105 protein-coding genes and 1 tRNA gene (1 of these 106 only partly in view) are annotated in these 102,765 nt (G+C 69.5%); 40 read left to right on the top strand and 66 right to left on the bottom strand.

Translation table 11 applies throughout. From position 1 onward, the window contains the following. On the top strand, positions 1-346 hold a 346-nt coding region (locus tag MFF40_RS14450), incomplete at its 5' end, for a DUF2490 domain-containing protein (RefSeq protein WP_238260964.1). 338 nt (positions 347-684) lie between these two features. Here the strand turns inward: MFF40_RS14450 and rnd are convergent. Together rnd and MFF40_RS14440 are read right to left on the bottom strand one after the other, a co-directional pair. Next, positions 685-1,872, bottom strand: coding sequence for a ribonuclease D (rnd, locus tag MFF40_RS14445; RefSeq protein WP_147853293.1), 1,188 nt, complete (start codon positions 1,870-1,872; stop codon positions 685-687). 62 nt (positions 1,873-1,934) lie between these two features. After that, a complete protein-coding gene (locus MFF40_RS14440; protein WP_187277613.1) occupies positions 1,935-2,351 on the bottom strand; it encodes a hypothetical protein in 417 nt (138 codons plus the stop codon). A 133-nt stretch (positions 2,352-2,484) separates the two neighbouring features. Between MFF40_RS14440 and aspS the strand changes: the two genes are divergently transcribed. Genes aspS through MFF40_RS14420 form a run of 4 tightly spaced genes read left to right on the top strand, consistent with a single transcriptional unit; the run spans position 2,485 to position 6,623 of the window. Beyond that, positions 2,485-4,329 (top strand): aspartate--tRNA ligase, encoded by a 1,845-nt coding sequence (gene aspS, locus MFF40_RS14435; RefSeq protein WP_147853292.1) that lies wholly within the window; start codon positions 2,485-2,487, stop codon positions 4,327-4,329. 22 nt (positions 4,330-4,351) lie between these two features. Then, on the top strand, positions 4,352-5,221 hold the full coding sequence (locus MFF40_RS14430) for a glycosyltransferase family 2 protein (protein WP_147853291.1): 870 nt from the start codon (positions 4,352-4,354) through the stop codon (positions 5,219-5,221). Beyond that, positions 5,221-6,297, top strand: coding sequence for an acyltransferase family protein (locus MFF40_RS14425; RefSeq protein ID WP_147853290.1), 1,077 nt, complete (start codon positions 5,221-5,223; stop codon positions 6,295-6,297). The genes MFF40_RS14430 and MFF40_RS14425 overlap by 1 nt, the downstream gene beginning before the upstream one ends. Beyond that, the gene (locus MFF40_RS14420) at positions 6,294-6,623 is read left to right on the top strand and encodes a hypothetical protein (RefSeq protein ID WP_147853289.1); all 330 of its coding nucleotides are present in this window, start codon (positions 6,294-6,296) and stop codon (positions 6,621-6,623) included. Before MFF40_RS14425 ends, MFF40_RS14420 begins: the two co-directional genes overlap by 4 nt. Here the strand turns inward: MFF40_RS14420 and MFF40_RS14415 are convergent. Continuing rightward, complete coding sequence (locus MFF40_RS14415) at positions 6,587-6,844, bottom strand: DUF3297 family protein (protein WP_147853288.1); 258 nt, start codon at positions 6,842-6,844, stop codon at positions 6,587-6,589. The genes MFF40_RS14420 and MFF40_RS14415 overlap by 37 nt on opposite strands. Further along, positions 6,841-7,518 carry a CatB-related O-acetyltransferase gene (locus MFF40_RS14410; protein WP_147896552.1) on the bottom strand — a complete coding sequence of 226 codons (678 nt, stop codon included), beginning with the start codon at positions 7,516-7,518 and terminating at the stop codon, positions 6,841-6,843. The genes MFF40_RS14415 and MFF40_RS14410 overlap by 4 nt, the downstream gene beginning before the upstream one ends. A gap of 78 nt (positions 7,519-7,596) precedes the next feature. Here MFF40_RS14410 and MFF40_RS14405 point away from each other — a divergent pair, with 78 nt between their 5' ends. After that, the gene (locus tag MFF40_RS14405) at positions 7,597-9,924 is read left to right on the top strand and encodes an NADP-dependent malic enzyme (protein WP_147854831.1); all 2,328 of its coding nucleotides are present in this window, start codon (positions 7,597-7,599) and stop codon (positions 9,922-9,924) included. Positions 9,925-9,979: 55 nt separating this feature from the next. On the opposite strand, the gene MFF40_RS14400 is transcribed toward MFF40_RS14405, so the two are convergent. From MFF40_RS14400 to MFF40_RS14380, 5 genes are all read right to left on the bottom strand, one after another. Beyond that, positions 9,980-12,076, bottom strand: coding sequence for a methyl-accepting chemotaxis protein (locus tag MFF40_RS14400; RefSeq protein WP_238260962.1), 2,097 nt, complete (start codon positions 12,074-12,076; stop codon positions 9,980-9,982). A gap of 404 nt (positions 12,077-12,480) precedes the next feature. Next, positions 12,481-14,031, bottom strand: a complete 1,551-nt coding sequence (gene ppx, locus MFF40_RS14395) for an exopolyphosphatase (protein WP_147854833.1) — start codon at positions 14,029-14,031, stop codon at positions 12,481-12,483. 270 nt (positions 14,032-14,301) lie between these two features. Further along, positions 14,302-16,602, bottom strand: coding sequence for an RNA degradosome polyphosphate kinase (locus MFF40_RS14390; protein ID WP_147854834.1), 2,301 nt, complete (start codon positions 16,600-16,602; stop codon positions 14,302-14,304). Positions 16,603-16,948: 346 nt separating this feature from the next. Then, on the bottom strand, positions 16,949-17,659 hold the full coding sequence (locus tag MFF40_RS14385) for a P-loop NTPase family protein (RefSeq protein ID WP_147856977.1): 711 nt from the start codon (positions 17,657-17,659) through the stop codon (positions 16,949-16,951). A 20-nt stretch (positions 17,660-17,679) separates the two neighbouring features. Then, positions 17,680-18,810 carry an AI-2E family transporter gene (locus tag MFF40_RS14380; RefSeq protein WP_147856978.1) on the bottom strand — a complete coding sequence of 377 codons (1,131 nt, stop codon included), beginning with the start codon at positions 18,808-18,810 and terminating at the stop codon, positions 17,680-17,682. 143 nt (positions 18,811-18,953) lie between these two features. On the opposite strand from MFF40_RS14380, the gene purM reads away from it, so the two are divergent. Both purM and purN read left to right on the top strand, forming a co-directional pair. Further along, the gene (purM, locus tag MFF40_RS14375) at positions 18,954-20,021 is read left to right on the top strand and encodes a phosphoribosylformylglycinamidine cyclo-ligase (RefSeq protein ID WP_147896524.1); all 1,068 of its coding nucleotides are present in this window, start codon (positions 18,954-18,956) and stop codon (positions 20,019-20,021) included. Beyond that, a complete protein-coding gene (gene purN, locus MFF40_RS14370) occupies positions 20,021-20,671 on the top strand; it encodes a phosphoribosylglycinamide formyltransferase (protein ID WP_147856476.1) in 651 nt (216 codons plus the stop codon). The genes purM and purN overlap by 1 nt, the downstream gene beginning before the upstream one ends. Before the next feature lie 58 nt (positions 20,672-20,729). Here purN and MFF40_RS14365 read toward each other — a convergent pair whose 3' ends face one another. From MFF40_RS14365 to MFF40_RS14350, 4 genes are all read right to left on the bottom strand, one after another. Further along, complete coding sequence (locus MFF40_RS14365) at positions 20,730-21,095, bottom strand: hypothetical protein (protein WP_238260957.1); 366 nt, start codon at positions 21,093-21,095, stop codon at positions 20,730-20,732. A gap of 170 nt (positions 21,096-21,265) precedes the next feature. Beyond that, complete coding sequence (ndk, locus tag MFF40_RS14360) at positions 21,266-21,688, bottom strand: nucleoside-diphosphate kinase (protein WP_147856474.1); 423 nt, start codon at positions 21,686-21,688, stop codon at positions 21,266-21,268. Between the two features lie 139 nt (positions 21,689-21,827). Then, on the bottom strand, positions 21,828-22,190 hold the full coding sequence (locus MFF40_RS14355; RefSeq protein WP_187277853.1) for a helix-turn-helix domain-containing protein: 363 nt from the start codon (positions 22,188-22,190) through the stop codon (positions 21,828-21,830). Positions 22,191-22,216: 26 nt separating this feature from the next. Continuing rightward, positions 22,217-22,624, bottom strand: a complete 408-nt coding sequence (locus MFF40_RS14350; protein WP_147856472.1) for a type II toxin-antitoxin system RelE/ParE family toxin — start codon at positions 22,622-22,624, stop codon at positions 22,217-22,219. 210 nt (positions 22,625-22,834) lie between these two features. On the opposite strand from MFF40_RS14350, the gene MFF40_RS14345 reads away from it, so the two are divergent. Further along, entirely contained in the window at positions 22,835-23,299 is a 465-nt protein-coding gene (locus tag MFF40_RS14345; protein ID WP_147856471.1) for a DUF2147 domain-containing protein, read from the top strand. A 3-nt stretch (positions 23,300-23,302) separates the two neighbouring features. Here MFF40_RS14345 and MFF40_RS14340 read toward each other — a convergent pair whose 3' ends face one another. Further along, on the bottom strand, positions 23,303-23,938 hold the full coding sequence (locus MFF40_RS14340) for a glutathione S-transferase N-terminal domain-containing protein (RefSeq protein WP_147856470.1): 636 nt from the start codon (positions 23,936-23,938) through the stop codon (positions 23,303-23,305). 235 nt (positions 23,939-24,173) lie between these two features. Between MFF40_RS14340 and MFF40_RS14335 the strand changes: the two genes are divergently transcribed. The 4 genes from MFF40_RS14335 (at position 24,174) to MFF40_RS14320 (ending at position 27,972) form a co-directional block, all read left to right on the top strand. Then, positions 24,174-24,461, top strand: coding sequence for a hypothetical protein (locus MFF40_RS14335; RefSeq protein WP_147896528.1), 288 nt, complete (start codon positions 24,174-24,176; stop codon positions 24,459-24,461). Between the two features lie 203 nt (positions 24,462-24,664). Continuing rightward, a complete protein-coding gene (locus MFF40_RS14330) occupies positions 24,665-26,704 on the top strand; it encodes an FUSC family protein (RefSeq protein ID WP_147855124.1) in 2,040 nt (679 codons plus the stop codon). Between the two features lie 24 nt (positions 26,705-26,728). Continuing rightward, positions 26,729-26,923, top strand: coding sequence for a DUF1656 domain-containing protein (locus MFF40_RS14325; RefSeq protein WP_147855123.1), 195 nt, complete (start codon positions 26,729-26,731; stop codon positions 26,921-26,923). Continuing rightward, the gene (locus MFF40_RS14320; RefSeq protein ID WP_147855122.1) at positions 26,923-27,972 is read left to right on the top strand and encodes an HlyD family secretion protein; all 1,050 of its coding nucleotides are present in this window, start codon (positions 26,923-26,925) and stop codon (positions 27,970-27,972) included. The genes MFF40_RS14325 and MFF40_RS14320 overlap by 1 nt, the downstream gene beginning before the upstream one ends. Positions 27,973-28,030: 58 nt before the next feature. Here MFF40_RS14320 and MFF40_RS14315 read toward each other — a convergent pair whose 3' ends face one another. Continuing rightward, positions 28,031-28,663, bottom strand: coding sequence for a LysE family translocator (locus tag MFF40_RS14315; protein ID WP_238260955.1), 633 nt, complete (start codon positions 28,661-28,663; stop codon positions 28,031-28,033). Positions 28,664-28,802: 139 nt separating this feature from the next. Here MFF40_RS14315 and MFF40_RS14310 point away from each other — a divergent pair, with 139 nt between their 5' ends. Then, the gene (locus MFF40_RS14310) at positions 28,803-29,288 is read left to right on the top strand and encodes a DUF3280 domain-containing protein (RefSeq protein ID WP_147855120.1); all 486 of its coding nucleotides are present in this window, start codon (positions 28,803-28,805) and stop codon (positions 29,286-29,288) included. Positions 29,289-29,938: 650 nt separating this feature from the next. Here MFF40_RS14310 and gatB read toward each other — a convergent pair. The 5 genes from gatB to MFF40_RS14285 form a co-directional block, all read right to left on the bottom strand. Next, on the bottom strand, positions 29,939-31,411 hold the full coding sequence (gene gatB, locus MFF40_RS14305) for an Asp-tRNA(Asn)/Glu-tRNA(Gln) amidotransferase subunit GatB (protein WP_147855125.1): 1,473 nt from the start codon (positions 31,409-31,411) through the stop codon (positions 29,939-29,941). A 230-nt stretch (positions 31,412-31,641) separates the two neighbouring features. Beyond that, the gene (locus tag MFF40_RS14300) at positions 31,642-31,941 is read right to left on the bottom strand and encodes a hypothetical protein (RefSeq protein ID WP_147855119.1); all 300 of its coding nucleotides are present in this window, start codon (positions 31,939-31,941) and stop codon (positions 31,642-31,644) included. Beyond that, a complete protein-coding gene (gene gatA, locus MFF40_RS14295; protein WP_147896531.1) occupies positions 31,938-33,449 on the bottom strand; it encodes an Asp-tRNA(Asn)/Glu-tRNA(Gln) amidotransferase subunit GatA in 1,512 nt (503 codons plus the stop codon). The genes MFF40_RS14300 and gatA overlap by 4 nt, the downstream gene beginning before the upstream one ends. Positions 33,450-33,489: 40 nt before the next feature. After that, positions 33,490-33,777, bottom strand: coding sequence for an Asp-tRNA(Asn)/Glu-tRNA(Gln) amidotransferase subunit GatC (gene gatC, locus MFF40_RS14290; RefSeq protein WP_147856906.1), 288 nt, complete (start codon positions 33,775-33,777; stop codon positions 33,490-33,492). A 128-nt stretch (positions 33,778-33,905) separates the two neighbouring features. Then, entirely contained in the window at positions 33,906-34,100 is a 195-nt protein-coding gene (locus MFF40_RS14285; protein WP_147896532.1) for a hypothetical protein, read from the bottom strand. A 117-nt stretch (positions 34,101-34,217) separates the two neighbouring features. Here MFF40_RS14285 and MFF40_RS14280 point away from each other — a divergent pair, with 117 nt between their 5' ends. After that, on the top strand, positions 34,218-34,784 hold the full coding sequence (locus tag MFF40_RS14280; RefSeq protein ID WP_238260953.1) for an SMI1/KNR4 family protein: 567 nt from the start codon (positions 34,218-34,220) through the stop codon (positions 34,782-34,784). 9 nt (positions 34,785-34,793) lie between these two features. Then, a complete protein-coding gene (ruvX, locus tag MFF40_RS14275) occupies positions 34,794-35,288 on the top strand; it encodes a Holliday junction resolvase RuvX (protein ID WP_147856904.1) in 495 nt (164 codons plus the stop codon). On the opposite strand, the gene dprA is transcribed toward ruvX, so the two are convergent. The 24 genes from dprA to MFF40_RS14155 all read right to left on the bottom strand — a co-directional run bounded on the left by dprA (position 35,278) and on the right by MFF40_RS14155 (position 57,418). After that, positions 35,278-36,480, bottom strand: coding sequence for a DNA-processing protein DprA (gene dprA, locus MFF40_RS14270; protein ID WP_147896535.1), 1,203 nt, complete (start codon positions 36,478-36,480; stop codon positions 35,278-35,280). The genes ruvX and dprA overlap by 11 nt on opposite strands. A 37-nt stretch (positions 36,481-36,517) precedes the next feature. After that, positions 36,518-37,123 (bottom strand): glycerol-3-phosphate 1-O-acyltransferase PlsY, encoded by a 606-nt coding sequence (plsY, locus tag MFF40_RS14265; protein ID WP_147896536.1) that lies wholly within the window; start codon positions 37,121-37,123, stop codon positions 36,518-36,520. After that, positions 37,120-38,424: a dihydroorotase gene (locus MFF40_RS14260; RefSeq protein WP_147896537.1), complete on the bottom strand. Its 1,305-nt coding sequence runs from the start codon at positions 38,422-38,424 to the stop codon at positions 37,120-37,122. The genes plsY and MFF40_RS14260 overlap by 4 nt, the downstream gene beginning before the upstream one ends. Then, positions 38,421-39,224 carry an imidazole glycerol phosphate synthase subunit HisF gene (gene hisF / locus MFF40_RS14255; protein ID WP_147896538.1) on the bottom strand — a complete coding sequence of 268 codons (804 nt, stop codon included), beginning with the start codon at positions 39,222-39,224 and terminating at the stop codon, positions 38,421-38,423. Before hisF ends, MFF40_RS14260 begins: the two co-directional genes overlap by 4 nt. Positions 39,225-39,236: 12 nt before the next feature. Next, entirely contained in the window at positions 39,237-39,722 is a 486-nt protein-coding gene (locus MFF40_RS14250) for a DUF29 domain-containing protein (RefSeq protein ID WP_147857169.1), read from the bottom strand. A gap of 49 nt (positions 39,723-39,771) precedes the next feature. Beyond that, complete coding sequence (gene hisA, locus MFF40_RS14245) at positions 39,772-40,515, bottom strand: 1-(5-phosphoribosyl)-5-[(5-phosphoribosylamino)methylideneamino]imidazole-4-carboxamide isomerase (protein ID WP_147896539.1); 744 nt, start codon at positions 40,513-40,515, stop codon at positions 39,772-39,774. 37 nt (positions 40,516-40,552) lie between these two features. Further along, positions 40,553-41,212 (bottom strand): imidazole glycerol phosphate synthase subunit HisH, encoded by a 660-nt coding sequence (gene hisH / locus MFF40_RS14240; protein WP_238260951.1) that lies wholly within the window; start codon positions 41,210-41,212, stop codon positions 40,553-40,555. A 19-nt stretch (positions 41,213-41,231) separates the two neighbouring features. After that, the gene (locus MFF40_RS14235) at positions 41,232-41,711 is read right to left on the bottom strand and encodes a DUF2628 domain-containing protein (RefSeq protein WP_415623802.1); all 480 of its coding nucleotides are present in this window, start codon (positions 41,709-41,711) and stop codon (positions 41,232-41,234) included. A gap of 81 nt (positions 41,712-41,792) precedes the next feature. Continuing rightward, positions 41,793-42,380 (bottom strand): imidazoleglycerol-phosphate dehydratase HisB, encoded by a 588-nt coding sequence (gene hisB, locus MFF40_RS14230; protein ID WP_238260947.1) that lies wholly within the window; start codon positions 42,378-42,380, stop codon positions 41,793-41,795. Between the two features lie 85 nt (positions 42,381-42,465). Then, positions 42,466-43,341 (bottom strand): S-methyl-5'-thioadenosine phosphorylase, encoded by an 876-nt coding sequence (locus MFF40_RS14225; RefSeq protein ID WP_238260945.1) that lies wholly within the window; start codon positions 43,339-43,341, stop codon positions 42,466-42,468. 272 nt (positions 43,342-43,613) lie between these two features. Further along, entirely contained in the window at positions 43,614-44,525 is a 912-nt protein-coding gene (locus MFF40_RS14220; RefSeq protein WP_147855554.1) for a cytochrome c1, read from the bottom strand. 18 nt (positions 44,526-44,543) lie between these two features. Continuing rightward, on the bottom strand, positions 44,544-45,830 hold the full coding sequence (locus MFF40_RS14215; RefSeq protein ID WP_147855555.1) for a cytochrome b: 1,287 nt from the start codon (positions 45,828-45,830) through the stop codon (positions 44,544-44,546). A gap of 13 nt (positions 45,831-45,843) precedes the next feature. After that, positions 45,844-46,422, bottom strand: coding sequence for a ubiquinol-cytochrome c reductase iron-sulfur subunit (gene petA / locus MFF40_RS14210; RefSeq protein WP_147855556.1), 579 nt, complete (start codon positions 46,420-46,422; stop codon positions 45,844-45,846). Positions 46,423-46,625: 203 nt separating this feature from the next. Continuing rightward, on the bottom strand, positions 46,626-48,491 hold the full coding sequence (locus MFF40_RS14205) for an ABC transporter ATP-binding protein (protein WP_238260943.1): 1,866 nt from the start codon (positions 48,489-48,491) through the stop codon (positions 46,626-46,628). A 153-nt stretch (positions 48,492-48,644) separates the two neighbouring features. Then, a complete protein-coding gene (locus tag MFF40_RS14200) occupies positions 48,645-49,226 on the bottom strand; it encodes an AprI/Inh family metalloprotease inhibitor (protein WP_238260941.1) in 582 nt (193 codons plus the stop codon). Positions 49,227-49,392: 166 nt separating this feature from the next. Then, on the bottom strand, positions 49,393-50,217 hold the full coding sequence (locus MFF40_RS14195) for a succinate dehydrogenase iron-sulfur subunit (protein WP_147855793.1): 825 nt from the start codon (positions 50,215-50,217) through the stop codon (positions 49,393-49,395). 11 nt (positions 50,218-50,228) lie between these two features. Further along, on the bottom strand, positions 50,229-50,603 hold the full coding sequence (locus MFF40_RS14190; RefSeq protein WP_147855794.1) for a DUF5615 family PIN-like protein: 375 nt from the start codon (positions 50,601-50,603) through the stop codon (positions 50,229-50,231). Beyond that, the gene (locus MFF40_RS14185; RefSeq protein WP_147855795.1) at positions 50,600-50,845 is read right to left on the bottom strand and encodes a DUF433 domain-containing protein; all 246 of its coding nucleotides are present in this window, start codon (positions 50,843-50,845) and stop codon (positions 50,600-50,602) included. The genes MFF40_RS14190 and MFF40_RS14185 overlap by 4 nt, the downstream gene beginning before the upstream one ends. Before the next feature lie 51 nt (positions 50,846-50,896). Then, on the bottom strand, positions 50,897-52,714 hold the full coding sequence (gene sdhA / locus MFF40_RS14180) for a succinate dehydrogenase flavoprotein subunit (protein ID WP_147855796.1): 1,818 nt from the start codon (positions 52,712-52,714) through the stop codon (positions 50,897-50,899). A gap of 32 nt (positions 52,715-52,746) precedes the next feature. Further along, positions 52,747-53,166, bottom strand: a complete 420-nt coding sequence (sdhD, locus tag MFF40_RS14175) for a succinate dehydrogenase, hydrophobic membrane anchor protein (RefSeq protein WP_147896546.1) — start codon at positions 53,164-53,166, stop codon at positions 52,747-52,749. Between the two features lie 12 nt (positions 53,167-53,178). Next, positions 53,179-53,580, bottom strand: a complete 402-nt coding sequence (sdhC, locus tag MFF40_RS14170) for a succinate dehydrogenase, cytochrome b556 subunit (RefSeq protein WP_147896547.1) — start codon at positions 53,578-53,580, stop codon at positions 53,179-53,181. Positions 53,581-53,712: 132 nt separating this feature from the next. Next, positions 53,713-55,014 (bottom strand): SLC13 family permease, encoded by a 1,302-nt coding sequence (locus MFF40_RS14165; RefSeq protein ID WP_238260939.1) that lies wholly within the window; start codon positions 55,012-55,014, stop codon positions 53,713-53,715. A 189-nt stretch (positions 55,015-55,203) separates the two neighbouring features. After that, on the bottom strand, positions 55,204-55,767 hold the full coding sequence (locus tag MFF40_RS14160) for a hypothetical protein (protein ID WP_238260978.1): 564 nt from the start codon (positions 55,765-55,767) through the stop codon (positions 55,204-55,206). A gap of 157 nt (positions 55,768-55,924) precedes the next feature. Beyond that, the gene (locus MFF40_RS14155) at positions 55,925-57,418 is read right to left on the bottom strand and encodes an AMP nucleosidase (RefSeq protein ID WP_147899131.1); all 1,494 of its coding nucleotides are present in this window, start codon (positions 57,416-57,418) and stop codon (positions 55,925-55,927) included. Between the two features lie 159 nt (positions 57,419-57,577). On the opposite strand from MFF40_RS14155, the gene tsaA reads away from it, so the two are divergent. The 4 genes from tsaA (at position 57,578) to MFF40_RS14135 (ending at position 59,755) form a co-directional block, all read left to right on the top strand. Continuing rightward, entirely contained in the window at positions 57,578-58,036 is a 459-nt protein-coding gene (tsaA, locus tag MFF40_RS14150; protein ID WP_238260976.1) for a tRNA (N6-threonylcarbamoyladenosine(37)-N6)-methyltransferase TrmO, read from the top strand. Then, complete coding sequence (locus MFF40_RS14145; protein WP_147854004.1) at positions 58,033-58,728, top strand: SGNH/GDSL hydrolase family protein; 696 nt, start codon at positions 58,033-58,035, stop codon at positions 58,726-58,728. The genes tsaA and MFF40_RS14145 overlap by 4 nt, the downstream gene beginning before the upstream one ends. A gap of 93 nt (positions 58,729-58,821) precedes the next feature. Then, entirely contained in the window at positions 58,822-59,430 is a 609-nt protein-coding gene (locus tag MFF40_RS14140) for a LysE/ArgO family amino acid transporter (RefSeq protein ID WP_147854005.1), read from the top strand. 184 nt (positions 59,431-59,614) lie between these two features. Further along, a complete protein-coding gene (locus MFF40_RS14135) occupies positions 59,615-59,755 on the top strand; it encodes a hypothetical protein (RefSeq protein ID WP_187277671.1) in 141 nt (46 codons plus the stop codon). On the opposite strand, the gene MFF40_RS14130 is transcribed toward MFF40_RS14135, so the two are convergent. The 12 genes from MFF40_RS14130 to MFF40_RS14075 all read right to left on the bottom strand — a co-directional run bounded on the left by MFF40_RS14130 (position 59,756) and on the right by MFF40_RS14075 (position 70,312). Beyond that, positions 59,756-60,988, bottom strand: a complete 1,233-nt coding sequence (locus MFF40_RS14130) for a type II toxin-antitoxin system HipA family toxin (RefSeq protein WP_147854006.1) — start codon at positions 60,986-60,988, stop codon at positions 59,756-59,758. Further along, entirely contained in the window at positions 60,988-61,344 is a 357-nt protein-coding gene (locus MFF40_RS14125; protein ID WP_238260937.1) for a helix-turn-helix domain-containing protein, read from the bottom strand. Before MFF40_RS14125 ends, MFF40_RS14130 begins: the two co-directional genes overlap by 1 nt. Before the next feature lie 157 nt (positions 61,345-61,501). Next, complete coding sequence (gene guaA, locus MFF40_RS14120) at positions 61,502-63,061, bottom strand: glutamine-hydrolyzing GMP synthase (RefSeq protein ID WP_147854008.1); 1,560 nt, start codon at positions 63,059-63,061, stop codon at positions 61,502-61,504. Beyond that, a complete protein-coding gene (locus MFF40_RS14115) occupies positions 63,058-63,375 on the bottom strand; it encodes a hypothetical protein (protein ID WP_147854009.1) in 318 nt (105 codons plus the stop codon). The genes guaA and MFF40_RS14115 overlap by 4 nt, the downstream gene beginning before the upstream one ends. Positions 63,376-63,386: 11 nt before the next feature. After that, positions 63,387-63,827, bottom strand: coding sequence for a 30S ribosomal protein S6 (gene rpsF / locus MFF40_RS29055; protein ID WP_378994477.1), 441 nt, complete (start codon positions 63,825-63,827; stop codon positions 63,387-63,389). A 156-nt stretch (positions 63,828-63,983) separates the two neighbouring features. Further along, positions 63,984-64,403, bottom strand: coding sequence for a hypothetical protein (locus MFF40_RS14105; protein WP_147854010.1), 420 nt, complete (start codon positions 64,401-64,403; stop codon positions 63,984-63,986). Between the two features lie 475 nt (positions 64,404-64,878). Beyond that, positions 64,879-66,225, bottom strand: a complete 1,347-nt coding sequence (locus tag MFF40_RS14100) for an NTP/NDP exchange transporter (RefSeq protein ID WP_147854012.1) — start codon at positions 66,223-66,225, stop codon at positions 64,879-64,881. Positions 66,226-66,232: 7 nt separating this feature from the next. Beyond that, the gene (locus MFF40_RS14095; RefSeq protein WP_147899130.1) at positions 66,233-66,976 is read right to left on the bottom strand and encodes an NADPH-dependent F420 reductase; all 744 of its coding nucleotides are present in this window, start codon (positions 66,974-66,976) and stop codon (positions 66,233-66,235) included. Next, positions 66,966-67,871 carry an aldo/keto reductase gene (locus tag MFF40_RS14090; protein ID WP_147899129.1) on the bottom strand — a complete coding sequence of 302 codons (906 nt, stop codon included), beginning with the start codon at positions 67,869-67,871 and terminating at the stop codon, positions 66,966-66,968. Before MFF40_RS14090 ends, MFF40_RS14095 begins: the two co-directional genes overlap by 11 nt. A 261-nt stretch (positions 67,872-68,132) precedes the next feature. Beyond that, positions 68,133-68,492 carry a hypothetical protein gene (locus MFF40_RS14085; RefSeq protein ID WP_147899128.1) on the bottom strand — a complete coding sequence of 120 codons (360 nt, stop codon included), beginning with the start codon at positions 68,490-68,492 and terminating at the stop codon, positions 68,133-68,135. 673 nt (positions 68,493-69,165) lie between these two features. Next, entirely contained in the window at positions 69,166-69,504 is a 339-nt protein-coding gene (locus MFF40_RS14080; RefSeq protein WP_147854016.1) for a hypothetical protein, read from the bottom strand. A 364-nt stretch (positions 69,505-69,868) separates the two neighbouring features. After that, a complete protein-coding gene (locus tag MFF40_RS14075; RefSeq protein ID WP_147854017.1) occupies positions 69,869-70,312 on the bottom strand; it encodes a CHRD domain-containing protein in 444 nt (147 codons plus the stop codon). Positions 70,313-70,444: 132 nt separating this feature from the next. On the opposite strand from MFF40_RS14075, the gene MFF40_RS14070 reads away from it, so the two are divergent. Continuing rightward, entirely contained in the window at positions 70,445-72,475 is a 2,031-nt protein-coding gene (locus MFF40_RS14070) for an OPT family oligopeptide transporter (protein WP_147899096.1), read from the top strand. Between the two features lie 78 nt (positions 72,476-72,553). Next, positions 72,554-72,630: transfer RNA gene (locus MFF40_RS14065), tRNA-Met, on the top strand. A 19-nt stretch (positions 72,631-72,649) separates the two neighbouring features. On the opposite strand, the gene MFF40_RS14060 is transcribed toward MFF40_RS14065, so the two are convergent. Genes MFF40_RS14060 through MFF40_RS14050 form a run of 3 tightly spaced genes read right to left on the bottom strand, consistent with a single transcriptional unit; the run spans position 72,650 to position 76,095 of the window. Continuing rightward, entirely contained in the window at positions 72,650-74,047 is a 1,398-nt protein-coding gene (locus MFF40_RS14060; RefSeq protein WP_238260935.1) for an LLM class flavin-dependent oxidoreductase, read from the bottom strand. A 13-nt stretch (positions 74,048-74,060) separates the two neighbouring features. Further along, a complete protein-coding gene (locus MFF40_RS14055; protein ID WP_147898255.1) occupies positions 74,061-75,104 on the bottom strand; it encodes an LLM class flavin-dependent oxidoreductase in 1,044 nt (347 codons plus the stop codon). Positions 75,105-75,108: 4 nt separating this feature from the next. After that, positions 75,109-76,095 carry an ABC transporter substrate-binding protein gene (locus MFF40_RS14050; protein WP_147856594.1) on the bottom strand — a complete coding sequence of 329 codons (987 nt, stop codon included), beginning with the start codon at positions 76,093-76,095 and terminating at the stop codon, positions 75,109-75,111. 439 nt (positions 76,096-76,534) lie between these two features. On the opposite strand from MFF40_RS14050, the gene MFF40_RS14045 reads away from it, so the two are divergent. From MFF40_RS14045 to MFF40_RS14035, 3 genes are read left to right on the top strand one after another with little or no spacing between them, the layout of a single operon-like run. Next, positions 76,535-77,668: a methionine ABC transporter ATP-binding protein gene (locus MFF40_RS14045; protein WP_147898254.1), complete on the top strand. Its 1,134-nt coding sequence runs from the start codon at positions 76,535-76,537 to the stop codon at positions 77,666-77,668. Further along, the gene (locus MFF40_RS14040) at positions 77,658-78,323 is read left to right on the top strand and encodes a methionine ABC transporter permease (RefSeq protein WP_238260933.1); all 666 of its coding nucleotides are present in this window, start codon (positions 77,658-77,660) and stop codon (positions 78,321-78,323) included. The genes MFF40_RS14045 and MFF40_RS14040 overlap by 11 nt, the downstream gene beginning before the upstream one ends. Positions 78,324-78,366: 43 nt before the next feature. Next, positions 78,367-79,146, top strand: a complete 780-nt coding sequence (locus tag MFF40_RS14035; RefSeq protein WP_147855274.1) for a MetQ/NlpA family ABC transporter substrate-binding protein — start codon at positions 78,367-78,369, stop codon at positions 79,144-79,146. 6 nt (positions 79,147-79,152) lie between these two features. Here the strand turns inward: MFF40_RS14035 and MFF40_RS14030 are convergent, their stop codons facing one another. Together MFF40_RS14030 and MFF40_RS14025 are read right to left on the bottom strand one after the other, a co-directional pair. Beyond that, positions 79,153-79,947 (bottom strand): MetQ/NlpA family ABC transporter substrate-binding protein, encoded by a 795-nt coding sequence (locus MFF40_RS14030; protein ID WP_147898253.1) that lies wholly within the window; start codon positions 79,945-79,947, stop codon positions 79,153-79,155. Between the two features lie 22 nt (positions 79,948-79,969). Further along, positions 79,970-81,370 carry an LLM class flavin-dependent oxidoreductase gene (locus MFF40_RS14025; RefSeq protein ID WP_147898252.1) on the bottom strand — a complete coding sequence of 467 codons (1,401 nt, stop codon included), beginning with the start codon at positions 81,368-81,370 and terminating at the stop codon, positions 79,970-79,972. Between the two features lie 322 nt (positions 81,371-81,692). Here MFF40_RS14025 and MFF40_RS14020 point away from each other — a divergent pair, with 322 nt between their 5' ends. The 8 genes from MFF40_RS14020 (at position 81,693) to MFF40_RS13985 (ending at position 89,809) form a co-directional block, all read left to right on the top strand. Next, the gene (locus MFF40_RS14020; RefSeq protein ID WP_147898251.1) at positions 81,693-82,928 is read left to right on the top strand and encodes an acyl-CoA dehydrogenase family protein; all 1,236 of its coding nucleotides are present in this window, start codon (positions 81,693-81,695) and stop codon (positions 82,926-82,928) included. 259 nt (positions 82,929-83,187) lie between these two features. After that, a complete protein-coding gene (locus tag MFF40_RS14015) occupies positions 83,188-84,288 on the top strand; it encodes an ABC transporter substrate-binding protein (protein WP_238260931.1) in 1,101 nt (366 codons plus the stop codon). 8 nt (positions 84,289-84,296) lie between these two features. Continuing rightward, complete coding sequence (locus MFF40_RS14010) at positions 84,297-85,304, top strand: ABC transporter permease (protein WP_238260928.1); 1,008 nt, start codon at positions 84,297-84,299, stop codon at positions 85,302-85,304. Beyond that, positions 85,298-86,089, top strand: coding sequence for an ABC transporter ATP-binding protein (locus MFF40_RS14005; RefSeq protein WP_238260926.1), 792 nt, complete (start codon positions 85,298-85,300; stop codon positions 86,087-86,089). The genes MFF40_RS14010 and MFF40_RS14005 overlap by 7 nt, the downstream gene beginning before the upstream one ends. A 111-nt stretch (positions 86,090-86,200) precedes the next feature. Then, the gene (locus tag MFF40_RS14000; protein WP_147856993.1) at positions 86,201-87,181 is read left to right on the top strand and encodes an aliphatic sulfonate ABC transporter substrate-binding protein; all 981 of its coding nucleotides are present in this window, start codon (positions 86,201-86,203) and stop codon (positions 87,179-87,181) included. Further along, on the top strand, positions 87,178-87,966 hold the full coding sequence (locus MFF40_RS13995) for an ABC transporter permease (RefSeq protein ID WP_147856994.1): 789 nt from the start codon (positions 87,178-87,180) through the stop codon (positions 87,964-87,966). The genes MFF40_RS14000 and MFF40_RS13995 overlap by 4 nt, the downstream gene beginning before the upstream one ends. Before the next feature lie 62 nt (positions 87,967-88,028). After that, positions 88,029-88,811, top strand: coding sequence for an ABC transporter ATP-binding protein (locus MFF40_RS13990; RefSeq protein WP_238260973.1), 783 nt, complete (start codon positions 88,029-88,031; stop codon positions 88,809-88,811). 44 nt (positions 88,812-88,855) lie between these two features. Next, entirely contained in the window at positions 88,856-89,809 is a 954-nt protein-coding gene (locus tag MFF40_RS13985; RefSeq protein WP_238260924.1) for an aliphatic sulfonate ABC transporter substrate-binding protein, read from the top strand. Positions 89,810-89,897: 88 nt separating this feature from the next. On the opposite strand, the gene MFF40_RS13980 is transcribed toward MFF40_RS13985, so the two are convergent. Then, on the bottom strand, positions 89,898-91,223 hold the full coding sequence (locus tag MFF40_RS13980) for a class I SAM-dependent methyltransferase (RefSeq protein ID WP_238260922.1): 1,326 nt from the start codon (positions 91,221-91,223) through the stop codon (positions 89,898-89,900). 82 nt (positions 91,224-91,305) lie between these two features. Between MFF40_RS13980 and MFF40_RS13975 the strand changes: the two genes are divergently transcribed. The 4 genes from MFF40_RS13975 (at position 91,306) to MFF40_RS13960 (ending at position 94,617) form a co-directional block, all read left to right on the top strand. Further along, complete coding sequence (locus tag MFF40_RS13975; RefSeq protein WP_238260920.1) at positions 91,306-92,148, top strand: glycosyltransferase family 2 protein; 843 nt, start codon at positions 91,306-91,308, stop codon at positions 92,146-92,148. A 286-nt stretch (positions 92,149-92,434) separates the two neighbouring features. Continuing rightward, positions 92,435-93,235, top strand: a complete 801-nt coding sequence (gene mdcB / locus MFF40_RS13970; RefSeq protein ID WP_308447706.1) for a triphosphoribosyl-dephospho-CoA synthase MdcB — start codon at positions 92,435-92,437, stop codon at positions 93,233-93,235. A gap of 101 nt (positions 93,236-93,336) precedes the next feature. Then, positions 93,337-94,071 carry a DUF3750 domain-containing protein gene (locus tag MFF40_RS13965; RefSeq protein ID WP_147899062.1) on the top strand — a complete coding sequence of 245 codons (735 nt, stop codon included), beginning with the start codon at positions 93,337-93,339 and terminating at the stop codon, positions 94,069-94,071. A 294-nt stretch (positions 94,072-94,365) separates the two neighbouring features. Beyond that, positions 94,366-94,617 carry a hypothetical protein gene (locus tag MFF40_RS13960; RefSeq protein WP_147855537.1) on the top strand — a complete coding sequence of 84 codons (252 nt, stop codon included), beginning with the start codon at positions 94,366-94,368 and terminating at the stop codon, positions 94,615-94,617. A gap of 60 nt (positions 94,618-94,677) precedes the next feature. Here the strand turns inward: MFF40_RS13960 and MFF40_RS13955 are convergent, their stop codons facing one another. Then, positions 94,678-95,751 (bottom strand): tlde1 domain-containing protein, encoded by a 1,074-nt coding sequence (locus MFF40_RS13955; RefSeq protein ID WP_147855538.1) that lies wholly within the window; start codon positions 95,749-95,751, stop codon positions 94,678-94,680. Positions 95,752-95,987: 236 nt separating this feature from the next. Further along, positions 95,988-96,770, bottom strand: coding sequence for a lytic murein transglycosylase (locus MFF40_RS13950; protein ID WP_187277776.1), 783 nt, complete (start codon positions 96,768-96,770; stop codon positions 95,988-95,990). A gap of 704 nt (positions 96,771-97,474) precedes the next feature. Here MFF40_RS13950 and MFF40_RS13945 point away from each other — a divergent pair. After that, complete coding sequence (locus MFF40_RS13945; RefSeq protein ID WP_147855540.1) at positions 97,475-98,161, top strand: class I SAM-dependent methyltransferase; 687 nt, start codon at positions 97,475-97,477, stop codon at positions 98,159-98,161. 50 nt (positions 98,162-98,211) lie between these two features. Further along, positions 98,212-98,823, top strand: coding sequence for a hypothetical protein (locus tag MFF40_RS13940; protein ID WP_147899058.1), 612 nt, complete (start codon positions 98,212-98,214; stop codon positions 98,821-98,823). 171 nt (positions 98,824-98,994) lie between these two features. Here MFF40_RS13940 and MFF40_RS13935 read toward each other — a convergent pair whose 3' ends face one another. After that, on the bottom strand, positions 98,995-100,686 hold the full coding sequence (locus MFF40_RS13935; RefSeq protein ID WP_238260918.1) for an aminotransferase class III-fold pyridoxal phosphate-dependent enzyme: 1,692 nt from the start codon (positions 100,684-100,686) through the stop codon (positions 98,995-98,997). A gap of 32 nt (positions 100,687-100,718) precedes the next feature. Between MFF40_RS13935 and asd the strand changes: the two genes are divergently transcribed. Next, positions 100,719-101,609, top strand: a complete 891-nt coding sequence (gene asd, locus MFF40_RS13930) for an archaetidylserine decarboxylase (RefSeq protein ID WP_238260916.1) — start codon at positions 100,719-100,721, stop codon at positions 101,607-101,609. A 39-nt stretch (positions 101,610-101,648) separates the two neighbouring features. Here asd and MFF40_RS13925 read toward each other — a convergent pair whose 3' ends face one another. Further along, positions 101,649-102,765: the 3' portion of a methyl-accepting chemotaxis protein gene (locus tag MFF40_RS13925; protein WP_147853881.1), read on the bottom strand. The gene runs 551 nt beyond the window's last position; the window shows 1,117 of its 1,668 coding nt (coding positions 552-1,668); its start codon lies off the right edge, out of view; it ends in the stop codon at positions 101,649-101,651.

The following is a 102,765-nucleotide window of genomic DNA, read 5'->3' as shown; positions in this document are numbered from 1 at the left end:
TACCTCAGAGCCATCGTCACTCAGACCGCCTGATCCCCTTCAAGCGATCGCCCTGCGGGATGTCGGCTTCCGCCTGCGCGAGAATCTGCGCTTCGCCGTGCCGCTGACGCAGGCGACGACAAGCGTGGCAGCTCTTGGCTGGACGGAGGCGTTCTTGGCCTTGAACGATACGGATTGGGGTGCGCGGGCCGGCTTCGATCGGATCCGCACTTTCGTGGGGCTGGAAGTGCCGATCGGCGGACGATCGACGGTCGAGATCGGCTACCTCAACCAAACCGCCAGCGCGCCGGGCAGCGGCGTGGCAGTCGACCATATCCTGTCGCTGAACCTGTTCGTGCGGAACTAGATCGCCCGCGGCGCAGGGGATTTCTTGGCTCGTCGGTCAGATTGACCTGATCGGACAAGTTCGGGCCGGGCCCGATGGTTTGGATGCAGCCACCGGCCAAACGCATCGTCGCCGGGATCGATCGATTCAGACGCCCCGGGCAGGTCTGGCCGCACGCCAGCCTTAGCCTGGGCCACAGCCCGACACACGGCTTGTAAGCGGTGGACGAGGCGCGAAGGGAGATCCTTCCGCCGTGATCCCGGGACGACCGGGCCGTTTTCGGACCGGCCTGGGAAAGCGTGGCCGCTTGCTGGCTGCACCCGTTGCAGCAAACACCGTCGCAGCGCCCGTCCGAAACCCTAGCCGTCGACGCCCGCCTGATCCGCCGCGTTCGTCGGCTCCAGCTCCCGGACCACGATGCGGCCGTGCTCGACCGAGAGGGCCAAGCGGCCCTGCTTCAGGGCCAGGGCCTTGTCGCCGAACAGGGTCCGGCGCCAGCCTTGCAGAGCGGCGACCTCGGCGGTGTCGTCGTCTGCGATGGCCTCCAGATCGTCCACCGTCGCGATGATCTTGGGCGCCACGGCCTCGGATTCGCACACCGCCTTGAGCAGCACCTTCAGCAATTCCACGATGGCACCGTTGCCGCCGCTCCGGCGCATCCGCTCCGGTATGCGGATGTCACCGGTGTCCCGGGTGAGGCCGCGCTCCACGGCCGCCAGGATGTCGGCTCCGGTGCGCGAACGCTCGAACCCCGCCGGGATCGTCCGCAGCCGGCCCAGGGCCTCGGCACCGCGCGGCGCCGCCGAGGCGATGTCGATCACCGCCTCGTCCTTCAGGACGCGCCCGCGGGGGACGTTCCGGGTCTGCGCTTCGCTCTCGCGCCAGGCCGCCACCTCCATCAGCACGGCGATCTCACGGGGCTTGCGCATCCGTCCGGAAAGCCGCCGCCAGGCCTGGGCCGGGTCGGCCCGGTAGGTTTCCGGCGAAGTCAGAACCGCCATCTCCTCATCGAGCCAGGCGCCGCGATCGGTGCGCAGCAACTCGGCGACCAGGACTTCGTAGACCTTCACCAGATGGGTGACGTCCGAGAGGGCGTAGCTGAGCTGGGCTTCGGAGAGCGGGCGCCGCGACCAGTCGGTGAACCGCGAGGACTTGTCGATCTTGGCCTTGGCCACGTCGTTGACGAGCTGCTCGTACGACACGGAGTCGCCGTAGCCGCAGACCATGGCGGCGACCTGCGTGTCGAAGAACGGCTGCGGCAGGATCCCGCCCATCAGCCAGATGATCTCGAGGTCCTGGCGGGCCGAGTGGAAGACCTTCACGGTCCGCTCGTCGGCCATCAGGTCGATGAACGGCTGCAGGTCGATGCCCGCCGCCAGGGGATCGACCAATACGCCGGTCCCATCCGGTGCCGCGATCTGGATCAGGCACAGTTTCGGGTAGTACGTCGTCTCGCGCATGAACTCCGTGTCGACGGTCACGAAGGGTTGCTCGGCGAGACGCGAGCAGACGTCGTGCAGCGCGGCGGTGGTGGTAATCAGGTCCATGAACCCGGCTATACGCAACCGGCGCCGTCATGGGGAGACGCCTGCGTGAAGGTCCCCATGTTTCACACGGTCCTTATGGCGCCCGGTCGGTCCGCCAAGGCCGTTCGCCGTCGCGCCTGAGCCTGCCGGCGGATCCGCATCGCGTCGGCCCGGCGCTGGGCATCGGCGCGCCCGAGCAGGCGGTCGAGGATGCCGGTCTCGATGCGCTCGCCCGTGGCGCCGTCGGTCAGCCGGCGGATCCGGTCGACCCGGAAGCCGCGATAGCCGCCCCGGCGGGCGTCGACGCCGCCCAGAAGCGTCCGGCCCGGACCGAGCTTCAGTTCGCGCGCCGACAGGGAGCGGTTGCTCCAGGCACCGGTCGCGTCTTCGTAGACCAAGTCGAAATGCCCCGCGAGCGGCAGTGTGCGCCAAGCGCCGGACGGGCTTTCGACGGGCCCGGCGGGCCGGCCGACAGAAACGGAAAAAGCGTTTTGGCTCATGGACATCATATGGGGATCGCGGGTCCCGTCCGGTAGGTCGGCGGCCCGGTTCGGCACGGGTTTCCGGCGTCGCGTGCTTGACTTGGGGGGCCTCGCGTGAATGGTGCCGGCCTTCCCAGAGAAGAAGCCCGTCATGCACCGTTACCGTTCCCACACCTGCGGGGCGCTCCGCCCGTCCGACGTCGGACAGACCGTCCGGCTCTCCGGCTGGTGCCACCGCATCCGCGACCACGGTGGCGTGCTGTTCATCGACCTGCGGGACCATTACGGGCTCACGCAATGCGTGGTCGATTCCGACTCGCCCGCCTTCAAGGCCGCAGAGGTCGCGCGCTCGGAATGGGTCGTGCGCATCGACGGGCGCGTGCGCACCCGGCCCGCCGGCACCGAGAACGCCGAGCTGCCGACCGGAGCGGTCGAGGTCTACATCGACGATCTGGAGGTGCTGGGCCCGGCCGGTGAGCTGCCGCTGCCGGTCTTCGGCGATCTCGAATACCCGGAGGAGACGCGGCTGCGGTACCGCTTCCTCGACCTGCGCCGGGACAAGCTCCACGCCAACATCATGAAGCGCGGGGCGATCATCGACGCGCTGCGCCGCCGGATGCGCGACGGCGGCTTCTTCGAGTTTCAGACACCGATCCTCACCGCGTCGTCGCCCGAGGGCGCGCGCGACTACCTCGTGCCGTCCCGGGTCCATCCCGGAAAGTTCTACGCGCTCCCGCAGGCGCCGCAGCAGTTCAAGCAGCTGACGATGATCGCGGGCTTCGACCGCTATTTCCAGATCGCGCCCTGCTTCCGCGACGAGGACGCCCGGGCCGACCGCTCGCCGGGCGAATTCTACCAGCTCGATATCGAGATGAGCTTCGTCACCCAGGAGGACGTGTTCCAGGCGGTTGAGCCGGTCCTGCGCGGCGTCTTCGAAGAGTTCGCCGAGGGCAAGCGCGTCACCAAGGCGTTCCCGCGCATCACCTTCGCGGATTCCATGCTGAAGTACGGCGTCGACAAGCCGGACCTGCGCAATCCCCTCATCATCGCCGACGTCACCGACGAGTTCGCCCGGGACGACGTGGCGTTCAAGGCCTTCAAGGGCGTCATCAGTGCCGGCGGCGTGGTCCGGGCGATCCCGGCGACCGGAGCCGCGTCGCAGCCGCGCTCGTTCTTCGACAAGCTCAACGACTGGGCCCGCTCAGAGGGCGCGCCCGGGCTCGGCTACGTCGTGTTCGAGGACGACGGCGGCCAGCTCACCGGCAAGGGGCCGATCGCCAAGTTCATCCCGGCCGAGGTCCAGGCCCTGATCGCGCAGAAGACCGGCGCCAAGGCGGGCGACGCGGTGTTCTTCTCCGCCGGGACCGAGGCCAAGGCGGCGGCGCTCGCCGGCAAGGCCCGCATCCGCATCGGCGACGAACTGGGCCTCTGTGACAAGGACCAGTACGCGTTCTGCTGGATCACCGACTTCCCGATGTACGAGTGGAGCGAAGAGGAGAAGCGGATCGACTTCTCCCACAACCCGTTCTCGATGCCGAACATCGACCGCGAGGACTTTTTGGCGCTCGACCTCGATGCCCTGGCCACAGAGGGCCAGGACGGCGAAGTCACAAAAAGAATCTTGGGCATCAAGGCGTTCCAGTACGACATCGTCTGCAACGGCATCGAGCTGTCCTCGGGCGCGATCCGCAATCATCGCCCCGACGTGATGCAGAAGGCCTTCGCCATCGCGGGCTACGGCCACGAGGTGCTGGAGCAGAAGTTCGGCGGCATGCTCAACGCCTTGCGCATGGGCGCCCCGCCGCACGGTGGCATCGCCCCGGGAGTCGACCGCATCGTCATGCTCCTGTGCAACGAGCCGAACATCCGCGAGGTCGTGCTGTTCCCGATGAACCAGCGCGCCGAGGACCTGATGATGGGCGCGCCCTCCGAGGCCACGCCCAAGCAGCTGCGCGAGCTGCACATCCGCCTGAACCTGCCCGAGAAGAAGGCGTAAGCGCAGGCGGACCGGTCGCGCCGTGGCGAGCCTCGTCGCGGTCGTCGTCGCCCATGACAGCGCCGACGTGCTGCCGGCCTGTCTGGCGGCACTGGCGCGGCAGCACGTGCCGGCGATCGTGGTCGACAACGCCAGCCGGGACGCCTCCGTTTCAGTCTCGGAGGCCGCCGGCGCGCGGGTGATCCGCAACCCCCGCAACGAGGGCTACGGCCGCGCCAACAATATCGGCGTCGCCGCGGCGGAGACGGCGGAGCGGGTCCTCGTCGTCAACCCGGACGTGGTCCTGCAGCCTGGAGCCGTCGATGCGTTGCTGGCGGCGGCCGCCGCTTGGCCGGATGCGGGCCTGCTGGCGCCGCGCCTGGTCGAGCCGGACGGGCGGTTCTTCTACCAGGCGCGCTCACTGCTGGCGCCGTACCTTCCCAACCCGGGCGGACGCCCGGCCCTGCCCGAGGGCGATGCCTGCGCCCCGTTCCTGTCCGGGGCCTGCCTGATGATCGCGCGGGCCCTGTTCCTCGACCTCGGGGGCTTCGACCCGAACATCTTCCTGTTCTACGAGGACGACGACCTCTGTCGGCGCGTGGCGGATGCGGGCCGCGCCCTCGTCCATGTCCACGGCGCTGTGGCGCTGCACGGCCGCGGTCGCTCGTCGGCGCCGGAGCCCGGACGGGTTTTCCGTTCGCGCTGGCATCAGGCCTGGTCGCGGGCCTATGTCAGCCGCAAATACGGCCTGCCCGACCCGAGCGTGTCCCACCTCATGACCAACCTGCCGAAGGCCGGCCTCTCGGCGCTCGTCCTGCGCCGGTCCGGGTTGGAGCGGTACGGCGGCTCCGCGTCCGGCGCCCTCGCCTTCCTGCGCGGCCGGGACGCCTTGGCCCGCGAGGGGCTGCGCTGATGGCCGGCCTCACGATCGCGACCGCCCTGGCGCGCGGCCGCAACGGCTTCACCGGCCTGCGCTTGGTTCTCGCGCTGGCGGTGGTCGTCTCGCATGCCTTCAGCGTCGCCACCGGGGCCGCGGGCGACGAGCCGCTGGCGCGGCTCACCGGCTACACCCTGGGCGAGCACGCGGTGAACGGCTTCTTCGCGGTCTCGGGGTTTCTCGTCACCATGAGCTGCGATCGGCGCGGGCTCCGGGACTACACGCTTGCCCGCGCCCTGCGGATCCTCCCGGGCTTCGTCGCCGCCACCATGGTCGTTTCCCTGCTCCTCGGAGCCGCGATGACGCGCCTGCCGCTGGGCGAGTACCTGCGCGATCCCGCCGTCTGGTCGTTCGTGCGCGGGACGCTGACCGCCTTCAAGAGCAACGCCGCCCTGCCCGGCGTCTTCGAGGCCAACCCGTATCGGGCGCCGCTCGGCACGATCTGGACCCTGAAATACGAGTCTCTCTGCTACCTGGGCGTGCTGCTCGCCGCCCTGTGCGGCCTCCTCCGCCGGCGGATCCCGGTGCTCTTGATCGTCGCGGGGCTCGCCGTCGCCCTGACGGCCGCCACAGCTTGGCGTGGCCCCGAGTTGCCGAAGGGTCTGGAGACGGCCCTGCGGCTGCCGCTCATCTTTTCGGCCGGCGCCGGACTGTATCTGTGTCGCGACAGCCTGCGCGTCTCGAGTGTCGTCCTCGCCGGCCTGGCCGTCGCGGCCACGCTCCTCGCCCGAACGCCGGCCTACCCGACCCTGCTGTTCCTGGCGGAAGCCTACGGCGCCGTGTGGCTCGCCCTCGGGCCGATGGCGCGCGGCCTGTTCGATCCGAGGGCCGACCTGTCCTACGGGATCTATCTCTACGGCTGGCCGATACAGCAGAGCCTGCATGCCCTCTGGCCCGAGCCCTCCGGCCTCGCCCTGCTCGCTCCCGCGCTCGCGGTGACGCTGCCGGTGGCGGCGCTGTCCTGGTACGGCATCGAACGGCCGGCACTGGCCCTCAAGGCGCGGGCGCTCGGCCGACGCAGCCTCGGCACGATCGAGCCTGCCGGGCCGTGAGCACCCTCCCCCCATCGGCCGCGCTGGCCCTTGCGGCGCGGCTTCTGGAGGCCGAGGGCTTCGCCATCGTCGCCCGGAACGAGCGCGGTGACAGCCTCTATCTCGCGCTATCTAAGAGCCCCTGGCACCTGCGTCTGTCGAACCATGCACGAACCGCCAAGCAGCGCGCCCGGCGCAATGACATCCTGACGAGCCTGATCATCGATGCGCCCCGCTCTCCGGATCAGGTTCATACGCTGGTCCTGGGGGCATTGAAGAACTTCAGCGCGGCACTGACTCTACGAGAGGCTCAAGCCTCGACCTCGGCCTCGGGCTCGCGAAAGTAGGGTTCGACGGTCCCCTTCAGCTTCACGGTCATCGGGTTGCCGGCCCGATCGAGGGTCTTGCCGGCCGAGAGGCGGACCCAGCCCTCGCTGACGCAATATTCCTCGACGTTGGTCTTATCGACGCCCTTGAATCGCACGCCGACGCCGCGCTCCAGCATGGCCTCGTCGTAGAACGGGCTGTTCGGGTTCGCGGCCAGGCGGTCGGGAGGCGTGTCGGTCATCGTCCGGATCTCGGGTCGGTTTCGTGTGCGGCCCCGCGCGCGTCCGGCAGGGCGAAGGGCTCGCCGGTACGGGAATCCGGCTCGGCGCGCAACGCCGCGAGCAGGTCGGCGATCTGCCCGCTCTGCAACAGCGGCACCAGCCGCGTCACCGTCGCGTGCGGCCGGTCCCACCAGGCGGTCTCCACCAGCGCCGCCACGGTGGCCTCGTCGAAGCGGCGGCGGACCACCCGGGCCGGGTTGCCGGCGACCACCGCGTAGGCCGGCACGTCCCGGGTCACCACCGCCCGCGCCGCCACCACGGCGCCGTGCCCGACCGTGACGCCGGACAGGATCATGCAGCCGGACCCGAGCCAGACATCGTGCCCGATCACCACGTCGCCGCGCGACGCGTGGTAATCCGCCGGGGCGCGCGCATCCGGGAACAGGCGGCGCATCGCCGCGAACGGGTAGGTGGAGGCCCAGTCGAGCCGGTGGTCGCCGCCGAGCAGGATCTCGACCTTGTCGGCGATGGAACAATAGCGGCCGATCGTCAGGCGACGGCCGCTCTCCGGGAAGCGCACTTTGGGACGCCCGTACGAGTAAGCGCCTATGGAGAAGCCGTGCGCGCGCGCCAGCGCGGCGAGGTGGATCCGCGTCTCGTTATGCGGGTTGCGCCCCCTACGCAGCCGGTGCAACAGACCGGTCACGATGGGATCCGGCGCGGTGCGCGACCGCGTCGTCTCCGGGAAAGCGGGCGAGCTGGAAGGTGAGCGATGGCCGATAACATGTCCGAGGACCTCAAGGCCGGGGCGCTCGTCTACCACCGCCTGCCGCAGCCCGGAAAGCTGGAGATCCAGGCGACCAAGCCGCTCGGCAACCAGCGCGACCTCGCCCTCGCCTACTCGCCCGGCGTCGCAGCCGCCTGCATGGCGATCTACGACGACCCGCAGCAGGCTGCCGAACTGACGATCCGCCAGAACCTCGTGGCGGTGCTCACCAACGGCACCGCCGTCCTCGGCCTCGGCGATATCGGCCCGCTCGCCTCCAAGCCGGTGATGGAGGGCAAGGCGGTCCTGTTCAAGAAGTTCGCCGGGATCGACGTGTTCGACATCGAGGTCGACCAGAAGGACGTCAACAAGCTCGTCGATGTCGTCTGCGCGCTCGGGCCGACCTTCGGCGGCATCAACCTGGAGGACATCAAGGCGCCGGAGTGCTTCGAGGTCGAGGAGCAGTGCCGGGCCCGGATGAACATCCCGGTCTTCCACGACGACCAGCACGGCACCGCGATCATCGTGGCGGCGGCTGTCCTCAACGGCCTGGAACTCGCCGGCAAGGCGCTCTCGGATGTCCGCATCGTCACCTCCGGCGCCGGCGCGGCGGCGCTGGCCTGCCTCAACCTGCTCGTCTCGCTCGGTGCGACCCGGGAGAACATCACGGTCACCGACATCAAGGGCGTGGTCTACAAGGGCCGCCCGGAGCTGATGGACCGCTGGAAGGACGTCTACGCCCAGGAGACCGAGGCCCGCACGCTGGCCGAGGTGATCCCCGGCGCGGACGTGTTCATCGGCCTCTCGGCCGGCGGCGTCCTGAAGCCCGAGCTGCTGGAGAAGATGGCGGACAAGCCGCTGATCATGGCGCTCGCCAACCCCTATCCGGAGATCATGCCGGACCTCGCGCAGGCCAAGCGTCCCGACGCGATGATCTGCACGGGCCGCTCGGACTTCCCGAACCAGGTCAACAACGTCCTGTGCTTCCCCTACATCTTCCGTGGGGCGCTCGACGTCGGCGCCACCAGCATCAACGAGGAGATGAAGCAGGCGGCCGTGAAGGCGATCGCGGCGCTCGCCCGCGAGACTCCTTCCGACGTGGTCGCCCGGGCCTATGGCGGCGAGGCACGGCCGTTCGGCCCGGAATCGCTGATCCCGAGCCCGTTCGACCCGCGCCTGATCGTGCGCATCGCCCCGGCGGTGGCCAAGGCCGCGATGGATTCCGGCGTCGCCGGCCGGCCGCTCACGGATTTCAACGCCTACGTCGACAGCCTCGACCGGTTCGTCCACCGGTCCGGCCTCATCATGAAGCCGCTGTTCTCGAAGGCGAAGGCCGACCCCAAGCGGGTGATCTACGCTGAGGGTGAGGACGAGCGGGTCCTGCGCGCCGTCCAGGCGATCGTGGAGGACAAGGTCGCGTTCCCGATCCTGGTCGGGCGCCCGCGCGTGGTCGAATCGCGCCTGAAGCGCTTCGGCCTCTCGATCCAGGAGGGTCGCGACTTCGAGCTGATCGATCCCGAGGACGATCCCCGCTACCGGGCCTACGTCCAGACCTACCTGGACGTCGCGGGCCGGCGCGGCATCACCCCGGACGCGGCCCGCACCCTCGTGCGCACCAACAACACCGTGATCGGCGCGATCGCGGTCCGCCGCGGCGAGGCCGACGCCCTGATCTGCGGCCTGGAGGGCCGGTTCGAGACCCGGCTGAGGATCATCCGCGACGTGATCGGGCTGGCGCCGGGCATCGCCCAGTGCGCCGCCATGAGCCTGATCGTGACCAGCGAGGGCGCGTACTTCCTGGCCGACACCCATGTCCGCCAGAACCCTACGGCGGAAGAAATCGCCGAGGTCGCCCAGGCCTGCGCCGGCCATGTCAGCCGCTTCGGCCTGACGCCCAAGATCGCCCTGCTGAGCCACTCGGATTTCGGGCAGTCGGATTCGCCCTCGGCGATGAAGATGCGGGAGGCGCTGGCGCTCCTGCAGGCCCGCGACCCGGACCTGATGGTCGACGGCGAGATGCAGGCGGATTCGGCGCTCTCCGAACTGGTGCGCGACCGGGTGCTGCCGGGTTCGCGCCTCAAGGGCGCGGCCAACGTCCTGATCTTCCCGAACCTGGATGCGGCCAACATCGCGTTCCAGTTCGCCAAGGTCCTGGCGGACGCGCTGCCGGTCGGGCCGCTGCTGATCGGCCCGGCCAAGCCCGCCCACATCCTGACGCCGTCGGTCACGGCCCGCGGCATCGTCAACGTCACCGCCGCCGCCGTGGTCGAGGCGCAATCCGAGGCGGCGCCCCTGCCCGGGGGCGAGACCGGCGCCGGGATGATCTCGGAGTAAACGGAGCGGCTTATCCCGACGGCTCCGGCTGCCGGGATCGTTCGGGGTCGTGCCTTCAGGCCGCCCGGATGGTGTCGAGGAAGCGGGACACCTCGGCGGTGAGGTGTTCGGATTGCCGCGACAGGTCGGTGGCCGCGCCGAGCACCTGGCTCGCCGCCTTCCCGGTCTCCTCCGCGGCACTCGCGACCCCGGCGATGTTGCTGGTCACTTCCCCGGCGCCCGCCGCCGCCTGCCCGACGTTGCGGACGATCTCCTGGGTCGCGGCCCCCTGCTCCTCCACCGCCGCCGCGATCGAGGTCGCCACGGCGTTGATGTCCTGGATCCGCGCCGTGATCGTGCCGATCGCCGTCACGGCCTGGCCGGTCGAGGCCTGCACCCGGGCGATCTGGCCGGAGATCTCTTCGGTCGCCTTCGCGGTCTGCTCGGCGAGCGCCTTCACCTCCGAGGCGACCACCGCGAAGCCGCGCCCGGCCTCCCCGGCCCGGGCCGCCTCGATCGTGGCGTTCAGTGCCAGCAGGTTGGTCTGGCCGGCGATGTTCGAGATTAATCCGACCACGTCGCCGATCCGCGCCACGGCGCTGCTCAACTCCTGCACCAGCGCGCCGGTCTGCCCGGCTTCGGTGACCGCCCCCAGCGCCAGCTTGGCCGACCCGTCGACCTGTCGGCCGATCTCCTGGACCGAGGAACCCAGTTGCTCCGAGGCGGCCGCTACGGTGTTGACGTTGCTGGCCGCCTGCTCGGCCGCGGCGGCCACCGTGGTGGACTGGCTGGCCGTCTGCGTCGCCGTGGCCGTCAGGGTCTGGGCGGTCGCCTGCAGCTCGGCGGCCGAGGACGAGACCTGCCCGATGATGCCGCCGACCGCCGTCTCGAAGGCCTCGGCCATCTGGCGAATGCCGGCCTTGCGTTGCTCCTCGGCCGTCAGCCGGGCCTCGGCGGCCTCGGTTTCGAGCTGACGGGTCCGGATCAGGTTGTCCTTGAACACCTGCACGGCCGCCGCCACGGGCCCGAACTCGTTGCGATAGAGCCCGACCGGCACCTCCACGGTGGCGTCGCCTGCGGCCAGCTCCCGCATCGTCGCCGACATCGTCCGGATCGGCCGCAGCACGCCGACGAAGATGACGACGAGGCCCAAGCCGACCAGCAGGACGACCGCCGCGAGGGCGGCGACGTTGCGGATCAGGATGCCGCGTGCCGCATCGGCCAGGAGTTCGGCGTGCCCGATCATATCGTCGAGGCTCGCGTACGCGAGATCGACGATGGTGGCCTGCGTCTCGGTATTCCGTTGCCGCAGCTCCTGGAACGTCACGCTCGGCGGCGTTCCCTGGCTGAGGGCATCGAACACGGCCTTCGCGATGGCCGCGTTCGCGCCCTGGAAGTTCTGGGCGTCGGCGGTCCGGAACGCGGACCGAACCTTATCCGAGACGGAAGAGGCTGCCTCGGTGGTGGCGGCCCAGGCGGTCTGCAGCCGCGCGCGTTCCTCCGCGGCGGCGACGGTCTCCGGCAGGGTCCAGGAGGTTCCGGCCGCCAGGGATGTCTGAACCCGCAGGGCGACGTTCCCGATCGCGACCCGCGACGCCCAAGCTGCGCGCTTGAGGCCCAGATAGCGCTGCAAATCGGCGTCCGAACGGGGGATGGCGCCGTCCACGGCGTCCGTGGTGGCGGTCAGCGCATCGAGAAGCTCCTGATAGGCGGTGAGCATCGCGGGCATCAGCGTCGCGTCGCGCTGATCCTTGGGGAGGCGCAGGGCGGCGTCGATCCGGGGGCGCAGCGTGTTCACGGCCTCGTGCGCCGCGTTCAGCCGTGCAACTGTCGCGGTCACCGCCGGGACGTCCTGCTGGCGCAGGAGGTCTTGGGCCCTGGCGAAACTCTCGATCATCGCCTGCCGGTTCGTGGCGATCGCCGACAGCGTGTTCGGCCCGGCCGGCTCCTGGCTACCCAGGGCAAGCGTCGAGCCGCGTTCGAGACGCAGCGGCAGGATCGTCTTGAGCAGGCGCCGGCTCGCATGGGCCAGGGTGACGGCCCGATCGGCTTGCTCGGCCTGCGTGCGCGCATTGATGGGCGCGCTGGTCGTATAGCTCAGCAACATCACCGCCAGAGCGGCGATCACCAAGCACAAAAGCGTCTTTATCGAGAACCGTCCAAGCCAACGCATGATCAAAATCCAATGGCCGCGCCCGGCCTCTGCAGATCATGATACCTAAAATCGAATCTCGATGCACCGTATCGTACAAAAATGCTTAATCTGCTATATTAATTGTTCTCATAATATAAAAACTACAATGAAATGACCTATAGTTTCCCTTTATCAGACATCGCATAGTCCAGGATTGCTGAAACATCATTGCATCACAGAAGAGAATTTTTTGCTGGGCCACATCCCTTCACTATCACAGCGGCCATGCTGCGCGTTTGTCACAAGCAGCGCTTTCTGGCCGCCCTCCGCGACACGATGACAGGACTGCCCATCCGGACATGCCCCCGGACGCGGGCTGGCGTATCAGGCCGCTGCGGCGCGCCACCGCCCGATCCCGCTCCCCAGAGGTCGCGCCTCACGGGTCAGGTGGCGGCGTCGATCTCGATGCGCCCGTCCGTCCCGACCACACGGCCGAGCGCGCGCACCCGGTTCAGAAGGCGGTCGCTGGCAAGCGCGGCCCAATCCCGCGGCATCCGCAGCGTGACGCGACCGTCCTCGACCAGGAGCGGCGCCCGGGTGAGTGCGCCGTCCATGCCGGCCGAGATCGGAAACGCCACCCGGAGCATCGCGCCGAGGAGGCGGGCCCGCTCGAACAGGCGCGGCCCCGCCACGGTCCTGAGGATCGGGTTGGCCTTTTCCGGAGCCAGGCCGCTGTGGCGGAGCGAGACTGAGAGGGCGAGATAGGCCCGTCCCGGATGGTCCACGCCCACGAAGGCGGCGTTCTGGATCGCCGCAATGCTCTGCTCGTCGCGGTAATCGGGATGCGCACGCCAGCCGACATCCGAGAGGAGGCAGCCCGCATGGCGCAGGCGGCGCTCGTCCGCGGTCTCGGGGCCGTCCAGCGTCGCCACGAACCGGTCCGTCCAGGCGATCAGCTCCTCGCCGTGGCGCGGCGCGCGGGCGCGCAGGGCGTTGAACTCCGCCGCCGAGGCGAGAAGCGGATCGACCAGACGCGTGTCGCGGTCGAGCTGCTCGAACAGCAGGCCCTCCCGAACCCCGGAGGCCGAGATCGCGACCTCCCGCGGGCGTCCGACCCGGATGATCTCTTCGAGGACCACGGCGCCGTAGGCCAGGAGCGGGCGGCGGGCCTCCGAGATCGTCTCGACGTCCTGGAGCAGCCCGACATCCGTCTGCTCGACGATCTGCAGGAAGCTCATCTCGTCGGTGGGTTCCACCGCGTAGCCGTGCATGACGTGGACCGGGTAGCCGCGCGCGGCCTGATGCAGCCGCGCCAGGGCGCGCCAGGTGCCGCCGACGGCGTAGAAGGTCCGGCCGCGCAGGGTCTCGAGCTGCGGCTCGGCCTTGCGCATGTGCTCGCGCACGATCTTGGCGGCCTTCTTGATCGACCCGCCGGAGAGGTCCTGCAGGGCGAGGCCGCCGAGCGGCATGGTCACGCCCTGGCCGACCACGGTGCCGCGCACGTCCACCAGTTCGAGGGAGCCGCCGCCCATGTCGCCGACGACGCCGTCCGGCGCGTGAAAGCCCGAGATCACGCCCATGGCGGACAGCTCCGCCTCACGGCGCCCCGACAAAAGCTGGATCTCCTGGCCGCAGGCAGCCTCGGCGGCGCGCAGGAAGTCCGGCCCGTTCTCGGCGTCCCGGGCCGCCGCCGTCGCCAGCACGAACACCCGGCCGACCCGCATGGTCTCGCACAGCACGCGGAACCGTCCCAGGGCGGTCAGCGCCCGGTTGACCGCGTCCTCGTTGAGCCGGCCGGTGGTCAGGACGTTGCGGCCCAGGCCGCACAGGACCTTCTCGTTGTAGAGGGGCGTCGGCGCACGGCTCAGGCCGTCATAGGCCACCAGCCGCACCGAGTTCGAGCCGATGTCGATGATCGCCACCGGCGGCCGCGGATCGCGCGAAGGCCGGTCGGCGGAATGCGCGAGGGTGAGGTTGGCGCGAGGGCTGCCCAAACGTCCGAGTCCTTGATGGAGCGTGGCCGACCGGACCGGCGGGCCGCGCGTGCATTCCGGAGCCGCGACCAAGATCGGCTCCACGTCGATGATACGCTGCGCTCGCGGCGGAACCGGGATCCCTGGCGACGGCGCAAGCTCTAAGCCCAATCGGGCCGGCAGGGCAACGTTTCGTCCGCCCGGCCATTTTGCCGGACGGATTTTCCGGACGCAGAACCGCACAACACGGTCTCGAAACCTGTCGAGCGTCCTGCGCATCGGCCTGTGTACTTAAGCGCGCTGAGCCCGACGGCTCAGAGCGCGCGGGCTCGACTTCTTCGAGGCCTTACCCCGGCCGGAAAGACTCGGATTCGTCATGAAATACTTGTGCGCATTGAACGGTTCTTCGCCGTCCGCGGGCTGGATCCGCTCGCAGCCCCCCGAGGCGAGCAGGCGCCAGCTTTGACGGTTGTCCAGGAGGTTGGCCAGCATGATCTGGTCGAGGACCTGCTGGTGCACGGTGGGATTCGTGATCGGCAGCATGGCCTCGACCCGGCGGTCGAGGTTGCGGCTCATGAGGTCGGCCGACGAGATGTAGATCGTCGCCTTCGGGTGCGGCAGCCCGACGCCGTTGCCGAAGGCGTAGATCCGCCCGTGCTCCAGGAAGCGCCCGACGATCGACTTGACCCGGATCGTCTCGGACAGCCCCGGGATGCCCGGCCGCAGGCAGCAGATGCCGCGCACCACGCAATCGATCTGCACACCGGCCGAGGACGCATCGTAGAGCGCGTCGATGATCTGCGCGTCGACCAGCGAGTTGCACTTGATCCAGATCGCCGCCGGCCGGCCGGCCTTGGCGTGGGCGACCTCGGCCTCGATGTTCTCCAAGAGCCGGTTCTTCATCGTCAGGGGCGAGACCGACATCCGCTCCAGTTCGGCGGGCTCGGCGTAGCCGGTGATGAAGTTGAAGATCCGCGAGACGTCCCGGGCGATCGCCGGGTCGGCCGTGAAGAACGACAGGTCCGTGTAAACGCGCGCCGTGATCGGGTGATAGTTCCCGGTGCCGACATGGCAGTAGGTGACGAGCTTGTCGCCCTCGCGCCGGACCACCAGCGACAGCTTGGCGTGGGTCTTCAGCTCGACGAAGCCGAACACCACCTGCGCGCCCGCCTTCTCGAGGTTGCGCGCCCAGCGGATGTTGGCCTCCTCGTCGAACCGCGCCTTCAGCTCGACGAGCGCGGTGACCGACTTGCCGAGTTCGGCGGCCTCCGCGAGCGCCGCGACGATCGGGGAGTTCGACGAGGTGCGATAGAGCGTCTGCTTGATCGCCACGACGTTCGGGTCCCGGGCCGCCTGGGCCAGGAACTGCACAACCGAATCGAAGGATTCGTAGGGGTGGTGGACGATGAAGTCCTTCTGGCGGATCGCCGCGAACACGTCGCCGCCGCTCTCCCGGATCCGCTCCGGGAAGCGCGGGTTGTAGGGCTTGAACTTCAGGTCCGGCCGGTCGATCCCGACGACCTGCGACAGCTCGTTGAGGGCGAGCATGCCCTCGATCAGGAAGATCGCGTCCGCGGAGATCTCAAGCTCGTCGGCCACGAAACTGCGGAGATCCTCCGACATGCCGGATTCGACTTCGAGGCGGATCACGACGCCCCGGCGGCGCTGCTTCAGCGCGGTCTCGAAATGCAGGACGAGATCCTCGGCCTCCTCCTCGATCTCAAGATCCGAATCCCGCACCACCCGGAACGCGCCGCTGCTCTTGACCAGGTAGCCCGGGAACAGCCGCCCCGTGAACATTCCGATCACCTGCTCGATCGAGATCAGGCGCGCGGCGGTCTCGCTCTCGCTGGTAGGCAGGCGGACGAACCGGTCGATGACGCCGGGAACCCGGATCAGGGCCCGCAGCAGCCGGCCGTCGCGTGGCCGCACCAGCGCCAGCGCGATGGTGGTGCCGAGGTTGGGGATGAACGGGAACGGGTGCGCCGGATCGATCGCGAGCGGCGTCAGGACTGGTGAGACATGATTGAGGAAGTATTCCTCCAGCCAGGCGGCCTGCTCGGCGGTGAGGGCGGCGGGCTCGACGATCTCGATCTCGGAGGCCTGCAGTTCCACCCGCAGCTGGCGCCAGCGCGCCTGCTGGTCGGCGGCGAGCCGCGCCACCTCGATACCGATCCGGTTCAGTTGCTCGGACGGCGTCAGCCCGTCCTGGGACGGGAGCGTCAGACCGGCCCGGACCTGGTCGATCAGGCCGGCCACGCGGACCATGAAGAACTCGTCGAGATTGTTCGCCGAGATCGACAGGAAGCGCAGGCGCTCCAGCAGCGGATGGTTCGGGTTGGAGGCTTCCTCCAGCACCCGGCGGTTGAACTGCAGCCAGGACAGCTCGCGGTTCACGAAGCGCTCGGGGGAATGACGCAGCGAGCGTCCGGCCTCGACCACGGGTTCCCGCGCCGCGCCGGCCGGCAGCTCCGCCGGTGCCGCCGGGACGGCAGGCCATTCGTCGGCGGTGTCGATCGGTACGGGCTTCGTCTCGGCGGCTGCACCGCTTGCGGCGGCGGCCGTCGCATTCGGTCGGGCGTCGCTCGGCACCGCTGCCTTCTTCACGGTTGCGCTTTTGGCGGCCGCGCTTCGCGAGGCCGTACGAGAGCCGGGAGCGCGCGGACCCGGGGCCGGTGCGCTCGAATCGGCTGTGTCCTCGGGTGGTACGCGCGACGCAGCCGTGCGGTCGGCCGGCGCGCGTCTGACGGCGGCGCGGCGGGGGGCCGGATCGGTCGCGTCGGGCCGACGGGGCTCCGCGGCCTCGTCGGCGGCGTCGCGGTCCATGGGCTTCTGCGTCGATTCCATTCCGATTCCTGTCCTTGCCGATGCCGGCGCGTCTACCATTCTACACCCGTAGCTTTCACGACGCTTTCGTGACGGCCACGGGTTTCCGCTTCTACGCCTCCGGATCGACCTCGTCGTCGAAGCCCATGCGGCGTAGCACGGCCAGCGCCAGGGGGCGGCTGATCCGCCGTCCGCGTCCGAGCGCGTCTCGGTCGAGTTCGGCGACGAGATCCCGCGCCCGTCCCAGGGAGCGGTCGATCCGCAGCGCCAGCGCCTCGATCACGCTGAGATCCACCACCAATTGCCGGTCGACGAACAGCTTGACCAGGACGGCGCGCAGCAGCGCGTCGTCCGGTGCCTCGATGGCGATGCTGGGCGCCAGGCGCAGCCGGGAGCGCAAGTCCGGCGTCGCGAGGCCCAGGGCGTCGATGCCGGAGGCGCTCGTCAGCAGGACCGGGCAGGCCCGCTCGCGGGCGCGGTTGAGCAGATGGAACAGGGCCGCCTCGTCCCGCCCCTCCGCGCGGTCGATATCCTCGATGACCAGCGCGCCGTTCGAGACGAGGTGCTGGACCGCGTCCGCCCCGATCTCGGAGGCGGCGGCCGTCCAGGCATGGGCGCGCTCGGCCCAGATCGCCGCGAGGTGGCTCTTGCCGCTGCCCGAGGGGCCGGTCAGCACCAGCACGCTGTCGGGCCAGTCCGGCCAGGCCTCGACCAGGGCGTAGGCCGCCTCGTTGGCCGGCCCGACCAGAAAGTCCTCGCGGCCGTAGCGGGGATCGAGCGGCAGGTCGAAGGCCAGTTGCCGGGGTGGTGCGTTTTCGCGCATGGGGTGCCCAGATCGATCGCTCAGGATGACCGCGTCGAGGTGGCGGTCAAGGTCCGGCCGGCCTCGTCGTTCAGGTCGATCAGCACCGGTTGCTCGGCATGATAGAGGCGGCTCTGGAGGTAGCGCTTCAGGGCGAAGCGCACGAGCACGCCGAGCGAGGCCGCCACCGGCACCGCGAGCAGCAGGCCGACGAAGCCGAACAGGGTTCCGAAGGCGAGCAGCGCGAACATCAGCCAGACCGGGTGCAGGCCAGTGGACTCGCCGACCAGCTTGGGCGCGATCACGTTGCCTTCGAGGAACTGGCCGATCAGGAACACCCCCACCGTCAGCCCGAGGTGCAGCCAGTCCGAGGACGGCCAGAACTGCACCAGCGCGACGCCGACCGAGAGCATGAAGCCGGTAAGCGTCCCGACATACGGGATGAACGTCAGGAGGCCGGCGATCAGCCCGATCAGGACCCCGAAATTGAGCCCGACCAGCCAGAGGCCGACGGCGTAGAAGCTGCCGAGGATCAGGCAGACCAGGGTCTGACCGCGCACGAAACCGGTGATCGCGCCGTCGATCTGACGGGCGAGGTCGCGCACCGTCGCCCGGTGCCGGGGCGGCACCCAGTTGTCCAGGGCCGCCATCATCCGATCCCAGTCGACCAGGATGTAGAAGGCCACGACCGGGGTCACCACCAGCAGCGACGCGATCGAGATCAGCGCCTGGCTGCCGGACCAGATCGACTTGAGGAACGCGAGAAGCCACGCGCCGCCCTGGCTCGCCAGCGTGCCCACGGAGGATTGCAGCTCGGTCAGCACGTTGTCGCCGCCGACGCGCTCCAGCAGCGGCCCGGCGCGCTCGGCGATGATCCCCTGGAGCCGCGAGACCATCGCGGGCAGCGCGTTCACCAGGCCCGCGACCTGGTTGGCCGTCAGCGGGATCAGGATCAGCAGCGACACGATCAGCGCCACGACGAACAGCGCCAGGATCAGCAGGCTCGCGGCGAGGCGGCCGAGGCCCAGGCGCTCGAGGCGGTCGGCCAGCGGATCGAGCAGGTACGCCAGCGCGATGCCGGCCACGAACGGCAGCATCACCTCGCGCAGCAGGTAGACCAGGAGGCCGAGGGCGACGAGGGCCCCCAGCCCGATGACAGCCCGTGCGCGCATGTTGTCGTCCCCCCACGGGCCGCATAGCACGCCCCGTCGCAGAGTGGAGATCGGGCCCGCCTCGATCAAGGCGCGCCAGCCGACTCGCGCGGCGCGCTGGAAGCCGCTAGAGCGGACCCGATGATGACCGGGACGACGCTGGCATGACCGCCAAGGATGGACAGGGACTGACCTACGCGGAGGCGGGCGTCGATATCGACGCCGGCAACGCCATGGTGGAGACGATCAAGCCGCTGGTGCGCTCGACGCGGCGGCCGGGGGCGGATGCCGAGATCGGCGGCTTCGGCGGCCTGTTCGATCTGAAGGCCGCGGGGTTCCGCGACCCGATCCTGGTGGCGGCCAACGACGGCGTCGGCACCAAGGTCAAGATCGCAATCGAGACCGGGCGCCACGACACGATCGGCATCGACCTGGTGGCGATGTGCGTCAACGACCTCGTGGTCCAGGGCGCCGAGCCGCTGTTCTTCCTGGACTACTACGCGACGGGCAAGCTGGTGCCCGGCGTCGGCGCCGACATCGTGCGCGGCATCGCCGAGGGCTGCCGGCAGGCCGGCTGCGCGCTGATCGGCGGCGAGACCGCCGAGATGCCGGGCCTCTACGACGGCTCGGACTACGACCTCGCCGGCTTCTCGGTCGGCGCCGCCGAGCGCGGCACGCTGCTGCCGAAGCCCGGCATCCGGCCCGGCGACGTGGTGCTCGGCCTGCCCTCCTCCGGGGTCCATTCCAACGGGTTTTCGCTGGTCCGCCGGATCGTCGCCAAGACCGGCCTCGGCTGGGATGCGCCGGCCCCGTTCGATCCGTCGAGGAGCCTCGGCGACGCCCTGCTGGAGCCCACCCGGATCTACGTGAAGCCCCTGCTCGCCGCCCTGGAGGCGACCGACGGCATCCGGGCGCTGGCCCACATCACCGGCGGCGGCTTCCCCGACAACCTGCCCCGGGTGCTGCCGGACGATGTCGGCATCGCCATCGACCTCGACGCCATCACCCCGCCTGCGGTGTTCGGCTGGCTCGCCCGCGAGGGCGGCGTCGCCGAGGCGGAGATGCTGCGGACCTTCAACTGCGGCATCGGCATGGTGGTGATCGCCGCCGCCGACGCGGTCGACGACGTCGACGAGGCCCTGACCCGGGCCGGCGAGGCGCCGGTGCGCCTCGGCCGGATCACCGCGCGCGGCCCCGAGCCCGTGACCTTCAGCGGACGCCTCGCGCTCTGATGGCCGCCACCGGCAAGACCCGCGTCGCGGTCCTGATCTCGGGCCGCGGCTCGAACATGGTCGCGCTGATCGAGGCCGCGAAGGATCCGGCCTATCCGGCCGAGATCGTGCTGGTCCTGTCGAACCGCCCTGACGCCGCCGGCCTCGCGCGGGCGGCGGCGGCCGGGATCCCCGCCCGGGCGATCGACCACACCGGTTTCCGGGATCGGGCCAGCTTCGATGCCGCCCTCGACGCCGAACTCCGGGCGGCCGACGTCGACCTCGTCTGCCTCGCGGGCTTCATGCGGATCTTCACGCCGGACTTCGTGGCCGGCTGGGCCGGGCGGATGCTCAACATCCACCCCTCGCTGCTGCCGCTGTTCAAGGGCACGCACACGCACAAGCAGGCGCTCGACGCCGGCGTGCGACTGCACGGCTGCACGGTGCATTTCGTGGTGCCCGAACTCGATGCCGGGCCGATCGTGGCGCAGGCCGCGATCCCCGTACGCCAGGGCGACGACCCGGACAGCCTCGCCGACCGGGTGATCGTCCAGGAGCGGCGGCTCTATCCCGCGGTGCTGGCGCTGGTGGCCGGCGGACACGCCCGGCTGGAGGGCGATCGCGTCGTCATCGCCGACGCGGCACCGGACGGCGTCCTGTTCAGCCTGTAACGGGGATTCCGAAGGGACAAGTCCCTTCGGCGGGGTCCGGGGCAGCGCCCCGGGAGGGTCAGATCGGCCGCTGCAGCTTGCAGCTGTCGAGGGCCGAGAGGGCCTTGGCGCGGGCGGAATCGTTGAAGTAGCCCGTGGTGCGGTAGGCCTCGACCTCGGATTCGTCGAGGCTGCGCAGGGTCTGACGGGCGTAGCAGCCGCAGGGACGCTCGAGGGACGCCTCGGTGGCGCTGGTCAGCCGGGCCTGGACGACCGTGCAGGCGTGGCGCACGCGGCCTTCGAGGCTGGCCTTCGTGGCCGTCTTCAGCGCCGGATCCGGCTCGTACTGCTGGAACGGGGCCGGGGATCCGCCCGCGAGGGCGGCGGTCGCGCCGATCGCGATCAGGCCGGACGCGATCAGCAGGGGCAGGCGGCGCATCGTCATGGTCTTGGCGGTCCAGGGCTGAGGGTCAATTAACCTCGGCCGTTGGACGCCGCCGGGCGCCGCCCCGTCAATGGCGGACCGGACACACCGGGCGGCATTCACCCCGCTGCCGGGGGGAATGCGACGGGATGGCGGAACGGTGTGCCCGACCCGCCACCCCGGTCTCCGGATCAGGCGGCGATATCGGAATCCTTGAAGAACTGCGCGATCTCGAGCTTGGCGTTCTCCGCGCTGTCCGAGCCGTGCACGGTGTTCTCGCCAACGGACTCGGCGAACCGCTTCCGGATCGTACCCTCGGCGGCCTGGGCCGGGTTCGTGGCGCCCATCACTTCGCGGTACTTGGCGACGGCGTTCTCGCCTTCGAGCACCTGCACGACCACCGGGCCGGAGGTCATGAAGCTGACGAGCTCGCCGAAGAAGGGCCGCTCCTTGTGGACCTCATAGAACTTTTCGGCCTGCTCCTGGGTCAGGCGGATGCGGCGCTGGCCGACGATGCGCAGGCCCGCCTCCTCGATCACCGCGTTCACGGCGCCGGTCAGGTTGCGCCGGGTGGCGTCGGGCTTGAGGATCGAGAAGGTGCGCTCGGTGGCCATGGTGTGTCCGGTCTGTTTGTGAAAAAGGCGGAGGGTGCGCGCCGGGCTGACGGGCGCATCTCAGGGGCGAAAATTTCGCTTCCGCCGCAGGCTTATAGCGGGCGCCCTACCGGTCCTCAAGCTGCGCGCCCGGTCGAACTCACGCGGTCGCGCCGGGCGTCTTCTTCGGACGAACGGACTTCTTTCGCGCGCCGGATGCCGGGATGTCGAAGGTCGCGTCCGGCTTGCCGGGCAGGCTGACCACGATTCTGGCCTCGCCTCCGAGCGCGGACGCGATGCGGGCGATCGTGGAGACCTGCATGGCGGCGGAGGGGTTCCGCTCAAGCTTCGCCACATAGGCCTGCGATGTGTCCAGCGCCTGCGCGAGTTCGGCCTGCGTCATCCCCACCGCGCGCCGAAACTGCGCGAGGGTCCGGCTCTCTTGAATGAGATCGTCCGCGTGGGCGCGGATGTCCGCCTGCTCTTCCGCGGAGAACTCGGCCAAGATGTCGGCGAGCGGCATGCGGGTGCCGGGCTTTGCAACATCCGTCATCGCTTGGGCTTCCTCCTGCCAGCGCGTGGCGTGTCTGCATGCGAGGTCTGCTGCGCGGCGATGGCCGCCTGATGTGCCGTGAAGCGTGCATCGGCCTTCGCGATCATCTGCCTGTTGACGAGCGCCGAGGACCGACCGCCCTTGGCCGCTGCGGCGAGAACGATGGCTTGCCGGGCTGCGTCGAACGCGTCGGCGACACGCCACTCGACCTTGTTCACGGTCGGACGCAGCTCCTTCATGTTGGCGTGCGTGGACCCTTTCACGGTGTCCGCCATAGGCCGGCCGAGCTGCGGCCCCTCGCTGGCGAGGGCCAAGGCATAGGCGGCAATGGCCTTTCGCACGTCGGCATCGAGCGCTGCGAACCCCGCGCGAAACGCGCCATCAAATTCGACCGCCCAAGCCACGGGTCAAATTATAACCTGTAGGTTATATCGGCAAGGGGGAACCGAGCGAGTTATCCACCGTAACGATCTCTGGGACCCTCTGAAACAAGCGTGGCCGTGGCTCTGCCGCAACACCGCCGAAAAATCGCCTGATTGCGCCGGCTCACTGGCCTCAAGCCGATTTCGTCAGCCTCTCAGGCGCCCTCGGTGCCCAAAATTCGGAGACGAACCATGCGCCTCGCCCTCTGTGCCACACTCCTGCTCGCCGGCCTTTCGGCCGCCGCCGCCGATACCGGGAAGGATCCGTCCGGCACCTGGCTCACCGGGGATGGCCGCGCAAAGATCCGCATCGACCGGTGCGGCCCGAGCCAGAAGCTCGTCTGCGGCAAGGTGGTCTGGCTGAAGGCCCCGACCGCCGAGAACGGCGCCGCGAAGACCGACCTGAAAAACCCCGATCCGAAGAAGCGCAGCCGCCCCGTGATCGGCCTGCAGCTCATCGACGGCCTGAAGCCCGACGAGGAGAAGTTCACCGGCGAACTCTACAACATCGAAGAGGGCAAGGTTTACACCGTCAGCCTGGAGCGCGAGAGCGAGGCCGAGCTGAGCGTCTCGGGCTGCATGCTCAAGGTGCTGTGCGGCTCGCAGACCTGGACGCGCGTGCCGGACGTGAACCAGCAGGCCGCCAACAAGAACTGAGGCTCAGATCGCCGCGAGGCCGCGCTGGACGGCCGGCCTCGCCAGAACGGTCTCGAGCCAGCGCGCCACGTTCGGCAGGGCGGCGATCTCGACGCCCTGCTTGAAGTTGAGCTTGGCCCAGGTCACCGTCGCGATGTCGGCGATGGAATAGTCGCCCGCCAGGTAGTCGCGGCCCTCGAGCCGCCGCTCCAGCACCCCGTAGAGGCGGTTGGCTTCGGCGGTGAAGCGTTCGATGGCGTACGGCACCTTCTCGGACGCGTAGATCTTGAAGTGGTGCGTCTGCCCGAGCATCGGGCCGAACCCGGCCACCTGCCAGAACAGCCACTCGTCCACGGCCACCCGGGCGCGCTCGTCCGTCGGGTAGAACTGGCCGGTCTTGCGGCCGAGATACTGCAGGATCGCCCCCGATTCGAACACCGTGATCGGCTGCCCGCCCGGCCCGTCCGGGTCGACGATGGCCGGGATCTTGTTGTTCGGTGAGATCGCCAGGAAGTCGGGCGCGAATTGCTCGTTCTTGCCGATGTTGACCGGGACCACCCGGTACGGCAGCCCGCACTCTTCGAGCATCACCGGAATCTTCCAGCCGTTCGGCGTGCTCCAGGTATGGACGTCGATCGGCCGCCCGGACACCGCTGCCATCTTGATCTGCTCCTCGACCGATCGCACGGCGGCGCGGCGTTCCCCCGCCGATCTCGGACAATGGCGGCAGTGAAGACGATTTCCAGGCCGCGCTCAAGGGCGTCGGTCGCGCCGGGCTCACGTTTCCGAGAGCGCGCACCTGACCTGTTGGCGAAAGCCGACGCGCCCTTGTCCGAAGCGTGGCCGTCCGGCGAGATTGCGCCCCGGAATCGTTGCGATCCCGGGGGGAGTCTCGATGTTCGATCGTGTTGTGCGGATGGCGGTGCTGAGCGCGCCGCTGCTTTTGGCCCAGCCGCTTCTGGCGAAGGATGCGCCGGCTCCGGCCGCGAGCGAGGCCCCCGCCGCCAAGGAGCCGGCCGCGAAGGCGCCGAGCGCCGGGCAGAGCGCCGCCCGCGAGCGGCAGAAGACGTGCGGCGCCCAGTGGCGCGCCCTCACCGACGCACAGAAGACCGCCCAGGGGCCGAAATGGCCCCAATACTGGAGCAGCTGCAACAAGCGGCTGAAAGGCGGCGACAAAGCTTGACAGCAGCGCGAACCGCCGCGCTTCTCGTTCGTTGCTGGTCAGAGCGTGGGCGGGGTTCGGTGCTGACATGATGGATCGGCAGGCGCTCCGGCCGTCTGCGGCAGCCCCGGCGCCCCATCGGCGAGGCTGGTCGATGCCATCGTGCCGGCGTTCCTCCCGGTTCTGGCAGCGCCCCTGCGCAAGCCCGCCGGACCCGGTGCGGCATGGCTGAGGTCTCGGTCCAGTCCGGCTCGCCCCCGCAGCGGGCGACCACCATCGACCGGCTGATCGGCTTCCTCGATGCCTGGGTGCCCAAGCCCGCGGCCTGGGCGTTCGCGCTGCGGATCTGGATCGCCATGATGCTGGCGCTGGCCGCCGCGTTCTGGCTCCAGCTCGACAGCGCCTCGTCGGCGGCCACCTGCGTGGCGATCCTCGCGCAGCCGAAGCGCGGTCAGGCGATCTCCAAGGCCGTCTACCGCCTCGCGGGCACGCTGATCGGTGCCGCCGTGTCGATCCTGTTCATGGCGCTGTTCGGCCAGGACCGGGTCCTGCTGCTGGTCTCGTTCACGGTCTGGCTCGGGCTGTGCGTGTTCACCGCGCAGTATCTCCAAGATACCCGGGCTTACGGGGCGATGCTGTCGGGCTACACGGTTGCGATCGTCGCCCTCGGCCAGATCGACGCGCCACAGGGCACCTTCGATGCCGCGGTGTCCCGCGTGGCCGTCATCGTGCTGGGCATCCTCGTCATCACCTTCATCAACGACGCCCTCGCCTCGCCCAGCACGTGGCAGACGCTGCTGCCGCAATTGCGCAAGGCCTGGGACGACACCCGCGCCTATGCCCGCGAGACCCTGGCGAAGGGCGATCTCGGCGCATCGCGGACCGCCGCGCTGATCCGCACCATCGCGCCGATGCGGGCCGATGCCAGCGCCATCGCGGGCGAACTCGACGACGGACCCTGGCGGGCCGCAGGGGCGCGCAGCTGCATCGCGGCGCTCTACGTCCTGGCGGCGGCGATCCGGGCGGTTGCCGCGGCCGCCGCCTGCCTGCGCACGCGCAGTCCCGCGGTCGATGAGGCGCTCGAAATCTGCCGTCGCGTCGCCGAGGACCCCGCCCCGGAGACCCTGGAGCGGGACGACGCGCGCCTGCGGGAGCTGGTGGACGCCGCGATCCGCGACGGCAACCGGCCCGTCGACGAGGTCGTCGTCCTGCAACGCGCGCTCGACGTGGCCTGCGCGGCCACCTTCGCGCAGGACGGGATTCAGGCGGTGGCCGATGGGCATCGGCCCCTGCGCGACGCCAGGCTGCCGACGCACCGGGACTTCCCGGTGGCCCTGCGCGGGGCCCTGCGGGTGGCGATCGGCTTCGCCATCACGGCCGCCGCCTTCGTGGCGCTCGGGCTCCCACAGGCGTCCTTCGCGCTGGTCCAGGTCGCGGCCACCGCATCGCTCTCCTCTTCGACGCCGAATCCCAGGAAGTTCGCCAACGGCGTGGTGATCGGGATGACGCTGGCCGCGACGTTTGCGGGCATCGCCCGGTTCGTGTTCCTCGACGGCGTCCAGGGCTTCCCGATGCTCGCCATCGTGATGGCGCCGGTGATCTTCTTCGGCTGCTTCCTGTCGCTGAACCCGAAGACCTTCGGCATCGGCTTCATCGTGATCGTGTTCTTCCCGGTCCTGCTCGGCCCGTCCAACCCCCAGACCTACGACGCCCAGAGCTTCCTGCTGAACGCGTTCCTGGTCGTGGTCGCCGCCATCATCTTGTCGATCGTGGTACGCCTGCTGCTGCCGGTCACGCCGGAGCGGCAGCGGGTCTACGCGCTGGATTCGGCCCAGCGGGCGCTGGCCGACGCCCTGGTCGGAGAAGGCGGGGACGCGACCACCCGCACGAGCCTCAACGCCGACAGGTTGTTCCAATTCGCCGGGTACAGTTCCGGCAGCGGGGCGGTGCGCCGGGCGAGCCTGGCGCATGCCTTCGCGCTGGCCCGGCTCGAAGCCTCGGCCGCGCGGGCCCATGCGGAGCTGCGGCGGCTCTGGGCGGTCGAGCCGCTGCGGGCCGCGATCCAGCGGGCCCGTGCCGGCCTCGCCACCGGTGACGACAGGGCGCTGGAGAGTGCGGCACGGGATCTGATCCGGGCGGCCTCGCAGGAGGACCGGATCCTGCGGCTGACGACCGCTCGGGCCGCCAGCGACCTGGTGACCGCGGCCCGCACCATCGCGCGCCATCGACGCGTCCTCCGGCGCCTCGATATCGCAGTGTTCTGACGCAGGAATTGGCGCGAAACCGGCATGTATGAGGATATCCATATCGGTGGGGTGCTGATCTCCTCCTTCGTCGCCTACGCGCTCGCCGCCTTCGTGATCCTCCTCGGCCTGCGCTGGGTCTTTGCCCGGATCCGGTTCAGCCGCTACGTCGCCAACGCACCGCTCGCCGAGGCCGGCATCTACGTCTGCGTCCTCGCCCTCCTGATCGCGTTCATCTGATGCCTGCCACAACCGCCGACGAGGACGATCCCAGAGCCGCCCACCGCGAGGAGGCGCCGGGGCCGTCCGATCCGCCGCCCCTCACCGCGCGGCGGGGCCGCGCCGGGAAGCTCCTCCGGCTCGCCGCCACGGGCGTGATCCTGCTCGTCGCCTTCGCGGCCGCCTGGTTCGTGTGGGAGTTCTACGTGGCGGCGCCGTGGACCCGGGACGGCCGGGTCCGCGTGCAGGTCGCCAACATCGCCCCGCAGGTCTCCGGGCAGATCGTGGCGCTGCGCGTGCAGGACAACCAGCTCGTCCGGAAGGGCGACCTGCTCTACGTGATCGATCCGATCGATTTCGAGGTCGGCGTCACCTCGGCCGATGCCGAGGTGAAGAACAGGGAGGCCGACCTTCAGGTGAAGAACGCGCAATCGGCCCGGCGCCAGGCGCTCACCACGGTGTCGACCTCCATCGAGGAGAAGCAGCAATTCGCCGGGACCGCCAAGATCGCCGAGGCGGCGCTCGAGAGCGCGCAGGCGCAGCTGCGGCAGGCCAAGGTCAACCTCGAACGGACCCAGGTGAAGTCCACGGTGAACGGGCGCGTCACCAACCTGCTGATGCGGGTCGGCGACTACGCCCGCACCGGCACCTCGAACATCAGCATCGTCGATACGGATTCATTCTGGATCGACGGCTATTTCGAGGAGACCAAGATGGCCAACATCCATGTCGGCGACGCGGCCGACGTGAAGCTGATGGGCTACGACCCGCATCTCACCGGGACGGTCGAGAGCATCACCCTCGGCATCTCGACGGCGAATGCCGCAGCGAGCACCCAGGGCCTGCCGGACGTGAACCCGGTCTACACCTGGGTGCGCCTCGCCCAGAGGGTCCCGGTTCGCGTCCGCATCGACCGCAAGCCCGCCGACGTGCCGCTGGTCGCCGGCATGACCGCCACCGTGGTGGTGGGCGACGGCCGCGCCCCGATGCCGACGTGGTTCATGGATCTGCGCAACCGGGTCTCCGCCTTCACGGGCTCGCAGACAGACGTCCAGACCGGGGCGCGTTAGGAGCTTCGTTCCGACAGGTCGTTGCCGCCCTATTCGGTCGTGCGCCGCCGTCGCCGTGTCAGCGCTGTGACTCGGTCGCCATCCTGACGGCGAGCGCCGCGAACACCGTTCCCATCACCCAGCGCTGCAGGGTGGCGAACGAAGGCCGATGCGTGAAGAACCTCGCGATCGCACTCGCGGACACGATGAAGATCGCGTTGATCATCAGGCTGATGACGATCTGCGTCGTGCCGAGGACGAGAGCCTGGCTCAGGACGCTGCCGTTTGCGGGATCGATGAATTGCGGCAACAGCGAGAGATACACGATCGCGATCTTGGGATTCAGCAGGTTGGTCAACAATCCCATCGCGAACAGCCTGACCGGGCTACTCGGCGGCAAGTCTTTGACCTGAAACGCCGAACGACCCCCCGGGCGCACGGCTTGCACGGCGAGCCACAGCAGATATAGCGCGCCCGCCATGCGAACGGCATCGTAGGCATAGGGTACGGCCAGGAGCAGGGCCGTGATGCCGAACGCGGCACACAGCATATAGGCGACGAAGCCGAGTGCGACGCCGCCGAGGGATGCGAACCCGGCGGCCCTACCCTGGCAGATCGAACGCGAGATCACGTAGGCCATGTTCGGTCCCGGGGTCAGGACCATCCCGACGGCAACGGCTGCGAATGCGAGCAAGTTGTGTGCGTCGGGCATCTGTCCTGGCTTTCCCACCATCCGGCGACTCGGTGCGAGAGGAAGATACCGCATCGTGCCGCCCGATCGTATGAGCGAACCTCGGTCCTGCCCGTTGGTTCTGCACAGACGCGAGAAGCGCGCCGCCGAGGAGGCGACCATGTTCCGGACCGTGTTCACCGCAGTCGCCGTTTGGTGTGCGGCGGGTCCTGCCCTAGCGGCTCCCGAGAAGGCCGCGGTGTTCGACTTTCAGTTCTCCAACCTCTCCCCCGTGCCGGGCGACGCAGCGGACCGGGCGCGGCTCGAACGCACCAGCGACCAATTGCGCGACCTTCTGCAGACGAAGGGCCTGTTCGTGGTCGTGCCGACCGACCCGGTGAAGGACGAGGTCGCCAAGAGCGCCGACCTGCGCCGCTGCAACGGCTGCGCAGACGCCTTCGCCCGCAAGCTCGGCGCCGACGTGGCGATCACCGGTGAGGTCCAGAAGGTTTCGAACCTGATCTTGAACCTGAATGTCTACGTCAAGCCGCTCTCCGGAAACGCCCCGGAGAAGGCCTACAGCGTCGACCTGCGCGGCGACACGGACGAATCCTTCGAACGCGGCATCCGATTTCTGGTCGAGAACAACATGGGTGCCGGCAAGTAGAACGCGGTCGATCCAGACGGGCACGACGGAAACTTTTGCGGCGCCGTGCGGTGTCCCGTAAGTCTTTGAACCGGCGATGCCGCGTTGCAGCGGGTGCGCGCGAACCCTGAAAATATTAAGCGCGGCCGGACATTGCGTGTTGACGCGCATTCTAAGCCGGCGCAATCTTCGGATGTGTTCAGCAATACCGAACACGAGCCGGATCGACGGCCGGCACATCGGGAATGTGCTGTACCGGGTCGGTTGCCGGAAGCAGGAGGAGACAGGGATGACTCCACCGCAGCGTGACGCCGCCTAGACGGCTTCGGGACAGGTTCGGCCCGGAATCCAGCGGCATCAGACGAACAACCGGACGGAAGCGGCCTCAGGGGCGCAGAAGCGGCCAAGCGATGGTCCGTCTTCGAATGCGCGAAAGGCCCCACTTTGCGCCGCTTCCGCCGCGGTTTCCATTAGATCCAGAACGGTCATCTACCGCCCGGTGTCGCCGCGGCGGGCTTACGTCGTGGTGGGACGACTGCCAGCCCCAATGTCCGCGCCCGAGATGAGGCCGACCGGCCTGGACCTCTCAAGCCAACACACGAGGCCGGGAGACATCGTCCGGCAAGGCGCGCGTCGCAAGACCGGGTGGGGCGCGCTTCGCCGGATTGACCTCAGGCGATGCCGAGCTTGTCCTTCAGCAGCGCGTTGACCGCCGCCGGGTTCGCCTTGCCGCCGGTCGCCTTCATGGTCTGGCCGACGAACCAGCCGAGCAGGGTCGGCTTCTCCTTCGCCTGGGCGACCTTGTCGGGGTTGGCCGCGATGATCTGGTCGATCGCCGCCTCGATGGCGCCGGTGTCGGTGACCTGCTTCATGCCGCGGCTCTCGACCACGGCGCGCGGGTCGCCGCCCTCGGTCCAGACGATCTCGAACAGGTCCTTGGCGATCTTGCCGGAGATGACGCCCTCGCCGATCAGGTCCACGATCGCCCCGAGCTGGTCGGCCGAGACCGGCGTCGCGTCGATCGAGAGCCCCTCCTTGTTGAGGCGGCCGAACAGCTCGTTGATCACCCAGTTGGCCGCGGCCTTGCCGTCGCGGCCCTTGGCGACCGCCTCGTAGTAGTCGGCCGAGGCCCGCTCGGCCACGAGCACGCCGGCATCGTAGGGCGACAGGCCGTAATCGTTCACGAACCGCGCCTTCTTGGCGTCCGGCAGCTCCGGCAGGCCGGATGCCAGCGCGTCGACATAGGCCTGGTCGAACTCGAGCGGCAGCAGGTCGGGATCGGGGAAGTAGCGGTAATCATGCGCTTCTTCCTTGGAGCGCATCGAGCGGGTCTCGCCCTTGCCCGGATCGAACAGGCGGGTCTCCTGGTCGATCTTGCCGCCGTCTTCCAGGATCGCGATCTGGCGCCGGGCCTCGATCTCGATCGCCTGGCCGATGAAGCGGATCGAGTTGACGTTCTTGATCTCGCAGCGCGTGCCCAGCGGCTCGCCCGGGCGGCGCACCGAGACGTTCACGTCGGCGCGGAGCGAACCCTTCTCCATGTCGCCGTCGCAGGTGCCGAGATAGCGCAGGATCGTGCGCAGCTTGGTCACGTAGGCCTTGGCTTCCTCAGACGAGCGCAGGTCCGGCCGGGAGACGATCTCCATCAGCGCCACGCCCGAGCGGTTGAGGTCGACGAAGCTGCGCAGCGGGTCCTGATCGTGCAGCGACTTGCCGGCATCCTGCTCCAGGTGCAGCCGCTCGATGCCGACCGTGATCGACGTGCCGTCGGCCATGTCGACCAGCACCTCGCCCTCGCCGACGATCGGGTCCTTGTACTGCGAGATCTGGTAGCCCTGCGGCAGATCCGGGTAGAAGTAGTTCTTCCGGTCGAACACCGAGCGCAGGTTGATCTGCGCCTTCAGGCCGAGACCCGTCCGCACGGCTTGCGCGATGCATTCGGCGTTGATCACCGGCAGCATGCCGGGCATCGCGGCGTCGACCAGCGAGACGTGGTCGTTCGGCTCGGCCCCGAATTCGGTCGAAGCGCCGGAGAACAGCTTCGCCCGGCTGGAGACCTGGGCATGGATCTCCATGCCGACGATCACCTCCCAGTCGTGCAGGCCGCCCTTGATCAGTTTCTTGGGATCGACAGGTGCGTTCATGGTGGTCCGGGCCGGGATGTGATGCGGTCTCCGCACGATCCGATCCGCAACCTCATCCTGAGGGTGCTGCGCAGCAGCCTCGAAGGAGGGCTCCAGGGATCGCGCGGAGCCTGGATGGCTCCTTCGAGGCCCGCTGACGCGGTCACCTCAGGATGAGGTCGCGGGTGGGATCGCGACCGGTGCCGCGCTCCTACACTTGAAGAACATCTACGGGCCGCGCGCGCCAAGAATCAAGCGCGCCGGGCGATCGTCCGCCGGACGCCGTAGGCGAGCATCGCCCAGAGCAGGGCGGCGATCGTCCGCACCGGGAAGAAGGTCGGCCCGTCGTGCGTGATCGGCGCCGGCCACGGGATGCCGGCCGCGCTCACCGCCCACGAAAACAGGACCGAGAAGCCGAGCGCCGCGATCGCCGCGATGAACACCTTGCCGAACTGGCTGGCGGTCCAGCCGAGATAGACCGCCACCACGATCAGCGCCGGATCGAACGCGGCCCAGATCCAGACCGTCCAGGGATAGAAGGGGACGGTCATGCCCACCAGGGCTCTGGCAGGACGGTCCGGCCGGCGGCCTCCTCGATCACCTGGGCGACCGCGAACAGCGTCTCCTCGTCGAAGGGGCGGCCGATCAGCTGGAGGCCGAGCGGCAGGCCCTGGCCGTCGATCCCGGCCGGCACGGCGATGCCCGGCAGGCCGGCCATGTTCACCGTCACGGTGAACACGTCGTTGAGGTACATCTCCACCGGGTCGGCCGAGGCCTTCTCGCCGATCCCGAAGGCCGAGGACGGCGTGGCCGGGGTCAGGATCGCGTCGACGCCCGCCGCGTAGGCCGCCTCGAAGTCGCGCTTGATCAGGGTGCGGATCTTCTGGGCGCGGACGTAATAGGCGTCGTAGTAGCCGGCCGACAGCACGTAGGTGCCGATCATGATCCGGCGCTTGACCTCGCGGCCGAAGCCGGCGGCGCGGGTGTTCTCGTACATCCCGGCGATATCCTTGCCGGGCACGCGAAGGCCGTAGCGGACGCCGTCGTAGCGCGCGAGGTTCGAGGACGCCTCGGCCGGGGCGACGATGTAATAGGCCGGCAGCGCCGAGGCAGTGTGCGGCAGCGAGATCTCTTTGATCGTCGCGCCGGCATCCTTCAGCCAGGCGGCGCCGTCGTCCCAGAGCTTCTGGATCTCGGGCGGCATGCCGTCGACCCGGTACTCCTTCGGGATGCCGATGGTCAGGCCCTTCACGCCGCGGCCGACCGCGGCCTCGAAGTCCGGCACCGGGAGGTCGACGCAGGTGGTGTCGCGCGCATCCGGACCGGCCATCGAGCCGAGCAGGATCGCGCAGTCCCGCACCGTGCGGGCGATCGGGCCGGCCTGGTCGAGGGAGGAGGCGAAGGCCACGGTGCCCCAGCGCGAGCAGCGGCCGTAGGTCGGCTTGATGCCGACCGTGCCGGTGAAGGCGGCGGGCTGGCGGATCGAGCCGCCGGTATCGGTGGCGGTGGCGCCCAGGCACAGCCGCGCCGCGACGGCCGCGGCCGAACCGCCGGAGGAGCCGCCCGGCACGAGCTGCGCGTCGGACCCCTTCCGGCGCCAGGGCGAGACCACGTTGCCGTAGGCGCTGGTCTCGTTGGACGAGCCCATGGCGAACTCGTCGAGGTTCAGCTTGCCCAGCATCACGGCGCCGTCGCGCCACAGGTTGGCCGAGACGGCCGATTCGTAGTGCGGCACGAAGGTTTCGAGGATCTTGGAGCCCGCCGTCGTGGTGACGCCCTCGGTGCAGAACAGATCCTTGATCCCGAGCGGGATGCCCTCGAGCGGCCGCGCCGCGCCGGCCGCGATCTTTTCGTCCGCTTCATCCGCCATCTTGAGGGCTTGGTCGGGGGTCTCGCGAATGTAGGCGTTCAGCACGCGGGCCTTGGCCATGGCGTCGAGATGCGCCTGGGTCAGCTCGCGGGCCGAGATCCGCTTCGCCTTGAGGGCGTCGCGCGCCTCGGCCAGGGTGAGTTCGTTCGGATCCACGCTGTTCCCGTCCTCGCGCGCCACGGCGCGCATGCCCGCCAGAATGTTTGCTTCGCCGAAGGCTGGATGCAGCCTACTCGACGACCTTCGGAACCAGGAAGTAATTGTCTTCGGTCTCGGGGGCGTTGGCGACCACGTCCGCGGCGCGGCCGCCGTCGGTGACCACGTCCTCGCGCTTCTTCATCGCCATCGGGGTCACCGAGGTCATCGGCTCGACGCCGCTCACGTCGATGGCGCCGAGCTGCTCGACGAAGGCCAGGATGGCGTTCAGCTCACCCTGCAGCGGACCGACCTCGTCGTCGGTGACCGCGATCCGCGCCAGATGCGCGATACGCCGAACCGTCTTCTCGTCGACCGACATGCCGTCCCGTTCGTCCCTGCCCGGGAGGCATCCCCGGCGCCGGCCGCGCTATAGCACTGCGGTTCGACGCGCCGCAACGCGGGCGTTAAAGCCGGTCCACCCCTCACGATGGCGGGCGGGACGCCGGATCAGGTCACCACGTGGTTCGGCGTGACCGACATCTCGATGGTGATGCCGGCCGGGCGAACGGGCCGGAAGACCGATTGCGAGGCTCCGAAGACCAGGACTTCGAAGGCCAGGACCAGCATCCAGCATTGCTTGCGGGTCACGGATCGTTTGCGGCGGAGCGGAGCCGGTGAGCAGGGCTGGCCGATCGTCGTCATGGCGATACCCGGTTTGTGGATTAACGAAGTCTTAACCTACCTATTCGCGAACGGCTCCGGGCGCATCCGGGTCGATCTACGGAGAGCGTTAACGCTGTGGACGGTGGAGTGGCTGTGATGTGGGAGTCGGTGTTCACGAGCCTGTCGGCGGGGTTCACGTCGCGGGGTGCCGACCTCGACCGCGCCGCGGCGGAGCTGGGATTCCCTCTGCCCGCCTCCTACCGCAGCTTCTGCGAGACCTGCGGCATCGGCCTGGCGGGCGGGCAGGTCCGGATCGCCGTGCCGTCGCCGTACGAGGCCAGCGATCTGGCCACCCAGGCCGGGGTGATCGCCGTCAGCGTCGGCAACGCCGTGGCGATGCTGGAGGACGGCGGGGAGCCGCACCGCTTCGATGTCGAAGACGGCGACCCGGCGGTGATCGAGCGCGCGTGCTTCTTCGGCGCCGGCGAGGACGGCAGCTTCCTGTTCTGGGACGTCTCCGGCACCGGCGAGGAATACGACATCTGGCTGCTGGCGCCCGACCTCGAAACGGTGCGGTTCGGCGGCGAGAGCCTGGTCGACTTCTTTACCCGTGTGACCGGACCCGCCGCCGCCCTGGTCCTGGGCCCCGGGGCGGCGCCGCTCCCCGCCCGGTTCGAGGGGATCTCGGAAGCCACGCTGGCGCGGGGCGCCGGGCTGGCGTAGGGCCACGCCATGAACTTCGACGAGATCCGCACCTTCGCGGCCGCATCGCGCGGTGGCGCGCGCCTGATCGGGGTCGATCTCGGCACCAAGACGATCGGGCTCGCCCTGTCGGATCTCGGCCGCCAGATCGCGAGCCCCCTCGAGACGATCCGCCGGGTGAAGTTCACCCCGGACGCGCAGCGCCTCGCCGCCTTGTGCCGGCAGCACGCCGTCGGCGGGCTGGTGATCGGGCTGCCCCTGAACATGGACGGCAGCGAGGGGCCGCGGGTGCAATCGACCCGCGCGTTCATCCGCAACCTCAAGCCGATCATCGACATCCCGCACGTCTTCTTCGACGAGCGCCTGTCCACAGCCGTGGTGACCCGGGCGCTGATCGAGGCGGATGCGTCCCGGGCCAGGCGCGGCCAGCTCGTGGACAAGCTCGCCGCCGCCTACATCCTGCAGGGCTGCCTCGACGTGATGCGCAACCTCGCCGATTCCGACGCGGACGCCCTCAGCGACTGAGGAGCGAGACGGCCCCGCTGCCGTGCCGCTCGATCCGGCCGTCGAGCTCCAGCTCCAGCAGCACCGTCTGCACCACCCGGGCGCCGACCCCGGCGCTGCGCGCCAATTCGTCGGTGCCGACCGGGCTCGGCCCCAGCAGGGCGATGATTCTCTGGCGGTCGTCCGCGGGCTCCTCCGGCTCGACCGCCGGCGCGTCGGGGCCCGCGGCCATCCTGGCGCTGCCGTCGAGCAGGTCCGCCCGCCCGTCGAGATCGATCTCGTCCCAAAAGTCCGGTTGCTCGGCGAAGTCCGGCCGCTCCCGCGCGGGGGCCGCGTCGGGATCGGGACCGCGATCGATGATCGGGCCGATCACGGCGAGGACGTGGTCGATGTCGGCCACCAGGGTCGCGCCCTGGCGGATCAGGTCGTTGGTGCCCTCCGCCCGCGGGTCGAGCGGCGAGCCCGGGACGGCGAAGACCTCCCGGTTCTGCTCCAGGGCGTAGCGTGCCGTGATCAGCGAGCCGGAGCGGCGCGCCGCCTCGACCACGATCGTGCCGTAGGCGAGGCCCGAGATGATGCGGTTGCGCCGGGGGAAGTCGCGGCCCCGCGCCTCCCAGCCGATCGGCATCTCGGCCACCACCGCTCCGCCCTCCCCCAGGATCGCGTCGACCAGGGCCGCGTGGCTGGCGGGGTAGATCCGGTCCTGCCCGCCGGCCATCACGGCGACGGTGCCGGTCTGCAGGCTGGCCTTGTGGGCGCGGGCGTCGATCCCCCGGGCGAGCCCCGAGACCACGGCGAGGCCGGATTCGCCGAGGCCCCGGGCCAGCCGCTCCGTGAAGGCGAGCCCCGCGGTCGATGCGTTGCGCGACCCAACGATGGCGATGGCGGGCCGCGCCAGGATCCTGGAGTCGCCGCGCAGGGCGATGAGCGGCGGGGCCGCGTCGGTGGCTTGGAGCAGGCGCGGGAAGTCCGGCTCGCCGGTGGCGAGCAGCCGGCCCCCGAGGCGCGCCAGGGCGGCGACCTCGTCCTCGGCCTGCCTCCGGCTCGGCGGCTCGACGCGTCTGCCCTGGCGCCCGGTCAGGGCCGGCAAGGCTTCGAGGGCCGCGGCCGCCCCGCCGAACCGGTTGATCAGGGTGCGGAAGCTGCGGGGGCCGACGCCCTCGGTCCGGATCAGCCGCAGCCAATCGAGGCGCTGGGCATCGCTGAGCTGCATGGCGCACCCCCGGGATCACGCCGTCGCGCGTGACGGCTCAGCCCTTCTGGCCGATGCGCCCCTCGGTGCCGGCCGCGAGTCGCCGGATGTTGGGTGCGTGCTTCCACCATAGCAGCAGGCCGAGCATCAGGAACAGCACAGCTTGCGTCGGCGCACCGAGCGCCCACAGCACGAGCGGCGTCGCCGCGGAGGCGGCCAGCGCCGCCAGCGACGAGTATTTCAGCGCGAAGGCCAGGCCGAGCCAGATCGCCGCGAAGGCCGCCAGAGCCGGCGGGCTGAAGGCCAGCAGCACGCCGATGAAGGTCGCCACCCCCTTGCCGCCCTTGAAGCCGAGCCAGACCGGGAAGAGGTGGCCGAGGAAGGCTCCGAGGCCGGCCGCCAGCGCCGGACCCTCGCCGAGCTGACGGGCGATCAGCACCGCGGCGGTCCCCTTCAGGGCATCGCCCAGCAGCGTCGCGGCGGCGAGGCCCTTCCGGCCGGTGCGCAGCACGTTGGTCGCGCCGATATTGCCCGAGCCGATCGCCCGGACGTCGCCGAGCCCGGCAAACCGCGTCAGGATGAGCCCGAACGGAATCGAGCCCAGGGCGTAACCCAGGGCAAGGCCGCCGAGGACGGCGGGCGTCGCGAGGTCCGGGAGCGTCATGCCGCGGCCGCGAGATCGTCGAGGGCGTGCACCGTCCGGCCACCCACCAGCGTCAGCACCGCGGCGCCCTGGAGGCGCGCCTCGTCGAAGGGCGAGTTCTTGGACCGCGACTTGAGCCGCCGCTTGTCGAGCACGTAGGGCAGATCGGGGTCGATCAGCACCAGGTCGGCCGGCGCGCCGACCGCCAGCCGGCCCGCCTCGCGGCCGAGGATCCGGGCCGGGTTCACGGTGAGCGCCGCCACGAGCTTGGCGAGCGCGAGGTCGCCGGTGTGGACCAGCCGCAGGGACGCGCCGAGCAGGGTCTCGATCCCGAGCGCCCCGTCGGCCGCCTCCGCGAAGGGCAGGCGCTTGGTCTCGACATCCTGCGGGTTGTGGTCGGAGACGACCACGTCGATCACGCCCTCGTTCAGGGCCTGCACCATGGCGTGCCGGTCGGCCTCGTCCCGCAGCGGCGGCGAGAGCCGGCAGAAGGTGCGGTAATGGCCGATGTCGTTCTCGTTCAGCACGAGGTTGTTGACCGAGACTCCGCAGGTCACCGGCAGCCCGTCCTGCTTGGCCCGGCGCACGATCTCGACCGAATCGGCGGTCGAGATCATGGCCGCGTGGTAGCGGGCACCGGTCAGCCGGACGAGGCGGATGTCGCGCTCCAGCATCACGGTCTCGGCCTCCCGGGGGATGCCCATCAACCCGAGGCGGGAGGCGAGCTCGCCCTCGTTCATCACGCCCTCGGCGACGAGGTCGGCCTCCTCGACATGCTGCATCAGCAGGGCGTCGAAATCCCGGGCGTAGGTCAGGGCGCGGCGCATCACCTGGGCGTTGCCCACCGCGTGCAGGCCATCGGTGAACGCCACCGCGCCCGCTTCCTGGAGCAGGCCGAACTCGGTCATCTCCTTGCCGGCCAAGCCCTTGGTGATGGCGGCCGCGGGCAGGACGTTGACGCACGCGGTGTCGCGGGCGCGGCGAAGCACGAAGTCCACGATCGCCGGGCCGTCGATCACCGGGTTGGTGTCGGGCATGCAGACCAGGGTGGTGACGCCGCCCGCCGCCGCCGCGGCGCTGGCCGAGGCCAGGGTCTCCCGGTGCTCGGCCCCCGGCTCGCCCACGAAGGCGCGCATGTCGATCAGGCCCGGGGTGAGGACCCGCCCGCGGCAATCGATCCGCTTGGCCTCCGCCGGGGCTCCGGGGGCGGCACCCTCCGCGATGTCGGCGATCCGGCCGTCGCGCACCAGCACGGCGCCGCGCGTCTCGCGGCCCGTCGCCGGGTCGAGGAGGGTCGCGTCGGCCAGAAGAATGCTGCTCACAGGGGCGCTCTCGCTGAGGATGCGGGGCCGTCGAGACGCATGGCGAGGCCGGCCGCCGCCATATGGGCCTTGGCCTCGGCGACGCTCGCCTGCCCGAAATGGAAGATCGAGGCGGCCAACACGGCGCTGGCGCCGCCCTGGGCCACGCCGGCCACGAGGTCGTCCAGCCCGCCGACTCCGCCCGAGGCGATCACCGGGACGCTCACGGCGTCGCTGATCGCCCGCGTCAGCGCGAGGTCGTAGCCGGAGCGCGTCCCGTCCTTGTCCATGGAGGTGACCAGCAGCTCGCCCGCGCCCTTTGCGGCTACCAGGCGGGCGAACGCCACCGCGTCGATCCCGGTCGGATCGCGGCCGCCATGGGTGAAGATCTCCCAGCGGGCGGCTTCGCCGGGGGCGGAGACCCGCTTGGCGTCGATCGCCACCACGATGCACTGCGCGCCGAATTTTTCCGCCGCGCGGGCGACGAGGTCCGGATCCTTCACGGCGGCGGTGTTGATCGCGACTTTGTCGGCACCGGCGAGCAGCAGCCCGCGCACGTCCTCGACCGCGCGGACGCCGCCGCCGACGGTGAGCGGCATGAAGCAGGCCTCGGCTGTCCGGCTGACGATGTCGAGCAGCGTCCCGCGGGCCTCGCGGCTGGCGGTGATGTCGAGGAAGCACAGCTCGTCGGCCCCGGCCGCGTCGTAGACCTTGGCGGCCTCCACCGGATCGCCGGCGTCGCGCAGGCCCTCGAAGCGGACGCCCTTCACGACGCGCCCGTCCTTCACGTCGAGGCAGGGGATGATGCGGGTTTTGAGCACAGGATCACCTTCTCAGCCGAGCGTGTCTTCAGAGTCGATCGAGAAGAGTCGTGTTGTCAGCTCGTCGCGGCCATAGGGGCACTCTTTCGGGAAGACGCGCAACGGCAAGCCGGTCTCGACCGAAGCTTCGTCTCTGGCATCCCGATAGGCACGTTCCAACGCTTGCGCGAGACGGCTCTTGAGCCCGGGATTATCCGTCAACAGATCGGCCGCCCTATTGCGATGTGTTCGGATGGAGATCATCCAGCTGCGTGTCCTGCGATCCGGCTGATGATCCCATTTCAGCATATGCAGCAGAATTAAACGCCACGCGCTTACGAGGCTATTGAATTCACTGCGGCCCAAACTCTCAATCTCCTCGGCCAGGTTTTCGAGGTCCAGACCGCTGAAATCGCGCGCGCGCAGACGTTTACCCTGCTCCTGGGTCCAGGTATAGAAATCACCCGCGTAGGTAGTCCCGGTCGTGGCGGCGCGGACCGCCACCTTTGCAGCACGCATCGGTGCCTCCCAAGGAATCCTGCAAACAAGTCGTCTTCAAGCAATCCTATCACGCCACCGGGCCGCGCGCCTGCGCGATCGCCGCGAGCGCCGCCTGCGGGTCGATGCGGCCGTCGTAGAGCGCCCGGCCCGTGATGGCGCCGGCGATGAGGGCGCAATCGGGCTGGAGCAGGCGGTGCACGTCGTCGATCGAGGCGAGGCCTCCGGAGGCGATCACCGGGATCCGCACGGCCTGGGCCAGCGCCAGGGTCATCTCGACGTTGAGGCCCTTGAGGATCCCGTCGCGGGCGATGTCGGTGTAGATGATGGCCGCGACGCCGGCATCCTCGAACCGGCGGCCGAGTTCCTCGGCGGTCATGCTGGAGGTCTGCGCCCAGCCCTCGACGGCGACGCGGCCGTCCTTGGCGTCGATGCCCACCGCGATCTTGCCCGGATGGAGGCGTGCCGCCTCCCGCACGAATCCGGGGTCGCGCACGGCGGCGGTGCCGATGATCACCCGGGCCACGCCCTTCGCCAGCCAGCCTTCCAGCGTCTTCATCTCGCGGATGCCGCCGCCGAGCTGCACCGGGATGCCGACCCGGGCGAGGATCGCGTCCACCGCGGCGGCGTTGCGCGGCGCGCCCGCGAAGGCGCCGTCGAGATCGACCACGTGCAGCCAGGGGAAGCCCTGGTCCTCGAAGGTCGCGGCCTGGGCGGCCGGATCGTCGCCGAAGATCTTGGCCTGCGCCATGTCCCCCTGGATGAGGCGGACGCAACGCCCTTCCTTCAGGTCGATCGCCGGGTACAGGATCACGGGTGGTCGTTTCCTTCTGGCCGAAGCCGGAGCCCGCTCACGGGCGCCAGTTCAAAAAGTTCGCGATGAGGGCCAGGCCGAGGCGCTGGCTCTTCTCGGGGTGGAACTGCGTGCCGGCGATGTTGCCCCGGGCGACCATGGCGGTGACCGGTCCACCGTACTCGGCCTGCGCGACCACGTCCTCCGGGTGCGCGGCGGCGAGCGCGAAGCTGTGGACGAAGTAGGCGTGCAGGCCGTCTTCCCCGGTGGGGATGCCGGCGAGCAGCGCTTGGTCGCGGGCGATCCGCAGGGTGTTCCAGCCCATATGGGGGATCTTGAGCGCCGGATCGGACGGGCGGATCGGCGCGACGTCGCCCGGGATCCAGCCGAGGCCCGGCGTGGTCTCGTATTCGAGGCCGCGGGTCGCGAGCAGCTGCATGCCGACGCAGATCCCCAGGAACGGCCGGGCGGCGACCTGCGCCACCTCGGTCATCGCCTCGACCATGCCGGGGACGGCATCGAGCCCGCGCCTGCAATCCGCGTAGGCGCCGACGCCCGGCAGCACGACGCGGTCGGCGGCGGCCACCACGGCCGGGTCGGAGGTCAGGCGGATGCGCGCGTCGCGCCCGCTCTCGCGGGCGGCACGCTCGAACGCCTTGGCGGCCGAATGGAGGTTGCCCGACCCGTAATCGATGATCGCGACCGTCTCGGTACTCATGCGGGTCTCGACGTGACACTCACCGGGCGATTTCCTGCGCGGGGAACAGGCCGATCACCGGCTCGGTGCGTCGGGTCGGCCCGGACGGGAACGGCGCCCGCGGCGCCGCCGCGCTGGAATCGAGCCAGCGGTTGAGGGCGCGGGCCTCGGCCTCCTCGGGGGTGGCGGCGATGACGGCATCCCGGGCCGGCCAACCCCGGCGCGCCAGGGTCCAGCGGCGCAGGCTCGAGGCTTCGAGGCCGACCAGCCAGGAGGCCAGCAGCGTGACGAGCGTGGCGATCCCCGGCGGCAACCCCAGCATGTGGCCGATGCCGGCCAGCGCGACGAATCCCGCGAGTACGATGAGCGCCGCGATCCACAGGCGGTGGAACAGGAACCACAGAACGCCGAACGCGAAGGCCGACCAGGCAAAGCCGTCGGGCACGAGCACCGCCCGGTCGAGGCCGACGGATTCGCCCGGCCGCGCGTCGATCGGCAGGTGGAGCGTGTAGCTGCGCATCCGCATGGCGGGTCTCCCGGCTCCGGCACCGTCCCGAAAGGTGTTTTCGGGACGACGCAAACGTAAGGACGAAACGACGGTCTACAGGGAGCCCTTCGTGGAGGGAACGCGTCCCTCCTCGCGGGGATCGATCGCGACCGCCTTCCGCAAGGCGCGGGCCAGGCCCTTGAAGCAGCTCTCGGCGATGTGGTGGGCGTTGTCGCCGTACAGGGTCTCGACGTGCAGCGTCAGCCCGGCATTCATGGCGAAGGCCTGGAACCACTCGCGCACCAGTTCGGTGTCGAACTGCCCGATCTTCTCCACCTTGAAGGTGGTGCGGAACACCAGGAAGGGCCGGCCCGAGATGTCGATGCAGACCCGCGTCAGCGCCTCGTCCATGGGCAGGTGGATGTCGGCGTAGCGCGTCACGCCGCGCTTGTCGCCGAGCGCCTTGGAGAAGGCCTGGCCCAGCGCGATGCCGCAATCCTCCGCGGAATGGTGCTGGTCGATATGCAGGTCGCCGTCGACCTTCACCTCCAGGTCGAACAGGCCGTGCCGGGCGAACAGGTCCAGCATGTGATCGAGGAAGCCGATGCCCGTGGCGATCTTGGATTGCCCGGTCCCGTCGAGGCCGACGCTGACCGCGATGTCGGTCTCGGCGGTCTTCCGGCTGATGGAGGCGCTGCGCATGTGTTTCGGACTTCGTGGCGGGGCGGCCGGGGCCACGAGCGCCTTCTAGTGTGAGTTTCTTTGGAATGGAAAGGGCACGGCCGCCCTATCCGTGCAGGACCCGGCCCGCCACGGCGTCGAGCTTGGCCAGCACCGCAGGGTCGCGGGCGGTCGGCGCGGTCATGATCGCGCCGTCCAGCGCCCGGTGCGAACCCGCCGGGCAGGGCTCGCGCTCGACCGGGAAATCGCGGGCGAGCCGGGCCACGAGCCGGGCGGCCTTGTCGGCGTTGGCCCGGGCCACCGCGATCACCGCGGCGACGTCCACCGCGTCGTGGCCGGGGTGCCAGCAATCGTAGTCGGTCACCATGGCGATGGTGGCGTAGGTGATCTCGGCCTCGCGGGCGAGCTTCGCCTCGGGCATGTTGGTCATGCCGATCACGTCGAACCCCTGTGCCTTGTAGGCGCGGGATTCCGCGAGCGACGAGAATTGCGGGCCTTCCATGCAGACATAGGTCCCGCCGCGATGGACGGGAATGTCCTCGGCCCTGGCCGCCGCCGCGATGCGCGCCTGCAGGGTCGGGCCGACCGGATGCGCGAGCGAGACGTGGGCCACGCAGCCGTCGCCGAAGAACGACGACGCGCGCCCATGGGTGCGGTCGACGAACTGGTCCACCAGCACGAACAGGCCCGGGGGCAGTTCCTCGCGGAACGAGCCGCAGGCCGAGAGCGAGACCAGATCCGTCACGCCCGCCCGCTTCATCGCGTCGATGTTGGCGCGGTAGTTGATGCCCGACGGCGAGAACCGGTGGCCGCGTCCGTGACGGGCCAGGAACACGATCTTGGTGTCGCCGATCCGGCCGATGCGCAGGGCGTCCGAGGGCTCGCCCCAGGGCGACGTGACCTGCTCCTCGCGCACGTCTTCCAGGCCCGGCAGGTCGTAGACCCCGGACCCGCCCATCACCCCGAGCACCGCTGCCGTCATGCCGGTTTCCCTTTTGTGAGCTGCATCCCATCCACCACCGCATCCTGAGGTGCCGGAGCGAAGCGGAGGCCTCGAAGGAGGTCGCCACAACGCGGAGCGATCCCTCGAACCCTTCTTCGAGGCTGCTGCGCAGCACCTCAGGGGGGGCGGATGGGATCGGTGTCGCCGAGAGGTCGACAGCCGCGTTCACCGACCGGTAGCACGCAGTCCCAGCGCAAAAAAGATGGGCCCCCCGAAGGAGGCCCACCCGGCAGGATCGGTGAGGCGGCGCCTCAGAAGGTCTTGTGCAGCTCCGGCTGGAGGCCGTGGACCTCGCCGCCGACATCGGCCCAGACCTTCTTCTTCACGTAGTAGAGCAGCCCCGACATGATGATCAGGAACAGGATCACCCGGAAGCCAAGCGCCTTGCGGTCCATCATGTGCGGCTCGGCCGCCCACATCAGGAAGGCCGAGACGTCCTTGCCGTACTGGTCCACCGTCTCGGGGACCACGGGCTGGCCGGCATCGTTCTTGGCGTAGGTGACCTGGCCGTCCGTGATCGGCGGCGGCATCGCGATGATGTGGCCGGGATAGTACTTGTTGTAGTGGCCGCCATCGGGGACCGTGAAGTCCTTCGGCGCCTCCTCGTAGCCGTTGAGGAGCGCGTGGATGTAGTCGGGCCCCTGCTCGGAATAGCCGATCAGCGGCAGCCAATCGGTCAGGAAGTACAGCGAGCCGCGGGAGAAGGTCCGCGCCTTGGCGATCACCGAGAAGTCCGGCGGTGCCTTGCCGCCGTTGGCGGCCGCCGCGGCCTGGTCGTTCGGGAAGGGCGGCGGGAACGTGTCCGCCGGCCGGCCCGGCCGGTCGAACATGTCGCCGGCATCGTTCGGGCCGTCCTTGACCTGGTAGGTCGCGGCCAGCGCCTTGACCTGCGCGGCAGAGAAGTCCGGGCCGCCCTCCTGGGCGAGGTTGCGGAAGGACACCAGCTTCATCGAGTGGCAGGCGGAGCAAACTTCCTTGTAAACCTGGAAGCCGCGCTGAAGCTGAGCTGTGTCGAAGCGGCCGAACGTGCCGGCGAAGCTCCAGTTGACGCGGCCCGGCACCGGGCCGCCGTGCCCTTCCTGGGCGGAGGCCGGCACGGCGCCGATCAGCAGCGCCGCGAGGGCGGCGGCAGCGGTCGTCGAGAGGACGCGGGTCATCATCATGGTTCCGTCGTCACCCCGTCAGCCTTTGGTGGTCGGAGCGGCGGCGGCGCCCGCCGGCATCCCCGATCCGCTCACCTGTTTGCCCGGCCCGGTCACGCTCTCCAGGATCGAGGCCGGGAGCGCCTTGGGCGTCTCGAACAGGCCGCAGAGCGGCATCACGATCAGGAAGTGGGCGAAGTAGTAGGCCGTGCAGATCTGCGACGCGATCACGTAGCCACCCTCCGGCGGCTGGGATCCGAGCCAGCCCAGGAGGAAGGTCGCGCCGATGAACGCCCAGAAGAACTGCCGGTAGATCGGCCGGTAGTTGCAGGAGCGCACCCGCGACCAATCCAGCCACGGCGCGAAGGCCAGGATGATCACCGCCGAGAACATCAGGATCACGCCGCCGAGCTTGCTCGGGACGGCCCGCAGGATCGCGTAGAACGGCAGGAAGTACCATTCGGGCACGATGTGCGCGGGAGTCACCGCCGGGTTGGCCGGGATGTAGTTGTCGGCGTGGCCCAGGTAGTTCGGCTGGTAGAACAGGAACCACGCGAACAGGATCATGAACACGCAGGTGGCGAACCCGTCCTTGACGGTGGCGTAGGGGGTGAACGGCACCGCGTCCTTGCCCGACTTGATCGGGATGCCGGCCGGGTTGTTCTGGCCGGTGACGTGCAGCGCCCAGACGTGCAGCACGACGACGCCGGCGATCATCCAGGGCAGCAGGTAGTGCAGCGAGAAGAACCGGTTCACGGTCGGGTTGCCGACCGAGTAGCCGCCCCACAGCAGGGTCTGGATGGTGTCGCCCACCACCGGGATCGCCGCCAGGATGTTGGTGATGACGGTGGCGCCCCAGAAGCTCATCTGGCCCCACGGCAGCGTGTAACCGAGGAACGCGGTCGCCATCATCAGCAGGTAGATGATCACGCCCAGGATGTAGAGCACCTCGCGCGGGGCCTTGTACGAGCCGTAATACAGCGCCCTGAACATGTGGACGTAGACCGCCACGAAGAACATCGACGCGCCGTTGGCGTGCGCGTAGCGCAGCAGCCAGCCGTAATTCACGTCGCGCATGATCTTTTCGACGGAATTGAACGCGCCCGTCGCCGAGGGCTCGTAGTGCATCGCCAGCCAGACGCCGGTGACGATCTGGATTCCCAGGAAGGCGGCTAGGATCGCCCCGAAGGTCCAGAAGTAGTTGAGGTTGCGCGGGACGGGATAGGCGATGAAGGACGAGTGCACGAGCCCGGCGATCGGCAGCCGGGCCTCGAACCATTTGGCGACGCGACTCTTCGGGACGTACGTGCTGGCAGTTCCGCTCATGTCCGCGTCCTTCTCACGCCGCTTCCTTGCCACCCTCGCCGATCCGGATCTTCGTATCCGTCTCGAAGGCGTAGGGCGGGATCGGCAGGTTGATGGGGGCCGGCCCGTGGCGGACGCGCCCGACGGCGTCGAACTGCGAGCCGTGGCAGGGGCAGGCCCAACCCTCGAAGCTGCCCTGGTGGCCGATCGGCACGCAGCCGAGATGCGTGCAGTTGCCGTAGACGATCAGCCACTGGTCGTGGCCCTTCTTGACCCGGGTCGGGAAGGCCGCCGGATCGATCATCGCCGAGAGCGGGACCGCCTCCATGTCGGTCACCTCCTTGGCGGTGAGCTTACGGACGAAGATCAGCTTGCCGCGCCAGAAGACGTTGACGATCTGGCCGTCCTGGATCGGCGTCAGATCGACGTCGATCGGCGCCCCGGCCGCGATCGTGTCTGCGTCGGGCGCCATGGACGAGACCAGAGGCCACGCCGCGGCACCCACACCGACCGCGAGGCCGGCCCCGGTGGCGAGGAACAGGAAGTCGCGGCGGCTGCCGTCCTGAGGGCTGCCCTCCCGGGATGCGGGAGTAGTGGCGGAGGTGGTCGCCAAGATTTGGAACTCCGTGCGTCGGCGTGAGGGCCGCAGGTGCCCTGCCCTGATGTCCCGGCCGTACCGAGATCAAAGCATTATCGTTCTAATCTGAGCAATGAGACCGTCTGCCACCCCCAAGTCAAGCTATGCCGGGAGGCCCGGGGGCGTGCTTAGGTCACGATCGTTGTCATATGTTGCAGGGCAGCGCCCGGCCTGCGCTGCTACGCCACGGCGCTGTCGAGACGGGTCGTTCCGCCGTCGAGGAATCCCCCGGACTGGCGGGCCCAGAGGCCGGCATAGACGCCGCCGCGGGCGACGAGCTCGGCATGCGTGCCCTCCTCGACGATTCGGCCCCGGTCGATCACCACCAGGCGGTCGAGCGCCGCGATCGTCGACAACCGGTGGGCGATCGCCACCACGGTCTTGCCGGCCATCAGCGTGTCCAGTGATTCCTGGATCGCCGCCTCGACCTCGCTGTCGAGGGCGGACGTCGCCTCGTCCAGGATCAGGATCGGCGCGTCCTTGAGCATGACCCGGGCGATGGCGATGCGCTGGCGCTGGCCGCCCGACAGCTTGACGCCGCGCTCGCCGACCTGGGCGTCGTAGCCCCGGCGGCCCTTGTGATCGACGAGATCGGCGATGAACCGGTCGGTATGGGCCAGCCGGGCGGCGCGATCGATCTCTTCCTGTGTGGCCCCGGGACGCCCGTAGCCGATGTTCTCGCGGATCGACCGGTGCAGCAGCGACGTATCCTGGCTGACCATCGCGATGGCCTCGCGCAGCGATTGCTGTGTCACCGTCGCGATGTCCTGGCCGTCCACCAGGATCCGGCCGCTCTCGACCTCGTAGAGGCGCAGCAGCAGGCTCGCGAGGGTGGATTTGCCCGCGCCGCTGACGCCGACGAGACCGACCTTCTCGCCGGGGCGGATCGTCAGCGTGAAATCCTCGATCACGGTGGCGTCGCCGCGCCCGTAATGGAAGCCGACATTTTCGAAGCGGATCTCGCCGCCCGCCACCACCAACTCGCGGGCCTCCGGGGCATCGACCAGCGCGTGCGGGCGCGCCATGGTCTGCATGCTCTCCTGAATGACCCCGACATTCTCGAACACGCCGCGGACCGTCTGCATCACCCAGCCGGACATGGCGATGAGCCGCAGGATCAAGGCGAGGCCGGCCGACGCTTCGCCGGTGGTCATGCTACCGTCGCGCCAGAGAACCAGACAGGCCGCCCCGGTGGCGACCAGCAGCGCGCTGTTGAGGATCCCGAGCAGGCTGGTGGTCAGGGTGACCAGCCGGAACTGGTACAGGTAGGCGTCGGTATGGACCTCGACCGCGTCGCGCACCGTCGCGCGCTCCTCGCGGTCGCGGGCGAACAGCTTGACGGTGAGGATGTTGGTGTAGCTGTCGACGATGCGCCCGATCAGGACCGAGCGGGTGTCGGCGGTCTTGTGCGAGCGGGCGCGGGCGCGGGGCACGAACCAGGTCGTGAGTGCGGCGTAGGCACCGATCCAGACCAGCACCGGCAGGGCGAGCCAGGGCGAGATCGACCCGAACAGCCCGACCGCCGTCACCGCATAGATCGCCACGTAGAGCAGCGTGTCGATGAACACGACGGCGAGCTCCCGCACCGCCGGGCCCACCTGTACGACGCGGTTGGCGAGGCGGCCGGAGAAGTCGCCCTGGAAGTACGAGAGCGAATGCCCGAGGGTGTAGAGATGCGCCCGCCAGCGGATCTGGCTGGTCGATTGCGGCACGATCAGCTGGTTGGACAGCACCTCGTGCAGCCAGATCGAGATCGGCCGCACCAGGGCGATCAGCAGGAACACCAGCCCGAGGCCGACCGCATGGTCCGACAGGACGCTGGCCCGGTCGGCCGTGGCCAACAGGTCGATGAACCAGCGCATGACCAGGTAGAGCGAGGCCTCGACGGTTCCGGCCACCACCGCGATGATGAACAGCGCCACCAGGGCGGCCCGGATCGGACGCAGGTAGAAGCCGGCAAATCCCAGAACCGTCTGCGGCGGGGTCCGCGTCTCGTCGAAGGGCGCAAACGGATCGACCCGGCGCTCAAGCCAATTCAGGAACATGTCTTCCGGGCGTAATGCTGGGGGAGCCCATCATGTAAGCGCCGGCCGGCGAGCGCCAAGCGCGCGCGGTCGTCGCGGCGGCCGGGCTTCTCGCAACGGTGCCCCTCGCCAGGACCGGCCGGGCTCGGCCGGTCCCGTTCGCGCGGGTGAGGCTCAGCGCGACAGGGCGAGCGTCGCACCCGACTTGGTCAGCGCGCCTTCGAGCGCGCCGCCGCCCTGGCGCAGCCGCGCCGCGACGGTGCCGCCCGGCTGGTACAGGTAGACCTCGCCATCGCGGAAATCCCAGGCCGAGACCCGGGCGAGGTCCTTGTTGGGGCAGCCGGAGGCCGAGGCCTTGTAGAGGTCCAGCGCCGGGGCGCTGGACAGGGTCACCTTGCAGCTCCCGCCGGTCGCGTCCCGCGCATCCCAGCTGCCGACCACCGAGGCGCGGCCGCTGGTGACGACGGGCGGCGGGGGCGGCGGCGGTGCGACCGGCTCGGCGATGACCGTGGGAGTGTTGGGCGCCGCGTTGGCCTGGGCGCCGGGCGGCGGCGGCGCGTCGGGGCTTGCACTCGCGCCCGGCGGGGGTGCGAGCGGCGCCGCCGTCACCGTGCCCGACGGGACCGCCTGGACGGAATCGAGGGGCGCCTGCGACGGAGCCCGGGCCCGCGGGCTTTCCAGGCGGGTGGAGGCGCAGGCGCCGAGGGTGGCGCTCAGGCACAGGGCGGCGAAGGTCGGCAGGCTCGGGCGCAGCATCGGACCACTTCGGATCAGGCTTGGGAAAAGCGCACGGCGGCGCCTTGGCCCCTGACTCGATGGCAAATGCGCTGACGGCAAGGCGACCGCCCCGGCCGCACCCGAGTCCGCTGCGGACGGCGGACCTTTTCGCCCCGGTGTGGCCGGGGTGCCTCAGCTCCGGCGGTCAGACCACCCGCTCGACCATCATCTTCTTGATCTCGGCGATGGCTTTGGCCGGGTTCAGGTTCTTCGGGCAGGTGTTGGCGCAGTTCATGATCGTGTGGCAGCGGTAGAGCCGGAACGGGTCGTGCAGGGCATCGAGCCGGTCGCCGGTGTTCTCGTCGCGCGAATCGATCAGCCAGCGATAGGCCTGGAGCAGGGCCGCCGGGCCGAGGAACTTGTCGCCGTTCCACCAGTAGCTCGGGCACGACGTGCTGCAGCAGGCGCACAGGATGCACTCGTACAGGCCGTCGAGCTTCGACCGGTCCTCGGGGGTCTGGCGCCACTCCTTCTCGGGGGCGGGCGTCTCGGTCTGGAGCCAGGGCTCGATCGCGGCGTGCTGGGCGTAGAAGTTGGTCAGGTCGGGGACCAGGTCCTTCAGCACCGGCATGTGCGGCAGCGGGTAGATCCGGATCGCCCCGTCCTTGTCCTTCCGGGACATCATCGGCAGGGCGTTGTCGGGGCTCTTGCACTCCGCGATGCCCATCGTGCAGGCGAGCGCGTTCTGCCCCTCGATGTTCATGGCGCAGGAGCCGCAGATGCCCTCGCGGCAGGACCGGCGGAACACCAGGGTCGAGTCGACCTTGTTCTTGATCCACAGCAGCGCGTCGAGCACCATCGGCCCGCAATCGTCGCGGTCGACCTGATAGGTGTCGATCCGCGGGTTGGCCCCGTCATCCGGGTTCCAGCGGTAGATCTTGAAGGTCTGCAGGTTCTTGGACCCCGCCGGCGGCGCCCAGGAGCGTCCCGGCGTGATCTGGGAGTTTTTGGGAAGGTTGAACTGAGCCATTGCGGCGAGCCTTAATCCTGAGAGGCTATGATCAGCGAGCGAAAGCGGAGGCGGCCGGGTTCGACCGTGACGAGCGCGCCGGACGCGAGACCGTCGCCCATGCGATTGATCGCCTGCTCGACGAGGGGGCCGACATGGGCGGACAGGGTGATGTCCGTCCGGAGTTGCACGACGCTCGGCTTCGTGGCGCCCGTGCTCACCAGCAAGGTTCCGAAGTCGAGATCATTGGTGAGGATTGTGCGGTCTTCCGATCGCGCCCAGTCCACGATGTCCTCGTCCGGGGAATCTTCCGGTCCGACGCTCGCCCAATGAACGGCGTCGTGTCCGAGCTTTCCGAGGTAGTCCACCCAATCGGTCGAAAGATTCATGTCGATCACGAACCTCATGCCGCAGGCTCGAGCTCGACGTCGCGCGCTTGCGCGAGCCAAGCGCCGTACCGCATGGCTTCCAGCACATCCTCGTGTTCGAGATAGGGATAGCCCTGCAGCAACTCCTCGATGCTGACGCCAGCGCCGAGGTTGCCGAGGATCATGCCCACCGTCACACGCATCCCCCGGATGCAGGGCTTGCCGCCCATCACCGCGGGATTGACCGTGATACGCGGGAGACCCTTGAAGGTCCGGGTCATCAAGTCATCCTCCAGATGACCGGCAGGCCAGGACCTGCCGGCTTAGCTCTATCAGTACACCCGCGCCTTCGGCTCGATGTACTGGATCTCGTTCGACATCGTATAGGTGTGCACCGGCCGGTAATCGATGTTGACCTGGTGGCGGCCCTCGTCGAGCCAGGAGAGGGTGTGCTTCATCCACTCCTTGTCGTCGCGGTCCGGGAAGTCCTCGCGGGCGTGGGCGCCGCGAGATTCCTTGCGGTTGGCGGCCGATTCCATGGTCACCACCGCCTGGCCGATCAGGTTGTCGAACTCCAGGGTCTCGAGCAAGTCGGTGTTCCAGACCAGCGACCGGTCGGTGATCTTCACGTCGGAGGCGGCGCTCCAGACCTTGTGGATCAGGCCCTTGCCCTCTTCCAGCACTTCGCCGGTGCGGAACACCGCGCAGTTGTTCTGCATAGTCTTCTGCATCTCGGCGCGCAGCTCCGCGGTCGGCGTCGAGCCGTTGGCGTGGCGGAAGCGGTCGAGGCGGTCGAGCGCCTTGTCGGTGGCGCCCTTCGGTAGTTCCTGGGCCCGGCCGTTCGGCTCGACGATCTCCGCGCAACGCTTGCCGGCGGCGCGGCCGAACACCACGAGGTCGATCAGCGAGTTGGAGCCGAGGCGGTTGGCGCCGTGGACCGAGACGCAGGCCGCCTCGCCGATCGCCATGAGGCCCGGCACCACCGTGTCGGGGTTGCCGTCCCGCAGGGTCAGCACCTCGCCGTGATAGTTCGTGGGGATGCCGCCCATGTTGTAGTGCACGGTCGGGATGACCGGGATCGGTTCCTTGGTCACGTCGACGCCCGCGAAGATCTTGGCGGATTCGGAGATGCCAGGCAGGCGCTCGTGCAGGATCTTCGGGTCGAGGTGGTCGAGGTGCAGGTAGATGTGGTCCTTGTTCTTGCCGACGCCGCGGCCGTCGCGGATCTCCATGGTCATGGAGCGCGAGACGACGTCGCGCGAGGCGAGGTCCTTGGCCGAGGGGGCGTAGCGCTCCATGAAGCGCTCGCCCTCGGAATTGGTCAGGTAGCCGCCCTCGCCGCGCGAGCCCTCGGTGATCAGGCAGCCGGCGCCGTAGATGCCGGTGGGGTGGAACTGCACGAACTCCATGTCCTGGAGCGGCAGGCCGGCCCGCAGCACCATGGCGTTGCCGTCGCCCGTGCAGGTATGGGCCGAGGTCGCCGAGAAGTAGGCGCGGCCGTAGCCGCCGGTGGCCAGGATCGTGGTCTGGGCGCGGAACCGGTGGATCTCGCCGGTGGCCTGGTCGAGGGCGATGACGCCCCGGCAGCGGCCGTCCTCGTCCATGATCAGGTCGAGGGCGAAATACTCGATGAAGAAGTCGGTCTGGTTCTTCACCGCCTGCCCGTAGAGCGTGTGCAGCATGGCGTGGCCGGTGCGGTCGGCCGCCGCGCAGGTCCGCTGGGCGGTGCCCTTGCCGTAATCGGTGGTCATGCCGCCGAACGGGCGTTGGTAGATCTTGCCTTCGTCCGTGCGAGAGAAGGGCACGCCCCAATGCTCCAGCTCGTAGACGGCGGCCGGCGCGTTGCGCACGAGGTACTCGATCGCGTCCTGGTCGCCGAGCCAGTCCGACCCCTTCACGGTGTCGTACATGTGCCAGCGCCAATCGTCCGGCCCCATGTTGCCGAGCGAGGCCGAGATGCCGCCCTGCGCCGCCACGGTGTGCGAGCGGGTCGGGAACACCTTGGTGATGCAGGCGGTGCGCAGGCCGGCCTCCGAGCAGCCGACGGTGGCGCGCAGGCCCGCGCCGCCGGCCCCGACGATCACCACGTCGAAGGCGTGATCGTGGATGGTGTAGGCAGGCCCGCTGCCGTTGGTGCCGTTGGCGGCCATGATCGGCTCCTCGAAATGCGTGATGGCGGGGTTCAGGCCGGCTGTCCGAAGCCGATGCGCAGGACCGCGTAGAGGCAGGCCACGGCCACCAGGACCGCGTAGATATTGTTGGCGAACACGGCGGCGATCTTCGTGCCCTGTCCGTGAACGTAGTCCTCGATCACCACCTGCATGCCGATCCGCATGTGGATCGTCACCGACAGGAGCGCCAGGATGAGAATGATCGAGACCAGGGGTTTGGCGATCAGCTGCGTCGCTTCGACGTAGCCCCTACCGGCCATGCTGGCGACGATCACCACGAAGGCCAGCATCAGGACGGCGTTCGCCGCCGCGGTCACCCGCTGTTGCCACCAGTGGCCGGCGCCGTGATGGGCGATCCCGAGGCCGCGGACGCGGGCGCGCGGGGTGCGGATGGAGACGCGGGTGTCCTGGCGGATCTCTTCCTTAGCCATGCCGGCCTCCCCTCAACGGACCAGAAGGGCGACCGCCCAGATGACGATGGTGAGCGCGATGGACCCGACCAGCGTCAGGCGGGCCATGCTCAGGCGCTTCTCCCGGTCGAAGCCGACGCCGGTGTCCCAGACCAGGTGGCGCAGGCCGCCGAGCATGTGGTGCATCAGCACCCAGGTGTAGGCGAACAAGACCAGCCGGCCGATCAACGAGCCGAAGAACCACGCGACGTAGGAATAGGCGGCCGGCCCGGATGCAAGCGACACCAGCCAGATCGCGACCAGCGCAGTCCCGCCGTAGAGCGCGGTGCCGGTAATACGGTGAAACACCGACATCGCCATCGTCCAGGTCCAGCGATAGATCTGGAGATGCGGTGAAAGCGGCTGTGCCACTGTCGGGCGGGCGGTGGGTGCCATTGGGTTGAAGCCTCGCAGCTGCGAACTGGACCGTCTCTAATCTGGTGGTAGCGCTAGTGCCTCCGGGCCCAAGCCGCAATGTGTCATGCTGCGGCGCAATGCGGGGGGCGTGTTGATAGCGCGGCGGATCTGTCACTTGAGTTGGCCCAGCAGGCGCCACCAGGCGTAATCGAGGGGTGATGCGATCACGAGCGAGGCCAGGCCGAAGGCCAGGGTGAGTCGCGTGGCGTCCCGCAGGCGCACGCCGCCGAGTTCGCTGGCGAACACGATCGGGGGCGCCTGGTAGGGGAAGAACAGCGTCGAATAGCCGATCACCTGCACCGACACGACGGCGAGCGCCGACAGGCCGCTGGCCTGGGACATCTCCCCCGCCAGCGCCGTGTAGAGGGCCGGCGCCCCGTTGGCGGTGACGAGCAGCGTCAGGACCGTACTGATGCCGCTCAGCACCGCGAAGTTCTGTGTCGGCGCGTCCGGGGTGAGCGGCGCCACGGCCAGCAGCGCATGGCCGAGCCGTGCCCCGAGGCCGGTCTCGTTCACCAGGGCGACAAGGCCCAGCAGCGCCGCGATGTAGAAGCAGGTCCGCAGGTTCACCTGCTGGAACGACTCGGGCGGCAGCACCCCGACCCGCGGCAGCAGGCAGATCACCGCGGCCGCGAGCCCCACCCAGGCCGGGGCGAGGCCGTGCAGGCTGTCGGTCATCCAGAGCGCCAGGGTGCAGGCGAGGATCAACGCCAGGCGCCGCTCCGCCCCAGAGACCGGCGGCAGCGCCGGGAGGGCCCGCGCGTCGGGGCTGAGCCGGTCGGGGAACAGGCGCACGATCAGCGCCACCAGCATGGCGCCCTTCACCACGGCCAGGACAGGCGCGTGCAGGACGAAGTAGGACAGGTAGGAGAGGTGCAGGCCGAGCACCTGCTCGGCGGAGCCGGCCATGACGAGATTCGGAACGTTGGCGGGCAGGATCGCCGCCGACAGGATCGGCGTCGCGACGCCGACCGCCAGGACCGCGCCGGTCCGCCCTGGCCGGCCCGGCGTCAGACCGAAGCCGTCGCAGAGCGCGAGCGTCACCGGGATCATCAGGGCGATCCGGCCTAGGTTGGACGGCATCACGAAGGCGATCAGGAAGCTGAGGGTCACCAGGCCGGCGATGAAGTGCGCGTAGGAGCCGGACAGGCGTCCGGCCAGCGCGCCGGCCATGCGGGCGCCGAGGCCCGTGCGGGTCATGCCCTGGCCCACGACCATGCCGGACAGGACCAGCCAGAACGCCGACGCCGAGAAGCCCGAGAACACGGTCGCGGCGCTTCCGAGGTGCAGCAGCATCGCCAGCCCGAAGAAGGCGAGCGCGGTGACGATCTCCGGCAGCAGCGCCGTGGCCCAGAGGCCCATGCACAGCACCAGCAGGGCGGCTGTCGCCGGAACGACCGCTCCTCCGCTCATCCGCCCCTCCCGCGCTGCGTGCACGAGCCTGCATGGGCCGGTCTGGAACCGTTCGCAATTCGGCAGTCCGCGACGCAGCCTTCGCGAACCGCGAAGGCTGCCGGGTCCAGAAACCGTCCTCGCGCGTAAAAAAAGCCCGACCGTTTCCGGCCGGGCCTTCATGACAGCGACGGGGCCTGCGGACGGCGTTCAGTAGCCGTAGCCGTAGGTGCCGCAATAGGCCGGATCGTAACCGTAGCCGAAGGCGCCGGTGCAGCTGTCGCCGTAGCCGTCGCCGGCCAAGCCGTATCCGACACCGCCGAGACCGTAGCCGACCCCCAATCCGAGGCCGACACCGGCAAGGCCATAGCCCAGGCCGCGGCCGTAGCCGCCTCCATAACCCCGGCCATAATAGCCGCGGTTGGCAAAGCCACGGCCGACGACGCCGCGATGGCCGATCCGACCGCCGCGTCCGGCATTGGCGAAGCCGCCGCGCTGGAAGCCACCGACTCCGACACCGCGGCCGACCCCGATGCCGGGATGACCGATACCCGCACCGCGGAAGCCGCCGCCGCCCAAGCCTGCCCCGCGGAAGCCGCCGCCGCCCAGCGCACCGCCCCGGAGGCCGCCGCCGCCGAACCCGCCGCCGTGAAAACCGCCGCCGAAGCCGCCACCCCGGAAGCCGCCGCCGCCGAAGCCGCGGGCATCCGCGCCGGCCGGGACCAGGGCGAAGGCCGCCAGCAGGGCCGTCGATGCGAGAGCAAAGCGCTTCATGAGAAAGTCCAATCCTTGCGAGGAGTATGACTTTCCAACGTCCGATCGATCGCAGGTATCCCGGCGCGACGACTGAATACGCCGTGTCAGTCAGTCGCTGTCATGCGAAAATTGTACGAAAATATTGAAAGCTTGACTGTATCGAGGGTCCGGCGGGTTATCGGAAGGGCGGCTCGTCGAAGCTGCGCAGCTTGCGCGAATGCAGCCCGTGCCGGTCGGCCCGCAGCGCGTCGAGGGCCGCCAGCCCGACGCGCAGATGCTCCGACACCGCCCGGTCGTAGAACGCGTTCGCCGCGCCGGGCAGCTTGATCTCGCCGTGGAGCGGCTTGTCGGAGACGCAGAGCAGCGCCCCGTACGGCACGCGCAGGCGGAAGCCCTGCGCCGCCACCGTGCCGCTCTCCATGTCCACCGCGATCGCCCGCGACTGGTTGATCCGCCGGCGCTCCTGGCTGAACCGCAGCTCCCAGTTGCGGTCGTCATAGGTCACCACCGTGCCGGTGCGCAGCCGGCGCTTCAGAGCCTCCGCCTGCTCGCCGGTCACCGAGGCGGCGGCGCTCTGGAGCGCGACCTGCACCTCGGCGAGCGCCGGCACCGGCACGTCCGGCGGCACCAGTTCGTCGAGGATCCGGTCCCGCCGGAGATAGGCGTGGGCGAGCACGTAATCGCCGATGGTCTGCGACTGGCGCAGGCCGCCGCAATGGCCGACCATCAGCCAGCAATCCGGGCGCAGGACCGCGAGGTGATCGGTGATCGTCTTCGCGTTCGAGGGGCCGACGCCGATATTGACCAGCGTCGTGCCCTGCATGGTGCCGTCGGCGCCGCGCGCCACGAGGTGATAGGCCGGCATCTGGTGGCGGTGCCACGGCGAGGCGGCGATCACCGCGGCGGGATCGGCCGTGGCGGCCTCCGCCCGGCTCACCGACAGGCCGCCGGGCAGCACCAGCCGCTCGAACCCCTCCGCGCCGGAAGCCAGGCGCTCCAGCCCGTGCCGGACGAACTGATCGACGTAGCGGTGGTAGTTGGTGAGCAGGATCCAGGGCTGGACCTCGCGCCAGTCGCACCCCGTGTAGTGGACCAGGCGGCGCAGGGAGTAATCCACCCGCACCGCGTCGAACAGGGCCAGAGGCAGCGGCTCGCCATCCACCAGATCGAACGTCCCGTCGGCGATCTCGTCGCCCACCAGCGACAGCAGCGGGACCGGGAAGTAGGTGGCCAGCTCGGCGCCGTCGACGGTGCTCCCGCGCGCGTCGAGCCCCGCCTCCAGCACGTAGGGATAGGGGATCTCCTGCGCGCTCAGGCCCACCTCGATCTGGATGCCGTAATCGTCGATCAGCGGCTGCAACTGCCGGGTGAGGTAGTGGCGGAAGAAGGCCGGGTGCGTGACCGTGGTGGCGTAGGTGCCGGCGGCCTGGAGCTTGGCGGTGGCGCGGCGCACCCGCGGCAGCGGGCCGGCGGGGCGATAGCTGATCCGCAACTCGGGATAGCGGAACGCGAGGCGCTCGGTGGCGTCCGGCGGAGGACCGCCCGCAAGGTACCGCTCCAGCGCCTGCCGCAGGGCGTCGGCGGCGCCGTCATAGAGCTCGACCAGGCGATCGACCGCGCTGTCCGCATCCGCCACGGCCTGCATCGGCCGCAATTCCCGCTCGATCATGAACCCTCCCGTCGCAAGCTCGGATCTACACCGCGGAGCGTGCGCGCGCGACCCGGGCTTGCGGCCGGACGGCGCTTGGCCGAGAACCGGCGCGGGATGCGAGGGCGCGGAGGTTCCTTGAGCGGCGCGGACGAGTTCGGGATCCGTCCCGGCGAGGAGATGGCGGACCTGCCCGCCGCATTCGACGCCGGCCTCCATTTCATCGGCCGCCTCCGGACGCCGTGGCGGACGCGCCGGGACTGCCCGAAGAACGGCCTGCAGACTGACGCCGTCTGCACCGTCGAGGTCGATCCGGCCTACGCGTCCGGCCTGCTCACGATCACCGGCTGCACGCACCTCATCCTGCTCTACTGGATGGACCAGGCGACCCGGGGGCTCGTGGTGCAGCAGCCGCGCCACGCCGACGGGCCGCGCGGCACCTTCGCGCTGCGCTCCCCCGCCCGGCCGAACCCGATCGCCCTCTCGGTGGTCGAGCTGATCGCCCGCGCGGGCGACACCCTGCGGGTCCGCGGGCTCGATTGCCTGGACGGAACGCCGCTCCTCGACATCAAGCCCTACTACGCCACGACCGATTCGCGGCCCGAGGCGCGGATCGACCGCGCCGGCGCCGAGCCGTGAGGCGGGGCCTTTTCGCGATCCTCGCGGCCCTAGTCCTGCTGACGCTGGGAGGACTCGCCGGCTGGTACCTGCACAAGCCCGCCGCGGATGCCCGGGCCTACGCGGTGATGCGCGGCATCGCCGTCCAGGTCAGCCTGGACGAGGCGCCACCCGATTACGTGTTCTGGGGCGGCGATTCCCAGGTGGAGCTGCAGCCCGGAAGCCAGCGGCCCTGCGGCCTGGACTTCGTCAACGGCGGCTTCAGCGGCGCCACCGCTGCCGCCTTTCTCGACCACCTCGCCGGGCTGCGCTTCCACCACGCGCCCAAGGTCGCCGCCCTGACGATCGGCACCAACGACATCCTCGCCAAGAACGCACCGCGCTCCGCCGAGGCGGCCTCACGGTTCGAGGCGACCGTGGACGCCATCGTCAGGCGGCTCCAGGCCGTCAGCCCGCGCGTGGTGGTGACCGCCTTGCCCCCGATCGGCCGTGAGAGCGGCCGGTTCCTCGATGCGGCGGCCGTGCCTGATTATTCGCACCGGCTGCGCGCGCTCTGCACCCGCCTCGGATGCACCTTCGCGGACCCGTTCGCGCCGCTGCGCGACGGCGAGACAGGCTACGCCAAGCCGGGAGCGCTCCGGGACGGCCTGCACCTGGCGGCGTTCCGGCAGGCGATGGCGGCGCTGGAGCCGGTGCTCTGCGCGCCGCCGTGAGCAATCCGTGCGGAAGGCGCCGTGCCGTCTCCGCTCCGACGGAGTGGCCGGTCATGACCACGCGAACCTTCAACCTTCGATGAGCGACACCGCGTGCTCGATGTCTTCCTGACCGGGTTCTCCGTCAGCGCCGGCCTGATCCTGGCCATCGGCGCCCAGAACGCCTTCGTGCTGCGGCAGGGCCTGCGCGGCGAGCACGTCGCGCTGGTCTGCGCCACATGCGCGGCCTCCGACGCGCTCCTGATCCTGGTGGGCGTGACCAGCTTCAAGAGCCTCGTGGTCTTCGCCCCGTGGCTGCGGCCGGCGATGCTGTATGCCGGCGCGGCCTTCCTGATCTGGTACGGCGCGCGCAGCCTCCGGTCGGCCTTCGCAGACACCGAGGTGCTGCAGCCCGCCCCGGGATCCGCCGCCGGCCTCGGGCGGACGCTCGCGACCTGCCTCGCGCTGACCTGGCTCAACCCGCACGTCTATCTCGACACGCTGCTGCTGATCGGATCGATCTCGACGCGCTTCCCCGGCCGGGAACCCGCCTTCGCGGCCGGCGCCATGAGTGCTTCGGTCGCGTTCTTCTTCTCGCTCGGCTACGGCGCCGCGATCCTCCGGCCCCTGTTCGCCAAGCCAGCCGCGTGGCGCGTGCTCGAAGGCGTGATCGCGATCACGATGTGGGTGATCGCGGCCGAGTTGTTGCTGAGCGGACGGTAACGGCGGGATGTATCCGGCGGAGCGATAGTCTTCCGCTCAGAATCCTACCAACGCGAGGCGGTAACTCTTTGCCGGCCATCGGGAATGAACAGGTTGTGCGCGGCGGAATCAGTCCGATCGGCATACCCGTCGATCTCAGGCTTGAGTCCGGCAGAATCTCGGTCTTGTCGGTGGCGAACTTGACATGGATCACCGCCCGCTCGGTTCCATCGATGCCCCGCGTCAATTGATCGACTGGCAGGAGGAAAGCGCTCTGGGCAAACGGCGCCATTCGAAGATGCCATTCACATCTGACGAGGAAATCCTTATTATCGGTCATATTTGATTAAATACGTAACGCCAGTTCGGTCTGATCGTGAATGAACGCGGCCTCATAGTCCCGCGCCAACGCGCCTAAAACCCCGACCTGACGCAACGCCTCGCGCCACCCGTCTGAAATGCGCCGCGCCGTCTCACGGATCATCTGCCTCGCCTCTCGTTCGGGAAGCTCGAAAAATTCGCAGGCTTCCAGCGCCAAGGCGATCGACCGGTCATACGCACCGCCCTCCAGGATCGCCGTTTCGAGGTGCGGGTTGCGATCCGGCGCCGGGTTCACGTCGAAAACCGGCGATAATCGCCAGCGCCCGCCCCCCACATAGAGAAACCCATGATTCTTGAGATGATCGTCCTTGTTGGACACGAGGATCGTGAAGATCAGGCGCAGGAAAAGTTCACGAAAATCGGCCCGCGGATCGGCGGCGTAGCCCCGCATGAAATCGACGATCTCCGTATAGGAACCGAGTTCCGTCCCGGTCTTGCCCAAAGCGGTGCGCGCCGAAATATAGGGGATGCGGGCGCTTCCGCGTCGATCGAACCGCTGGATCAGCGCTACCGGAAAAGGCGTGTCGGCCAGTTCCAGCCGGGCTGCGGGCGTGCGGATGCCGCACGTTGCAGCCAGGCGAAGCGTCGCAACCTCGACGCGCTCGATCGGCTGCTGGTCGTGGACCGAGGTGAACTTCGCCAGCCACAACGCATCACCGTCCCTGACATTAGCCTTGGGTCGCGCACCGCCGGAGCCCCCCGCCCCCGCCAGCGCCTGTATGTCCTTGGCCGAGATGTCCTTTCCTTGTTCATAGGCGCGGGCAATGGCCGTGATCGACTCCAGATCGACCAGACGCGGAACGGCATCGACGGCCTTGCCGCGAATGATCGCGCCGTTGTCGTCCAGAAAGCGCAACGCGCCTTGCCGACAGGCATCGTCGGATAGCGTCAGATAAGCGAATTCGCTGAGCCCATTGCCATAAGCGCGTTCGAGCAGCCTGCGCCCCCAGCTGTCGGGGGCTGCATCGGCGAAGACGCCCGCCAGCGCATCACGCATGGTTCCGGGTTGACCCGATGTGTGGAATTGGCCGGCCTCGAGGGAATAATCCGGTTGTATGGCGAAGGCCCGCGGGTTTTCCATCCATGCGGCACTGTAGGAGAATGTCGAGAATTGCCTCGGCCCGACATGTGTAAAACGCAACCGGCCGACCGATACCCGGCCTTCGCCCAATGCGACATGAGCGACAGAATCCGTCATCAGAATGAAGCCCCATCAGGATCCATGACATCCTGCTGGGGTTGATCGTCCTGCGCTTGAGCCTTCTGCTTTCGGACTTTCGTCGCGAACGACTTCCCCCGGCGCGGCAAATGTTGATTGGATAGCGCGAGCCCTAGATCGTCCTTGCGAACATCGATCAGATCGGCCAGTCGCTCCACCAGCCCCAGAACGACCAGGACATCGGCCAGCGTACCGATGGCGACACCTTGCTCGCCCTTTTCAAGCCGCGTGATCGAGCTGGGCGAGGTTCCAGCGCGCACTGCCAGATCCGCTACGGCGACATTGCGCCGGAGGCGTGCCAGGCGGATGTCCTGACCGAGCCGCGCAAGGGCCAACTTCGCTTTCGGAGACCCCATCGCAATCAGTCATATCTGACAAAGGACGATCGACAATTTGTCAGATATGATCAGCTCGGTGTATCTGTCAATGAGCTGCCGGAGCGAGCCGCATCGCATTCCAGCGTCGTTCTGGATTTCCTCGGATAGGCCGAAATCACTCCCACTCGATCGTGCCGGGCGGCTTCGAGGTGATGTCGTAGGTCACCCGGTTGATGCCCTTCACCTCGTTGATGATCCGGGTCGCGACCCGGCCCAGGAAGGCCATGTCGAACGGGTAGAAGTCGGCGGTCATGCCGTCCACCGAGGTCACGGCGCGTAGCGCGCAGACGTGGTCGTAGGTGCGGCCGTCGCCCATCACGCCCACCGTCTTCACCGGCAGGATCACCGCGAAGGCCTGCCAGATCGTGTCGTAGAGGCCGGCCTGGCGGATCTCGTCGAGATAGATCGCGTCGGCCTTGCGCAGGGCCTCGAGCTTCTCCGTCGTGATGGTGCCGGGGCAGCGGATGGCCAGGCCCGGCCCCGGGAACGGATGGCGGCCGACGAAGGCGTCCGGCAGGCCGAGTTCCTTGCCGAGCACCCGGACCTCGTCCTTGAACAGCTCGCGCAGCGGCTCCACGAGCTTCATGTTCATGCGTTCGGGCAGGCCGCCGACATTGTGGTGGCTCTTGATCGTCACCGACGGGCCGCCGGTGAACGACACGCTCTCGATCACATCCGGGTAGAGCGTGCCCTGCGCCAGGAACGCCGCCCCACCGATTTTTTTCGACTCCGCCTCGAACACGTCGATGAACAGGCGGCCGATGGTCTTTCTTTTCACTTCCGGGTCGCTGACGCCCTCGAGCGCCGACAGGAACATGCCGCTCGCCTCAACGTGGACCAGCGGAATGTTGTAGTGGTCCCGGAACAGGGCCACGACCTGCTCGGCCTCGCCCAGGCGCAGCAGTCCGTGATCCACGAACACGCAGGTCAGCTGGTCGCCGATCGCCTCGTGGATCAGCACCGCGGCGACGGCCGAATCGACCCCGCCGGACAGGCCGCAGATCACCTTCTCCGAGCCGACCTGCTCGCGGATCTTGGCGATCGCCTCCTCGCGGTAGGCGCCCATGGTCCAGTCGCCGGAGCAGCCGGCGATATCGCGCACGAAGTTGCGGATCAGCAGGGCGCCGTGCGGGGTGTGGGCCACCTCGGGGTGGAACTGCACCGCGTAGTAGTTGCGCGCCGCGTCCGCCACGGCCGCGAAGGGCGCGTTCTTCGAGATCGCCACGGTGGTGAAGCCGTCCGGCAGCTTGGTGACCCGGTCGCCGTGGCTCATCCAGACCGGGTAGCGCTCGCCCTTGTGCCAGACGCCGTTGAACAGCGGGCAATCGGCCAGGATCTCGACCTCGGCCCGGCCGAACTCGGCATGGTGCCCCCCTTCGACCGCGCCGCCGAGCTGGGCCGCCATGGTCTGCTGGCCGTAGCAGATGCCGAAGACCGGCACGCCCGATTCGAACACGAGTTGCGGCGCCCGGGGGCTCGCCTCGACGGTCACCGATTCGGGGCCGCCCGAGAGGATCACGCCCTTCGGCTTCTGCTCGCGGAACGCGGCCTCGGCCTTCGTGAAGGGGACGATCTCGCAATAGACCCCCTCCTCCCGCACCCGCCGGGCGATGAGCTGGGTCACCTGAGAGCCGAAATCGACGATCAGGATCTTGTCATGCGTGGGAGCTGTCATCGGTCATCTTTGCTGGGTAGGCGCGAAATCGAACGATCGCCGGGGGTGCCGAGGACGACGCCCTCGATCCTGACGATCCGCTCGATCAGACTGGCATGGGATTCTGCCGCGGCGATCCGGGTCGCGGCTTCGAGGCGCGCCACCAGGGCATCGCCCTTCACGGCGTCGACCGCATCGTGTGTTTCCAGGTCGCCGACCCGTTGTTCCAGGCGTTCGACTCGATCGACCAGTTTGCGAATGTTGTCCGAGAGGCGCTTGACTTCATCGAGGATCAGGATGGCATCCTTCAATGCGCCGAAGACGCCTCCGCTCATCGGGCGTTCCCCTACGATCGCGCTTCGATATAGGCGTTCAGCTGCCGCAGCTCGTCCAATATCGTGTGGGAATAGGCGTTCAATTCGGTCTGCAACGCGCTGAGGGCACCGTCGTTGTCCCGCCGATCGTCGAGAAAGCCCGCCATCGGAGCAGGTTCGGGGGCCGGGTCTTCGACCCGGAGGGTCACGACGCGCAGCACGTCCTCGGAGGTCTCGATCTGGCGCTCCATCTCGGCCATGGCGGCCGGCTGCGCGTCGATGTCCAGCAGCGCGAAATGCGCCTTGCGGTTTCTCTTGATGCGGTAAGCCAGAGACTTCACGCCCCACATCTCGATCATGTCGAGACGGCCGCCGTTGCGCTCGATCACGTCTCTATAGGTGTCGAACACGGTCTCGGATCGCGTGGAGGCTGCGTCCTGGCGCGCGATCATGAAGCTTTTGTAGTGCGCCACGCCAACCTCCGATCGGGCTACGCCGACCCTATCATACATCCGGCCCCGCAGCATTTGCAGTGTCGTTCCGTGCAGTGCCGCCGCGTGCATCGCGCGACGCACGAGCGGGAGGCCGGGAGGGTTCCACCGCGCGGGCGTACCCTCCGGCGGCGCGCCTCAGTCGAAGTTGCGGACCTTGGCCGAGCCGCCCAGGCTGATCGCGGGCTTGGCCGGGGCGCCCGCCAGGCTGACCTTCTTCTGGCCCGGCAGGGTCTTGGCGCGCAACTCGGGGGCGGCAACGGCGGCCGGCTTGGCCGGCTTCAGGTGCGCCTGCCCATGGATCACCGAGCCAATCTCGCCGGCGACCCGAATCAGGTCGTCGCGGTCGCAGGAGCGGGCGACCTTCAGGCCGAGCTTGTGCATGTGGCTCTTGCCGTAGAGGTAGGCGGCGAGCTGGGCGCGCTTCAGCGGCGGGATCTGCTCCAGGATCATCGGCAGGTCGAACTCGTCGGCCCGGTAGACCTCGCCCAGAACCTCGAGGCTCACGGGGCAATCGACTTCGGGCTCGGCGCCGCTGGTCGGATGCGATTGCGTCATGGTTGCCTCTCGGGAAGCGATGGATCGGAAGCTGGCTCGGATGCCCCGGAGCCGGTGTCGGTTTCAAGCCCTGCCGGCGCAGTAAGGTCCGCAATCCTGGCCTGCGCGGGACCGGGGGTCGCAGCCGGGGGCACCGGCGGCTCCGGTTTCCAGGCGCCGAGGCAGCCGGTGCAGACGGATTCGATCACCGCGCGGGCATGGGCCTGCCTACGCGCCCAAAGGGCCTCGCGGGCGGTCCGGTCGCCATCCTGCGTCGGCCGGATGCGGATGAACAGCGGCTCCTCCGCGCGGACCGGCACCGGGGCGACGGCCACCAGGACGAGCAGAGCCGCGGCGCGGACTCGTGAGCCCGGTCCAGGCTGTGCCGGACACGTCATGCCGTCTCGTCCCTCCGGCGGAGCTGAGCACGAGATCTCGCGCCGCATGGTAAACCGCCGCTTAACGCGGCGGCCCCGCCGGCACCAGCGGCGGCGGATTACGGCGCGGCGCGGGGCAAGGCAGCGGGGTCTGGTGCGGGCTCGTCCATCGCGGCCCGACGGCGATCCTGGGCCCGGCCCAGCCACAGGCTGTTGAGCAGCCAGGCCACCGACAGCGGCACCGCCGCCCCGGCGATCCCGGTGCTGCCGAGGCCGAGCCCCTGGATTCCGGTGAACGACCACGCCCCGACCTGATCGCCCAGGCGGTAGACCACGGTGTCGATGAAGCTCTTGGCCTTGTAGCGGTCCTCCCGGGGGACAACCGTGAACAAGACCTCCCGGATCGGGCGGGCGATCGCGAAATTGCCGGCCCGGCGCAGGACCTGGAACGCGACGATCACCCCGATGGTGGGCGAGACCGCGAGCGCGGCGAAGCCCAGCACGCTGAAGGCCGGCAGCAGCGCCAGGGTGATCCCGACGCCGAGCCGCTTGACGATCCGCCCGGTCAGGAACAGCTGCACGCCAAGCGTCAGCACGTTCACCGCGAGGTCGACGCTGGCGAAGAACGCGGTCTGCGCGCCCCGGTCCGGGAAGCTCCGCTTGGCGATGCCGGCCTGCTCGAAATATAGGAAGGTCGAGGTCACCGAGAACAGCAGCAGGAACAGCGAGATGTTGAGCAGGTAGGGCGACGCCAGGGTGCGGGTCACACCCGCCAGCACGCTGCCGCCGATGGTGCGGTCCTGGCCGTCGTTGGCGGTCTCGCTGCCCGGAACCGCGTGGAGCCGCGCCGACAGGGACGCCAGCCCGCGCATGCAGAACACCGCGACTTCGAGCAGCGCCACCGCGCAGAGCATCAGGCCCCAGGTCGGCACGTTCTTGGCGAGGATCGCGGTGGTGGCCGAGCCCGTGATGGCCCCCACGGTCGCCCCGGCCGCGATGAAGCCGAACAGGCGCTTGCTCTGGTCGTTCGAGAACACGTCGACGATGGTGGCCCAGAAGATCGAGACCACGAACAGGTTGAAGATCGACAGCCAGACGAAGAACACCCGCCCGATCCAGATCCCCCAATCGGGCGGGGCGAGGTACAGGGCCAGCGCGAAGGCTAGGATGTTGGCGGCGAAGAACCGATAGGTGATCGGCACGAACCGCGCCCGCGGCATGCGCTTCACCAGGTAGGCGAAGGGCAGGTTCAGGGCGAGCATGCCGACCAGCGTCGCCGTGAACAGCCACGGCAGGTTCTCGATGCCCCCCGCCACGCCCATCTGGTCGCGAATCGGCCGCAGCACGTAGTAGGCGGCCAGGATCGAGAAGATGTAGGCCCAGGACCAGGCGAGCGCCTGGCCCTCGCCGGGCCGGATGTCGATCAGGCGCGCGAGCGGGCCGCGGGGCGCGGATGTTTCAGGCACGCGCCCGTCACTTCCCCAGCCCGAGCTTCTCGCGCAACTCTGGGGCGGTGGCCTCGTGACCGAAGCCGGGCGACCCCATGGCGAACTTGTCGGCGTCCTTGAGCGGACCGACCACGACCGGATCGAAGCCGGCATCGCGCACCAGGCCCTCGGCCACCTTCAGCGCCGCGGGATCGTCGCCGGCGATCGGGATCGCCATCCGGCCGCCCGGGCGGTCCTGGCCGCCATTCGCGCCCGCCTTGGCGAACACCTTGTAGTTGGCCGCGTTGAAGGCCCGGACTACCTTGGCCCCTGGCAGGTACTTGGCCGAGGTCGCCCCGATGCCGTTCGCCTGAACCTCGTCGTAGAGCGCGCCGTCGCGCTTCTGCGTGGCGTTGCCGGCATCGAGCACGACCTTGCCGGAGAGTGACGTCGCAAGGTCCTTCGCGAGGTCGGGATAGGCCTTGTACGGCACGGCCACGAACACCGCCTCGCCGAACTTGATCGCCTCTTCCGGCGTCCCGGCCTTGGCCTTGGGCCCGAGTTCGGCGATCATCGGCGCCAGGGTCTCGGGATGGCGCGAGGCGAACATCACCTCGTGGCCGTCCTTGACCCAGAGGCCTCCGATCGTGCCGCCGATGTTGCCGGCCCCGATCACCCCGATCCGTATCTTCTTGGCACTCTCCTGCGCCAGGGCCGGCATCGCTGTGGCCGTCATGAGGACGGCGGCGAGGGCGAGCGCAGCGCGCCGCGTGGTGCGATCAGACCGCATCGATGAAGGTCTCCATCTGCTTGCGCTGGGCCGCGTCGGGGAGCGGTCCCCGGGCGGCGGCAAGGTTGTCCTCGACATAGGCCACCTTGGCCATGCCGGGGATCGGGCATGTCACGGCGGGGTTGCCGAGCACGTATTTCAGGAACACCTGCGGCCAGCTGGTGCAGCCGAGATCCTTGGCCACCGCGGGCAGCTCCTTGCCTTGCACCGCCTTGAACAGGCGGTCGCGGCCGAAGGGCACGTTGGTCATCACGGCCACGCCCGTCTCGGCGGCGAGCGGCAGCACGCGCTCGGCCGCGGCCCGGTTGTCGATGGCGTAGTTCACCTGGATGAAGTCGAGCTTTTCCCGCTTCATCACCGCCTCGAGGGCGTCGAGCTGGCCGTCCCGCCAGACCGTGACGCCGACATAGCGGATCCGCTTGGCGTCCTTCAGCGCGCGCAGCACAGCGAGATTCGCGTCCACGTCGATCAGGTTGTGGACCGCCACGAGATCCAGGCTCTCGACCTTCATCCGCTTCAGCGACCGCTCGAACTCCGCCCGCGTCGCGTCATGCCCCTGCGCGTCGACCTTGCTGGCCAGGAACAGTTTTTGGCGCAGGCCGGGCTCGGCCAGGATCAGGCCCAGCACGTCCTCGGCGGTGCCGTAGCTCGGCGCCGTGTCGATCACGGTTCCGCCGAGCGACACGAAGGCCTGCACCGCCGCCTTGAGGGGCGCGACCGCCTCGACAGTGGGCTCGACCTCGTAGCGCCGGGAGGTGCCGATCCCCATCGCCGGCAGCATCTCGCCCGTCGATGGGATCGGCCTTCGGATCAGCGGCTCCGCGGCCCAGGACAGGCGGCCGGCGAGCGGCGCCAGGGTGGCAGCCGCGATGACGGCGCGACGGGATACGGGCATGGCCGGCCTCCGGCGGTGTCGGGACACGACCCGGACATAGGGCACGCTGCGCGGATGTGTATTCGTTATTCTCACGCTTGCGCGAGCGCTGGCCGGTTTAGCCTACATCGGGAAACAGGTCCGACCCGTCCGGCACCGTCGCACGCTTCGTGAGCGTGTCGTGGGTCACGACTTCGGACACGAGCCCGATCGACGACGGCTCCAAGTCCCCGATTCGACACCCCTGCCGCCGAACCGGTATCCGCTTCGGCAGCGCGCACTCTAGCCCCCGACCCGGATGCTCAACACCTCGTCCGGCCGGCCCTCGAATGCGGAGCCCTCGGTATCGGGCGCGACCCGGCATCGATACTCCTCGATCGCCAGGAAAGCCCGATGGGCAACCTGCGGATCGATCTCGTCCCGCACCACGATCGTGTTGAAGTCGATGAACAGGCGTGCGATCCGCGCCTCCTCCGACAGGATGGCCAATTCGGACGCCGCGGCGCCGCAGCGCATCACGTAATGGCTCGACACGCCGGCCTCGTCGCGCGTCGGCACCACGGCGATCTGCCCGGCCGTCTCCGGCCTTAGCCCCGCCCAGCGGACCGGTGTCCACACGATAACAGCCTCGATCTGCTTCATAGACAACTCCAGCGGGTGGGAACTCCTCACCTCACACATAGTCCCATTATGGGTCGATCAAATTTCGCAGAATTTTCTTGCAATGCAAGAGGCCATCGCGTTACAAAAATCTCATATTTCAGGCGTGAATATTAGATCGATATCGAAATCTTCCATCGATAAAAAATATTAGCTGACTATGAGAAAAACAATCTAATCAAATTTCCAACTTTAAAGCATTTTTATTTCATTAAAAATATTTTTATGTTGTCTTTCCGCTCAATCGTGATCGCCTCGTCTGTAATGCGTTTTCGGGTGATGCGCTCACCTCTTGCACTCACTTGGGGCCATCACCGGAAGGGCGAAGCGACCGGCCACAGGTCTCGTTCATGGATCGCATACAGCCTCGACCACTTCGCCGTGCCGATCGGGGTTGTGCTGAAAACGCCGCGATCCCGGCGGGTCTCCGGATCGATCCCCGGCGACGCACGGCAAGGCGCCGACGCCGGGACAAGTCGCCCCGAATTGCTGCACCGTCCGAGGTTCCTGCGAGACGCGATTCGATGGACGCTGACCGGTGAGGTCGAGGGCGGGCAGGACCGTCGTTGCAAGTCTGGAAACCCGCCGCCACGCTATCGACGCTCCGCAGCCGCGGGGTCTCCTGCGCGGCCCGTAAGTTCGGGGCGGCGCGGCGCTAATCCTCCTCCGGCGGGTCCTCGAACTCGGCACCCTCCGTGTCCGGTGCGATGCGGAACCGGTACTCGTCGATCGCCAGGAAGGCGCGGTGGACGACCTGGGGGTCGAGCCCGTCGCGCACCACGATCGTCTGGAAATCGATGAACAGGCGGGCGATCCGGGCCTCGTCCGACAGGGCCGCCAGCGCGGAGGAACTGGCGCCCGCGTGCATGATGTAGCGCTTCGTGGCGCCTTCCGGGTCGGGTGCCGGCAGCACCACGATCTGCCCGGCCGTCTCGGGCCGCAGCTCCGCCCAGCGGGCGGGTGTCCACGCAATGATGGCCTCGATCTGCTTCATCGGCACCTCCGGCTGCTCGGGAGGATCCGCCTAAGCATCATTTGCCGGAGGGGTCACCCGGCAGGCGCTGAAAATTCGGTCGCGCCGTCACGGCGAGCACGGGGAAACCATCCAGCGATCCGCCGCATCCGAGGATGTCGCGCTGCCGGAGGCTGCACCGCCGCGCTCGCCCCGACCGTGGGTCGATGCCGGGCCAGAAGCCTGCCCGACCGCGCGCCTGCCTTCGAGGCCGGGCGAACTCCGATCGCCCGTTTCCCGAGGGTGGGCCGAGACCGAGATCATCGGCTGCCGACGGTGTCGGATCACACCGTCGAACGGGGTCGGCGCTGCGGCGCGATGCAACGTCTCCCCGCGGGTCGGACGTTCAGTGCGCGCGCTCGACCTGCCCGCGGATCTCGCCCTTCGGGTTCGCCGCGGTGTGGATGTTGAAGTAGAGCTTGCCGGCTTCGAGGTCCGCCGCCTTGGCGTCGTCGAGGGTGGCCTCGCCGGAGAACGGGCTGCCGGTGACGGTGACGGGCACCAGCACGCCGGCATTCGCGCCGGCGGCGGCCGGGCCATGGAAATGCGCGGCGGTGACCGGCCCGGTCAAGCCACTGTAGGTCCCGTTCCAGCTCAGGTGCTTGGTGGCCGGATCGTAGGTCGCCGTGATGCTGCCGGTGCCCTTCGAATCGGTCGCCGGCACCTCGCTGCCGCCGTTCAGCGCCGCCGCGTACGGAGTGCCGGTGCCGGCCGCGTGGACGGCGGACGTCGCCAGCGGCATGGACCATGCGAGGAGGACTACGAGACCGGTTCTGGACAGGCGTGTCATCGGACGCTCCGCTTCGGCACGGCCCTCAAGCGGGGCCACGTGTCGCAAGATAAGGGGGCGGCGCCGCGCGGACCACCGGGCTATCGTGAAACGTGGGACAGATGTCCGGCCGCGTGGGCCGATGGGGGCGCGATGGCGGTCACGGACGCGGGCGCCCCGGCGGGCGGGCACGGGCAGGAGATCACGGCCCGCGGGATCGTGCTCGGCGCGCTGATCACGGTCGTCTTCATGGCCGCCAACATCTATCTCGGCCTGAAGACCGGGATGACGTTCTCGTCCTCGATCCCCGCCGCGCTGATCTCGATGGGCGCCCTGCGCCTCGTCGGCGGCGCCGGCATCCTCGAGAACAACATCGTCCAGACCCAGGCCTCGGCCGCCGGCACCCTGTGCAACGTGATCCTGGTCCTGCCGGGCCTCGTCCTGATCGGGCACTGGCACGGCTTTCCGTTCTGGGAGACCAGCCTGGTCTGCCTGATCGGCGGGTGGCTCGGCGTGGCGTTCTCGATCCCGCTGCGCCGGGCGCTGGTCTCGGGCAGCGACCTCCCCTACCCCGAGGGCGTCGCCGCCGCCGAGGTGCTGCGCGCCGGCCATGCCGATTCCGGAGGTTCCGCTTCCGATGAGCGCGGCCTCACGACCCTGCTGACCGCCGCCGCCGGCTCCGGCCTGGTCGCCTTCGCCACCAGCGGCCTGCGCATCCTGGCCGAAGGCGTGCTCACCGCCTTCAGCCTGGGCGGGGCCGTGTTCAGCATCGGCAGCGGATTCTCCCTGGCCCTGGTCGGGGTCGGCTACCTCGTCGGGATCGGCGCCTGCCTGGCCCTGCTCACCGGCGTGGTCATCGCCTGGGGCATCATGGTCCCGGTCCTGACCGCCCTGACGCCCCAGCCCGGCCTGGAGCCCGGGGCGGCCGCGCAGGCGATCTGGTCCGGGCAGGTCCGGCTCGTCGGCGCCGGCATCATCGCGGTCGGCGGGTTCTGGACCGTGGCCACGCTGGTCCGGCCGATCGCCCGCAGCATCCGGGTGGCGCTCGCCGCCGGCAACCCGGCGCATGCCGCCGACCGGCAGGACCGCGACCTGCCGCTGCCGCTGGTGGGCGGGGCCGCGTTGGCCCTCTGCGTACCGCTCGGCGCGCTGTTTGCCGGCTTCGCGGCCGATCTCGGCATCGCCGGCCCGATGCTCGCCGCCGTGGTGGCGGCCGGCCTGCTGTTCTGCCTCGTGTTCGGCGCCGCCATGGCGGCGGTCTGCGGCTACCTCGCGGGCCTGCTCGGCTCCTCGACAAGCCCGATCTCCGGGATCGGGATCCTCACCGCCATGGTCGGCGCCGCCCTGCTGCCGCTGGTGCTCGGCCCCGCCGGGACCCCGGACGCCCGGCGCGTCACCGTCGCGCTGGTGCTGCTGGCGGCCTCGGTGATCGTCACCGCGGCGTCGATCGCCAACGACAACCTGCAGGATCTCAAGACCGGCCAGATCGTCGACGCCACGCCCTGGCGCCAGCAGGTGGTGCTGATCGTCGGCGTCGCCGTCGGCTCGCTGGTGATCGTGCCGCTGCTGTCGCTGCTCTACGGCGCCTACGGGTTCGTCGGCTCGATGCCGCGCCCCGGCATGGACCCGGCGCTGGCGCTGACCGTGCCGCAGGCCGCCCTGGTCACCCAGATCGCGGACGGCATCGTCGCCCGCACCCTGCCCTGGCCGATGCTGCTGATCGGCTGCGGCCTCGGCGCCGTGATGGTCGCCCTCGAAGTCGCGCTCAAGCGCCGGGCGTTCAGCTTCCCGGCGCTCACCGTGGGGATCGGCATGTACCTGCCGCTGTCGGTGGAGATGACCATCGGGCTCGGCGGACTGCTCGGCTTCCTGTGCGCCCGCGCCCTGCGCCGCCGCGGCGCCGGGCCCGAGGACCTCGAAGCCTCCCGCCGCCGCGGCGTGCTGATCGCCTCCGGATTCCTGGTCGGCGAGAGCTTCGTCGGGATCGGCCTGACGGCCGTCGACGCGGCCTCCGGCCATTCCTCGACCCTCAGCCTGGTCGGCCCGGACTTCGCCGAGGCCGCGACCTATCTGGGTGCCGCGGTGTTCGTCGTCGGACTCTTCGCAGCGGCCCGGTTCATCCGCGGTCCCTTCGCCGTCCCTTCGCAGCGAAGGCCCGCGGGCGCCCCCAAATTCCGCGCATAACACCGTTGACAGCCCGCGCCCGGCCTCCCTATACCCCGGCCGCTGGCCGCGCCGTCCCGTTCGGGACGCGCGTCTTGGGGCGGGGTAGCTCAGCTGGTTAGAGCAGAGGAATCATAATCCTCGTGTCGGGGGTTCGAGTCCCTCTCCCGCTACCATTGGTTTCAACCCGCCCGGTCAATGACGTGGCGGGTTTTCTTTTGACTTCGCGGCGTTCGCAGGCGCTCGGTCGATTGCCGCAAGCAATGAGTTCCGGTTGGCGGACGGCTTCCAGGCCGGGCGTTCGAGGCCGAGATGGTCCCGGAGCGTCACGCCGGAATAGTCCCTCCGGAACAGGCCGCGCCGTTGCAGGATCGGCACGACGGCCTCCACGAAGGTTTCGAGGCCGTCCGGCAGGACGTCCGGCATCAGGTTGAACCCGTCGGCGGCGCCCGCCCGGAACCAGGCCTCGATGTCGTCGGCGACCTGCTCCGGCGTGCCCACGACGATGCGGTGGCCGACGCCGCCGCCGAGGGCGCGGAGCAGCTGGCGCACCGTCAGATTGTCCCGGCGGGCCAGGGCGACGGTGCCGGTGAACATCATGTGGTTGGCATCGGGCGGCAGCGGCAGCGGGTCGGGCAGCGGCTTGTCGAGGTGGAGCCGCTCGGGGTCGATCCGGAGCGTCCCGGCGAGGCGCGCCAAGCTGTACTCCAGCGGAACCAGCTCCCACAGCGCGTCCTGGCGCCGACGCGCCTCGGCCTCCGTGGCGCCGATCACCGTGGCGAGGCCGGGCAGCACCACGATCGCGGCCGGATCCCGGCCGTAGCGCGCGGCCCGGGCGCGGAGGTCCGCGGCATAGGCCGCGCCGTCCGGGATGGTCTGGGCGAGGGAGAACACCGCGTCCGCGGTGGCGGCGGCGAGGTCGCGGCCGTCCTCCGAGCCGCCAGCCTGCACGGTCACGGGCCTCCCTTGCGGCGAGCGCGGCACGGTGAGCGGGCCGGCGACGCTGTAGTGGGTGCCGCGATGGTCGATCGCGTGGACCTTGGCGCCGTCGGCGAAGCGGCCGCTCGCCTTGTCGCCCACCAGGGCGTCGTCCTCCCAGCTGTCCCAGAGGGCGTGGACGACCTCCGTGAACTCGCGGGCGCGGGCGTAGCGCGCCCCGTGCTCGGAGACCCCGGCGAAGCCGAAATTGCGGCCCGCGGCGGCGTCCGCCGTGGTGACCACGTTCCAGCCGACCCGGCCGCGGCTGACGAGGTCGAGGGTCGCGAAGCGCCGGGCCAAATTGTAGGGCTCGTTGTAGCTGGTCGAGGCGGTCGCGATCAGCCCGACATGGGTGGTCGCCGCAGCCACGCTCGCCAGCACGATGGTCGGTTCGAAGGCCATGAACGGCCGGTAGTCGATCCGGTCGTTGATCGCCGGCGTGTCGGCCAAGAAGATCGCGTCGAACTTGCCCCGCTCCGCGATGCGGGCGACCCGCACGTAGTGGTCGATGTCGACGAAGGCGTCCGGCCGGCTGTCCGGCAATCGCCAGGCCGAGGGATAGACGCCGGAATGCAGCAGGTTCACGTTGAGGTGAAGCTGGCGCTGCGCGGTCATCGAAGGTCCCGGATCAGCGGACGCGTGGCAGGACGTGCTCGGCGAACCGGCGCATCTCGGCCTCGAACGGCTGGAACTGCAGCATGAACAGGGCGATGCCGGCCTCGTGGAAGGCGCGGATGCGGGCCGCCACCGTCTCGTAGCTGCCCACAAGCCCGGCCGCGGTGCCGCCGTTGGTGCCGACATGGCGGCTCGCCGCCGCGTCGGTCTTGGCGAACATCACGCTCGCCGTATCGGTCCGGGCGCGGGTGTCGGCGCGCAACGCCGCGTCGCGCTGCGCCAGGGCGAGGAGGCGGTCGTGCTCGGCCTGGGCCGCCGCGTCGGTCTCGCGGGCGATGACGAAGGCCGAGAGGCCGTAGCGCAAAGGCCCGTTGGCCGCGTGCCGGCGGCGCATGTCGGCGATCAATTCGCGGACGTCACCCAGCGGCTGGCCGTTGATGAACCAGACGTCGGCATGGTCGGCCGCCAACGCCCGGGCGGGCTCGGATTCGCCACCGACATAGATCCGGGGCCGCGGCCGATGGGTGCCGGCCGGGCGAAGCTGGTAGTCCTGGACCTGGAAATGCGCGTCCGACGCGGTGACGCGCTCACCCCGCATCAAGCGGTCCACGAGGCCGATCCACGCACGCCCGTAGGCATAGCGGTCGTCATGGGCCGGGAACGGTAGGCCGGCCCGCTCGAACTCGGCCCGGTTCCAGGCATTCACGAGGTTCAGCGCGAAGCGGCCGCCGCTGATATGCTCGATCTGGAGGGCCATCTTGGCCAGCACCACCGGGTGGTACAGGCCCGGCTTGATCGCCGCGATGATCTCGATGCGCCGGGTCAGGGCCGCCAAGGCCGCCGCGGCGGTCCAAGCTTCGAGCTGGTCGCGCGCCTCGTCGTAGGGGTTCATCGTGTGCTGCGCGACCAGCACGGAATCGAAGCCCAGCGCCTCGGCTTCGAGCACCAGGGCGCGGTTGCGCTCCCAGCTCGCGTCGTCCGGCTCGTCGGGGTCGTGGTGGGCGGCCCGGGAGCCGTGGACGGCGGCCCAGATGCCGAAACGAGGTGCGTCGGCCATGGGGTCAGCCCTTCACCGCCGGCGGCGTCCAGAGCGGGACAGCGGTGGCGTCGATCCGGCGCGGGATCAGCTTGGCGTCGAGGAAGGTGTCGGCGATCGCCTGCTGCTCGCCGAGCTGAGCTCGCTCCACCGGCTCCACCAGGTAAGTGCGCCGGGCGTTGGCCGCGGCCACGACGGCGGGGGGCAGGTCGCCCCAGACGGGGGCGAGCAGCGCCACCGCCGCCTCCGGGTTGGCCTTCGCCCACTGGCCCGCTTCGACCAGCGCTCGGTACACGATGGCCACCACCTCCGGATGGGCGGCGACGAAGCTGTCGTTCACGAGGTAGTAGCGGTGGTAGCTGGTCAGGCCGGATCCGTCGGCGATGGTGCGCACCGGCCGCTTGGCCTCGGCGAAGGCCAGGAACGGGTCCCAGATCGACCACGCATCGAGGCTGCCCTGCTCGAACGCGGCGGCCCCCTCGGGCGCCTGGAGATAGGCCGGCCGAATGTCGTCGAAGCCCAGGCCGGCCCGCTTCAGCGCTGCGGCCAGGACGTAATGGCTGCCGGACCCGCGCGAGACGCCCACCGTACGCCCCTTGAGGTCGGCGACCGTGCGGATCGGGGACTCCGCCGGCACGATGATGGCCTCGGCAGCCGGCGCGCCGCGCTCGCGGGCGTAGAAGGTCAGGGGCGCCCGCGCCGACTGGGTGAAGATCGGCACCGCGTCGGCGACGTCGGCATGGATGTCGACCGCGCCGGCATTCATCGGTTCGAGGACGTTTGTGAACAGGTGCCAGGTCGGCGTGAAGCCGAGCGGCGCCAGGCGCTCGGCCAGGGTGCCTTTCACCTTGAGGATCGTGAACAGCACCGAGGAGCGCTGCATGCTGATCTTCACCTCGCGCGCCGCCGCATGCACCGCGGGCGACGCGAAGGGCAGCGCCGCCGCGCCCAGGCCGGCCAAGAGCAGCGTCCGGCGGGACGGGGACCGTCCTGCGGGCATATCGTCGGTCATCGTGGTCTCCGGTCGGCAGGCGCCCGTTCGCGTACGTGCCGGAACCGAAATGGCCGGTTCGACGGCGGCTGGAGCGCGCGATCACTATTGAAGCTCGCGGGCGGGGGGCGATCAATGAAACGAGGTTTCGAATGCGCGGCGCTTCGAAGATCAGACCTTCTGCATGGGCCGCAGGATGGAGGATGAAGACTTCGGGCGACGGAGTTATCCGCGGAACCGCGCGATGCTCTCTCGACCGCGAGCGCCGCCACATGTCGACTGCAGGTGGAATAAAAATCTACCGTTTGGCAAAATAATAAGAAGATAATCTCTGTCGGCGGGCAACTATGTACCCGGCTTTCCTTGACCCCGCTCGGCGTCGAACGTCATACAGATTGCTCCCAGATCACCCGATCGTATTGCGGACCCGCGGGTCCCGCTCGAGGAGCACCCACAGGCTGTGTCCACCCTGCCGTCGCCCCGCCAACCCGCCGACACGCCGCTGATCCGGTTCGAGAACGTCTCGAAGACCTATCCGGCGCGGAAGGGCGCGGCGCTGGTCACGGCGCTGTCCGGGATCGACCTCTCCGTTCCGGCCGGGACCATCCTCGGGGTGATCGGGCGCTCCGGCGCGGGCAAGTCGACGCTGATCCGCCTGATCAACGGCCTCGAACGGCCGAGCGCAGGGCGGGTGATGGTCGGCGACGCGGAGGTGTCGAGCCTGCCCGAGCGGGACTTGCGGCGGGTGCGCGCCCGGGTCGGCATGATCTTCCAGCACTTCAACCTGCTGTCCTCGCGGAATGTGGCCGACAACGTCGCCCTCCCCCTGGAACTCGCGGGCTGGAAACGCGCGGCGATCCGCGCCCGCGTGGCGGAACTGCTCGCCCTCGTCGGGCTGGAGGCTCAGGCCGGGCGATATCCGGCGGAGCTGTCGGGCGGCCAGAAGCAGCGGGTCGGCATCGCCCGGGCGCTCGCCACCGAGCCCGACGTGCTGCTCTCCGACGAGGCCACCTCCGCCCTCGACCCGGAGACCACCCGGTCGATCCTGGCCCTGTTGAAGCGGATCAACCGCGACCTCGGCCTGACCATCGTGCTCATCACCCACGAGATGTCGGTGATCCGGGCGGTCGCCGACGACGTGGCGGTGATCGACCACGGCGCGATCGTGGAGCGCGGCACGGTCTACGCGGTGTTCACCCGGCCGCAGGCCGAGGTGACCCGCAGCCTTCTCGCCGGCGAGGTCGGTCTCGACCTGCCGGCCGGGCTGGCCGAGCGGATCTCCGCCGATCCGCGCCCCGGCGGCGTGCCGGTGCTGCGCCTCGCGCTGCGGGGGGCGCAGGCCGACACCGCGATCATCGCCCGGCTCGCCCGCGAGACCGGGATCGAGGCGGTGATCCTGGCCGGCGCGGTGGACGAGATCGCCGGCCAGCGCTTCGGCTCCCTGGCGCTCGGCCTGTCGCCGGGGCCGGACGTCACCGCGCGGGCCCAGGCCTATCTCGCCGCGCTCGGCATCCCGGCCGAATTCCTCGGCTATCTGCCGCCGGCCCAGGACGTCGCCCAAGACGTTGCGCAGGGGGCTGCCCGTGTCGCCTGAACTCATCAACCTTTTTGTCCAGGCCACCGCCGACACGCTGACCATGGTGGCGCTCGCCGCCGCCATCGGCACGCTGTTCGGCCTGCCGCTGGGGGTGTTCCTCGCGACGAGCCAGCGCGGCGAGCTGCTGGCGGCGCCCGCGCTCAACGCCGCCCTCGGGGTGATCGTCAACGCGACGCGCTCGACGCCCTTCATCATCCTGGTCGTGGCGATCATCCCGTTCACCCGCCTGGTGGCCGGCACCTCGATCGGTACCTATGCCGCCAGCGTGCCGCTGACGGTGGCGGCCACACCCTACATCGCGCGGCTGGTCGAGGCGGCGATCCGCGAGGTCGATCACGGTCTGGTCGAGGCCGCCCGGGCGTTCGGGGCGAGCCCGGCGCAGATCATCCGCAAGGTGCTGATCCCCGAGGCGCTGCCCGGCATCGTCCTGGGGCTCACCCTCGCGGTGGTATCGCTGGTCGGCTACTCGGCCATGGCCGGCGCGGTCGGCGGCGGCGGGCTCGGCGATCTCGGCATCCGCTACGGCTACCAGCGCTTCCGGCCCGACATGATGCTGGCGGTCGTGGTCGTCCTGATCGTGCTCGTGCAGGTGTTCCAGACTGCGGGCGAGCGCCTGGCGCGCCGCCTCAACCGGCGCCACCGCCAGAGCTGATCCGCATCGAACGTTCGGCCCCGAAATCGCGAGATCGTCCGCCATGTTGCGTCGCCTGGTGCTTGCCGCCCTCCTCGTGATGCCCGGTATCGGGCACGCGGAGGCCCTGAAGCGTGTCCGCATCGGCGCGACGCCGGGGCCGCACGGGCAGATCCTCGAGGCGGCGAAACCCGTCGCGGCGCGCAACGGCCTCGACCTGCAGATCATCGAGTTCTCGGACTACGTGGTGCCGAACGAGGCGCTCTCGGCCGGCGAGATCGAGGCGAACTCGTTCCAGAACCAGCCCTTCCTCGACAATCAGAAGGCCGATCGCGGCTACAAGATCGTCGCCGTCGCCACGACGGTGAACTTCCCGCTCGGGATCTACTCGAAGCGCCACAAGACCTTCGACGCGGTGCCGACCGGCGGCACGGTGGCGATCCAGAACGACCCGACCAATGGCGGACGCTCGCTGCTCCTCCTGCAGGACAAGGGCGTGATCAAGCTGAAAGCCGGCACCGGGTTCAAGCCGACGGTGGCCGACATCGTCGAGAACCCGCGCAAGCTCCGGTTCATCGAGGTCGACGCGGCGCAGACGCCCCGGTCCCTGGACGATGTCGACGCCGCCGCGGTGAACACCAACTTCGCCACGCCCGCCGGCCTGAAGCCCTCGGACGCGATCCTGAAGGAGGAGCCGAAGGGCCCCTACGTCAACCTCCTGGCGGTCCGCGAGGCCGACCGCGACCAGCCCTGGGTGAAGGCGCTCGTGGACAGCTACCGCAGCCCCGAGGTCAAGGCGTTCATCGAGAAGACGTTCGGCAGCACCGTGCTGCCGAGCTGGTAGCGGGCGCTACCACACAGGCTCGAAGAATCCCCGGAAGGTGGTCTCGATATAGGCTTTCACCTCCGGGGACCGGAACGTCGCGATGAAGGCCGCGAGCCTGGGTTCGTCCCGGTTTTCGGGCCGGGCGACGAAGCTCACCGTGTAGTGCTTGTTACCGGACCCGTCGGTGATCAGAGCGGTGCTGGGGTCGCCTCCGGACGCGAACAGGTAGGTAAAGCTTACCTGCGCCAGGGTCACGTCGTCGAGTGCGCGCGGCAGCTGTGCGGCGTCGAGTTCCAAAATGCGGAGACCCTTCGGATTCGCCACGATATCGGCCACCGAGGCATCGTCGCCGCTGCCAGGGTTCAGCTTAAGCAGACCTGCTTTCTCGAGCAGGTGCAAGCCGCGCGCGGCGTTGACCGGATCGTTGGCGATGGCGACGCTCGCCCCGTCGGGTACCGCATCCAAGCGTGTCACACGTTTCGAGAAGAGACCGACCGGCAGAACGAAGGCGCCAGCCACGGGCAAGAGTCGATAGCCCCGCGCCTTGATCGTGGATTGCAGGAAGGGCACGTGCTGGAACAGGTTGGCGTCGAGGCTGCCATCGGTCACAGCCTCGTTTGGCGTAACCCAGTCGGTAAACTCGACGATCTCCACCGCCTGCCCCCGTTTGCGCGCCAGGTCTGCCGCGAAGGCGAGGGTCTGGCCGATTGGACCGGCGGTGGTGCCGATCCGCAGAGGCTTTTCGGCCTTGGCCGGGGCGGCGGCTAGAAGGCCGGCCATTATGCCCAGCACTGCGCGGCGTGTTCGATTACGGCTCATGGTGTGTCGGCTCGTGGCGGGTTCAGGAGGCTTGGCGCACGTCCCTGGCTCCCGGTCCGACCTTGAAGGCGGCGCCCGGATGACTGGACTTCAGATGCGGGCCGGAGCCGGGGAACAACTTCTCCCGCAAGGTCCCGTCTCGATAGGCGGTCTTGAACACCCCGCGGGATTGAAGCTCCGGCACGACCAAATCGACGAAGGCCTCCAGCGTCTCGGGTGCCACGGCCCGTGTGAGGTTGAACCCGTCGATATCGGCTTCCCGCACCCATTCGAGCAGCGTGTCGGCCACCTCGGAGGGGGAGCCCACGATGAACGGCGCCCGCGCCCCGCGCGGGCCGAATGCGGCGAAGTCGGCCGGGGTGAACGGTCGCTCGCCCGGAGCCGTAAGATTCTCCACCAGAGACTGCATGGCGTTGGTCTTCTGATACGCGAAAGGCTCGTCGGGCCGTAGGCCGGCGAGATCGATTCCGGTCCAACCGGACACCAGGGCGAGCTGGCCTTCGCGGTCAATGTAGTGGGCATACGCATCGCGTAGGTCGAGCGCTTCAGCCCGCGTCGGGGCGACGATCACCGTGGCGCCAATGAACATGCGGATATCGTAGGGGTCCCGACCAGCGTCCCGGGCGGCCTCACGGATGCTGCGGACCGCCTTCCCGGCGACGGCCGGCGTGTGGCCGTTCAGGAAGATCGCCTCCGCATGTCGGGCCGCGAACTGTCGCCCCCGGGCGGAGGTGCCGGCTTGGTAGAGCACCGGCGTACGCTGCGGCGACGGCTCGCTGAGATGGCGTCCATCAACCCGGTAATAGGGGCCCTCGTGAAGCACACGATGGACCCGGGACGGATCCGTGAACACGCCCCCGATCCGGTCGCGGCGCACCGCGCCCTCCTCCCAGCTGCCTTCCCACAGCTTGTAGGACGCCTCCAGGAAATCCTCGCCCGCGTCGTAGCGGTCGTCATGCGCCCGCGCTTCCGGTTGGCCCATGCCGCGGGCACCGCTCTCCAGATAACCGGTCACGATATTCCACCCGACCCTGCCTCCGGTGAGGTGGTCGAGGGTTGAGATCCGCCGGGTGAAGGTGAAGGGGTGCTCGTAGGTGAGGTTCGCGGTGACGCCGAAGCCGAGATGGCGCGTCGCCTGTGCCATGGCCGGCACGACCAGGAACGGGTCGATACTGGGGGCCTGTGCGGCGCGGGCGAGCGCGGTCTCAACACCGCCGCCGTACACGTCGTATTGGCCGATCACGTCGGCCAGGAATACACCGTCGAACAGGCCCCGCTCGGCCGTCCGGGCGAGGTCGATCCAGTAATCCAGCGTGTTGTAGGCGGCGCTGGTGTCTCGGGGATGGCGCCATAGGCCGGCCCAGGTATGACCGGGTGCAGCCATCTGGAAGGCGTTCAGCCGCAGTTCGCGAGGTGTCGTCATGGTGTCGACATGGCTTGCTTTCGGAAGGGGCCAGGGCCGCGCACCCTGAACGAGGCCGTGCGGCGCCTAAGAGAACGAAGTCCGGAGGGTATGCGAACACGACGTCGGGTCAACCGAAACTTTGTTTTCTATTGGGCTGCTCTGAAAGAACATCTATTCAGGCGGGCATTCCCAATGAGGTAGTGCTTCCAAATCGACTGCACGCTGTCGTTTTTCCCGTGCAGCATCTTGAGATCGCGGCCCGACTTGGCGAATCCATAGGTCTCGCGCCGGGATCCTGCGGGTGTTCGGCAGCGACGATCAATGTGGAAAGCTTCAGGCGATGGCGCAGTGGGATGCGGGTTGGGGCGCTGGCCCGAGCGAGCGCTACGAGGATCTGGCCGGGCGCTTCCGGCCCACCTTCGCCGAGATCCGCGCCACGGCGGTCGAGCGCGATCGCGCGCACCGTCTGCCGCATGCCGAGATCGGGTGGCTGAAGGAAGTCGGCTTCACCACGTTGCGCCTGCCGGTCGAGGCCGGCGGCCATGGGGCCAGCCTGCCGGAGCTGTTCAACCTGCTGATCGAGCTGTCGCAGGCCGATTCCAACGTCACCAACGCCCTGCGCGCCCATTTCGGCTTCACCGAGGACGTGCTCGGCTCGACGGCGCCGGACTGGCGCGCCCGCTGGATCGCCAGGATCGCCGCCGGCGAGACCGTGGGCAGCGGTGTCTCCGAGACCGGCCCCGCCAAGGTCGGCCAGTTCGACACCGTGGTCCGTCGGCGGGGTGCCGAGCGGGTCGTGTCGGGCAGAAAATTCTACACCACCGGCTCCCTGTTCGCGGACTACATCCATCTCTCGGCCGATGACGAGGACGGGGCGGCCCTGGTGGCGGCTGTCCCGACCGGGGCGCCCGGCGTCGAGATCGTCGACGACTGGGACGGGTTCGGCCAGGCGCTCACCGCGAGCGGCACGATCCGGTTCGACGACGTCGTCCTGCCGCCCGACCTGATCAAGCCCGATCCGGCCCGTTTCCCCTACGCGATGGCGTTCTTCCAGCTCGTCCACCTGGCGACGCTCGCCGGGATCGGGCGCGCCGCCGCCGAGGATGTCGGGCGTCTCGTTGCCGAGCGGACCCGCGTCTACAGCCACGGCAATGCCGGACGGACCGCCGAGGATCCGCAGATCCTGGCCGTGGTCGGCCGGGTGCGCGGCAACGCCTACGCGGCCGGCGCGGTGGCGCTGAAGGCGGCCGAGGCCCTGCAGCGCGCCTATGAGCTGCACCGCGACGCGGGTGGCCGGGGGACCGAGGCGCAGGCCGAGCGCGCCACGGCGCTCGCCGACGTCGAGGTCAACCAGGCGGTGACCGTGGTCACCAACCTCGTGCTGGAGGCGACCACGATCCTGTTCGATGCGCTGGGCGCCTCGGCGGTGAAGCAGGGGCTCGGCCTCGACCGCTACTGGCGCAACGCCCGCACCATCGCGTCGCACAACCCTCGGATCTACCGGGACCGGATCGTCGGCGCCTTTGCGGTGAACGGCACCGAGCCGCCGCGCCAGTATCGCGTCGGCACCGCCTGACGTCGGCCGCCGCCGCGGGGCGGCGCTGGAGATCATCCTCGTCTCTCGGGCAAGCAAGCGAAAAACGTTTTCGACTCCACGAAAAGATCAGAAAACGCTTTCGTTGACTCGGCTTCGATCCGATTGAATATTCGATCCATTGATCCCTCGACGGATCAGTCACCCAAATTCAGGATGCACGATGTGCTCGGCCGCGCGGTCGGGCCACGTCCTGCGTCGGCCCAGCCTACCGCGCGGTCGCGCGGCCCGGAGACGTGCGATGATTGACGACCCGTCAGATCCGGGATCCGAAGCTTTCAGCCGGATGCCCTCGCGCCGCCTGGTGCTGAGGGCCGGCGCCGCCGCGATGGCGGCCCCCTTCGGCTTAGGGATGGGCGCGAGCCAGGCCTGGGCGCCCGGACCCGGCGCGCCGTTCGATCCCGGTCCGCTCTGCCGGCCCGCGGCGGCCGAAGCTTCATCGGGCCCGCTGCGGCCGGTCAAGCTGGCCTGGAACGCGACGGCGATCTGCACCGCCGCCGCCCCGCTCGCGAAGGAGCAGGGCATCTTCGCCAAGCACGGCCTCGACGTCGAATTCGTCAATTTCGGCGGGGCTACGGAAGCCCTCTTGGAGGCTATCGCCACCGGCAAGGCCGACGCCGGGATCGGCATGGCCCTGCGCTGGCTCAAGCCGCTGGAGCAGGGTTTCGACGTGAAGATCACCGCCGGCCTGCACGGCGGCTGCCTGAGGCTGCTGGCCGACAGGTCCAGCGGCATCACCGACATCGCATCGCTCAAGGGCAAGACCATCGCGATCAGCGATCAGGCGAGCCCGGCGAAGAACTTCTTCAGCCTTCAGCTGGCCAAGGTCGGGATCGACCCCGACAGCGGCGTCGCGTGGCGGCAATACCCGGCGGACCTCTTGAATCTCGCCGTGCAGAAGGGTGAGGCGCAGGCCCTGGCCGACGGCGACCCGCGCACCTGGATCTGGCTGAAGGATCCGCGCTTCACCGAGATCGCGACGAACCTGTCGGCGGAATACGCCGACCGCACCTGCTGCGTCGTGGCGGTCCGCGGCAGCCTGCTGCGCAACGACCGGGCGGTCGCCGCGTCGCTCACCCGGGCGATCCTGGAGGGCGGCCACGCCGTCCACGGGAACCCGGAGGCGGCCGCGAAGGCGTTCGCCGGCTACGGCGGCAAGGGATCCATCGAGGATCTCGCCACGATGCTGCGCAGCCAGCAGCACGGCGACAGTCCGGTGGGCGGCCGGCTCAAGCAGCAGCTCGCCCTCTACGGCGATGAACTGAAGCTGGTGAACGTCCTGAAGCGCTCGACCGATACGGCGACGTTCGCCGAGCGGATCTACGCCGACGTGCTGAGCTGAGGCGTCTCATGTCCGGAAGCATCACCGCCGGGACGCCCGCGCGCAGCACCGCCGCCGAACACGCGCGCCTCCCTGGTCCGCCCTGGCGGATCGTCCTGGCCGGCCTCGCCTGGCTGGCGCTCGCGGGCCTGACGTTGCAGCTGCCCGAAGCGGGCGACTTCCCGAGGACGGCCATCTTCGCGCAGGGATCGGCGGCCATCGGGTTGGCGCTGCTGCCGCTGGGCCTCCTCGCCGGCTCGCTCGGCACAATCGGGGCGCGCCTGCGGTATTGGAGCCCGTGGCTGGCCGCGCTGGCCATCGCCTTGCTGGCCTGGGAACTGGTCACGGCGAAGCTCGATCTCCTGCCGATGCCGTTCTTCCCGCCGCCCCAGGCGATCCTGGAGGTGTTCCTCGACGATTGGCCCAAGCTCGGTGGCAGCACGCTGAACTCGCTGATCCTGCTGGCGGGGGGCTACGCGATCGGGTCGAGCGTCGGCTTCGTGCTCGGCGTCGCCATCGGAACTTCCAAAGCGGTGGGCTACTGGGCGCATCCGGTGCTGCGCTTCGTCGGCCCGCTCCCGGCGACCGCGTGGCTGCCGCTGGCGTTCTTCGTCTTCCCGTCCTCGTGGTCGGCGAGCACCTTCCTGGTCGCTCTGGCCACCGGCTTCCCGGTCACGGTGCTGACCTGGTCCGGGGTGGCAGGCGTCAACAAGGCCTATTTCGACGTGGCGCGGACGCTCGGCGCCTCGCGCAGCTTCCTGATCCTGCGGGTGGCGATCCCGGCGGCGCTGCCGCACGTCTTCGTCGGGCTGTTCATGGGGCTCGGCGGCTCCTTCGCGGTTCTGGTGGTGGCCGAAATGCTCGGCGTGAAGTCGGGTCTCGGCTGGTACCTGCAATGGGCGCAAGGTTGGGCGGCCTACGCCAACATGTACGCCGCGCTGATCGTGATGGCCCTGATGTGCTCGTCGCTGATCACCCTGTTGTTCCGCCTGCGCGACCGCCTGCTCGCCTGGCAGAAGGGGCTGGTGCAATGGTAGCCGCCGCGCTGGAACGACCGGCGGACCTGATTCTCGGTGCGAGCCTGCACGCAGAGGCGGTGAGCCACGCCTTCGATATCCGCGGCGCGCCCCTGCCGGTGCTCGACCGGGTCAGCCTCAGCGTCGCGCCGGGCGGGTTCGTGGCTCTGCTCGGCCCCTCGGGATGCGGCAAGTCCACGTTGCTGCGGCTCGTCGCCGGGCTGGAGCCGCCCGACGAGGGCGCGATCACGGTCGACGGCCGGCTGGTCGAGGGGTTGGACCCGTCCCGCCTGCTCGTCTTCCAGGATCCGACGCTCTACCCCTGGCGGACCGTGCGCGGGAACGTGGCGCTCGGGCTCGAGGCCCAGGGCGTCGGGCGGGCGGCCCGCGCGGCGCGGATCGAGCAGGCCCTGGGGCTCGTCGGGCTGTCCGGCTTCGCGGACGCCTATCCGCACCAGCTTTCCGGAGGGATGGCCCAGCGGGCGGCCTTGGCCCGGGCGCTGGTCAACGAGCCGCGCCTGCTGCTCCTCGACGAACCGTTGGGCAAGCTCGACGCGCTGACCCGCCTGGCGATGCAGGCCGAGATCCTGCGCCTCTGGCAGGAGAAGCGCTTCACGGCCGTGCTGGTCACGCACGATGTCGAGGAGGCGCTGATCCTGGCCGAGCGCGTGATCGTGCTCGGCGACCGCCCGGCCGCGATCCGGGCTGAACTCCCGGTCGACGCCCCCTACCCGCGTCACCGGGACGATCCCGACCTCATTCGCCTGCGCCGGACGATCCTGGAGATCCTCGGCCAGGCGACTTGATCACACGCCGTCCTGCGGCGCGCGGCCGTGCGATTCCCGAGTTCCGGGCCGCGCGCCGCGAACCTGTGCGTGCACGCCTTCCCCAAGCTTCGCCCGAACTAGGTTCCGCTCATGCGCTCCTCACGCCGCTTCCTCCTGGCCGCCGGCCTGGCCCTGATCACCGCGACCGTCCCGTTCGCGCCTGCGGCCCGGGCCGAGGACCCGAAGGAGATCCGGCTGGACTGGGCGACCTACAATCCGGTCGGCCTGCTCCTTAAGGACAAGGGGTTCCTGGAAGAAGCGCTCAAGCCGAAGGGCATCCGGGTGCGCTGGGTCCAGTCGCTCGGTTCGAACAAGGCGCTGGAGTTCCTGAATGCCGGCGCGATCGATATCGGCTCGGCCGCTGGCGCGGCTGCCCTCGTCGCGCGGATCAACGGCAATCCGATCAAGGCGGTCTACGCGTTCTCGCGTCCCGAATGGACGGCGTTGGTCACCCGCAATGAGACCGGCATCACCAAGCCCGCCGACCTGAAGGGCAAGCGCGTCGCCGTCACCCGGGGCACCGATCCGCACATCTTCCTCATCCGCGCGCTCCAGGGGGCGGGCCTCACCGAGAAGGACGCGAAGCTCGTCCTGCTGCAGCACCCGGACGGCCGCACGGCCCTCGACCGCGGCGATGTCGATGCCTGGGCCGGACTCGATCCGCTGATGGCGGCCGCCGAGATCGAGAACGGCGACGTCCTGTTCCACCGCGATCCGGCGGCCAACACCTGGGGCCTGCTCGACGTGCGCGAGGACTTCGCCAAGGCCCATCCCGATCTGGTCCGGACGGTGATCGCCGCCTACGAGCAGGCGCGCGCCTACGCGCTGGCGAATCCGCAGGCTCTTTCTGCGGCGCTGGTCGCGGCGACCAAGCTTCCCGAGCCGGTGATCGCGCGGCAGCTCGCGCGCACGGACCTGTCCCAGCCGACGATCGGACCGGCGCAGACCGAATCGATCAAGGCCGCCGGCCTCGCCCTGCAACAGGCCGGCGTAATTCCCGCTGCCACGGATGTGGCGGCGGCGGTGGACGGCCTGCTCGATCCCGGCTTCAACCCCGTCGCGGCGCGTTGACGGCCGGGACGCTCTGGCGGCAGGGCGGCCGCGTCGGTCTCGGGCTCGTCCTGCCGTTGGCCCTGGCGGTCGGCTGGGAGATCGCGGTCGATAGCGGCCTCGTCTCCGGACGCCTGCTGCCGCCACCGAGTCGGATCGGCGCGACCTTGCTGGACCTGGCGACGTCGGGCGACCTGCTCATGCACGTCCAGGCGACGCTGATCCGGGTCGGGCTCGGCTTCCTCTGGGGCGCTGCCGCGGGGATCCTGGCGGGTGGCCTGGTCGCGACGCTTCCGACCCTGCGCTGGCTGGTCGATCCAAGCCTCCAGGCCCTGCGGGCCGTGCCGTCGCTCGCCTGGGTTCCGCTCTTCATCCTGTGGTTCGGCATCCTCGAGACACCGAAGGTGCTGCTGATCGCCGTCGGGGTCTTCTTCCCGGTCTATGTCGGGGTCTCGGGGGCCATCGCCTCGGTGGACCGAAAGTTGATCGAGGTCGGGCGCATCTTCCGGTTGTCGCGGCTTGCCCTGGCCCGGCGGATCCTGCTGCCGGCGGTGCTGCCGGCGACCCTGGTCGGGTTGCGCACGGGGCTCGGCCTCGGCTTCCTGTTCGTTGTAGCGGCCGAGCTGATGGGGGCCTCGGAGGGCCTCGGCTACCTGCTGGTCGATGGCCAGCAATTCAGCAAGCCGGACCAGATCGTCGCCGCGATCATTGCTTTCGCCCTGGCCGGGAAGCTGGCCGACATGGTGTTGCTGGCGCTTACGCGACCCTTGACGCGCTGGCAGGACACCGCGCGGGAAAGCCTGTGACGAGCGCGGCAATGCGCCGTCCGCGCGATCCCTCGATGCAACCGCTGAAGCAAGACACGCCCGTGCTCATCGTCGACGATCTCTCGAAGACCTATGCGGATGGCACGCAGGCGCTCGCCGGAATCGACCTTTCGGTGCGACAGGGCGAGATCATCGCGCTCATCGGCGGCTCGGGCTGCGGAAAGACGACCCTGCTGCGCCTGATCGCCGGCCTCGATCAGGCGAGCCGTGGGACCGTGCAGGTCGATGGCGGGACGATCCGCGGGCCACACCCGCATGTCGGCGTCGTCTTCCAAGAGGCACGGCTCCTGCCCTGGCTGGATGTCGCGGGCAATGTCGGCTTCGGGCTCGCCGGGCTCGCCCGGTCCGAGCGGAGACAGCGGGTCGCGCGGGCGCTGGAGCGGATCGGTCTGGCCGAGTCCGGCGGCCGCTGGCCGCGGGACCTCTCCGGCGGCCAGCAGCAACGGGTGGCCATCGCCCGGGCCTTCGTCACCAATCCCCGCGTGCTGCTCCTGGACGAGCCGTTCTCGGCGCTGGACGCCTTCACCCGCCGGGACCTGCACGATCAACTCCTCAGCCTGTGGGGCGAGTCGAAGCCGACGATCCTGCTCGTGACGCACGATGTCGGCGAGGCCGTGACGTTGGCCGACCGGGTGGTCGTGATGCGCCCGCGTCCGGGACGCCTCGACGAGACCATCGAGATCGGGCTGGCCCGCCCGCGCGACCCCGTCGCGGCCCATCATGAGGGGGCGGTGCGCCGGGTGATGGCCGCCCTCGACCGCTCCCTCCGGCCCGCCGCGACCCATCAGCCGCTCGCCCCCGAGGCCCGTGCGACGTGGTGGTAGGTCCCCGTCGAAGCTCCCTCCAAACCCCCACCCCGGATCACCCGATGCCCGCCTCCCGCCGAAGCCTGATCGCCGGCCTTGCCGCCGCCCTCGTCACCCCTCTGGGCGCCGCCCGCGCGGCCACGACGCTGCGCATCGGCTACCAGCGCTCCTCGACGCTGATCGCGCTGCTGCGCCAGAACGGCAACCTGGAGACGGCCCTCGCACCGCTCGGGACCGGGCTGTCCTGGCACGAATTCACCAGCGGGCTTCCGATCATGGAGGCGCTGAACGCCGGGCAGATCGACGTGTCGGCCGACGTGGCCGACACCGTGCCGATCTTCGCGCAGGCGGCCGGGGCCCGGATCACCTACATCGCCCAGGAAGCGCCCTCCCCGGATGCGCAGGCGATCCTGGTGCCCGAAGCCTCCCCCGCCAAGACGGTGGCCGACCTTCGCGGCAAGCGGGTCGCGGTCACCAAGGGGGCCGGCAGCCATTACCTGCTGCTCGCCGCCCTCGCCGAGGCCGGCATGACCTTCAAGGACATCACCCCGGCCTACCTGACGCCGGCGGACGGCCGGGCCGCGCTCACCAGCGGCGGCGTCGAGGCCTGGGTCGCATGGGATCCCTTCCTGTCCGCCGCCCGGCAGCAATCCGGCGCGCGGGTCCTGCGCGACGGCACCGGGCTGTCGCTGTACAAGCGCTACTACCTCGCGGCCGACCCCTACGTGGCCGCCAACGGTCCGGTGCTCGCCGCGCTGTTCGGCCAACTCGCCGACACCGGCGCCTGGGTGAAGGCGCAGCCGGACGAGGCGGCCGCGCGCCTGGCGCCCCTGTGGAAGATCGAACCGGAGGTGATCCTGCGGGCGAACGCGCGGCGCAGCTACCGGGTGGAGCCGGTGACCTGGGCCGGCCTCTCCGAGCAGCAGAAGATCGCCGACGCCTTCCGGGCCGAAGGCCTCCTGCCCCGCCCGGTGGACGCGTCCGCCCTCGCAATCTGGGAGCCGCCGGCGCGCTGACGCCTCAGGCGCGGTGGACGCCGAGAACCTTCCGGCACTCCTCTGCCAGCACCGCGTGACGCACCGCGCCCGGGCCCTCGGTGGGCGTCTACTGCGCGGACTTGGCGATGATCGCCTTGAACCGCTTCTTGTCCCAGGACCGGGAGCCCAGGGAACTCAGCACAGCCTCGAGCACGACCCGCACGGCGGCCGACCGCTGCCGTTCCCGCGCGAGCTCGGCGGCCAGGAGCGGATCGGCGAACTGCGCCGCGCCGAGCGGCACGACCAGGACCGCGTTGTCGGCCAGCGTCGGATCGTCCTCGTCGGCCCCCGCCGGATCGTCGGAGGCTTTCCGCGGATGCAGGATCTTCGTCGCCTCGTTCAGCAGGATCTGGTGCTGGATCGGAGCCAGGGCGTTCGCCGGGACGTCCTGGCCGGCCAGCGCGATCAGGTCCTTGAACCGGCGGCGCTTCAGGCCGAACCGACCGGTGCTGGCCTGCACCGCCGCGAGCACCCGCTTCAGCGCTGCCGTTCGGTATTCGGCGCGCAGGAGCTGGTCGCGCAGGGTCGCGGCCGTCTCGCTCAGCGGCCCGTCCGGTAATTGTCGTGCCTGATCTGCCAGTTCCAAGATCACCCGCTGCATCAAGGTCGTGCGTTGCCGGCGGGCCTCGTCGTCGGAGGGGCGCGACGCGCCCTTGCGCAGCCAGACGAAGAACTCCGTCGCATGCCGCTCCTGGATGTCCTCGACCGCAAGATCGAGATAGCCGAGCAGCGACAATTCCAGGATCATCAGGCTGAAGCTCGACGGCACGAACACCCAGGCATGCGCGTCGGTGTAATCGGGACGCTGGGCGGCCGCATGCCATTGCGGGGCGTCGGTGAGCGGGCAGACCGGTTCGGCCAGCTGAAAATCGCCCGCGGCCCAAGCGCCGGCCCCGCCCGGCTTCAACGCCATGTTGAGGGCGTAGTCGATATGCGTGCGCAGCGTGTGCCGGTCCCGGCGCTCGAGGAACGCCGTGATCGCGTCTGCCGTGCCGGAGAGCGGGCGGTAGAAGTCGAAGCACTTGCGTTTGTCCGGCACGGCCAGGATCACGACGCCGTCCGGCTTCAGCAGCGTCTCCGCGGCTCTCAGAAACGTGACGATGTCGGTCGTGTGCTCGATGACATGGCTGGCGATGAAGGCGTCGAAAGTCCCGTGCCGATCGCCCGGGACCGCATCTGCCAGCGAGCCACCGGTCCAGACGATGTCGACCTCCTCGATCCGGTCGATCGTCTGGTCATGGTATTTCTTGAGGAGGTCCTCGCGCGACGCGTGGTCGACGACGATCGTGTTCCAGCCGTCGCGCTTCGGAGCAAGAGGATTGAAGCTGGGGCCGATCTCGATGATCCGCGCGTCCTTGCTCAGAGATCGCAACAGTTGCGGCGCTCGCTCCATGTTCAGCTTAGCTCCTCATTAGCGTGCCGCCGCGTACGATGGCGGCGGAGGATCGAAATTTCGTTGCGGAGGAAATCGTCCGGTGGAGAAAAGGCCGCTCGCCGTGGTCACCATGGCCTACAATGAAAGTACGATGTTACCGCTGTGGTTGAGGCACTACGACCGGCAGGTCGGGGCCGAGAACTGTTACGTTCTCGATCACGGCTCCGATGACGGTTCGACGATGGGGATTCATGCGAACCGGATCCGGTTGCCGAGAACCCCCTTGGACGAATGGCAGCGCGTGAGCACAATTCGCGATTTTTGTGCCTCGTTGTTCATTGGTTTCAAGTGCGTGCTCTTCACCGATGCCGACGAATTGGTCGTTGCCGATCCGGATGTCGCATCATCACTGTCGGAATATATCGCGTCTCGGGATGTGCCGCCGGTCCTCGATCTGTTCGGTGCCGACGTCCGCCATGTCGAGGGTGAAGCGCCGATCGACCTTCAGCGCCCCGTATCGTTGCAACGCGGATATATCCGCTCGATCTCGTCCCTATGCAAGGCGACGCTGATCTCCAAGCGCACCGACTGGCATATCGGTTTTCACTGTCTCGTCCACGACCATAGGCCGAAATTCGGCGATCTGTTCTTGTTTCATCTGGCCCATTGCGACAACGATATCTTGTTCGAGCGCCAGAAGAAGCGCAACGCCGCCGCGCCGGTGGGTATTCCGGATTCACACCACGCCATTCCGCCGGCAGCGTTTCGGGATCACATCAAGACCGAACTCGCCGGACTCACGAGACGACGCATCCAGCTGCGTGCCGGCGAAGATCTCTTCGAGACGACGAAGAGAATATTCGCCGACGCAATCGAGCGCAAGAGTTGGGCGCAGGCGCCTGATCTTTGGCACTTGCCGGACCGGTTCGTCGGATCGTTTTAGAGCGCTCGCAGCCGAAGTGGATGCCGGTTCGGCGTCATCGAGCGCGTTGAATCGACGGCTTCGACGGCCCGGCAGGCCGGCACGCACGGGTCCGTGGCAGCGGTTCGATTGACCGTCGCGCGGGCGGTGCGTAGCAGCTTACCGATGCCGACCCGCCGCCGTCCGCATCGGCCGCAGGTCGCGCCGGCCCCGGCATCACGATCGATCGAATCCGCGTTGGAGAAGCCGCATTTTTGACCTGTGCGTTCAGGACAAGCGGCACGCTTCGGAACCTTGGCCCGAGCGCGTGGCGGATCTCGCGCACGCGGCGCTGATCGATGAGCTGGAGACGTGGCCCAAGCCCGGTCTCGTGAGCCCGATCGATTCCGGCAGCCATCACGACATGGACGCCGGCACCCTGCGCCGGAGCGCGGCGGCGATCCGGCCCTTCTTCGTCGCGCTCGTGTCGGCGGGCCGCGAAGGCGCCGGAATGGCCGACCTGCGGGCGATCGGCTTGCGGGCCGAGGCGGCGATGCTGGAGGCGACCGGCGGCGTCAACGCCCATCGCGGCGCGATCTTTTCCCTGGGGCTGATCTGTGCCGGCGCCGGTGTGAGCGGGAATATCCCGGCCTCGGCCGAGGCCCGGGCCGAGGCCGTGGGCCGGCTGTGGGGCGGGGCCATCGCGGGGGCGCCGACCTCCGCCGACAGCCATGGCGGTCGGGCCGCGCGCCGCTACGGCGTCGGGGGCGCCAGCGCGGAGGCCGCCGCCGGCTTCCCGACCATCCGGGCCGTGGGCCTGCCGGCCCTGCGCCTCGGTCGTGCCCATGCGCCGGACGATCCCCAGGCTGCGCGGGTCCAGTGTTTCTTCGCGCTCCTCGCGATCCTGGACGACACCAACCTGCTTCACCGCGGCGGCGCCGAAGGCTTGGCCCGGGCGCAGGCTGCCGCGACGGATTTCCTCGGCGCGGGGGGAACCGCCGACCCGGATTGGCGTGACCGCGCCGTGAGGATCCATCGCAGCTTCGTGGCGGCACGACTCAGCCCCGGCGGTTGCGCCGACCTCCTGGCTACGACGCTCTTCCTCGACGCGTTGCCCCGGTTGGCGTGACGGCCCGCGTGCCGGGCCGGCGCGCTCCGTTCGGCCGCATGGGAACGGGCCCGATCCGTGCCTACATGTGTCCCGTCGTCCGTCACGCCCCGGCCAAGCCCGTGTCCCTGCTCAGGTTCGCGCTCCTCGCGCTCGTCCTCGTCTTCCTCGTGCCGGTCGCGGTCTCGGCGACGCTGTATTGGCTGCGCGCGAGCGGCGACTGGCGCTCCGCGGATCGGTCCAGCGCCGGCCTGCTCCCGCCCGCCGAATCCCATCCCGGGGCCGTCGTGCGGATCTTCTCCGCCCGCACCGTGAGCTGGCGCGGAATCGTGGCGACCCACAGCTGGATCGTGATCAAGGGTCCCGGCGAACGCAGCTACCGGCGCTTCGATTACACGGCCTGGGGCCAGCCGATCTGGATCGACCGCTTCGTCCCGGACGGGCGCTGGTTCGGCAACCCGCCCGAGATCGTGTTCGCGGCGGACGGGTCCGACGCGGAAGCGATGCTGCCGCGCATCCGCAAGGCCGTGGCCGAGTACCGCTACGCCCGCCCCGGAGATTACGTGGTCTGGCCGGGTCCGAACTCGAACACCTTCGTGGCGGCCGTGATGGCGGCGGTACCCGAGATGCGGGCCAGCCTCCCCGCTACGGCGATCGGCAAGGATTTTCCCTATGACGGCCGCTGGATCGGGTGGACGCCGTCCGGGACCGGCATCCGGATCAACCTCGGCGGGTATTTCGGCCTCACCCTGGCGTGGGTCGAAGGGCTTGAGCTGAACCTGCTCGGCGGCGTCGCCGGGATCGATCTGCGCCGTCCGGGGATCAAGCTGCCGGCGATCGGTCGCGTCGGCATCTGACCGGCCGTTCGATCTAGTCCTGTCCGCCATGAAGGCGCGGGCGGATCTCGGACGCCCGTATCACCGCATCGTCGTGCCGACGCACAGCATCGGCCGGGTCGGGCTTAGTGCAATCGAACCAAATCGGTATAAGTACACCGATCGATTCGGCGCGATGGGTCATTTTTAAGCGCCATCTTCGATTTTGCACCTTGCTTCATCATGTCGACCGAGGCGACATGTCCCTAAAGGGGAATACTGAAGTTGAAATATTGTATGCCAGCCTGTCGAGCGGCCGGCGTCGGAGAGGCGTTCATGACGAGGGACTCAGACGAGACCCGCACCGAACCCAGCGAGCGGCTCGCCCGAATCTCGGACGCGTTGGACCTGCCGATCTCGGTCTTTTTCGGGGGCGGGCAGGATGCGGCCGTCGCTCAGGGCGCCGCCGACGCGGGGACCGCCTACCTGCTCGCGCTGATCGCTGCGTACCTCAAGGACGCGAAGCCCGAGGCCCGACGCAGCTTCCTTCAATCGGTGGAGGCGCTTATTCAGGCCGAGTCCCGGTGATGGAAACGGAGCCCTTCGCCTGACGCGCGGAGGCGGGAGCCACCGCCCGACCGAGGCAGATCAGTTCCCGTTCCGGGCCATCTGGGTGCGGGCCGGGCTTGCGGCCAGGCTCGGCAGCGGATCCTGCGTGCCGGCCACGACCACGAGGCGTTGAACCTCGCCCCGCAGGTAGGCCTGCAGGAACCGCTCGTAGTCGCGGAACGAGACGCAGCCGTTCGAATCACCCCGCGGTCCCAGCATGAAGGTATGGGCGAGCAGCCCGACGCGGCCGTACACGGCTTCGTTGCCGCCCACCGGCGTGAGCCGGATCGCCCGTACGCCGTGGAACAGCTGCTCCCGCTCCTTCAGATCGTAGGTGCCGGGCGGCGTCGGGCCGCGCATCCGCACGTTGACCATCCGCGGCTCGTCGAGACCTTCCCCGAGGCCGGAATGCGCCTCGAGCTTCTCGCCGTTCGGCAAGGTCACGATGCGCGCCGCGATGTTGTAGATCGCGGTCCCTGCCGTGGGGCGTGCGTCGGCGGGGGCGAGCGGCGGAGAGATGCGCCGCTGCGGCACGAGGTCGGCGGGCCGGCTCTCGAGGGCCGCGTAAGCCAGGGCCGGCGCGCGCTCGACGCCGAACAGTTTCTCCAGGAACGAGCGGTCGTCCTCGCGGGGCTGCACGGGAAGCGGCGGCAACTCGCGGCGGGCCACGCGCCGCTCGGCCCTGCGGCCGAGATCGGGTCCGCGCGCGGACCGGAATTCGGGTGGCCGCGGCACCGGGAGCGGAACGGTCATCGCCGCACGCGGGGGCTCCGTAACCTGGGTCTCCGGCACGGGGTCCGGAATCGACGGGGCTGCGGAGGGCTCGATACCGGACCACGCCCAGCGCGACAGGGGACCACCGGTGGCGTCGCGCCAGGCCTCGTCGGCGGGCGCTTCCGCCGCGAGCGGCACGGTATCCTGAGCCGACTCGACGGCCATGCTCTGGCGGTCGGGAACGGCCGACAGGTCGTCGCCGCGTTGAACGGGCGGCTGAAGCCCCGTCCCGAGGGCTGCCAGCGCGACCGCGGCGGTCAGGACCGCCAGCGGGCCCGCACAGGAGCGGCGTGCCATCCGGGTGGTGGGGCCGCCGAGCGGCACGGAGTCGATAGCCATGCGGGCGCCAATGCTCTCGTCGCGGAGCGGGCGCCTGCCGGATCATCGCCACCGCGGTCCTTTGGAACCGTCGACGGGTCTCGATGGGCCGGCCGGCCCCGCCTGGACGAAACAGCGGGACCGGGCCGGCTTTTCTGCGGCAGCTGCGTGGTCGATTCAGGATCGATCGGGACCATTTTCGGGCCAATACCGCTTCAACCCGATCGGCCCGAACAGTATTCGCTAACAGCCAAGCTTCAATCGTTGTCGATCTGCTTGCCCAGCTGCGCGATCGCCCGCTCGTAGACGGTCGCCGCGTTCCAGCCCTGGAGCGCCACGAAGTTCGGCTCGCCGGGCTGGTAGCCGGCACCCGGGCGCCAGCCATGCGCCTTCAGGAAGTTCGCGGTGGACGACAGGGCGGCGCCGACGTTGTTCAGGTCGCCGGTCCCGTAGGTCAGCACGTTCTTGGGCAGGAACTGCGTGTGGCCGACCTCGCCGTGGGCCGCGCCGCGGGTGCTCGACGACAGCAGGCCCCGGTCGACCAGGGTCAGGGCCGCGTAGAGCTGATCCGTGAAGTATTCGGAGCGGCGGCAATCATAGGCCAGCGTGGCCACCGCAGAGAGCGTGTTGACGTTGCCGCGGACCGCCCCGAAGCCGGTCTCCATGCCCCAGATCGCCAGGAGCGGACCCGGGGGGACGCCGTAGCGCTGCTCGATCGAATCGAACAGCGCGGCATGGGTCCGCTTGAGCTGGCGGCCCTTCGACACGATGGTCGGGCCGCCGCGCTTGGCCAGGAACTGCTCGAGCGACAGCTTGAAGCTGCGCTGGCCCCTGTCGGCCGAGATCGTCGCCGTCGAGTAGCTGGTGGTCTCCAGCGCCGCCAGGCTCGCCGCGCTGGCCTTGCCGCGCGCCTCCTGGGCGAATTCCCGCTTCCAGGTCTCGAACCCGGCCGCCGTGTTGCCGCACTGCGCGGCCTCCGCCTGTCCGGCCGCGCCGGCGAGCCCGGCGAGCGCCGCCACTGCAAGGGTCATACGCCGCATTTGTTCGATCACGCCCAACACTCCTTCGGCGCGAGATCGCGCCACGTTTCTCAACCGATACCGTGGAACATCTCGTCGATAACAGGGCGAGATGATGTCGGCCACGCCGTCCGCCGGCCGTGTTGTATTCGGACCATAGCCGATGCGCGCACGCGCGCTGAGGCGTCCGGACGGCCATTTGCCATCATCGTGAACGCCGCCGCACGGCCATCGAAGACGGTGGCTTCCGTCGGTCGCGGCGTCGGCGACGCCGTTTCCAAAGCGACGCATCCATCCGGTAAGGCCGCGCCGCAAGACGATCCCCGATGTCGTCCGGTTTTGGTGCGGCGTGAATGCTTTGCCAGCGAAGTGCATATCCGTAAAAGAACCTTTTGTGATGTCACAACATCGTCAAACGACAATCATAGCTTTGCCGGCGGAAAGATCGCCGCGGGGATACGGTGTGGGGCCGATGACGTTCCGCTTGATGTTGCGCCTTCCGCGCCGCCGTCCCGCCTGATCGCCGGGCCCTCGCGATGTCCGTGATGTCATCGGCGGATCGTCCGCCCCCCGCCCGAGACAGTGCCGCCAGCGGCCGGCTCGAACCGCTCACGGTCCCGATCCGGGCCTGAGCCCGCCCTTCCCCGAACCCCGGATCCATCGGCCCGCGGCGCGGCCGGCGGCCGGGTGCCTCAGCCCGACAGACAGCGAGAGACAGGACCCTCATGGCCCTCGGAACGCACGGCACCGGTTCACCGCGGGCGGCGACGCTCGGTCCCGACCTCGATCGCGACGGCGTCGCCAAGGCCTATGGCCGTTGGGCGCCGGTCTACGATCTGGTGTTCGGCCCGGTCTTCGCCCAGGGCCGGACCCTGGCGGCGGCCGCCGCCGAGCGGATCGGCGGGCGTGTCCTCGAAGTCGGCGTCGGCACCGGCCTGTCACTGCCGGCCTATCGGCGGGCCGCCAGCATCGTCGGGATCGATATCTCGGCGCCGATGCTGGAGAAGGCGCGCAGCCGCGTCGCCCGGCTGGCCCTGCGCAACGTCGAGCGCCTCGCCGTGATGGACGCCGAGCACCTCGATTTCGCGGACGCGTCCTTCGACGTGGTCGTGGCCCAGTACGTCGTGACCGCGGTGCCGAACCCGGAGGCGGCCCTGGACGAGTTCGCCCGGGTGCTCCGTCCCGGCGGCGAGATCGTCATCACCACCCGGATCGGGGCCGAGGGCGGCCTGCGGCGCCTGATCGAGCACACGCTGATGCCGATCACGAGCCGCCTGGGATGGCGGACCGAGTTCTCCTGGGAGCGCTACGCCGCCTGGGCCGCGACGGCACCGGTGGAGGTCGTGGAGCGCCGGGCCCTGCCGCCGCTCGGCCATTTCTCCCTCATCCGCCTGCGCAAGCGCGACGCCTGACCGCGCGAGCCTTCTGACCCGCCCCCCACCCTCGATCGGAGAAGCACGGCATGGCGAGCTTTCTTGAGACCCTGCGCGTCCAGCGCTGGGACGACCACCGATATTATCACCACAACCGGATCAACCAGAGCCTGCACGTGGTCAGCGCCGTGAGCTTTCTGGTGGCCTACGCGGTGGCCTTCAAGGATCCCGCGACGGCGGCGCTGATCGGCTGGCTCCTGGCGATGACGAGCCGGCAGGCGGGACACCTGTTCTTCGAGCCGAAGGGCTACGACCACGTCAACCACGCGACGCACGAACACAAGGAAGAGATCAAGGTCGGCTACAACCTGCAGCGCAAGATCGTACTGCTGGCGATCTGGGCGCTGTCGCCGCTGCCGCTCTACTTCGATCCGAGCCTGTTCGGACTGATCTCGCCGCACCAGACGACCACCGACCTGATCCGCAACGTCGGCTGGATCTGGCTGTGGCTCGCGATGGCCGGCCTGCTGTTCCGCACCGTCCAGCTGTTCTTCGTGCGGGACGTACAGACCGGTCTGGTCTGGGCGACCAAGATCCTCACGGACCCGTTCCACGACATCAAGCTCTACCACAAGGCGCCGCTGGCCCTGCTGCAGGGTGAGATGGTCGAGGAGCACGAGCCGCACGAGCGCGGAGCCTGATCGTTACCCGGCCTCGCCGAGCCGGGGGGCTCTCCCCGCCTCGGTGATGCCGGGCAAAGTCCAGGTTTCAAAAGGTCCTGGACCTTTTGCGGGTGCAGGGCAGAGCCCTGCAAACTCGGGGCTGCACGCCCCGAACCCTGCCAAAGGGCCGGAGGCCCTTTGGAAACCCGATCAGGCCTGGTCCGGTGCCCGGAGGCCGAGACGAGCGCCGAGTTTGCCCAGTCGGATCGCCGCGACCTCCCGCAGGATCGCCTTGCGGATCGCCTTGTCGGTCGTGGCGCCACCGTCCCACCAGCCATCCGCCCGCATGGCGTTCGCCGCCGCCACGAACCGGGCGGCGACCGTCTCGAACGCCGCGTCGTCGTAGGCGAGGCTGAAGATCATCCGGCCGGTCCCGACCCAGGACAGGGCCAGCCCCTCGGCACGCAGGTAGAATTGCAGCATCCAGTTGTAGCGCGACGGCCGCGTGTAGAGGACCGTCCAGACCGTGGACATGTTGGCGACCCGCACCGGCAACTCGGCCACGGCCAGCAGCGCGTTGAGCCGCGCGGCCCGGGCGTCCCAGGTCGCGTCGAGGTCTCGGTAGAGGGCTGCGACCTCCGGCGTCTCCAGGCGATCGAGGAACGCGCTCATGGCGCCCATCACGTAGGGATGCGCGTTGAACGTCCCGCGGGCGAAGCAGATGTCCACCGGACGGTCGTCCCGGAAGCGCCGCATCAGGTCGGCCCGCCCGCACAGCACGCCCACCGGCAGGCCGCCGCCCAGGGTCTTGCCGTAGGTCACCATGTCGGCGCGCACGCCAAAATACTCCTGCGCGCCGCCGCGCGCGAGGCGGAATCCGAGGAACACCTCGTCGAAGATCAGCACGATGCCGTTGGCCGTGCAGACCGCGCGCAAAGCCGCGAGCCACTGCGTGTAGGCCTCGCGGTCGAAGGCGGCCTTGCGGGCACTGTCGACCAGCGCGGAATCGGACGGCGCGCCGGCATTCGGATGCATGGCCTGGAGCGGGTTGACCAGCACGCAGGCCACGTCCCGGCGGCTGGAGAGCACCCGCAGCGTCCGGTCCGACATGTCGGCCAGGGTGAGCGTGTCGCGGGTCGGCACCGGGTTGCCGATGCCCGGCTGCACCTCACCCCACCAGCCGTGATAGGCGCCGCAGAAGCGCACGATCCGGCGCCGTCCGGTGTGGTAGCGGGCCAGCCGCGCCGCCTGCATCACCGCCTCGGTCCCGGACATGTGGAACGAGACTTCGTCCAGGCCCGAGAGCGCCTTGAGCCGCGCGACGTTGCCGGTGACCACCGGGTGCAGCGGCCCGAGCACCGGCCCGAGGGCGGCGACCTTCGCGGCACCTTCATCCAGGCAGGCCCGGTAGACATCCACGCCGAGCAGGTTGACCCCGTAGGACCCGGCCAGGTCGTAGAAGACGTTGCCGTCGAGATCCGTGACGGTGACGCCGCCGGAGGCCGCCGCGAAGGCCCCGGCCCCGAGATGCGCGCGCACCTGGCCGGCATACTGGAACGGCACCCGGTACAGCCCGGTGAATTGCAGGTCGGAGAGGCCGTCGCGGACCGCGTCGGTCTCGGCCCGGGTGCGGGCGAACCGCGCGCGGTAGAGTTCGGAGAGCCGCGAGAAGCCGTTCTCCCGCCGCAGCGCCACCGTCTCGTCCGGATCGTCGGAGCGGAAGAACGCGCGCTCCGAGTAGGCGTAGTGCGGGATCAGCCCGGCCACGCGCCGGGCCATCCGGGCGTGGCCGGTGAGGGATGGATGCTTGGCCCGGGACAGCTGAAGGCGCTGCGCGGCCTTCGGCAGGGCGACCAAAGCGGCTGCGGCGGTGGCGGACAGGGTGGCGAGGAGTGCGGACATCGCCCCCCGCCGTATCGGAGGCGGTTCACGGCATGATGACGGTTTCGGGATCACGGCTCAAACGCGCCCTGGCGCAGGTGGGCGCTCAGGAAGATCTGAACTTCCTGCTCACCAACCGCCTGCCGCGCCGGCTCGCCACCCGGTTCATGGGCTGGTTCAGCCGGATCGAGCAGCCCCTGGTGCGCGACGTCTCGATCGCCACCTGGCGGCTGTTCTGCGACGTCGATCTCACCGACGCCCGGGAGACGCGGTTCCCGAGCCTGCACGCCGCCTTCGTGCGGGCCCTGCGCCCCGGCGCCCGCCCGGTCGCCGGGGACCCGGCCATCCTGGTGAGCCCCAGCGACGCGATCCTGGGCGCGCACGGCCGGATCGAGGCCGGGCGGCTCCTCCAGATCAAGGGCCTCTCGTACAGCCTCGCCGACCTGCTCGGAGGCGACGCGGAGCTGGCCCGCGCCCACGAGGGCGGCGCCTACGCGACCCTGCGGCTGACCGCCGGGATGTATCACCGCTTCCACGCCCCCCACGACCTGCGGGTCGAATCGGTCCGCCACATCTGGGGGGACACCTGGAACGTGAACCCGATCGCGCTGAAGCGCGTCGAGGCCCTGTTCTGCCGCAACGAGCGGGCGGTGCTGCGCCTGCGGATCGCCGGCCACCCCGTCACCCTGGTGCCGGTGGCGGCGATCCTGGTGGCGGGCCTGCGCCTCGGCTTCCTGCCCGAGGGCGTGGCCCTGCGCCGGACCGGCGGCCGCCCCCTGCCCAGCACCGCCCGCCAGGAGAAGGGCGCTGAGATGGGCTGGTTCGAGCACGGCTCCACCATCGTGGTCCTGGCGTCGCCGGGTTTCACCCTGTGGCCGATGCTGCAGGAGGGCGGCCGCCTGCGGATGGGCGAGCCGCTGATGCGGCTTCCGCAACCGGGATAGCGCCGGACGGTCGGATCGCGGTCCGGCCGCCGCGCCTGTTCAGGCCGCCTGGACCTTGACCAGGAAGTCCGCGACCTCGACGCTCAGCCGTTCCGATTGGTGCGAGAGTTCCGTCGCGGCGATCAGGACCTGCGACGCCGACGCTCCGGTCTCGCCGACGGCGGCGGTGACCGCGCCGATGTTGCTCGTCACCGCCTGGGTCCCCTGGGCCGCCTGCGTGACGCTGCGGACGATCTCCTGGGTGACGGCGCCCTGCTCCTCCATAGACGCCGTGACGCCGACCGCGATGGAGCGGAGCTCCACGATGGTCGCCGAGATCGTCCGGATCGCCTCGACGGCCCGATGGGTCTCGCCCTGGATGGCCGCGATCTGCCGGGAGATGGTCTCGGTGGCCTTGGCGGTCTGGGCGGCGAGTTCCTTGACCTCGCCCGCCACCACGGCGAAGCCCCGGCCCGCCTCGCCGGCGCGCGCCGCCTCGATCGTGGCGTTGAGGGCGAGGAGATTGGTCTGCGCCGCGATGCCGCTGATCAGCTCGACCACCGCGCCGATCGACTCGGCGCCGTCGGCCAGTCCCTGCATGATCGCGGTGGTCTGAGCGGCGTCGGCGGCGGCGCGCTCGGCCATGTCGGAGGAACGGACGATCTGGACGTTGATCGCGCCGATCGAAGCCGCCAGCTCTTCGCTCGCCGCGGCGACGGTCTGTACGTTCGCCGAGGTCTGCTCGGCGCCGGAGGCGACGCTGAGCGACTGCGCCGCCGTCCGGTCGGCCGTCCGGCTCATCGCCTGGGCGGTCGCCTCCATCTCCTCCGCGGCGGCCGACAGGGTCTGGGTCATCTTCGAGACGGCGCCGCGGAACGTGCGGGTGGCCTCGTCCAGCGCCAGCGTGCGGCGGTCCTTGGCCGCGTTCTCGGCGGCCGCCTCGGCGTCGGCACGCCGCTTGGCGATGAGCGCGTCCTTGAACACCTGCACGGCGCCGGCCATGGCGCCGACCTCGTCCCGGCGATCCGCGCCGAGAACCGGCGCGTCCAGGTCTCCGGACGCCAGGCGGGTCATCGCCGCGGTCATCCCGGCGAGCGGGCCGGCGACCTGCTTGAGCACGGTCAGGATGCCGTACACGATCGCGACGGTGGCCAGCGCGACGGCGGCGAGGAGAAGG

It is taken from the genome of Methylobacterium mesophilicum (assembly GCF_022179445.1).
Lineage (GTDB): Bacteria > Pseudomonadota > Alphaproteobacteria > Rhizobiales > Beijerinckiaceae > Methylobacterium > Methylobacterium mesophilicum.
Note: the sequence above shows the minus strand (reverse complement) of the source record. Positions and strands in the feature narration are given on the sequence as shown.

What these genes read in the sequence shown, in the direction of transcription:
- rnd (WP_147853293.1), bottom strand. Translation starts at nt 1,872, where the DNA reads ATGGACCTGATTACCACCACCGCCGCGCTGCACGACGTCTGCTCGCGT.
- MFF40_RS14440 (WP_187277613.1), bottom strand. Translation starts at nt 2,351, where the DNA reads ATGAGCCAAAACGCTTTTTCCGTTTCTGTCGGCCGGCCCGCCGGGCCC.
- aspS (WP_147853292.1), top strand. Translation starts at nt 2,485, where the DNA reads ATGCACCGTTACCGTTCCCACACCTGCGGGGCGCTCCGCCCGTCCGAC.
- MFF40_RS14425 (WP_147853290.1), top strand. Translation starts at nt 5,221, where the DNA reads ATGGCCGGCCTCACGATCGCGACCGCCCTGGCGCGCGGCCGCAACGGC.
- MFF40_RS14415 (WP_147853288.1), bottom strand. Translation starts at nt 6,844, where the DNA reads ATGACCGACACGCCTCCCGACCGCCTGGCCGCGAACCCGAACAGCCCG.
- MFF40_RS14405 (WP_147854831.1), top strand. Translation starts at nt 7,597, where the DNA reads ATGGCCGATAACATGTCCGAGGACCTCAAGGCCGGGGCGCTCGTCTAC.
- MFF40_RS14400 (WP_238260962.1), bottom strand. Translation starts at nt 12,076, where the DNA reads ATGCGTTGGCTTGGACGGTTCTCGATAAAGACGCTTTTGTGCTTGGTG.
- MFF40_RS14385 (WP_147856977.1), bottom strand. Translation starts at nt 17,659, where the DNA reads ATGCGCGAAAACGCACCACCCCGGCAACTGGCCTTCGACCTGCCGCTC.
- MFF40_RS14380 (WP_147856978.1), bottom strand. Translation starts at nt 18,810, where the DNA reads ATGCGCGCACGGGCTGTCATCGGGCTGGGGGCCCTCGTCGCCCTCGGC.
- purM (WP_147896524.1), top strand. Translation starts at nt 18,954, where the DNA reads ATGACCGCCAAGGATGGACAGGGACTGACCTACGCGGAGGCGGGCGTC.
- purN (WP_147856476.1), top strand. Translation starts at nt 20,021, where the DNA reads ATGGCCGCCACCGGCAAGACCCGCGTCGCGGTCCTGATCTCGGGCCGC.
- MFF40_RS14365 (WP_238260957.1), bottom strand. Translation starts at nt 21,095, where the DNA reads ATGACGATGCGCCGCCTGCCCCTGCTGATCGCGTCCGGCCTGATCGCG.
- ndk (WP_147856474.1), bottom strand. Translation starts at nt 21,688, where the DNA reads ATGGCCACCGAGCGCACCTTCTCGATCCTCAAGCCCGACGCCACCCGG.
- MFF40_RS14355 (WP_187277853.1), bottom strand. Translation starts at nt 22,190, where the DNA reads ATGCCGCTCGCCGACATCTTGGCCGAGTTCTCCGCGGAAGAGCAGGCG.
- MFF40_RS14345 (WP_147856471.1), top strand. Translation starts at nt 22,835, where the DNA reads ATGCGCCTCGCCCTCTGTGCCACACTCCTGCTCGCCGGCCTTTCGGCC.
- MFF40_RS14340 (WP_147856470.1), bottom strand. Translation starts at nt 23,938, where the DNA reads ATGGCAGCGGTGTCCGGGCGGCCGATCGACGTCCATACCTGGAGCACG.
- MFF40_RS14335 (WP_147896528.1), top strand. Translation starts at nt 24,174, where the DNA reads ATGTTCGATCGTGTTGTGCGGATGGCGGTGCTGAGCGCGCCGCTGCTT.
- MFF40_RS14330 (WP_147855124.1), top strand. Translation starts at nt 24,665, where the DNA reads ATGGCTGAGGTCTCGGTCCAGTCCGGCTCGCCCCCGCAGCGGGCGACC.
- MFF40_RS14325 (WP_147855123.1), top strand. Translation starts at nt 26,729, where the DNA reads ATGTATGAGGATATCCATATCGGTGGGGTGCTGATCTCCTCCTTCGTC.
- MFF40_RS14320 (WP_147855122.1), top strand. Translation starts at nt 26,923, where the DNA reads ATGCCTGCCACAACCGCCGACGAGGACGATCCCAGAGCCGCCCACCGC.
- MFF40_RS14315 (WP_238260955.1), bottom strand. Translation starts at nt 28,663, where the DNA reads ATGCCCGACGCACACAACTTGCTCGCATTCGCAGCCGTTGCCGTCGGG.
- MFF40_RS14310 (WP_147855120.1), top strand. Translation starts at nt 28,803, where the DNA reads ATGTTCCGGACCGTGTTCACCGCAGTCGCCGTTTGGTGTGCGGCGGGT.
- gatB (WP_147855125.1), bottom strand. Translation starts at nt 31,411, where the DNA reads ATGAACGCACCTGTCGATCCCAAGAAACTGATCAAGGGCGGCCTGCAC.
- MFF40_RS14300 (WP_147855119.1), bottom strand. Translation starts at nt 31,941, where the DNA reads ATGACCGTCCCCTTCTATCCCTGGACGGTCTGGATCTGGGCCGCGTTC.
- gatA (WP_147896531.1), bottom strand. Translation starts at nt 33,449, where the DNA reads ATGCGCGCCGTGGCGCGCGAGGACGGGAACAGCGTGGATCCGAACGAA.
- gatC (WP_147856906.1), bottom strand. Translation starts at nt 33,777, where the DNA reads ATGTCGGTCGACGAGAAGACGGTTCGGCGTATCGCGCATCTGGCGCGG.
- MFF40_RS14285 (WP_147896532.1), bottom strand. Translation starts at nt 34,100, where the DNA reads ATGACGACGATCGGCCAGCCCTGCTCACCGGCTCCGCTCCGCCGCAAA.
- MFF40_RS14280 (WP_238260953.1), top strand. Translation starts at nt 34,218, where the DNA reads ATGTGGGAGTCGGTGTTCACGAGCCTGTCGGCGGGGTTCACGTCGCGG.
- ruvX (WP_147856904.1), top strand. Translation starts at nt 34,794, where the DNA reads ATGAACTTCGACGAGATCCGCACCTTCGCGGCCGCATCGCGCGGTGGC.
- dprA (WP_147896535.1), bottom strand. Translation starts at nt 36,480, where the DNA reads ATGCAGCTCAGCGATGCCCAGCGCCTCGATTGGCTGCGGCTGATCCGG.
- plsY (WP_147896536.1), bottom strand. Translation starts at nt 37,123, where the DNA reads ATGACGCTCCCGGACCTCGCGACGCCCGCCGTCCTCGGCGGCCTTGCC.
- MFF40_RS14250 (WP_147857169.1), bottom strand. Translation starts at nt 39,722, where the DNA reads ATGCGTGCTGCAAAGGTGGCGGTCCGCGCCGCCACGACCGGGACTACC.
- hisH (WP_238260951.1), bottom strand. Translation starts at nt 41,212, where the DNA reads ATGAGTACCGAGACGGTCGCGATCATCGATTACGGGTCGGGCAACCTC.
- MFF40_RS14235 (WP_415623802.1), bottom strand. Translation starts at nt 41,711, where the DNA reads ATGCGCAGCTACACGCTCCACCTGCCGATCGACGCGCGGCCGGGCGAA.
- hisB (WP_238260947.1), bottom strand. Translation starts at nt 42,380, where the DNA reads ATGCGCAGCGCCTCCATCAGCCGGAAGACCGCCGAGACCGACATCGCG.
- MFF40_RS14225 (WP_238260945.1), bottom strand. Translation starts at nt 43,341, where the DNA reads ATGACGGCAGCGGTGCTCGGGGTGATGGGCGGGTCCGGGGTCTACGAC.
- MFF40_RS14220 (WP_147855554.1), bottom strand. Translation starts at nt 44,525, where the DNA reads ATGATGATGACCCGCGTCCTCTCGACGACCGCTGCCGCCGCCCTCGCG.
- MFF40_RS14215 (WP_147855555.1), bottom strand. Translation starts at nt 45,830, where the DNA reads ATGAGCGGAACTGCCAGCACGTACGTCCCGAAGAGTCGCGTCGCCAAA.
- MFF40_RS14205 (WP_238260943.1), bottom strand. Translation starts at nt 48,491, where the DNA reads ATGTTCCTGAATTGGCTTGAGCGCCGGGTCGATCCGTTTGCGCCCTTC.
- MFF40_RS14200 (WP_238260941.1), bottom strand. Translation starts at nt 49,226, where the DNA reads ATGCTGCGCCCGAGCCTGCCGACCTTCGCCGCCCTGTGCCTGAGCGCC.
- MFF40_RS14195 (WP_147855793.1), bottom strand. Translation starts at nt 50,217, where the DNA reads ATGGCTCAGTTCAACCTTCCCAAAAACTCCCAGATCACGCCGGGACGC.
- MFF40_RS14190 (WP_147855794.1), bottom strand. Translation starts at nt 50,603, where the DNA reads ATGAGGTTCGTGATCGACATGAATCTTTCGACCGATTGGGTGGACTAC.
- MFF40_RS14185 (WP_147855795.1), bottom strand. Translation starts at nt 50,845, where the DNA reads ATGACCCGGACCTTCAAGGGTCTCCCGCGTATCACGGTCAATCCCGCG.
- sdhA (WP_147855796.1), bottom strand. Translation starts at nt 52,714, where the DNA reads ATGGCCGCCAACGGCACCAACGGCAGCGGGCCTGCCTACACCATCCAC.
- sdhD (WP_147896546.1), bottom strand. Translation starts at nt 53,166, where the DNA reads ATGGCTAAGGAAGAGATCCGCCAGGACACCCGCGTCTCCATCCGCACC.
- sdhC (WP_147896547.1), bottom strand. Translation starts at nt 53,580, where the DNA reads ATGGCACCCACCGCCCGCCCGACAGTGGCACAGCCGCTTTCACCGCAT.
- MFF40_RS14165 (WP_238260939.1), bottom strand. Translation starts at nt 55,014, where the DNA reads ATGAGCGGAGGAGCGGTCGTTCCGGCGACAGCCGCCCTGCTGGTGCTG.
- MFF40_RS14160 (WP_238260978.1), bottom strand. Translation starts at nt 55,767, where the DNA reads ATGAAGCGCTTTGCTCTCGCATCGACGGCCCTGCTGGCGGCCTTCGCC.
- MFF40_RS14155 (WP_147899131.1), bottom strand. Translation starts at nt 57,418, where the DNA reads ATGATCGAGCGGGAATTGCGGCCGATGCAGGCCGTGGCGGATGCGGAC.
- tsaA (WP_238260976.1), top strand. Translation starts at nt 57,578, where the DNA reads ATGGCGGACCTGCCCGCCGCATTCGACGCCGGCCTCCATTTCATCGGC.
- MFF40_RS14135 (WP_187277671.1), top strand. Translation starts at nt 59,615, where the DNA reads ATGGATCACCGCCCGCTCGGTTCCATCGATGCCCCGCGTCAATTGATC.
- MFF40_RS14130 (WP_147854006.1), bottom strand. Translation starts at nt 60,988, where the DNA reads ATGACGGATTCTGTCGCTCATGTCGCATTGGGCGAAGGCCGGGTATCG.
- guaA (WP_147854008.1), bottom strand. Translation starts at nt 63,061, where the DNA reads ATGACAGCTCCCACGCATGACAAGATCCTGATCGTCGATTTCGGCTCT.
- MFF40_RS14115 (WP_147854009.1), bottom strand. Translation starts at nt 63,375, where the DNA reads ATGAGCGGAGGCGTCTTCGGCGCATTGAAGGATGCCATCCTGATCCTC.
- MFF40_RS14105 (WP_147854010.1), bottom strand. Translation starts at nt 64,403, where the DNA reads ATGACGCAATCGCATCCGACCAGCGGCGCCGAGCCCGAAGTCGATTGC.
- MFF40_RS14095 (WP_147899130.1), bottom strand. Translation starts at nt 66,976, where the DNA reads ATGCGGTCTGATCGCACCACGCGGCGCGCTGCGCTCGCCCTCGCCGCC.
- MFF40_RS14090 (WP_147899129.1), bottom strand. Translation starts at nt 67,871, where the DNA reads ATGCCCGTATCCCGTCGCGCCGTCATCGCGGCTGCCACCCTGGCGCCG.
- MFF40_RS14085 (WP_147899128.1), bottom strand. Translation starts at nt 68,492, where the DNA reads ATGAAGCAGATCGAGGCTGTTATCGTGTGGACACCGGTCCGCTGGGCG.
- MFF40_RS14080 (WP_147854016.1), bottom strand. Translation starts at nt 69,504, where the DNA reads ATGAAGCAGATCGAGGCCATCATTGCGTGGACACCCGCCCGCTGGGCG.
- MFF40_RS14075 (WP_147854017.1), bottom strand. Translation starts at nt 70,312, where the DNA reads ATGACACGCCTGTCCAGAACCGGTCTCGTAGTCCTCCTCGCATGGTCC.
- MFF40_RS14070 (WP_147899096.1), top strand. Translation starts at nt 70,445, where the DNA reads ATGGCGGTCACGGACGCGGGCGCCCCGGCGGGCGGGCACGGGCAGGAG.
- MFF40_RS14060 (WP_238260935.1), bottom strand. Translation starts at nt 74,047, where the DNA reads ATGACCGCGCAGCGCCAGCTTCACCTCAACGTGAACCTGCTGCATTCC.
- MFF40_RS14055 (WP_147898255.1), bottom strand. Translation starts at nt 75,104, where the DNA reads ATGGCCGACGCACCTCGTTTCGGCATCTGGGCCGCCGTCCACGGCTCC.
- MFF40_RS14050 (WP_147856594.1), bottom strand. Translation starts at nt 76,095, where the DNA reads ATGACCGACGATATGCCCGCAGGACGGTCCCCGTCCCGCCGGACGCTG.
- MFF40_RS14035 (WP_147855274.1), top strand. Translation starts at nt 78,367, where the DNA reads ATGTTGCGTCGCCTGGTGCTTGCCGCCCTCCTCGTGATGCCCGGTATC.
- MFF40_RS14030 (WP_147898253.1), bottom strand. Translation starts at nt 79,947, where the DNA reads ATGAGCCGTAATCGAACACGCCGCGCAGTGCTGGGCATAATGGCCGGC.
- MFF40_RS14025 (WP_147898252.1), bottom strand. Translation starts at nt 81,370, where the DNA reads ATGACGACACCTCGCGAACTGCGGCTGAACGCCTTCCAGATGGCTGCA.
- MFF40_RS14020 (WP_147898251.1), top strand. Translation starts at nt 81,693, where the DNA reads ATGGCGCAGTGGGATGCGGGTTGGGGCGCTGGCCCGAGCGAGCGCTAC.
- MFF40_RS14015 (WP_238260931.1), top strand. Translation starts at nt 83,188, where the DNA reads ATGATTGACGACCCGTCAGATCCGGGATCCGAAGCTTTCAGCCGGATG.
- MFF40_RS14010 (WP_238260928.1), top strand. Translation starts at nt 84,297, where the DNA reads ATGTCCGGAAGCATCACCGCCGGGACGCCCGCGCGCAGCACCGCCGCC.
- MFF40_RS14005 (WP_238260926.1), top strand. Translation starts at nt 85,298, where the DNA reads ATGGTAGCCGCCGCGCTGGAACGACCGGCGGACCTGATTCTCGGTGCG.
- MFF40_RS14000 (WP_147856993.1), top strand. Translation starts at nt 86,201, where the DNA reads ATGCGCTCCTCACGCCGCTTCCTCCTGGCCGCCGGCCTGGCCCTGATC.
- MFF40_RS13985 (WP_238260924.1), top strand. Translation starts at nt 88,856, where the DNA reads ATGCCCGCCTCCCGCCGAAGCCTGATCGCCGGCCTTGCCGCCGCCCTC.
- MFF40_RS13980 (WP_238260922.1), bottom strand. Translation starts at nt 91,223, where the DNA reads ATGGAGCGAGCGCCGCAACTGTTGCGATCTCTGAGCAAGGACGCGCGG.
- MFF40_RS13960 (WP_147855537.1), top strand. Translation starts at nt 94,366, where the DNA reads ATGACGAGGGACTCAGACGAGACCCGCACCGAACCCAGCGAGCGGCTC.
- MFF40_RS13955 (WP_147855538.1), bottom strand. Translation starts at nt 95,751, where the DNA reads ATGGCTATCGACTCCGTGCCGCTCGGCGGCCCCACCACCCGGATGGCA.
- MFF40_RS13950 (WP_187277776.1), bottom strand. Translation starts at nt 96,770, where the DNA reads ATGCGGCGTATGACCCTTGCAGTGGCGGCGCTCGCCGGGCTCGCCGGC.
- MFF40_RS13945 (WP_147855540.1), top strand. Translation starts at nt 97,475, where the DNA reads ATGGCCCTCGGAACGCACGGCACCGGTTCACCGCGGGCGGCGACGCTC.
- MFF40_RS13940 (WP_147899058.1), top strand. Translation starts at nt 98,212, where the DNA reads ATGGCGAGCTTTCTTGAGACCCTGCGCGTCCAGCGCTGGGACGACCAC.
- MFF40_RS13935 (WP_238260918.1), bottom strand. Translation starts at nt 100,686, where the DNA reads ATGTCCGCACTCCTCGCCACCCTGTCCGCCACCGCCGCAGCCGCTTTG.
- asd (WP_238260916.1), top strand. Translation starts at nt 100,719, where the DNA reads ATGATGACGGTTTCGGGATCACGGCTCAAACGCGCCCTGGCGCAGGTG.